Origin of the sequence: Pedobacter sp. SYP-B3415 (assembly GCF_004138205.1) — a bacterium.
Classification (GTDB): Bacteria; Bacteroidota; Bacteroidia; order Sphingobacteriales; family Sphingobacteriaceae; genus Pedobacter.
In genome coordinates this window covers 57,672-167,648 of sequence record NZ_RXNQ01000003.1, presented here as the reverse complement: position 1 = coordinate 167,648, position 109,977 = coordinate 57,672, and the positions used below count along the sequence as shown (strand labels likewise).

Genomic DNA, 109,977 nt, shown 5'->3' with positions numbered 1-109,977 from the left:
AGGCCCTTTTAGGTTATAATGAGGGCATACCAGACTACCAACAAACGCTATTTGCAACTTGACAGGGGGGCTTACTTATTGAAATAGAACAAAAAACTCTGTTCAAACGCCAGGTATGCCGTTAAAATACAAACGTTAATTTTTACCGGACAACACTGACTCATGATTCATGGTTCGTGGTTCGGCTAGCGGCCATTGAGGGGCTCTGCGCCCAGACTTACAACTTAGTACCTATAACTTAAAACGTAAAACCTATAACTCAAAACTTCACAGCGCCATAACTCATCCCTCGACTAACGGTCCTGCATCACGAATGGCGCTTCAGCCATGACTTCGGCCGCTTATTTTTCTCTGGCCAGAATGTTCTCTGCCAGTTCAAGAAGGTGGTTTTTCCTGTTTTCACTGACAGAGATGGCATGGAGCGCAGCAAAAGCTTTTTCGCTGAAATTGTCCATCTCTGTTTCGGCAAAACCCCTCACATCGAGATCGTTATAGATTTTTGTTACCGCTGCTACTTTGTCCGCTTGTTGTGAGCCGATTAGCGTTAGCAGTTCTTCCCTTTGGGCCGTACCGGCCAACTGGAATGCTTTGAGCAGTAAAAAGGTTTTTTTATCGGAAAGAATATCACCACCAATCTGTTTTCCGAACTTTTCCGGATCGCCATATACATCAAGTATATCGTCCTGAAGCTGGAAGGCAAGTCCGAGGTTTACTCCAAACTCATAAATCAGTTTCGCATCGTTTAAATCCGCACCGCCGATAATCGCTCCGATCTGCAATGCACCGCCAAGTAAAATTGCCGTTTTCAGCCGGATCATTTCGATATATTCCGGAATGGACACGTCATCACGTTTTTCAAATTCCATATCGAGGAGCTGACCTTCACAAACACCCTGTGCGGTTTCATTGAACACATCAAGTACCTGTTTGAGGTAAGTAACCTCGGTTTTGGTCAGGTGTTTATTAGCTTCGACCATCATGACATCACCGCTCAGAATGGCGGTGTTGGTGTCCCATTTTTCGTGTACCGTCGGCTGTCCGCGGCGTATAGGCGCCTGGTCCATGATATCGTCATGAATCAGCGTAAAATTGTGAAAAACTTCGATAGCAAGCGCTGCATGCAATGCCTTTTCCGGTTCGCCGCCAAAAAGGTCGGCCGCCATGAGTACGAGAACGGGTCGTATACGTTTGCCGCCCAGGTCAAGCAGATAACGTACAGGTGCATATAAGTTTTGGGGATGATCGGGCAGTTTGTATTCCTGAAGCCCTTTGCTCAGGATTTCCTGATAGGTTTGTAACATAAATTAATCCTGTACCAGTGAAAAATCGATCTGTCTTTTGCCCAGATCCACCTTTTTCACTTTTATGGTCACCTCGTCTCCGAGCTGGTACTTTTTCTTTTTTCTTTGTCCGACAATGCAGTAATTTTTTTCATCGAGCACATAAAAATCATCGCTGATTTCGCGCAGCCGCACCATTCCTTCGCATTTGTTTTCCTCGATTTCGACATACATGCCCCATTCGGTAACACCCGAAATGATGCCTTTAAATTCCTGGCCGATATTATTTTCGAGGTACTCTGCCTGTTTGTATTTTACTGAGGCCCGCTCGGCATCGGCAGCGCGTTTTTCTGTTGCTGAGGAGTGTGTACACGCCACTTCGTAAGTTTCAGCATCGACAGATTTGCCCCCGTCAAGGTAATGCTGAAGCAGCCGGTGCGCCATGACATCGGGATACCGCCTGATAGGCGAAGTGAAATGCGTATAATAATCGAATGCCAGGCCGTAATGACTTGTCTTTTTGGTCGTATAGATCGCTTTGGCCATCGACCGGATAGCCAGAGAGGTAAGCACGTTTTGTTCCTTTTTGCCTTCCACATCCTCCATAAGGTGGTTTAGCGAACGGGCAATTTCCTTATCAGACTTTGTGCTGATCCTGTAACCAAACCTTGCCGCAAACTGGGCAAAGGCGGTCAGGTTTTCCATGTTCGGGGAGTCATGCACGCGGTACACGAATGTAAGTTTGTTTTTTCCCTTCTGCTTTTTGCCAATAAATTCGGCAACACGCCTGTTGGCAAGCAGCATGTAGTCTTCAATAAGCTTGTGGGCATCTTTGCGCTCCTTTACGTATACACCAAGCGGCTTCCCCTCATCATCCAGTTTAAATTTTACTTCGGTGCTTTCGAAACTGATCGCCCCGTTTTTGAACTTACGTTCCCGAAGTTTATAAGCCAGCCGGTTTAAGGTTTCGAGCTCGGTAGCATAAGTGCCAGACTTGTTTTCAATAACTTCCTGAGCATCTTCATAACTAAAACGATGGGCGGAATGAATGACGGTACGGCCAAACCACTCCTGCACAATATTAGCATCGTCATCAAGTTCGAAGACTGCGGCAAAACAGAGTTTGTCTTCGTTCGGCCGAAGTGAGCACAAGCCATTGCTGAGCCGCTCAGGCAGCATCGGGATGACCCTGTCTACCAGGTAAACGGAGGTACCCCGGCTGTAGGCTTCTTTATCCAGTTCGCTGCCGGGAAGGACGTAGTACGAGACATCGGCAATGTGAACCCCAATTTCATGGTTGCCATTCTCCAGTTTCTGGTAGGAAATCGCGTCATCAAAATCTTTGGCATCAGCCGGGTCGATCGTGAAGGTCAAAATATTTCTGAAGTCGCGGCGTTTCTTTATCTCCCCGTCGGGTATAGCTTCATCTATTTCTTTCGATTCTTTTTCTACCTGGTCCGGAAATGATAGCGGGAAACCAAACTGTGCAAGAATGGCGTTCATTTCGGTATCGTTTTCGCCCGGATTGCCGAGAATATGTTTAACGCTGCCAACGGGGTTTTTTGCGCCCTCCGGCCAGTCGGTCAGACCAACCAGAACACGCTGTCCGTTTCTGGCACCATTCAGCTCGTCGAGTGGAACAAAGATGTCCTGCAGCATTTTCTTGTCATCTGCAATCACAAAGGCGAAACGTTCGGAGATTTTAATCACCCCGGTAAAGTCCATCTTGGCCCGCTGAACAATTTCGATTACTTCGCCCTCATTCCGGCGTCCGCTGGTTTTTTTTGCAAATACGTAAACCTTGACCTTATCGCCATGGAGAGCATTTTTTAGTTTCCGGGGAGCAACAAATACGTCTTTTTCAAACTCATCATCAGGAACGATAAAGGCAGAACCATCTGCGGTCATGTCTACAGTTCCTGTTATAAAGTTTTTCAGCTCTTTTAGTCTGAACTTTCCTTTTTCCGGTTCTATGAACGTGCCGCGCTCGGTCTCTTCGCGAAGAATGTCATAAATAGTATCGCGCGATTCCTGATCGTTCAGATTAAGCTTGGCAGAAACCTGCTTGTAGTTCATAAGCTGATTGCTGTTTTTTTCAAACACATCGCCAATCAGCTTAAGCAGGATCAGTCTGAGATGTGAGGATTTTTTCTTTGCCATAGGTCGTGCGGAATGTTTCGAAGATACGGTTTTGGTACCAAAATCAGGCCGTTTTCCCGTCTGAATATGTTATATTGCCCGTTTCCGGCTACCGGGAACCTCGTTTAACTGCTGATCCTGTATAATTTTTCTATGGAACTCTACTACTCATTTTCTGTCCTGATTGTTCTCGCTTCGTTCTTTGCTTACCTGAATATCAGGTATCTGAAGCTGCCATCTACCATTGGTGTAATGCTCATCGCCATGGCTGTTTCTATAACCCTGGTTGTTACAGGCAATATTTTCCCGAAAACGCTGGGCCACCTGTCGGGTTTGCTGAATGATGTCGACTTTACTGAAGTATTGATGGGCGCAATGTTGAACTTTCTGCTCTTTGCCGGTGCAATCCATATTCATCTGGTCGACCTCCGGGAGCAGCGTCTTCCGGTGGTGGTCTTTTCAACAGTGAGTGTCATTATCTCGACGCTGGCCGTTGGAGCAATCTTTTATTATGTGTTTCCGTTTCTTGGTATGCAGGTGCCGTTTATCTACTGCCTGCTGTTCGGGTCACTCATTTCCCCGACCGATCCAATTGCTGTACTAGGTATTTTAAAGGAGGCAAAAGTGCCCAAAGCACTTGAAACAAAGGTTGCCGGCGAGTCGCTGTTTAATGATGGTGTGGCGGTAGTGGTGTTCGCGGTCATTTTGCAGCTGGCTCAGGGGAGCGAAGTGGATCTATCAGTGGGCAATGTGAGCTGGCTGCTGGTAAAGGAAGCGGTGGGCGGCTTTGTGCTTGGCACGCTGCTGGGACTCGGCGCGTCTAATGCCATGCGAAAGATTGACGATTATAAGGTCTCTGTTCTCATTACGCTGTCTGTCGTAATGGGCGGTTATCTGATTGCGCATGCCATTCATATCAGCGGGCCGCTTACCATGGTTGCAGCCGGACTCGTTATCGGCAATTACGGAAAAAATACGGCCATGTCTGAAGTTACACAAGATTACCTGAATAAATTCTGGGAGCTTATAGACGAAATACTGAATGCGATCCTGTTCCTGTTTATTGGCTTTGAACTGCTGATCATACCAAATATCTGGTCGTACTGGCTGGTCGGCCTGGCTGGGATCGTAGTGGTGCTGTTTTCCAGGTTTGTGTCGATCTGGATCCCGGCCAAACTGGTTCCCTTCAAAACGAAATTTGATTCGGGCACCATCAAAATCCTTGTGTGGGGCGGACTGCGCGGCGGTGTCTCGATCGCGCTCGCGTTATCTATGGACGAAGGCCCATACAAAGGGCTGCTTATATCAATTACCTATTTTGTGGTGGTATTTTCCATTGTTGTTCAGGGGCTGACAATTAAAAGACTGGCCAACAAGGTGCTTCCCAAAGAGGACTGACCGGCTCCCGGGATGTTAATAACTCGGCGTTATTATTGCTAAATATTTTAGTAATTTTGTTGGCCCTAACGATTAGCCCATGATAAAAGTAAATGATCTGCTCTACGGAAGTATTGAACTTCCGCAGGTTTTTAAAGAACTGCTTGAAACGGCGGCATTGAAGCGGCTGGGTGGTATTCATCAGAGCGGGGCTATTTTCCTTGTCAACCCGGACGTTCGCCATACCCGCCTTGAACATTCTATCGGTGTGGCACTGCTGATCCGAATGCTGGGAGGTTCTGAGGAAGAGCAGATAGCAGGGTTACTTCATGACGTTTCGCACACCGCTTTTTCGCATGTAGCCGACTATGTATTTGAGCGTGAATCGGAAGACTATCATGAGAAAATTTTCGCGCAGGTGTTGCATGACTCCGAGATACCGGCCGTTCTGGAAAAGTTTGGATACAGCCTTGAACGGCAACTAAGCGGTGACTTTTCTATTCTCGAACAGCCGCTTCCAAACCTCTGTGCAGACAGACTGGATTATACATTAAGGGATGCGCTTTACGCTGGTATCATCGGTCGCGGCGAGGCCGGAGAATTTCTTAAAAGCTGTACTGTTCATGACGGACGGATCATGGTCGAAGATGAGCAGAAGGCAAACTGGATTAATGTGGTCTTTGACCGTCTGAATAACGGGTTTTTTATGCATCCGCTTTATATGTATGCGAATAAAAAAATGGCTGTACTGATCAGGCAATTTATAGATAACGGACAACTGACCGAGGCGGACTTACTGAAAGATGATACGCACCTTTTAAATAAAATAAGAAGCACCGTCGATGGCCGCGAGGCCATACAAGCTATCCGCAGGCAGGAAGGCTTTCAGACTTTTCTTAAAAAAGAGCACTCGTTCAAGATCAAAAAAAGATTTCTGCGGGCGCTTTTTATCTAGATTGGCGGGCAGCAGGCTACATTTGGTCTAAAAAATCTAACATTGACGCATTCTGCGGAAATGATTACATTTATAACCAATCGAACCTAAACAAATATGAACCCATCTGCCAAATCCAGAAGAGACTTTATCCGTAGTGCAGCCTTCGCCGGCGGCGGTCTCGCACTTAGTACCGTTTTACCGTTTAATGCATTTGCGGCATCAGGAAAAAAAGAGTTTTTTAAGATCTCGCTCGCACAGTGGTCACTAAACCATGCGTTGTTCTCAGGGAGTTTAAAAAATATCGATTTCCCGGAAAAAGCTAAGAAAGACTTCGGTATTGACATTGTTGAATATGTGAGTCCTTTCTTTCAGAAACAGGAGCAAAACGCTGCTTATCTGAAAGAACTGAAAAAACGTACGGACGACCTTGGCGTAACAAATCACCTGATTATGATAGACGGGGAAGGCGACCTGGGCAATACGAACGAAGGGGAACGAAAAAAGGCGGTTGAAAACCATTACAAATGGATCGATGCAGCACAGGCATTGGGTTGCAGGACGATCCGTGTAAATGCAGCGGGGCGTGGTACGCCTGATGAAGTAAAAAGCGCAGCCATTGAAGGGTTAGGAATGCTGTCTGATTATGGAAAGCGTCATAAGATCAATGTTATTGTAGAAAACCATGGTGGTATATCTTCTAATGGCCAATGGCTTGCTGCGGTAATGAAAGGCGTAAATAATTCGTACTGCGGAACGCTTCCCGATTTTGGAAACTTCAGAATCAATGAGCGGGAAGAATATGATAAGTACAAGGGCGTACGCGAACTTATGCCGTATGCAAAAGGGGTAAGTGCGAAAAGTTTCGATTTTGACGCGGCCGGAAATGAAAACACCATCGATTACATAAAGATGTTTGATATAATCAAGGCTTCTGGCTGGACTGGGATTGTCGGCATTGAATACGAAGGTTCAAGGCTGTCTCCTGATGAGGGCATCCGTAAAACGAAAGCGCTCCTGGAACGCATGCGCGATCGTTACAAATAGTCACATGCCGTCTGCATTACCAACTGCTTCCTGCACCGCCGCCGCCCGACGAACCGCCGCTGCTTGAAGAAGAGGAACGCGAAGAACCCGAGGAGGACCAGGATGACGACGATGATGAAGATGACGAGCTGCCTGAAGATTCCTGGATCCGCGCAATAGTGAATTTTTCCTGTTGTTCTGCTCCGCAGTTCGCACAGCTATATGTGGCCCAGCCCCAGCCACCGGCACTTTTTGTAGCGCGTTTAACAACTTTCCGGGTTTTAAACTGCAGGGTTTTCGCTTTACAGGTATCGCAGGTTTTTGCTTTGCTGTCAAGATTCTCGTAAGACAAAACAAGCCGTTCGCCGCAGGGTGCGCATTGCCAGACATCATAGTCTACAGACAATAAAGATTCTTCTTTTTGCTGAGCTGCATTGAGTGCTGTGTCGTCCTGTTCTTCGTCCATCCGCGTCATTAAGTTTCTGCAATGCCGGCAGATATAAGGCGCATGTCTGTATTTTCTTAACCGGTTTTTGAGTAGCGGCCACAGGAGAATTAACAGGGGCAGCGGAAATATGTATACCGTCCAGTCAAGGCCGTGAATTTTTCTGTTCAGGTAAATGTACCGGGCGTGACGGTCGGCGGCGGTAGTTCGCATACCAGCTGTAATCACTAAAAAGTAAATATTTGTGCAGATAGCCAGCGCCAGGTAATAGGCCAGCAGCGCCGCCCAGACGCTCCAGCGTATCACGCCAAAAAGTATTGTAACGTTGATAAAAATCAGCGGTATGAAAATCAGGATTTTATATAAGCCTCCCGACCCGGCATTGTTCGCCGATATGCGGATCAGCAGCAGCCCGGCAAAGATCAGGTAAAGAATGCTGCCGGTAACCAGCGTCCCAAGCCCGGCATCCTGTGAAAAAAAAGCGGGTTCGCGGGCCTCATAGGGAGGCTCTGCAGGGATGGCGGTCATATCGTCAGCTGCGGGCGGTTCGGGAACAGCGTAAGCAGGCGGAAGAGGCGCGACCGGCAGGGCAGTATCAGCCTGCGTGGAATCTGCTGTGGCAGCTGGCTTGCCCTCATTCTCAACCTGATTGATCACTGCTTCAACGCCACGTGTAACTGCCTCGTCATATTTGCCCTGTTTAAGCAGAGGGACCATATCCCTTTGCTGTATGCGTTTGCAAATCACGTCCGGCAGTGGGCCTTCCAATCCATAACCCGTTTCAAACTCGATCCTGCGTTGGTCGATAACGAGTAAAATCAGTAGTCCGTTATCTTTTTCGGCATCACCTATCTTCCATTTTCTAAACAACGCATGGGCGGTTTCTTTTGGAATCATATCGCCGGCCGATTTGACGACTGCAACGTCAATATGGGCTAATCCTGCCTGGTCAAGCGGCGACAGGCGGCTATTGAGACCGGCTACGGCAGACGCAGACAAGATGTTGTCGGGATTACTTACGTAAGACTCATTCAGCGTTTTTGGATCGGGTATCCGATTAAGCGGGTCTTCAGCTTGCTTTTCTGAACAGGCTATCAGGTTCAGAAAAAGCAAAATCAGTAAGAAACGAAACACAAGCGCCGGGCGAAGGTCTGACAGGTGCATAAATTAAAAGGTCTCGGGAAATAACGGTCTACCTGTTAATTTGTTTGCATGTGAAACTGTCCATCGCATCGAGAACCGCTACACCCGCGTCAGCCGGGCAGGGATTTTCACGCTCGCTGCGGAAGTAGGCAACAACGGCTTCAATCATGGGCTGCTGAACGTGTTCCAGTGAGGGAAAACTGAAGGTTTCCGTTCCCGATCCGGTGTGGAGGCTGACCGGCTCCTGGCTGAAAACCGAAAAATCCAGCTTTCCTGATGTTCCGGTGATGACACAGCGATCTGTTTCAGAAGCTGCGTTGAAGATCCAGCTGCCCGTAAAAAGTACATTGTTGCTGAATTGTAACTGTCCGGATACCGCATCATCAGCCTCATAGGCTTCGCCCTGGTTGCAGGCCAGACCTGCCTGTCGTTGTACATCACCAAAAAAGTATAACATCAGATCAAGCTGGTGGGGGGCAAGGTCATGAAAGAGACCACCACCAGAAAGCGAAGGGTTCAGTCGCCATTGCATTTTTGGCTGCCGGAGGGCTTCAGCCGGGAGCGGGCGCTGATGAAACTGCAACGACGCAAGGAGGGGGCTGCCGATAGATCCAGAGTCGAGCAGTTCCTTGATCTTCCTGAAATAAGGTTGTTCCCTGCGGTAATGCGCGACCGCAAGTTTAACACCTGCCTGTTCGGCGGCCTGTTGCATGCGGCGGGCACTTTGTGCATGCAGAGCCATAGGTTTTTCAACATAAACAGGCTTGCCGGCCGCAAGGGCAGCGAGGGTATATTGTTCATGGGTGTCGGGTGGTGTGGCAATATAGATGGCATTTACACCGGGGTCATTGATCAGTTCGTCAGCACTCGTATATGAGCGCGATACGTCATGCCGGCGTGCGTAATCGGCAACCTTAGCAGGGTCGCGGCGCATGACTGCAACAAGACGGGAACCAGGTATCTTGCTAAAAGCGGGCCCGCTTTTTACCTCTGTTACATCGCCGGCGCCGATCATTCCCCAGTTGATTTGTTTCATGTTTCTATGCTTTTGCCACTAAGAAACGAATTTCAGGTCGGTTAACGTAAGCCGTTTGGACAAACGGATGCTGATTTTGAAAAAAATATCTTGTTAATTATCAATTTGTTTGGGAAAGAACTTGATAAACGCGGTCTGAGTCTGCTTGACGGAAAAACCGAAAAAATTTATTTTTGCTGAATAAACGGCATTGCGAAATGTGTTTTGCCGTTACAGCTTTTCCTATGGTGCAAGGGTAACACGTCAGATTCTGGCTCTGAAGATCGTGGTTCGAATCCATGTAGGAAAACGACAAAAGCCCTGTAGTCTTTAGATTACAGGGCTTCTGTTTAATGTATGTCTTATTCCCTAACAGTATTCGGCGGTTAGGCACGTTGCGATCTCGAAAACCCGGTATGCAGGCATTATGCAGACTTTGCTGAAAATACCCAGAACCGAATCAACGGATAATTAAAGCTGTAAGAAACGAGCAGATCGACCCCAATCCTGATAAACTTATAATCAACTTTCAGGAAATTTGTCAGCAGCCAGGTTGCTGAAGCTTTGAGGGTGATACTGCCAAGTATCATGGCAATAAAACGTGTAAGCTGCGGTGCCGCTGCATTGGCACTAAGAAAAACCCACCTGCGGTTGATGTAAAAGTTGATGAGTGCCCCGACGGTGCCCGAAAGGAAAATGGCCAGGCTTAGGTGTATGCGCGCATAGTCAACCAAAAGGATCATAATTGCATAATCACTCAGGCCGCCCGCAAGTGCCGCTACCTGGGCTTTAAGAAACAGAATGATACCAGCTTTTTCCGGCCGGTACTTGTATATTCTGCTTAGCTTTTTCATTGGCCAGCAAAAGTACGGTTCTGGTCTGAAAAATGTAAACAAAGAAGCGCACAATATAGGCAACCCGGCCCGATAAATTACCCGGCCCTGACCGCCCACCCCAGCGGCAAGAATCAAAATAACAGGGTGCGGGTGCAGGCGGAACCATGGCCCGGCGATGGCCGGAACCTCCGGATTTGTCAGATGAATTTTCCGATTTCGGGATTCGTCAGAACGCCGCTACGGAATTGATTCATTTAACGTGAAGCAGTATTCCCGGCAATCAGCCCGTCTTTCACCATTTGCTGCTGAATAGCTTTGACATAGCCCTTCAAGAAACTTTCTATATTGGTTGGCTCGTAAGTTTTAGACTGCGCGGCCCAGATGAGTTCTTCGGTCCGGGCATTGTACAAATTTGTCTCCAAATAATACACCTTTTGCTCGTCATAATAGCCCGGCGCATAGATTGCCGGATACCAATTGCTGTAGTAGCTCCAGAAACTGTTATAATAGCCGTAGCGCATACCCGGGTTCCAATACGCGCCACCGGGAACGTAACGGCTTTCGGTTTCCTGTCTGAGTAGCGCGATGGTCAAAATGGCATCAGCACCTGTTTGCTGGATTTTACCGAGAACCAATTCCCGCCTGGCGCCGGTCTGCGTGCTGAAGTTAGGCGGAAATATTTCGATACTTTTGGCCACAGACAATCCACGTTGCTGCAATTCCTGTTGAAGACCGTTCTCTACCGCCTGTTTGACGGGAATGTTGCTCGTCATGGCTGCCACAAAAATGTTGCGGTAGCCTGTAGCCGTTGCATTGTCCTTGCGCCAAGATCCTGTTATCATTGTGGTTGTACCACAGGCAGCCAGCAAAAGTACCAACAGCCATAAAATGCTCGGTTTTTTCATATATGTTTAGTGTGATAGTGCAATTGTTATATTGTGAGTTGCTGGATCAGTTAGATGAAAGCCAAGTAGCGATTTAGTCACTATTTTTAGCTTTTTACAATCCCTGTTGTGGTTAACAGGCGTTCAGCGCGCCAGGTTTCGGAGATAGGCATTTCAGGTAATTATTTGAGCAGGCGCGTAAATTGTACAGGTATAAGTTTCCGTTGCAGGAAAAATACTGCCAACCGGGAGCAATAAAAAAATACTAAAAAATTGGAAATTTAATTAACTATTAGTATATTCGTTTTATAAGAAGGAGGTCGTAATATGTACCCGGCTCGTCAGATTGCGCTCGCACTAGTTAAGAAGTCTCTTGCAGAGAACAGACCCATTACGCAAATGAAACTTCAAAAGATGGTGTATTTTGCACATGGTTATACGCTTGCCGTACACGATACACCGCTAATTTTCGAAGCGGTTCAGGCCTGGAAATTCGGTCCTGTAATACCTGCTATTTACAATGAGTATAAGTATTATGGCAGTGACCCGATCATCAATACCGATTGGGTAGATGAAGATGAGTCCTGCTCAGGTGCGCCAGGCCAGGAAAGTCCACTTGCTGCTCCTGCACGAGAAGCTATAGACTACACATGGCAGGCCACAAGTCATAGATCGGCCACGCAGTTATCAAGCTGGAGCCATAAGGAAGGTTCACCCTGGCAACAGGTCTATAATGAATATGATAACGGCATTGAAATACCTAATGAACTTATAAAAACATATTTTAAGTCATTTCTATTTTAAGGTGGCCGCTAAACCAAGAAATCAGCATGACCTGGATTTTTCGTCGGGTTCAGATCGTAAAGAGACTAGTTATGGTCCTGATCTTGAGCTTGGTTACGTCCAGGATCTCAAAAAAAGTGCTATCAATTTAAAAAAGCTCGACTTAAAGAATAAAAGTTTTGAGCAGGACATGAAGATGCGTAAGGTTTTTGCTATTTGTGTGTTCGTTTTTATTGTCATGTGGTCCGCAACCGTGTTGGTCATTCTCTTCCTGTCGGGCTTTGAATACTTGCGTTTTGACACGACAACGCTGGTTACGCTACTAAGTACTACGACCGCAAATGTGCTGGCATTGATGGTGATCGTGACCAGGTATTTATTCTTCAAAAAGCGACTGGTCGTATGAAACGGGGCGGAGTGGGCGGCTGATGAGTTTAAATTTTACCGTCAGGCACTTGCTGATCTTGCTGCGATGCAGAGGGCTGAAGTGGCTTTGTGAAATTTTTGTTCCGCCTGGCTGACATCAATTCACTCTATCTGATTTGTCGTCTTAGCGAGAAGGTGAGTGAAGTGCGAGCAAACAGGTAGAAATAAGCAGAATCTGTTTGTACGATAGACAAATTGGTAAGCCCGCCTGAAAACTACATTCAGATCAAAATCTATGAGGCGTAAACCGGTGTAAGTCGTTCCGATCAACAAGTTGCCGACAGGAATGACGTAATATTTATTTCCATCTGATTGGTATTCACCGAAAAATGATAGAGGCTGGACAGGTGGTCACTAATTACCAGTGTATATGCTGCGTATAGGTTATCCCAGGAATGTCATTGCGAGACTATTAACTATAGAAAGTGAGTTGGAGGCCCGGCGGCGGCTAGCCTGAACGAAGATGATATCGGCAGGCAGTTAAGTATAAATATGTGCAGGTATATGCCTATTCCGATGCATGGGGGATAGCTTTGAGATTATTCTCCGGGCATAATCAGGCGTCGTACGCAAATGGCAGCATCGACGCAGCTCATTCAATCGGCAAAAGAAGCAGCCGGCCCACAGTTACCTCTTCAATGTTTTGCAGCAATGCGGATTCTGATCGGAGAGGCGGCCTCGCGCAGAAACTTTTCAAACGTGATTATACAGCCGACAGCATCCGGATTTCGTACCCCTGCAAGTCGTCTCCGGCATGCATTACCCTTTGTTAACCGCGCCCGAAAAATTTCAATAGAATTTTCGTTATAACCGGGTAATTGCCCGGCTAGCGATCCGAATGTCTGATCGTATCTTCTTCATCCTCCTTACGCTGACGCTGTTCATCAAAATCATCCAATGCCTGTTCCGCTTCCTCTTCCAGTTCTGAAGGCATTTTAGCTTCATCAGCGTCACTGCCTGCGCGCTGCTCTTCCTGGTTTTCCTGCGGCAGGCTGCTCGTTTCATCAACGTCAGCATCGGCTCCTGATTGGCTGGTGTCTGAGTCCTGGGGCAGGCGTGAATTTGTGATATCCGGCTGTCCGGTTGCAACGTGGTCGTTCCGCTGGTTGTCTGACTGAGGCTGATTCGTATTCATAATTTTGCGCTTAAAATCTCTTATTAATCTATAGAACAAAGGATTTTGATTAGCGGAATGTTTCAATCATTTACAAATCGCGTAGATGACGCAGCCGCGGCTGGCCGGTAATAATCAATGAGGTGTGCCCACCCTAAGTCATACGCCGCCGATACAGCAGGCTCATAAGTCTCGACTTAGTGTTGTCCGGTAAAAATTGGCTGAATGAAATAAGATCGTTCTGAACAGTCTCAAAGCAGTATTTGCCTGAGTCTTCTGAATCAAGCCCCCCTGTATTCTATGTCTGCGGGTTTACGTACAGCCGGCGGTTTTGATGAGGGTTTTGCCTGCTTACTGCCACTGATAGGTGCGGACCGGCCTTGTATCTTCTCGCCGCAGAAAAGTATTAAAAGTCCTGCACTGTTTTAAGGAGGTCGGGAGGAAGCAAGGGGGGGAACTCTTTTGGAATAAGGAGCAACGAATCATGAACCAAGACCATAGCGCTTAACCACTCATAACGCCGTTTTTAAGTCTAAAGCTGAGAACAGCCGGGCTTTTTCCCGCCGCCGTCGGACTTTTGATGCTTTTATGCAAGAATAGATACACAGCCGGAGCGGTTTGTTCGTGTCTTGTATGTTGTTTTCAATGGTACGAACGCTTTCGGCTATGCCTCAGGTGCTTCTTTTTCGCCAAAAAGAAGGAGCCCTTGCGGCGGTGAGCGGTTCGGTACCATAGCCTCACATCTATTGGAAAACAAAGAACTATAGGCTTTCGCAAAACTTTCCACGGACAACAGTAAGTCTCGACTAAAAAAAAAGGGCCTGAACATTTGCTCAGACCCAATATAAACCATAATTGAAAGTACTAGTCTACGTAGCCGTTGGCTTTCAGTGTCGCCATTGCTTCCATAAGCATCGCCCCACTTAGCTGCGCCCTGAGGCCGCCGACTGATGATGGAGCTTCCCACCATTTAAATCCAAATAATACAACAGGCGTTTTTGTCGTACCTTTTGTCCATAGAATTTGTGCGCTGTTTTTCAGGAAACTAACGTACCGTTTGCGTGAGCTTTCAGGAAGGTCCTTATGAAGGATCAGCTGGGTCAGGTAACGGACAAAGATGCCCTTGAACAAATTCACATCATGGTCCTGCTGCTCTGCCCAGTCGCTAAGCACTTTGTTTGAAGAGTTAACTAGTGTACTCGTAGCCCAATCAGCAGTTTTCATCGCATCATTCAGATACACCTTATTACCTGTGATTTTGTAATACTCGAGTGCTGCACCCATATAGGTCCCGGCATTGTATGTCCAGTCCCCCTGCTTGTTGTTGATGTCTTCGAAGACACGGCCGGACTGCTGAACCACACGGTGTTCTTTGATCCAGTTGTAGATCCGGCCAAGCCAGACGAGGTTGTTTTCTCCACGAATTACTTCGGCCGCACCGTATTTCTGCCAGCGGCGGGCGGCGATTATTGCAGCAGGTCCGTTCGAAGGAACTCCTTTTGCTTTGCCTTCTGTTGTGTTTTCATGGTTCCATGGGATACCGCCGCCATCAAAGTCGTTCCAGCCCGCCAGGATCTCTGTCCAGAGTTCCCGGGCTGACTGTTCGTAACGTACGTCGCCGGTTGCTTCGAGGGCACGCAGGTGTGCCATACCATGCCAGCCCATGTCGTCATAATAGTTGTTCCAGAAACGACCACCATTTTTGGCTTTCACACCCTGGTGGAAATCGGCAATCTTCTGTTTGTAGAAATCGTCTTTCGTCCGTACGTATGCGTCAACAAGGACATCCAGGCCATGTGCCTCGGGCCAGTAGTCATACTGACCGATAGAGCCGAAGTTGTCGTTGTTGAAATGGTGCTTCGTTGTATTGAAGTACACGTTTGTAAAACTACGGCTGCTGCTGTCTGCCGCACTTGTCCAGTTGATATTATAGGTCGTGCTGCGGTTGATGTATTCATCCTCTATCTTCCCACAGGCGCTCACTACGAGCGCCATTAAGGGAATAAATAGTGTCTTTTTCATGCCTGATGGTGTTAATAAATGATTTGATGCGTGTATGTTGCGTTTGCACTGTTCAGGTCTACCACGATGCTGCATCTTGGAACACTGCGGTTAGGAAACTTGAACGAGTAGTCCCACTGGTTGCGGTCTGTCGGATAGAAGCTTATGTTGAAGTAGGTTCCTGTAGTTGCAGATGGCGGCTGGTTATCTTTATTGGCGCTGCCTAATTTTTGTTCTGCGCCACCAATGGTCATCCAGAAGAAATAACGGTCATCGCTCCAATTTGTCGTGAAATCAGGCACGATATTGTTTACCCGCCATACGCCTTTACCCTGATAAGCCAGAGTTTCGCGTTTCTGTGGCGTACACATAAAGAAGTCGAGTTTCGTTACTTCCTGAATGTTCGCTGAAGATGTAGCAAAGTCAAGTGTGACCTTGTAAATACCATCCTTTGCAACCGTCGCGCCATCTGCGTTTTCGCGGAACGCTTTACCATCTGCGGCCAGCGTAAAGCTGCGTGAAACGCTGGTTTTCGAATCTACAAATACATACTTTTTACCGGCAAGCAGTTTTGTGTAAATCTCAAACTCATTTCCGCCTGCAAGCCCCTTAACAGTTAAGGCCGATGCCAATGTAGCACCGCCCTCGGTACCTTCGCCTGTTAGATAAAGTGCGGTAGGTGCCTCGATACCGGCCAGACGGGTAATGCTGATTTTTCTTGCCTGAGCGGAAGAAACTTTTGTCATACCACGCGAGCTGATCACTGTCCACTTCAGCGTGCCGCGTTCAGCAGCCGGGATACCTGCTAAACCACCGATGCGGTTCAGTACTTTGTGCGTAATGGTGGCACCAGTGCTTGTTCCGTTGTTGTCGGCAGGGGCGATATAAAGAGGGTTCGAAAAATCGCCGTTTTCCTTGTCAAAAACGACGTCATAGTAGACCAGGCCATTGTCTTCGGCGGTTGCTTTTTCCCACTCGAAATAAAGGCTGGAAGTAGCGCCAGACTGCAGCACAACATTGCGTGCGTCATCCGGAGCGTAAAGTGTTTTTACATCGGTTACCTGGACTTCTTTAAAGGAGTCATTTTTTTTGCATCCACCAAGGCCGATCAACAGCAGCAGGGGAAGAAATATAGAAGATATATTGGTTTTCATTTCTTTATTGATTATGGTTAGTATCCTGGATTTTGCGTCAGATTTGGATTCTGAATGCGCTCTGAACGTGGAATTGCCCAAAGATAGTCTCTGCTTCGGCTGAAATTGCCGCCGGGTAGTTTGATGTAATCATATGTTCCGCTGCTCTTATCAAACTTTGCGCCCCGGTAACCTTGGGTAAGCACGGTCTCGGCTGTGCGCCACCGACGGATGTCATAGACCCTCAGACCTTCGAGTGCAAGTTCCACACGGCGCTCATTTCTGATCACCTCACGGAGGTCAGCCTGAGATCCGGCTGGAAGATTCATAGCCGCCGGTACATTGTCAAAACCCGCGCGCTGACGTAGTCTTTTTATAGTCTGATCCCAGATTGCGGTGTTCATTTGGTTTAACTCGTTCTTCGCTTCAGCATACATCAACAGTACGTCTGCAAACCGGATGATTGGCAGGTTCAGGCTCGAATTCCAGTCGCCTGCAACATAGGTACCCGGCGTCGGATCTGCATATTTGCGGTAATAATAACCGGTTGGTGTTTGTGCGGTACCCGGACCGGTATATTTATCTGATGGTTTACCGGGAGCCGTTGTTCCTTCAGGGTGCGTAACAACTGTATATTCAACACCCGCGCGGTCTCTCCATCTTGAACCGTCATAAACGATCGTTGCGTTCAATCTTGAATCGCGGTTCGCATAAGGCGCATCTGCAGCAGTCCACTTACGGCCGTCTTTCATAAGATAACTGTCAACAAGACCTTGCGTGGGACCGGCAAGACATAGTCTTGCACCTGCGGAAATAGGCACATAATCAACAAGATTCCCCCAAACACGAAGCGGAAGGACATATTGTGAGCTCAGAATGATTTCGCTGTTGTATTCATTTTGCGCCCAGAACAACTGTTCATAATTGCCAAAAAGGTCATAAGCACCGAAGGTCGTGCCGCTTATCAGCTTCTCACAATTTTCGACTACCTTTTGCCAGTTGTTTTCCCAGAGATAAGCCCGTGCGTTTAATGCAATTGCGGCTCCTTTGGTTATCCGACCGTTGTCTGCAGCGGCATACTGCTCTTTTGACGGTAAAATTAAAGAAACGGCTTCCAGTTCCTGATGTACCCAGGCGAGGACCTCAGCCTGTGGTTTTCGTGTGATGGTTTTAGACTGCTCAAGCGTGATGTCTTCCGTAAAATGAGGTACATCTCCATACCAGGTAGCTAACTGGAGATAAAGTGAGGCGCGGATAAACCGGATTTCTGCCTTGCGTTGTTCCCGTTTTTCAGCAGACATCGCCGTTACACGGTCAATGTTTGCAAGGAAAGTGTGGCATGTTTTTATGCCTTCGTAAGATGTTCTCCAGTCAGTCTGGAACCTCGCGTTCGAAGCGTCTGCTACCCCTGTAGCGATGAGCTTCTCACTGGTTGCACCATATCCATTATACACATTATCGCTCAGAATCTCATTGGCAAAAATGTAATCGCTGCTGAACATCTGTCTGTAAGCCATGTTTAATACGCTGTTGGCTTTATCTTCCGAAGTCCAGTAGGTTTCGTCAGTAAATTTATTGGTAGGCACTACATCCATCTTCACGCAGCCCGTAAAGAAGAGGCCTATCCCCAGCAGGGTCACTTTGCCGTATGTAATCAGATTTTTTTTCATGATTCTCTTCTATTGCTGTTAAAATTCTATGTCAAGACCACCGCCAATGTATTTCAACAGTGGGTAGTTGCGGGCGCTGTTGGCGCCGCCGGCGTTCATACTTGACCCAAACTCGGTTGATTCGGGATCAATAAATGTATTTTTCGAAATTGTCAGCAGGTTCTGTCCGCTCACGAACAACCTGACTTTGCGCATGCCTGCTTTGCTTGAAATTGCGGTTGGAAGGGTATAACCTACCTGGATATTTTTCAAACGAATATAAGATGCATCGAAGATATTGAAGTCAGAACCCTTACCATAGTTGTTGCTTGTAGAAGCGGTGCCTGGTGCTGTCAATCTTGGCCAGTAAGCATCAGGATTGTTTGGTGTCCAGTAGTCAAGCTGATGCTCAAACATGACAAAAGAATAGCCGCCGTGAAATGGTTCGATGGTTTCGCCGCGCAACGCCATATCACGTTTGCCGACACCCTGCCAGAGCATATTCAGGTCAAAGCCTTTCCATTGAACATCGTAGTTAAAGCCGAAAGTAAGGCGTGGAAACGCGTGACCAAGCACGAAGCGATCATTATCATCAATTATTCCATCACCATTCCTGTCAACGTACTTCACATCTCCGGGGCTTGGAGAAACGCCAATAGGAAGTGCAGATTCTTTGATCTCTTCTTCATTACGGAAGAGCCCGGCACGTTTGTAACCATAATAACTGTAAAGAGGCAGGCCTACGCGAATAATCCGCTCAATTTCGTCAGATTTGTCGATCTGCTCATCACCTTCAAAACGGGTAACCTTATTCCATGAATCAGCCATATTGATACCGAAGTTATGTACAAAGTCGCTGTGGCGAAGCTGATAGTTTACAGTAAGTTCCCAGCCATTATTTACCATCGCCCCAAGATTAGCTCTCGGTACAGCGCCGCCAAGTACCAGTGGCGTTTGCGGTTTTAGCAGGATATCTTTTGTGTTTTTACGGAAGTAATCGAAACTCGCGGTCAGTTTCCCTGAAAGGAAAGTGGCATCGGCACCAATGTTGAAGGTCGTATTGGTTTCCCACTGCAGGTCAGGATTACCAAAAGTATAACCAGTACCTGGTACCGATACGTTGTTAAATCCGTACTGATCCTGATAAATGTCGTACGTGGTAAAGGTCTGATAATCGTCTACCGCCTGGTTTCCAAGCTGACCATACGAACCGCGAATTTTTAGATCGCCTAACTTGTCTTTCCAAAACCGGAAGAACGATTCCTCTGACAATCTCCAGCCCAGTGATACTGAAGGGAAAAATCCCCAGCGATTTTGGCGGGCAAATTTCGATGACCCGTCATATCTGAAGTTTGCTTCAAACAGATACTTGTCTGCAAAGCTGTATCCTGCGCGGCCGAACCATGAATAAATGCTTCGCTCGGTCGTTCCGCCTACCGTATTGTAACTGGTTTTATCAAAAATGGTACCTGTAGTTGGAATGCCCAAAACAGGGTCAACCAATTGTTGTCTTAACTCAAACCGGCGCTGACGGTACGATTCATTTGAAAAACCTGCAAGGCCATAAACATTGTGACTGCCGAAGCTTCTGTTATAATCAAGCAGTGCCTGAAGATTTAATAGCGTCGATTTTCCATTGTAGTCTTCAATAGAGTATTGGGCCGAGTTTTGAATATTTACAGGTGTTTCATCGCCTGATAAGTTATACAGCGGATGATAGAAACGCCTGATCAGCCTGTTTTCAGGGCGAAGGTCAAGCGATGCAATTCCGCGCGCTTTCAGGCCTTTGAAAACTTCAATCTCCGCATTCAGACTTCCCTGGAAGTGGTCATTATTCTGCTCTGTGAAACCGCCCTGTTCAAGTTCCATCAGCGGGTTGCTGTTGGTTAGTACATCGTTGTTGTAGTACCTTCCGTTTTCTCCTTTTAGTACATAATTATTGTAGACAGGCAAACGGGAAGAGTTAGCGATCAGAAAGCCGTTATCTCCCTGAAACGACTTACCTTCACTGCGGTCGTACCACATGATTGCAGCCAGCCGTAATTTGCCAATGTCTGTAGTCAGGTTTGTACGCAAATTGTAACGGCGCAAACCGAAATCGGGGCCTTTATAATTGCTCCGCTGGTCGTAATAGCCAAGTGAAACCAGGTATGTTGAGTTTTCAGAACCACCCTGAACACTCAGGTTGTGATTTTGCTGAAAGCCGTTTTTTAAAATTCCTTTGAGAAAATATTCGCTGTCGCCGGTCGCGAATTGCCTGATCTGCTCGGAGGAGTAGATAGGGTTTGATCCGGTGTTCACATACGAATCGTTACGTAACAATGCATTCTGATACCCTTTAAGCGGCTGCACCAATATTTCAGGGTTTTGAGAACCTGCCAGCGCGCTCAGCCTGACGGTCGGTTTCATACCCTTTTTGCCTTTTTTGGTTGTGATCAGAATCACCCCGTTAGCCGACCGCGAACCATAAATTGCCGCACTGCCCGCGTCTTTCAGGATCGAAACGCTTTCAATGTCGTTCGGATTCAGGTTATTCATTGCACTGACGTCCTCGTTAATGATTCCGTCAATTACCAGCAGCGGCGAGTTGTTTCCGAATGTACTGATACCCCGAAGGTTGATGTTCATCGTGTTGTCATTCGGGTTCATGCTTCTTTGCTGAATAACAAGACTTGGCGCCGTACCCTGCAGTGCCTGCATGACGTTACCAACTGGCCTGTCTTCGATCTGGCTTGCGCGAACCTGGTCTACCGCACCTACTACACTTGCCTTGCGCTGCGTTCCGTAACCTACAACGACAACATCATTCAGCGCCTGACGGTCTTCTTCCAACTGTACGTTGATTTCTGACTGTCCGGTCAGGGTAACTTCTTTTGCAAGATATCCGATCGAGGTAAATGACAGAACCGAGCCGGTTGTTGCCGAAATACGAAAACGACCTTCAGCGTCGGTCACCGAGCCGGTTGTGCTGCCTTTTACACGTACGCTGATGCCCGGCAGGCCTGATCCGGCCTGGTCGGTTACACGGCCCGATACCGTTGTTTGTTTTACGGCACCGGTTATTGTCGTTGCTGCCGGTTTCTGCCTGATGATAATGGTCTTGTCTTCGATCAGGTAGCCCAGCGGCTGGTCACGGAAGCAGATATCAAGCACCTGTTTGATAGAGGCATTGCGGACCGAAATAGATACCGGTTTTGTTCGCTGGAGCATGTCCAGGTTATAAAAGACATCATAGTCCGTCTGTTTTTTGATTTCGCGAAATACCTGTTCCAGGCTAACGCTTTTTTCTGTCAGGCTGATCTGCTGTGCGTAGCTGCCCGCGTGCACCTGCAGCAATGCAGAGATCAGGAAAATCAGGGTGAGTTTCATCGACAGCATCATTTTTGAAATACAGTTTCTGCAACTGTACAGGGTGTTAATGCAAGTCTTATACATTGTCTGTTTATTAGGATATATTTGGTTATGGCAGACTCGTGAGATGGGATCCCGCTGCCGGTGTTTGGTTTGAAGGTTTGAGGAGAACTATGGCATAACGATAACCCTCCTTCCTTCTATTTTGAAGTGAATTACTCCTGTTTTTTCCATCAGCCCAAGCAGTGTAGAAATCTGCCCAAACCTGGATAATGTACCGCCAAACCTGCGGTTGCGTATCTGGTCATTTATAACCACGTCTACATCATACCAGCGTGATACGGTGCGCATAATGCTTTCTACAGATTCATTGTCAAAAGAAAAGTATCCACGTTGCCAGGCAATCGCCTTTTCGGTGTCAGCCTGACTTACGCGTATATCTTCGTTAACGAGCGCCTGTTGCCCCGGGCGAAGCATGACATGTTCTTCGGTGCCGGCCTTTTTGATTCTGACCGAGCCTTCTAACAGCGTCGTTCTCGTAAACGGCTCGTCATGATAGGCATTTACGTTGAAGTGGGTGCCAAGTACGTCTATCTGCTGGCCATTGCTGCTTACCGTAAAGGGGATCTTTTTGCCGGCCTTACGCATTGAAGCCACCTCGAAATAGGCTTCGCCCTGAAGCTCGACCCGGCGACCTTTGGCGAAGTCAAGCGGGAAACGGATGCTGGAACCGGCATTCAGCCACACCCGTGTTCCATCAGGAAGGTTTACCTGGAATTGTCCGCCTTTAGGTGTTGAAATGGTATGGTATGCAGTTTTTTCAGTCGCAGACGATGCATCGGTTAGATAGGTCAGTTGGCCCGAGCGTTTAGACACCGAAAGACTTTGTTCATTGGCAAGCAGCCCGTCAGATTGCTGATCAAGCGGGATCACCGTGCCATCAGCAAGCGTCAGTACTGCTTTGTTTCCACCGGGTACAATGGGCTTCGGCTTATGAACAGCCATTGTTGCTTCAACCTGAGTTTTTTCTGTCTTCGGCCGGTTGAAATAAAATATACCCGCTGAAAGTATAAGAATTGCTGCAACCCTGGGCAGCCAGCTGCGCAAGCGGGTGTATCCGATCCGCTCTTTCCGAACTATTTCCGCATAGATGCTTTTTTCCCTCCTGATTGTTTCCGAAGGGCTCATATCTTTATCTGATATCTCCTCGAAAGAGGCATACCACGCGTCAAGACGTTCTTTTTCCTCATCGGTGATAGTCCCGTTCTGCCACTTAGCGGCCAGGTGTTCGATCTCCCGATCGGGTTTATTAGAAGACATTTGGTTAGCTTATTTAATGATAAAGCCAATCGAGTATGACAAATCCCTTAGTTCCGTGAAGAAAAAATCAAAAAAAAATCAGATCAGGCAAATAAGCAGGGCGAGAAGCAGACCAAAGCTTGCTTTCAAGGTCTTGCGCGCTTTAGATAAATGAGCTTCGACCGTTTTCTCAGATATGTGCAAGGTTTCGGCTATCTGGAACTGGCTGTAATTTTGTTCATAACGCAGCCGGAAAACGGCACGACACTTTTCAGGGAGCATATTGATACACTCCTGTAGCTGTTTGGTGAGTTCTCTCAGATCTAATGATTCCTGGGTAGTGCTGTCTGCTTCAGAATAACCGATGGCGACCTCACGGGCGTAAGCTTCTTTACGACTGCGACGTGCAAGCTGATTGATGACCTCAAATTTTACGGCAACGGCGAAATATTGTTCGAACGTTTTCCCAAGAACAAAAGATGCCCGGCGGCGCCATAGTTTGCAAAATATGTCCTGGACAACTTCTTCGGCTTCAGCCGCATCGCGCAACCTTTTTCTGGCATTTGAAAAACAGGATTGCCAGTGCCGTTCGTAGATCTCGCGAAATGCCCTTTCATCGCCGCGGGAAAGCGACGCGGCCAGCTCGAAGTCTGATAATTGGCGATACGTAAACACTGCGGCTCAGTTTATTTTTGTTTGGTTTAGCTGCCGTATCCAGGATGGTAAATCGGTATAGCTGATGCAATATAGCAGAAAATTTGCAAACAAAAAAAACTGCTCGCCCGCTGGTTCAAAAAATAATGTCCGGTCTGCCAGAAGGGGAGAGGGCAATGCAGGAAGCGAATAAGTATTTGGAAGAGACAACAAACATGCCGGCCACAAGACACAGGCCGGCATGTTTTAATTAGTTGCCGCGGAGGTGTTTCTCCACTGCCGAGCGGTCATTGCCTACTGCTTTAATTGCATCACGGACCTGATCCCTGCTTACACCAAGTTTTTCTGCAAGGTAGTCAATCTCGTAATCTTCATCACCGGCAACCCTGCTGCGGTCGCGCTGGTCTACTTTATTTTTATCGTCTGCCATGTTGATGTGGTTTTTTCATCGTAACAGCTGTAAGGGCTGAATGTTTTGACAGCCGGGAACAATGGACCAGCGACCATGGGATATGGGAATACAAAATTGCACCCGATGCAGAACCATTTCCATAGGTGGTTGTTTGACGTATATCGCCGGGGAGGCACTGGTGGATTTTTTCCGGCTAAAAATCCCCGCAGTCCCTTTGGAATGCCACTGTAACATAAACACATCACATGGAAAAAGAACCCGGAACGTCATCTTCTATTGGCGAGTTCCTGAATGTACACTTCGTTTATAATCTTAATGCACGGAATTGGGCTTATACCGACGGGCGGCTGACTGACATAACCGGCATTTTACCGGCTGACCCGGCGCAATTAATGGGACTGATTGATCCCGATGATCACGTGCTTGTCCAGGCAGCTTTTGCCCGCTTACAGAAGAATCAGCTCGATGCCCCTTTAAGACTGCGCATTAAAGGGCGCGATGGGTATCATTGGATTGAGCTTTCAGCCGTGCAGCTTAATATTTCAGACTCAGACTGTTTACTTGGTACGGTGTACGATATCACGGCAGATGTTGAGCATAATACAGGGCTTGCCAAGTATGCGAATAAAAAGAATTCGATCCTGCACATGTTATCCCATGACCTGCGCGGACCGCTGGGTATTGCGAAATCACTGATCAAATCTCTTGGCAGGAGCGTCACAGACGAGCCTTCGAAACAAAAACTAACCGCTCTTTCAGAAATGATAGGGCAGGCAATCGGATTGATCGTTGACTTAACCAAACGGGAGTTTCTAGATACTGCCGAGGTGGCGCTCGTGATCAAACCGAAGGACCTGGTTGAATTAATTAGCCAGTACATTGCAGAATGCAGGTTGTCTGAAGCACTCGCAGCCCGGCACTTTCATTTTATCACCTCGGCAGACAGAATGCTTGTTGCGATAGATGAGCCCAAGTTTACCCAGGTGCTGAATAATCTCATTTCAAACGCACTTAAGTTCACCCAGCCGGGAGGAAACATTAAGATAGAACTCAAACAGGACGGAACACATGTAGAGTTACGTCTTAGCGATGATGGAATTGGCATTCCTGCAGATTTGCTCCCTTATATTTTTGAGCGCTACAGTCGCGCGCGCCGCGAAGGGCTGCAGGGCGAACCGACCGAAGGTATCGGCTTGTCTATCGCAAGGTCAATCATAACATGGCATAATGCCACCATTGAATGCGAGAGTGAGGAGGGTATAGGAACTACCTTCATCATCCGCCTGAAGACTTACGAGGCCTTTGAATAGAAAAAGCCACGAACGCTTCGTGGCTTTTAATCATTCACATTTCTTCTGTATGCGTAAAGTTTTCACTGGCCGTCTTCCGGTAACAATGAAATGAACCAGAATCAATGCCAAAGATTAGCCATACTTAGGCCGCCTGGTTCTTCTTTGGCGTTTTGCGGCTAAATTGTTCTTCGTACATCTTCAACTGGCGTTTCAGTTGCTGTCTGGCCAGAAAAATATGCGTTTTTACCGTGCCGAGAGGGATATTAAGTTCTTCAGCAATCTCATGATATTTGTAACCCTCAAAGTAGCGTTGAAAAGGTACCCGGTACGCGTCTGGCAGGCTATCCAGTGCAGCCTGAACATCGCCGAGCGCAAAACGGCTTTCAGCTGTATTTCTGGTTGCGCTCATTTTAAGCTGTGTTGAACTTAGGTCTTCGCTGACTTCCATTACACCATGCCATTTTGCTTTGCTCCTGTAAGCATTAATAAAGGTGTTTTTCAAGATTGTAAACAACCAGGCTTTTAGGTTCGTTCCCGACTTGTACAGATGCTCGTAAGACAAGGCTTTGATCAGCGTATCCTGCAAAAGATCTTCCGCATCATCCAGGTTACGGGTGAGGCGGATGGCATAGTTTCTTAAGATCGAGCGGTGGCCACAAACGGCTTGTTCAAAAATTAATGTTTTCATAAGTGGGGGCTAGGATGGTTTTAGTAACTGAAAAACACCCAACTATAAAGAATAGTTGGCTGGTCAACTACCCTTTTTCTTATAGAAATATACCCGTAACAAGCGCAAAAAACACCCTGCCGGCACCCCGTATCAGGAAGATTTAGTTGAATAAAGATCCGTCAGAAAGGGTTCACAGCCCGCCCTTGAGCGGCTTTACCAAAACAGGTATTTTCTGCTTTGTAAATGCGTACTTTCATCCTTTTAGACAATTTTTTAGCTCCTAGATTTGCAGTCAAATGCCGTTAAAAACATCGTTCCGGGCATGCAGTATATTGCAATCCGGACAGGTGAAACCGCTTGAGTCTGACAGACAGCGGATTATTACGGCAGGATTTGGCTGCCGATTGAAACAATTTGCGGTCAATTTTTTTTTAACATTAGTTATAACTTAAAAGACAGGAAGCGCCCATGATCAACATTCTCTTAGCTGAGGACCACAGTATTGTTCGTAATGGTATAAAAGTTCTTCTGGAGACCCATTCGGATTTTAGGGTTCAGGGAGAGGCTAAAGATGGATTAGAAGCATTGAATCTTGTACGCTCAGGACTAACGCCTGATATTATACTGGCAGATCTGAGCATGCCGGGTATGGGAGGGATTGAATTGCTGGATGAGTTGAAGAAGGCCGGATCGGTCAGCAAGTTCGTTTTTCTTACTATGATTGAAAGCCACGAAAGTGTTTCTCAGGCTTTCCGTGCTGGTGCAGACGGTTATCTGCTTAAAAACATAGATCCGGATGAACTTTTGTTCAGTCTTCGTATCATACAAAAAGGTACCCGATACTTGTGCTCTGAATTGTCATCATTATTGATTGACCGCTTGCTAAGCCGCGACTTCCCCGTTACTCCAGATCCTGCTATTGAATTTTCTCCTCGTGAGGTGGAAATATTAAACCTCATTGCCGATGGCCACACGAATGTCGAAATGGCCGATGCCCTGTTTATCAGTAAGCGAACCATTGAAGGTCACCGGCAAAGTCTGCTTGATAAAACAGGTTCCAAGAATACCGCTGCGCTGATTCGTTTTGCGGTAACAAACGGTTACATCTCCTGATGTTTCGCCTTCCTCCCAGGTCTTTGGAAAGATAACCGGGTCTTCCGGCCCGGGGTTGCTATTTGAAAAAAAAATTAAACCTCTTTGGTCGTGCGCTGTTACAATCGTAACAACGTAAAATCAGAAACAATGGCAACTTCAAATCAAAAAAACACAGACATGCCGAACGGTCATCTACATGAGCTGTTCGTAGACGAATTAAGAGATATCCTTGGTGCAGAAAAACAACTGTTAAAAGGTCTGAAAAAGTTGAGCGATAATGCTCAGAGCGATACACTCAAACAAGCGTTCCAGGAACATTATACTCAAACTGAAGGTCAGATCGAACGTCTGAAACAAGTATTCCAGTCACTGGGTCTTTCAGCGCGTGGCAAAAAATGCAAAGCTATGGAAGGTCTGCTGGAAGAAGCAGAAGAAATTATTGAAAGCTTCGAAAAAAGCCCGGTTCTTGATGCTGCACTTATCTCGGCCGCCCAAAAGGTTGAACATTATGAAATTGCCAGCTATGGCTGTCTTGTTACTTTCGCTAAATTGATGGAACACAGTGAAGCTGAGAGTCTGCTTGCCGAGACCCTGAACGAAGAGAAGGAAACAGACCTTAAACTGACTGATATTGCTCTGTCTGAAGCGAATCAGCCTGCCTAATTTTTTTATGATGAGAAATTATGCACGTATATGTCTGGTTGGAATGGTCGTAGCAGCGCTTACGGCCTGTTCATCCGAACAAAAGGACAACGCAAATGATACCGTTACAAAGTCGTCAGGTTATTCAGATTCAAGTACGATCGATACAACAAAACCGGTTGATACGACGAACGCACCGCCGATAGATACGGTAACAATGAACCCGTAACGAAATGCCAGACCTGCCGACCGGCAGGTCTTTTTTTTACCAAAAAAACAGGAAATGAATACGAACGAACATAACAATCCGCATACGATGTATCCGGTTCCACCTTTTGATACAGATACCCAGCGGCCGCCGGGCATTGAAGCAGCAATGTCGCCAAAGGCCGATCATGGTGAAGATTCGTACAGGGGGAGCGGTTTGCTTCAGGACAAAAAAGTGATTATAACCGGCGGCGACTCGGGAATCGGACGCGCTGTGGCAATCGCTTTTGCACGGGAAGGAGCAGACATTCTGATCAGTTACCTGGATGATGTGGAAGATGCTGATGCCCGGGACACCGCCCGGCTTGTGGAAGAGGCGGGGCGTGAAGCCATCCTTGTGAAAGGAGATATACAAGACCCGGATCATTGCCGGTCGATTGTGAAAACGGCAGCCAGCCGCTTCGGCCGCATTGATATTTTGGTGAATAATGCCGCTTACCAAATGAGCCACGACACTATGGACGAGATCAGTGAAGAAGAATGGGATAAAACTTTTCGCACAAATATTCACGCCATGTTTTATCTGTCAAGAGCCGCTGTGCCGCATATGCCCCCGGGTAGCAGCATCATAAACACCACATCGGTCAATGCGTATGATCCCACTCCAATCCTGCTGCCTTACGCAGCAACGAAAGGAGCGATTCAGAATTTTACGGCAAATCTTGCACAGCAGTTGCTGCAGCAGAAAACAGGAATTCGTGTCAATGCGGTTGCACCTGGTCCGATCTGGACGCCGCTCATTCCGTCAACCATGCCCAAAGCAAACGAATTCGGACAGGACACCCCCCTTGGCCGGCCAGGTCAGCCGGTAGAAGTTGCCTGGGCCTATGTATTCCTGGCCTCAGACCGCGCCAGCTATATTGCAGGCGCAACCATACCGGTAACGGGTGGCAGGGTAACCATTTAAAATTGCAGGGGCCGCATGCCGGATGCAGCCCCTGCTCATTTTTGCCTGCCTGCATAATGGATTGTTGAGGTGCGGCTGTATCTTTGCACCGTACTCAGTTTTCTATATGCAACAAACCGTACTTATCATTGACGATGAAAAAAAGCTTTGTGACCTGCTTGCGCGGATTATCGGGTTGGAAGGTTATCATACACTTTCTGCCTATACTGCAAAAGAGGGACTTCGTCTTTTGAAAACACAGCAGGTGTCGGTCGTGCTTAGCGATGTAAAACTTCCCGATTTTAACGGCGTTGCGCTTGTTAAGGAGATCAAAAAGATCAGTCCTGCTACCGAAGTAATCAATCTCACGGCTTTTGGTAATATTCGTGACGGTGTGGAAGCTGTGAAGAACGGTGCTTTCGACTACCTGACGAAGGCAGACGATAATGACCGCATTATACCCCTGGTAAGTGCGGCGGCCCGCAAGGCGAATCTGCAGTTTCAAATGATGGAGCAAGGCAGCAGGAAAGATATGCCGGGCCTTTCAGACGTTATCGGGCAGTCGCCGGCCATCCGCGAGGCCGTTGAACTGGCCAGGAAAGTCGCCGGTACAGATACAACCGTTTTGCTGCTGGGCGAGACGGGAACCGGAAAGGAAGTCTTTGCAAGAGCAATCCACGCAGAAAGTGCCCGGAACAAAGGGCCGTTCGTTGCAATAAATTGCAGCGCCTTCAGTGCAACACTGCTGGAGAGTGAGCTGTTCGGGTACAGGGCAGGGGCTTTTACCGGTGCAGATAAAGACAAAAAGGGACTTTTTGAAGAGGCGGCCGGTGGAACCATTCTTCTTGACGAAATTGGTGAGATGGATCTTGAGCTCCAGGCAAAACTGCTGCGCGTACTGGAGAGCCGTACCTTCATCAAAGTTGGCGACACAAAAACTACGGCTGCAGACCTGCGTGTAATCGGTGCGACCAACCGCAATCTGCAGCAGGAAGCCGCTGATGGCAAATTCCGGTCTGATCTTTTTTACCGTTTATCGGTATTCAGTATTCCGCTTCCGCCACTAAGACAACGCCGGTCTGATATACCGGTATTGGCAGCGCATTATCTTGATGAATTCGGCAATCGTGCCGGGAGAACCGGATTGAAGTTCGATGCCGGGTTCAGCGCTATGATCAGCAGGTATGATTGGAAAGGCAATATCCGCGAATTGAAAAACGTGATCGAGCGCGCTGTAATACTTGCCGAAGGTGACGTGCTGTCAGCGGAATTATTGCCGGCCGATTTTCATGGCGACAGATCCGCAGATGCCTCATTAAATATGCAGTCGGTTGAGAAACAACATATTCGTAAGGTGCTTGCACATACCCATGGAAATAAGACAGAGACTGCGCGGTTACTCGGCATCGGTCTTACAACACTTTACCGGAAGATAGAAGAATATGGCATTTAATTCAGTTGCACGAAAGAACTGATTAACTATTAGCGTTAAACGAAGAAATAGCGGCCTGATCAGCGTACGCATGGGATTTATGCAGGAATATTCCCATTAGTTTTATGCGCCATAACTTTCATCGTCGTATTGTCATCCGATTAAAATTTAACACTTTTTTTAACATTTCGGCCGGCCTGAATATTTGGAAGGATGGCGCCAATTCCCGTCTTTTGATATAGAAACAAAGCAAGAGGGATTTTATGAAAAGGTTAACAAAAAGTTTCGCAGCTGGCGCGGTCGCGCTGCTGCTCATGGCAGGATCCACTTTCGAAGCAAACGCACAAAGACCAGTTCGCGGTGGCGGCGCCGGTCCGGGAGGCGTTGTGAGACCAGGTGGTTCCGGGGGGTACCGGCCCAGTACAGGCATCCGGCCGGGTATGAGTTACCGCGGAAGTATCGGAATGCGTTTCGGATCTCCTTTTTACAACGGGTTTTATGGTAATTACTACCGTCCGTTCGGTCCGAGAATCGGGTTTTACCTGAATACGCTTCCCTATGGATACTTTCCGTTTGCGTGGGGAGCTGATCAATTCTTCTATTCGAACGGATACTTCTTCCAACCGTATGGTAACGGGGGATACCGTGCAGTCAATCCGCCTATAGGTGCAGAGGTGCCATCATTGCCATTCGGCGCCCAGCGGTTCAACTACGAAGGCGGTAAGTACTATGAGTACAACGGTGTCTATTACGAAAAAACCAGAAGCGCAGAGGGCAAGCGAGTTTATCGCGTTGTTGGGAAAAACGGAAAATTTGGTGAACAAAGTGAGGAACAGGCTGCAAGTACATCTGATGCAGCGAAACAGCAGGACCAGGGACAGACAGGTGCCGAAGAATTGCGTTTTCCGAAGCTGGGCGAACTTTTGAACTATTTACCCGATGACGCCCGTAAAATTACACTGAGCGGCAAGACCTATTGGGTTACTCCCGATGAGATTTACCTGGAAGCTGCCGGGCAAGGCAGATACAAGGTGGTCGGCCTGCCGGGATCAATGAAATAATTAAAGCGTTAAGTATTTAGAGGAAGAGGGCATGTGTTGCCCTCTTTTTTTGTGGTGAATATTGGTTTATAGTGATGGAATTCAATGACTTAGGCTACTGGATCGATCCTGACTGCTGAAGGCACACGCCGGACGTATTGAAAACTAAACCCTGATAAAATAAAAAGGCCGCTATTGCTAGCGGCCCAAAAATTTTCTCCCGAAGGAGTTTTTTATCATCCCTGACACAAAGGTAGTAATTCTGCCGGATTTGCCAAATTTTTGATGGAAAACTTTTAATAAAAAAATGGCCATTTTAGTCTTCAGGTTTCTCTTTGGGACTGGCCATCCGGACAATCCGGGGTCTGAATACAGCCAATACATCGACAAGCTCCTTTTGGGCCGCCATGACTTTGTCAATGTCCTTGTAAGCCATTGGTGCCTCATCCAGATCAGACCCAAGTACAGAAACCTTATGTCTGAGCAGTTCGGCCTGAACAGCCGCCCGGTTAAGGGTTTTGAAGGCGGCACTCCGGCTCATTGCACGGCCCGCGCCGTGAGCGGCTGATTGCAAAGATGATTGTTCGCCTTTACCGCGCACCAGAAAGCCGGGGGCGGTCATTGACCCTGGAATGATACCGGCTACTCCGTTTCCTGCCGGTGTGGCGCCTTTCCGGTGTACCATAACTTCCCGGCCGTTTGGCAATTGTTCTTTCCATGCAAAGTTATGGTGGTTTTCAATCCGTGCAAGCGGGCGGATGCCCAGAGCCCGGGCAATCTTGTTATGTATTTCGTGGTGGTTAGCCGACGCATAATCGCCCGCAAGGTTCATTGCAATCCAGTATTCCTGTCCTTCAGATGTATCAAGATCCAGCCAGGCCAGATGTTTTGCTTCTTTGGGTAGGAGAGTTTTTTCCATCGCGAGCGCTGAATAATGAGCGGCGATGCTCCCGCCAAAACCTCTGGAGCCCGAGTGTGAAAGCAGTGCAAGGTAGCTGCCGGCTGGGATTCCTTCGAAGCCATCAGCCTGCATCTCCAGTTCCCCCCATTCAACGAAATGATTGCCTGTGCCCGAAGTTCCCAGCTGACGGTAGGCCTTGTCTTTCAACAAACGGATTTGTTTCGTTTCCTGCCATTCGGGCCGGTCAAAGATACTGCTGTCAAAATACGTCTGCGTTTCGCCACCTATGCCAAAGTTTGTATGCTGCAGCAGCAGTTTCTTCAGTTCTTCTGACCGTAAACCGGCAGCGCTGCCCGGCAGTTCAAATATGCTCATGCACATGCGGCATGCAATATCTACACCCACCGCATACGGTATGATCGTATTTGCTTCTGTAGCTAGAACGCCACCTATCGGTAACCCATAACCTTGGTGGGCATCAGGCATGAGCGCCCCCGCAAGGGCAACGGGCAGCCGCATCGCTGTGTTCATTTGAGCAAGCGCACCTGACTCAATAAACTCGCTGCCAAAAATCCTGTAAGATGGGGTTTCCTCGCGCAGCGCATGTACTGTGTGTTCAGCAGACTCCAATTTTCCTTTTTTAAACAACTTTAATACAGATTTCGCCACTTTATGAAATTCACTCCGGTCATCAGTTATAAAAGGTTGTGGGTCTGTTAGCACGGCTCTTACATTGCTGAGTACCTCCGGTTTAGACATTGCTCCTGAATTCAGCAGCCCATTTGCAACGCGGCTCATCTCTACAAGCAGTTTCAGATCACTTGCGCCAAGGGCAGTAAGTTCGCTATTGCTAATCTTTTCCTTTTTCATTGCTGGTCGTTATACAGCAGCGGTTCCTTAAGAGGTCGCTGCTGCTTCTGAAACGGCGGCAGGGCTGAAATTGTTCTGCCTGATCGCGGAAGCCGACGGGCATGTTTCAGGTCCTTTTGCTGCGCATGGCTTTCACGTGCTGCAGGGCCGGGTCTGCGGCAAACCTGCGGTAGTCATCGCTGTCTACGCCGTAAATCGCAATTTTGCCTTCCGGGTTGTGGTGTATTCCCCAGCCATACCGCTTGGTAAGCGGCGAACTACGCAGGCAGGGTTGGCCTTTGGAGAAAAAAGCAGCCCTTGCTTCGTCCTGTTCGGATAACAGCAAGTCATTTTTTTGTGCGTATGTTTCAAACACCACGTCGTCAGATGAATACTTGTACGGCGCACTCTTCAGCATGGAAAACTGAATGTTGGCAATGGTTTTGCCGCCGGTTTTTTCAGGCGGTATCTCGCCGGTGGCTGCCGGGCAGTCTTCCGCAACCTGGATAAAGGTATTGTAATAGTTGGTCGTTTTCATGAATCTGGTAATTCAGGAAATTACCAACTTTCCCGCTTCGGGCGAAACTTATTATGCAGAATTTTTGATCTCAGCCAGTGCTTTCTCCCACATTTCTCTATGGTCTTCAAGATACATCTTCTCGATCGGACCAGCTGTAATCGTCAGGATCGTTGAACCCTTAGCTGTTTTCTCCAGCGTGAAAAGTTCCGTATAGGCGCCAAGGCTGTCGCCGGGTTTCGGATTAATTTGGTCATAATACCGCAGTTCAAGACTGGCTCCGGGATCAAATTTGTTGATAATCCCGCTTGTTCCCACATTGCCCTCAAGGTCTGTCCATACAATGTTACTGCCTTGCCGCCAGTCGCTCTCGGCTTTCGCACCGCCACCAAAGGCCAGGCCCCAGGTGTTGTTAGGATTAATCAGCACTTCCCAGATCTTTTCTGCGCTGACATTGATTTCTATCGATTTGCTGATTAAACCTGTTTCTACAAAGTTTCTTAGTGCAATTCCCGTAATATGATTCCAGTCTTCACTAAAGCTCTCAGTGCTGAGCGCGCCATCATCCTGAGGGAAACTATCCAGACCCGAATGGGTAAGCTTTAAACGGGTTTCCCTTTCCGACTCAGCAAAAAGCTCAAACGTTACTTCTGAATCACCTGGAAAACCTTCATATCGCCAGCTATAGCTTAGTTTTTCCGGAGGAACACAAGCTGTGATCCGGCAAATGTGTTTATATTTTGTTCCGCCCTCAGGCCCTGCGGTGAACTCAAATTCAAATCCAACTTCCGGTCGGAAATCTTCAATCTCAAAATACCATTGGCGCAATTGTTTTGCGTCTGTCAGGGCTGTCCATACTTTCTCGATTGGTGCCTCGTAGGTCCGTTCAAAGACCAGTGCTTGATTTTTCATAAGATTCTTTTAGGGGTTAAAGATTATTATGCCCGGACTGCTCCTGCTCAAGGAAGCTGCCGAGCGCATCAAGTTTAGTGTTCCACATTTTCTGGTACTGGTTTACCCATTCTGCCACGTCATGAAGCTGGCCGAGATCTGCCCGGCAGATTCGTTCGCGGCCTTTTCTTGAGATGGTAACGAGTCCGCATTCGCTCAGGATTTTTATGTGTTTCGAGATAGCCGGCCGGCTGATGTCAAAAGCAGCGGCGACATGGTTCAGGTTCATGGTCTGCGTGGCCAGCATGCCTATGATAGCCCGTCGGGTTGGGTCTGCAATGGCCTGAAATACGTCTCTTCGGATCTGCTGCATAAATGAAACCATTCGGTTACCTAAATATAGGAAACCGGATGGTTACATGACAAATTTTTTGAAATTTTTTTTTAGATATTAAGCCTTAGCAGAAGGCAGCGGGACGTATTCTAAAGTTAAAACAATACTATTCCCGCACTCCAGCCTATCCAGCCGCGGGTATCTTTTATGCCGGTATCGATATGTCTGCCGCGTTCTTTCAGGAAGGCATAACCGGGCACCTGGGTTCGCTGATCAGAGTAATAGACATTGAATGCCGGACCGGCATTGATGGCGAGCCAATTGAGCGGCCGGTAGTGAAGCTTCAGATCGAAGCGATTCAGGATATTGACAGCTTCGCGGTCACCCTGATAGATGTACCGTGCACTGAGTTCGGGATTAATTAAAAAGTGGCGGCCGGTCTGTATCTGCTTGCCAAAGCCAAAACCTGCCGCGGTAAGTTTGGGCTGATTTCCGGCATTGCGGCCAACGATGATCGCCGTATAAAATTTCCGGTTGCCGGTTTTTAGTGTGGCATTGAGTGGGATACTTTCATTGCTGCTGAATTCCACCTGGTGAAGTCCCTTCGGTACGATATTTAACAAACCAAAGCTGTAGCCTGAAGAGGTGTCGGCAACATTGATCAGGCCAAGTTGAAAACCGCGCAGGTGACGTGCATAGTTGATCAGTGCAATGTGAAAACCATCCGCAGATCTGCCGGCCAGGTTAGCCAGGAGCGCCAGCCTGAAGCCGTCAAAATTCCGGCTGTAGTTGATGAAACCTGCAATTTGTCCGCCCCGGCCATCTTTCGCCAGGTTGCCTGCTGCACCAATTTGTAAGCCGTTCATTTGGGTAGGTACATGGTTGAAGAGACCGACCTGAACACCTTTAAAGGTTCCCCGCACATCATTGAATCCGAGGCCGACCTGCATGGCCCGGACATCGTTATTTACCAGATTATACAGTCCGCCGACCTGGAAACCGCTGAGGGACCCTTTTACGCGATTGGCACCAAGAGAAATTTGTACACCATCCACATCACCGCTAACCTGGTTATAAATTCCACCCGTCTGAAAGCCGTTCATATTGCCTCCCACAATGTTGAAACCACCGGCCAGCTGCATCCACCGGGCACTGCCCTTATTTATATTGAAGGCCAGACCGATTTCCAGGCCGTCGACACCAGCCGTGTAACCGCCCGTTGCGTTCAGCGAAAATTTATTCACCACCTGACCACTCAATGCACCATGTGAGCTCAAGCCCGGAGTAAGCGAAGCCTGAAAAGGCGCCCTCGCTATAAAACCTCCTATATTGATGTCCTGAATACGTTGCCGCGATGTGATCAGCCAGCGTCCGAAAACTGTATTTTCTATGCCCGAGACTTCTGCGTCATCACGGTATTCATAATCACTTTCCCGATCGCTCCTTCCCGCGTTCGCGTTTACAGTTACTTCCGACAGAAAATGTGTAGTTACATCGCGGTAGTTTTCTTTGCTGATTGTAAGTGCGATGGTGCCGGGACTGTTCTTCAGACGAAGACTAAAAAAGCCATCTGCATCGGTCAGTGTTGACTGTAGTAATCTCTTCTCATACACACTTGCATTTGGCAGGGCCCTGCCAGTTTCCTTGTCAACAACCTGTCCGCTTATAAAATAACTTTCTGCATTGCCAGACGATTCCCTGACTACCAACGAAAGTTGCAGCGGTGCATAACGAATTATAATAAACTGATGGGTTGTCCGGTACTCATACTGCCTGTTCAGAAGCCGGTCCAGTGTTTCTTCTATGCTCAGGTTATTTGTTTGTATGCTTACTATGCTGTCAGCTGGCAGGATATTACTGTTATAAGAAAACCTGAAGCCGCCCTGCTGTTCCAGTTGCTGAAGCAGCGCGCCCAGCCTGACACGTTCTGCACGCAGGGTAACCTTTCTGGCCAGGACCGACTGTCCGCGTACTTCTGCAAAAGCGCATAAGAAGACCAGGAACGAAACAAAAAAGTAGTGTCTTCCGCCCATTTATTTCAGTATAATCTGCTTACCGCGATACTCAACACGAAGACCAAATGTTTCTGATATAATGCCGATAATTTCCTGCAGGCTTTCGTCGCGAAACGTGGTGCTGATTGGCAGCTTGTTCAGTTCCGGACGGCCTGTTGTCAGATCAGCATCAAACTTGTCATTAAGCACGGGAATGAGCTCGCCGAGCGGTGTGTTGTCGCAGACAATGGTCCCGCTTACATAATAATTATAGAGGGCTCCCGAGTTCTGCAACCTGGGCAGCTCCATGGTATCATTCGTAACGCGTGTTTTCTGCCCGGCTGTCAGTGCCACCGATTTTTTATTCCGGCTGACTTCAACCTTTCCGCTCGCCACGGTTACCGTTGTTTCCCCGTTCCGGCTCCTGACGTTAAAGGAGGTTCCCACTACACGGACCCGGATATCGTTAACGGTGATAATAAAGGGCTGCGATTTATCCGGGCTTACGTTAAAAAAGGCCTCACCCTGAAGTTTCACCTGTCTGATGCCGCCTGTGAACCGATTGGGGTAGGAAAGTGAAGAGTGTTTATTTAATGTTGCAAATGTGCCGTCGGGAAGCGTATCCTGTTTTACGAGATCTGTCGTGCTGATATTGATCTGAGTAAGCCGGCCAAACATGCTGTAGTAGGTTATCCAGCCAAGTCCGGCAAGCAGGACAAACATCGCGGCAGTGCTGATCAGCCTGCGGCTAATGCGCCATCCTGCCGGTTTGGCAGGGTACTGCTCCTGTTCAAGCCGGCGGTTCAGCCTTAACAGCGCTGCCTCAGCATCAAGGGCATTGTCGGGACGAAGTTCACTTTTTTGCAGTATGATGCGGAATTGTTCCAGGTGCCGGCGGTGTTCCGGTTTTTCGGTTAACCAGTCCTCAACGGCAGCACGCTCGGCTGAACTTGCCTCATTAAGCAGGTACTTTACAAGCAAATCGTCATTTACAGCTATATTCTTTCTGGTCATATGCGTTCAAGTAAAAAGGCGAAGAACAGGGGCAGGAAGTCTGCAAGTTTTACCCGCAGCACGCGTAATGCTTTGCCCATTTGATTCTCTACGGTTTTAACTGATATATTTAAAGCTGTTGCTATTTCATGGTAACGAAGCTGTTCCATGCGGCTCATCCGAAAAATTTCCCGGCACTTCAGCGGCAGCTCCTCAATGGCCTGAAAGATCTGACGTTCCAGTTCTGATGCCTGCATGTGCTCGTCAGGAGCCGGACTTTCGGCAGGCTCATTAGCGTAATGCAGTTGAAAGGCGCTGCGCACTTTTTGATGTTTGAGGTTGTTCAGACATTCATTATGTACTGCACGGTATAGGAACGATTTAAGGTATCCCTCTGCATTCAGTTGTGCACGTCGTTCCCAAATCCTGCAAAATACATTTTGAACGGCTTCTTCTGCCGCATCACTGTCTTTGAGCATATTGTTCGCATAGGCATGCAGGTGTTTATAAAATTCAAGAAACACCTGGTCAAAAGCAGCCTTATGCCCCTGTTTGATCTGGTCGATGCGCGTGTAATCGTCTGGTTGCACAACTATTGATAATTGACGGGCGCTAAGATACAGGCTTTCCCTCAATTTAGCAGTGGCAGGTGTATTCTTAAGCCGTAACGCTATATTCATTGCCCTTCAAAAATTAGTGGTGCTTCTGCCGCAAGCAGATTGTGCTGCATGAATAACCTGACGTAACTTTCTTCGGTCAGATCTGTGTGCGGATCCAGATCAATCATGAATTGCAGGCGGCCACAGCTGATATGGCAGCTGTGATCGGGCTCCACATAAAAACAGACATTTCCCGCCGGAAGCGTTAAGTGAATGGTGTTGTGCATCCGACCTGGGCTGCAGTTTGTTCCGAAAAATCTGCGCAGGCTGGTCAAAAGGGTGTATGCTGAAAAGGAAAATATCATGGATTGCTCTGTTTTAAAATTACCCGCAGTTTCTTACGAATGATCAGCGTTTTTACCATCGCCGGCAGGATATGATCCAGGAAAACCATCAGGCGGTTCAATACGCCCGGAACAATTTCCCGTTTGCCTTTAAAAAGTCCGTCTATTGCTTCGCGCGCAACCTGGTCAGGTTCCAGGATACTTGCGGCCGAAATTCCTTTCAGACTGTGGTTCATCACGAGCAGTTCAGGTTTTGTATGGATACCGCCCGGACTTAACAGACTTACCTGCACTCCAGATCCGGCCAGTTCCAGTTGAAGTGAGCGTGTAAAATAGCTGATAAAAGATTTTGTAGCCCCATAAACCTGCTTTTTAGGAACGATGAACTGTCCACCCAGACTGCCAACATTCAACAAGTATAACTTTTCTGGGCGGCAGGGCTGTTCCAGGAAAAGCCTGCTCAGCAAGACAGTACTTGTTATATTCAGATCGATCTGCGTTTTGTAAAAGCTGATTGACTTGTCTGCAAACCATGACCAGTTGCCCAGACCCGCGTTGTTAATAAGTATACCGGGATAGATACTCCGGTTAGCCAGTTCTTTAAAAATGGATGTACAACTGTTGCTTGCCGTAAGGTCGGTCTCAAAAATATCCACCTTGACGTTGAAATTAATGCGGATGTACCTGGCCAGCTCAGGAAGACCGGTTTTAGGCAAAGCCACAAGCACCAGGTGGAAGCCACGGCCCGCAAGTTCAAAAGCAAATGATTTGCCCAGGCCCTCGCTGGCACCTGTAACCAATGCAGTTTGTGTGTTCATTCTTAGTGATTTTGAATGTGTTCAATTGTTCTCTTTAACCCTTCGGCGAAAGGCGTAATTTGATAACCCAGTCGTGTGATAGCCTTGGTGCTGCTGTATTTCTGATCGGCATTTAACCGGTCGGCAAACTCCGGCAGAAAGTGAGGCGGCAGACCTGTCAGTGCAGATTTAAGCTTTTCAAACCTGCTGTAAGCTTTAATTACCGGCACCGGTACATGGAACAAGCGGCGTTTATGTCCGGATAAGCGCGCCAGCGCGCCAAAAAACTGGTTAAAGCTGATGTCTTCGCCGCCGAGAATATACCTTTCGCCGGCTTCGCCATGCAGCATGGCTTTAAGGTGCCCCTGCACTACGTCATCTAAGAAAGCATAGTTCGCTACGTTTTCTCCCGTACCGGGGATGACCCGCCACCGCCCTTTCAGGTAACCGCTTACCATTTTGCTTACTGTGTTGCTGTCTGTAACCGGGCCTTCGCCATATACACGGGAAGGGTTGACGATTACAACGTCGAGTCCGCTTTGGACCCATTTTCTTACCTCAAGTTCCGCCAGGTACTTCGTGCGTTCATAATGAATAGGAAAACCGCCGATCCGCGGGTCATCTTCAGACATCGGATACTTAACGGTGGGACCCCATACCCCGCAGGTCGATGTGTATACGATGCGGTGTATGTTTTGGCGGACCGCCGCTTCAAGCACATGGCGTGTGCCCGTTACATTAACCTGGTAAAAATCATCGGTATTTTTGCACCACATTTTCGCCAGGGCAGCAGTATGATAAACCTGTACGCAGCCTTCCATGGCAGCAGATAAGGTTTCTTTCTCCAGGATATCGCCGCGAAAAAACCGGATATTGTTATGTTGCGGTAAAAACGGGTGAGTGATGTTCCGGCAAAGCGCGTGAACAATATGGCCACGCCGTGCCAGTTCCAGGCAGAGGCTGCGGCCAATAAAGCCGCTCGCCCCGCTCACAAATACGTGTTGTTCTGTTGTCATAGTTTCGGGGTTCAGGCAAGTTCCATTTGGATGGTGTACAGAGTATGGTGCACAACTACGCGCTGACAGATACCATTGGCGAAATAATAATCGTTGAAATTCCCGTCGGGCAGTTTGATACGGTAACTGTGCGCACCGGTTTTTTGAATGGCAACAAATTGCTGAAAGTTGTCTGAATACACCTGGTTGATGTTGACCGGTTCTTTACAATATAGCAGCATCATGTTGTACGCAATAGGAGATTTGAAGGATTTTGTTTTTTCGCCCGAGACAATTTTATAGTCGTCGCTGCAGAGCCAGGTTTTCTTGCGGTCTTTTTCCTTGCCATTGACGATGCGGCAGACATTTGAGCTCAGCAGTCTTCCTTTGCTGAAATGCGCCTGATCAGTCGTGCTCACACGAATGCTGAAAAGCAGGCTCGTTCTGATCTGGGAGGTCATCCTGAGGTGAAGGTCATCGCCAGTTACCTTTTTTACGAATTGCATGCTGCCTATCTGGTCTCCTTTGTGAATAATTCGGTAGGTCGTGCTGTTTTCCTGGGCAGACACAATAAGGCAGAGCAGGACCATGAAGAACAGAGGCAGAGCGGCCCGTTTCAAAATTGTCAGATCTGGAAGCACAGGCGGCGTGATGTTTCGCCTGAGCAGGGCTGGACAAATAAACTTTTTGTACAGCCAGATGGTAAGTGCTGGAATCATATAACTTTTTAAATGTGTGTTCTAAGCTGATATGACCCTAATACAACACATGGGGGCTATACCCCCACGCGCTGAACAAAAAAAGAAAAAAAATACCGGGCTAGTGTTTTGCCTGCCAGGCACCGCGTTTACGGTATGTATCGCTATACATGCGCAGTTTGTTTTTCAGATGTTGTCTTGCCATGAAGATTCTGGTCTTAACAGTACCGATAGGGATAGACAATTCCACAGCAATCTCATGGTACTTGTAGCCCTCAAAGTACCGAAGAAATGGTATCCGGTATTCTTCTGAAAGTGAACCAAGGGCCGTCTGGATGTCTCCGCGCATAAATTTGTTCTCTGCAAGGTTAGCGCTTGCACTGGAACGAAGCTGCTGCGAGGACAGGTCTTCGTTTACTTCGATAACCGCCGTCCATTTCGCTTTGCTCCGGTAGCTATTGATGAACGTATTACGTAAAATGGTGTAAAGCCAGGCTTTCAGGTTCGTCCCGTCTTTGTAAAGATTTGCGTAACGCAGCGCTTTCAGCATGGTCTCCTGCAATAGGTCTTCGGCATCATCGATATTGTGCGTAAACCGCAGGGCGTAATTTTTAAGCGAATTCCGATACTTGCAGATGGATGATTCAAGGGTGATCGCATTTGTATTCATGTTTCTCAGGTTTGATTCAACATTGATTCCTTTGTAATCGCGCTAATTGTTATCATGCCCGATAAATCTTTGCTGCACCTGCCAGATAAAGGCTGCAGACGATTATGTCAGCCCGATGGTCTGACACAGGCAGGAAAGCGTTAACGGATGTTGAGAGCCTAATTTCTCCCTGTTAAAACCGGGGGAAACAGAGAACGGTAATAGCAGAATCTGGAGCGAATTCAGATGAACAGATAATGAGGTTTCGGATAAAATTGTCCGGTTGGCCGCGTAAAGCCTAACGAAGTATGTCTTTAACAAATATACCCAAAAAATGTTTCGTTTTTCTTATCAGCAGGGTAAGAATACCCCACTGAAAAACCGGTAGCCAAGCCTACCAGTTACTGATGTTGTTAGCCGTGGTTAAAATGACCGGAGCCTTATCGCGGGTAACCATGATGGTGTGCTCAAATTGTGCAACATAACCGCCGCGGTTACCGCAAAGCGTCCAGTTGTCGGCTGCGGTATCCGCGAATGTTGAACGTGTAGAAATAAAAGTTTCAATGGCTACAACCATATTTTTGCCGAACCAGTCGCGGTTACCGCGTTCATAATAGTTTTCAATACCCGGCGATTCGTGAAGTTTACGGCCAATACCGTGTCCGGTCAGGTTTTTTATCACGGTATAACCAAGGCGCCCCGCCCGGTCCTGTATAAACTTTCCGGTTTCATTTACGCGTTGTCCGCTCCGTATGCGTGCAATCGCATCAAGCAGGATTGTCTTGGAGGCATTGACCAGGGGCATGTGACCATGAATGTCGCGTCCGACTATAAATGAGCCGCCGTTATCTGCCCAGTAGCCATCAAGTTCGGCAGATACATCAATGTTGATCAGATCACCCTCCTGCAAAATGCGGTCTGCCGCCGGCACACCATGTGCAACCTCCCCATTCATACTGATACAGGTTGCACCCGGAAAACCGTAGGTTTCTCTGGGGGCTGAGCGCGCTCCGCTCTGCTCAAGCAATGAGGCGCCAAAGTTATCCAGCTCAAGTGTGCTCATCCCGACCCGGGCATGCTGCTTCATGGCAAAAAGGGCGGAGGCCACAGCCTCAGACACACGGGCCATTCCGGCCATTTCGTTTTCGTTGCTGATCGACATTTTTTTGCCTGCAAAGGTGCGTCAATCTCATTTAGAGGTATTGGATATTTTCGACAAACGGAATGTCTTTGTAATGCTAAACACGCACTTTGAAAATTTGCTTAAACATTTAAGTAGCGTGTAAATGCATTTTTTTGTACTTTCATCCCTGAACCAAAAATAAAACCCGAAATGAAAAAACAGACTTTTATTTTTTTGTGGCTGTGTCTTGTCACAGCCTTTACGGCCGAAGCGCAGGTGCTCAATAATGACCTGTCTGCGCTGGCGCAGATCCAGCAGGGCATGCGGTCGCGCCGGGTAAGCAGCCATGACAGAACCGGTGCAAACGACGACTTCATGAGGATACCCGATAAACAGCGTAAAACGATCTTCGAGGTAAAAGGTGCCGGTATGATTAACCATATCTGGATCACCATGGCGCCCGAGCCTCAGAACCTGAGCCGAAATGATGTAATTATCCGCATGTATTGGGATGGAAATGATACCGCCTCTGTGGTATCGCCAATCGGCCCCTTCTTCGGACAAGGCTGGGAAGAGTCTTATGACTATACAGCCTTGCCGTTATCAGCCAGTCCGGTGCAGGGGCGGGGCATGGTGAGTTATTTTACGATGCCTTTTTCTAAAGGCGCCCGTATCGAGATTGAAAACCAGGCGGGTAAAGACATCAACTCATTCTACTACTTTGTAGATTACGTTGAAATGGACAAACTCCCCGCCAATACCGGTCGCTTCCATGCCTGGTACAACCGCAAACTGACTGAAGCACCCGAAAGCGGAGAGAATGAATGGTCTACCCTTGGCAAGCCCGGAACCAATACCACCGGAAAAGATAATTACCTGATCGCCGATATAAAAGGAAAAGGGCACTTTGTGGGTGTGAACTATTACGTGCATTCTCCTACACCGATGTGGTATGGTGAAGGGGATGACATGTTTTTTATTGACGGGGCCGAAAAACCCACTTTGCTGGGAACCGGCACGGAGGATTATTTTAACACGGCCTGGTGCCCGAAGACGGTTTATACGCACCCATATTTCGGCTACCCCCGCGTAAACAATGACGCCGGTTGGCTTGGCCGCACGCATTTGTACAGGTTTCATATTACAGATCCGGTGTATTTCGATAAAGCGCTCCGGTTCAGCATTGAGCATGGACACAACAATGTGCTCACACTGGATCTTGCCAGCGTAGCCTACTGGTACCAGAGCCAGGCTGTTGGCGTACCCGGTATTCCTGATAAGGCAGGAAGAAAACCAATGCCGTTTGTCGACTTTATCGACATGCACAAATGGCGTCACGAATGGCGGAAGAACTCGGGCAATGGTCCGACACTCTGGAAAAACAAGTAAAAAAAACCGAACCCGGCTCACAGCCGGGTTTTTTATTTAAGACTCACCGTTGTTCGGGGATAGTCTTGCGAAAGTATATAGCCTTTCGGTTTTCAATAAATGTAAAGCTGTGGTATCTGACCGCTCACCGCCGCAGGGGCTCCTTCATCAGGCGGAATGCAGCTATCGGCTCCGATGGATGGCGGGACCCTGGTTAACTAAACCGGATGGGAGCGGCAGCCGCGAGGAACGAGCGCTACAGCGTACAGCCGGACTGCCTTGAATGCCATGCTTCAGGCCCGGCTTTCTAAAAACTTCGATTTCCTGATCTTTTGCCGGAAAAATTGTCGTGTTATTTAAGCGTATCGTTGTGCACGCCGGCCTTCGATCTATAAGCCGGCTTACCAGCCTGTTAGCTGCTGGTCAGTGTGCTGCTAAAACGTATCGTGTTGCGTTGTAATTTGTTGATAGACAAGTATTTAAGTGTAATTTTTTTGATTTTTCGACTTCGGTTAGCTTATATTTGGGTCTAACCAGATATTTAGCGGGGGCCGGCCCCGGATTTAAAAACCAATGCATGGCAGCGGCTTGTCAAGGACAGGCCCTGTAAATTCAACTCGTTAATTACAATCAATCCTAACCAAAATGAAGACAAACAAGAAACAAATTGTCCGGTCGTGGGCACTTGCAATGACTGTATTATTCAGCCTTCAAGGCTGTCGGAAAAATGAGGCGCCGCAACAGGACGCAGCAGGGACGCCCGAAAAAAGTGCCTCCGCCAGCACAGCCCAGGTCTGGCCAAGCTACATCAATACCCAGTTTAACCACAGCGACGGAACCTTTACGTATGGCGAGGCTAGTGCCGATTTTGGTGGCGCCACGCTGCAGGGCTGGAACGAAAGCCGGGCCTGGATCTCAGGTAACTGGGCACGGGCCACACTGATGCCTAATTCGGTTTCGAACGGACTTATCTCGCAAGTAGACATTTCTGATGGCTCTGCCTATGAAGCAGATTTTAAGATCCGTTTTCACAGCGACTTCGACTGGAGCCGCGGGGGAAAGGTCGGATTCGGGTTTCTGATCGGCGAAGGCAATACGGGCTGCGATGTTCCAACAGACGGCAACGGCGGCAGCCTGAGGCTGATGTGGTACAATACGGGCAGCAGGGTTTTCTTTCAGCCTTATGTATACCACAGAGACATGGCGGGCCCATGTGGCGATACCTTCAACAAGTCATACCCCTCGGCCGGCAGTCTCGCCAAAGGTGCAACCTATAATGTGCACCTTTATGTGAAAAGTAATACCGGATCAAATAAAAATGGCTGGGTACAGGTGCGCATTAACGGCACAACGGTACTCGACCAGGCTATCCGTTGGACCACGAATGATGCTCAGCGACTGATCAACCGGTTGTCATTCCATAATTTCCGTGGCGGAAAAGATGTTGCGGTCTGGGGGTCAAGCCAAACCAGCTACATTTATTTTGATGACCTGGTGGTAAACAAGATCAGCAATTAATCAAATTATTAACCGGATGATGAGGGAGAAAAATTTTTCTCCCTTTTCTTTTGGATAAGTTAACGGTGTTAATTAGTTTTACCACGTCAATAGAACATGGGAATTAAGGAAAGAAAATCGAGGGCTAAGGAGGATCTGAAAAAGGCGATACTTGATGCTGCCAAAAGATTGTTCAGTGAGAAAGGATTCACTGCGACTTCCATGCGTAATATTGCAGAACTGATTGAATTCAGTCCGACAACAATTTACCTCTATTACAAAGACAAGAACGAGATTCTGTTTGCACTGCACCAGGAAGGGTTCAGGTTGATGCAGGATAAATTCAGTGCCTTGCAGCATGTGGAAGAACCGTTTGAGCGGCTGAAAGCGATGGGCAGGATGTATCTCGAGTTTGCCGAGCAAAACCGTGACTATTATGATCTTATGTTTGTCATGGAAGAACCGGTCGAGCTGTGCTTTAAGTCTGATAGTGAGTGGGAGGAGGGTATGACAACCTACGGCGGACTTTACCAGACCATCCTTGCCTGTCAGCAGAGCGGTTATTTTAAGGGTTTTGAGCCGCATGGCTTGTCGCTGACCATATGGAGCATGGTTCATGGACTTTGCACCCTGAGCGCTACAAAAAGGCTTGAGCATATGGTAGATAAAAAAGACATGATTCCCGGGCTTGTTATACCGAAACGAACCTATGTATTTGAAACATTTGTAAAAATGCTTGAAAGAATAAACTAAAAAATTTTGAACTTAACTTAACACTGTTATTAAAATAAACGATGTCAACAATGATTAATTTTAAATGGCTGACGAAGCTGTTTTTCCGGGTTTGTCTGCTTGTGCCGGTGGCTGCTCAGGCCCGGCAGGATGTAGTTGATGGGTATGTGCGCGAAGGCTTTCGCAGCAATATTGTTCTGCAGCAAAAACAGGTCTCGCTGCAAAAGGCGGTAAATGCGCTTCAGGTAGCGAAAAGCATGTACCTGCCCGCTATCAGTTTCCAGGCGGCCTATCAAAGCGGACAGGGCGGCCGGTCGATAGACCTGCCTGTTGGCGATCTTCTTAATCCGGTGTACAGTTCATTAAACCAGCTAACCGGCACGGAAAACTTTCCACAAATCGCCAATGTTTCGCAGACCTTTTTTCCGAACAATTTTTATGATGCGAAACTGCATACAGCAGTGCCGATTTTAAACACCGACCTGGGCTATAACAAAAAAATTCAGGAGGCACAACTAGGTATCCAGGAGTTTGAAGTTATTATTTACAAACGCGAGCTGGCAAAAGATATTAAAGCTGCTTATTACAATTATCTGAGTGCGCATGAGGCGATCGGTATATATGAGTCGGCCGCCATGCTTGCTGCTGAGGGCAGGCGCGTGAATGAGGCCCTGTTGAAAAATGGAAAAGGGCTTCCTGCGTACGTTTTGCGTGCCAATGCCGAAGCCGAGCAGGTTGATGCCCAATTGAATGCTGCCCGGCTAAACGCCGCGAATGCCGCGGCTTACTTCAATTTCTTGTTGAACAAGCCGGCTTCCTCAGACATTGCGCCAGATTCGCAAGCGAAAGAGAGGCTGGCATCAGTCATGCCAACAGGCGAAGTTGATACGCCAGCTGCGGGCCGGGAGGAGTTAAAGGCACTTGACAAAGCCGTTGCTATCAGCGAGACGGCGGATCGGATGAACCGCAATTTCTGGGTGCCAAGAATAAACGGGTTCATTGACGTGGGCAGCCAGGCCGAGGGTTTTCGCTTCAATAGCAACGCAAGATATTACCTGGCGGGGATTTAGCTTGAGATACCCGTGTTTACCGGGAACAGAAACCGGCTGAAGATCAGGCAGTCATCGCTTGACACAAAAAATGCCGGCCTGAACCGGGAACTGGCCGCGCGGCAGCTGGAATTAAGCAGCAAAACCGCACAAAACAACTTGATTTATGCCTGGAGAACTTACGGTTCCTCGCTCAGGCAACTTGGGCCGCGGCCAGTTACCAGCGTCTGCTTGAAAAAGGCTATAAGGCCGGCAGCAATACCTTCATTGAAACGGTAGATGCCCGCAACCAGCTGACGGCTGCCCGACTCGCCGTCAATATTAATCTCTACAAGGTGCTGATCAATGCAGCAGAACTTGAACGTGAAACAGCTTCTTACCCCATTCAATAATACGCATCATGAAATCAAAAATTATACAGGCCGGCTTCGTGCTGGCCATTACACTGGCTGCTTGCTCTCAAAAAAAAAAAGAAAAAGACAGTTTTGCAGCACCAGAGATCCCGGTAACCGTCGTAGCGCTACGCCAGGAAGCCCCGGGAGCCGCCATCCAAACATCGGGCATATTCAGTACAGACGATGAAACGCCGCTCGCGTTCAAGACCGGGGGGCTTGTTGCCAGCATATTTGTAAAAGAGGGCGATGCGGTAAAGAGAGGCCAGTTGCTGGCCACGCTTAATCTGACCGAGGTGGGGGCGCAGGCCCAACAGGCCGGCTTGTCTCTGCAGAAAGCGGAACGCGATTACACCCGGGCGCGGGCACTGTACCGCGATAGCGTGGCTACACTTGAGCAGCTTCAGAACGCAAAAACTGCACTTGACGTTGCCAGGCAGCAGCAGCAAGTGGCGGGATTTAACCGCAATTTTTCTGAAATACGTGCCGCAGCCAATGGCTTTGTACTAAAAAAATACGTGAACGCAGGGCAGGTTGTAAGTCCCGGCACCCCGGTGCTGCTTGTAAACGGCGCCGGTGCGGGTAAATGGTTACTCAAAGTGGGCCTTAGCGATAAACAATGGGCATCCTTACGCATCGGGGATCGGGCAGAGATCAGCTCAGATGCAACCGGAGGTGCTACCTGGCCGGCCATGCTGACAAAGAAAGGTGAGGGTATTGACCCGGCTTCGGGAACCTTTGCTGCCGAACTGAGCTTTAACGCAAAACAGGGAAAGCTGGCGAGCGGGCTTTTTGGGCGGGCAAAGATTTATCCAGCAAGTGAAAGTAAAGGCTGGACAATTCCGTACGATGCACTACTCGACGGGGACGCAGGGAAAGGCTATGTTTTTGTAACAAACGACCGCAGGAAGGCCCGGAAAGTTCATGTAAGCATCGGCGGAATTGAGAATAACCAGGTATACGTTCGCTCGGGGCTCGAGGGTGTAAAATACCTGATCGTTTCCGGCAGCGCCTATCTCGATCAGGGCTCAGCCATAAAAATTACCAGACCTTAACAACGCCACATATGAAAATCTCAGAATACGCTGTAAAAAATTACCAGTTTACACTTATCATGTTTATCATGGTGGCGGTGCTGGGTGTTACCACTATATTGAATATGCCCCGGTCAGAAGATCCGGACATCAAGGCGCCGAATTTCCCAATTGTTGCAGTCTATCCCGGTGCCAGTCCGAAGGATATGGAAGAACTCGTGGTCAAACCCATCGAAAAGAAAATCTATGCACTCGACGACATCAAGGAGATCAAGACAACTATAAAAGACGGTCTGGCTGTGATAGCGGTAGAAAGCAAATACGCAGCAAATGTAGACGACAAATACCAGGAGCTTGTGCGCGAGGTCAATGCCTTGCGGAGCAGTCTGCCGGCAGACCTGTTCAGTCTTGAGGTCCAGAAAATTTCCCCGACCGACGTCAATGTGCTGCAGGTTGGTCTTGTATCGATGAACGCCTCCCGTGAAAAACTGCAAAAAGCCGCCGAAGACCTGCAGGAACGCCTGGAAAAAATTCCCTTTCTGAAAAATGTGGAGATAGCAGGCATGCCTGGCCGGCTGGTACGGATAGACCTTGACCCCGCAAAACTCGCCCAGTTGCGACTGCCTATTGGAACGGTCAGCAATGCGATACAGAGCGAACTCGCAAATATCCCGGGTGGAAGCATTAACCAGGGTACCAAGTCTTTCAATATCAAAACCAGCGGCAATTATGAAAGTCTTGAAGAAATCAAAGCGACGGTTGTAGCCAGCGCCGGAGGGAAAAATGTTCAGCTCGGCGACGTGGCAGACGTTTACTTCGATTATGCGCCTGAAACGCATATTACGCGCCTGAATGGCTACCGGAGTGCATTTGTTGTTGCGGCGCAGAAGCCCGGGGAAAATATCAGCCGCACTCAGGAGGCTTATCTTCCGGTCATTGAAGATTTCAAAAAGACTTTACCCGCCAACATTGATTTGAAACTGAGTTTTGATCAGGCCGACAATGTGAATAACCGGCTTAGCGGACTGGGAACATACTTTCTCATCGCCATTCTGCTCGTGTCGGTCACGCTGCTGCCGCTCGGCCTGCGCGCTGCAACGGTGGTGATGATCTCTATTCCATTGTCGCTCGCTATTGGCATTGTCATAATTAACGTGTTGGGCTTCGATCTGAATCAACTGAGTATTGTCGGACTGGTTGTGGCACTCGGCCTGCTGGTCGATGACAGTATCGTTGTTGTAGAAAATATAGAGCGCTGGCTGCGGGATGGACACAGCAGAATGAATGCTACACTGATGGCAACGAAACAAATCGGCGTAGCGGTAATCGGCTGCACCGCTACCCTGATGATTGCCTTTATGCCGCTGCTGTTTCTGCCCGAAGCTTCAGGTGATTTTATAAGAAGTTTGCCGGCGGCCGTAATCGCCTGCATTATAGCATCGATGGTGGTGGCGCTGACAGTTGTTCCTTTTCTTTCAAGCAGGCTGCTGAAAAGCCACGCCGGGCATCCCGAAGGCAACCTGTTTTTGCGCGCATTTAAAAGAGGTATTCACAAAACTTACGCGCCACTGTTAAATGTGGCCTTGAAACACCCTGTTATGACCGTACTGGCGGCCATCCTGATTTTCGCCGGTTCGATGGCATTATTTCCTGTTGTCGGCTTTAGCTTATTTCCCCAATCGGAGAAACCGCAGTTTCTGATCAATATCGTAACACCGCTGCAGTCAAACCTGGCTTATACCGATAGTGTTACGCGTAAAATTGAAAAGGAGCTGGCTGCGGTTCCGGAAATGCGTTATTTCGCAACGAATGTAGGGAAGGGGAACCCGAGGATCTACTATAACGTTATCCAGCAAAACGAACGCAGTGATTTCGCTGAGATATTTGTGCAGCTTGACCCAGGCACCGGAACAGACCGGAAACAGGCGATTGTTGAAAGCCTCCGGCAGAAATGGACACCTTATCCCGGAGCAAAGATTGAGGTGAAAAATTTTGAACAGGGCCCCCCTGTAATTGCGCCTGTAGAGGTACGTCTGTTGGGTGATAACCTAGATACTTTGCGCAGGCTTGCCGTAGATCTTGAGCAAATGTTAAACCGGACGCCCGGAACCATCTATGTAAACAATCCGGTCAGAAATCTGAAATCAGATATAAAGGTCGATATCAATAAGGAAAAGGCCTTGTCACTCGGTATCCCCACAGTCAACATAGACCGCACTGTACGTTTGGCAGTGGCCGGCCTTACGCTCGGAAAATTCACCAATCCTGATGCTGGCGGCGATGATTATGATATCCTCCTGTCTGTGCCGAGGCCAATGTATCCCGACTTCAACGTCCTGAAGACACTGTATATAAACAACCTGGAGGGCACCGCAGTTCCGCTGGCACAACTGGCAGACTTCAGGCTGCAAACCTCTCCACTTACCATCAATCATTATAATAAGACGCGAACAGTTTCTGTAACAGCCTTTGTGAAGAAGGGTTATCTGACAGACCGGGTGGTCAGCGATGTGCAGACGCGCCTCGAGGGATATAAACTTCCTGCTGGGTACAGCTTCGAAATGGGTGGCGAGGTGGAAAGCAGGCAACGTTCTTTCGGTGGTTTTGGCAGCATCATTATTGTCACGGTATTCCTGTTTGTGGCCGTACTGGTACTTGAATTCAAAACGTTCAAGAGCACACTGATCGTTCTTTCGGTGATCCCGCTTGGTATTGTAGGTGCCGTGCTTTCGCTTCTCATCACAGGAAATACGCTCTCATTTGTTGCCGTGGTGGGAATGATCGCGCTGGCGGGTATCGAGGTAAAAAATACGATCCTGCTTGTGGATTTTACAAACCAGCTTCGCCAGGAAGGTATGTCGCTCGATGAGGCCATCCGCGAAGCCGGCGAGGTCAGGTTTCTGCCCATTATACTCACCACCCTGACGGCCATTGGCGGATTGATACCAATAGCGATTTCAACAAATCCGCTGATATCACCGCTGGCTATTGTCATGATCGGCGGGCTGATCAGCTCCACGCTGCTCTCGCGTGTGGTTACCCCGGTTATTTACAAACTGATGCCACCGGCTGTTGCCGCCCCGGATCAGGCTACAGGCATGTAATCAGACTGCCCGCCATGCAAATGGGGGCAGTTTCTTTAAATTATACGTTTCGTCAAAGCGGTTTTATTCAGAATAATTACTCAAAGAACTTTCTTAGGCCTACGGGAGAACCCTGCGGCCGGAATGCTTAAATAATTGCTATTTTAGGCCGAAAATTTTGATGAATGGATACTTCTAGACGATCTCTCAGTTCCCATGACTTGTTGGCTGTGCTTTCGCTTTCGCCGAATGCCACCGCAGTATATACGTCAGAAGACATCGTCATCGAAATGGCAAACGACGAGATGCTCTCTTTCTGGGATAAAGACCGCTCGGTTGTCGGAATGCCGCTTGCAGAAGCGGTGCCGGAGCTGGCAGAACAGGTCTTTATCGGCTTGTTAAAAAACGTCTGGCGCACGGGAGAAACGTATTCGGGTTCGCAGATGCCGGCTACGCTTCTAAGAAACGGCCTACCAACGCAGCGGTATTTTGATTTTGAGTACCGGGCCGTGAAAGACCATGCCGGCAAGACACGCTGCATTCTGCATACGGCCACAGATGTTACCGATGGCGTTCATGCACGTCTTCGGGCTGCCCAGGCCGAGGCCCAGTTCCGTGAAGTTATGGCGCAGGCGCCGATGGCGATCGGCCTGCTTGAAGGTCCCGATCTGCAGATTACAATGGCGAATCCCTTGATGCTCGATCTTTGGGGTAAAGAGAACTCGGTTGTAGGCAAGCCGCTGGCAGAAGGTCTTCCCGAATTAGAAGGCCAGCAATTTTTGGAGATCCTTCATGGTGTTATGCGCACCGGGCAAAGTTATCATGGCAACGAAACAAGAGCGTTGATCATGAAAAATGGCGTGCTGGGCGAATACTTTTTCAATTTTGTTTACCAGGCAATCAGAGACATTGATGGCCGGATCTCCATTATGATCGTGGCATACGAGGTAAGCGACCAGATTCGTGCGCGCCGGCAAATCGCTTACAATGAAAACCGCCTGCGTAACATGGTCATGGCGGCACCGATCGGCATAACGGTCTTAAAAGGACGCGAGCTGAGGGTCGAGATTGCAAATACTCCCATGCTCGGCATATGGGCGCGCACGACGGATGAAATGATTGGCAGCCGCCTGCTCGATGTTTTTCCGGAACTCATTGATCAGCCATTTCCTGAACTGCTGGCTGGGATCTTCGAAAACGGTAGGGGTGTGGCTATGAATGAAGTTGCTGTAGACATTCGTCGTAATGAAAAACTCGAGCGCATCTATGTGAATTTTGCGTATGAGCCTCTGTTCGAAGTCGACGGAACGGTCGAAGCCATTATGGCAACGGTTATTGACATCACTGAAGTGGTCGAATCAAGACTCAAACTGGAAGACAGTGAACAGCAGCTACAGGCCGTGAACGAAGAACTGACGGCTATAAACGAAGAACAGCTTGCCACAAACGATGAACTTCTTCAGGCCAATGATGAGCTGGTGGCGGCGAATGCAAAGTTGAAAGATGCGCAGAGCGAGCTGCACCATTACTACCGCCTTCTGGCAGACAGCGAAGAACGTTTCAAAAGTATCTTTGAGCATGCACCTGTAGGTATGGCGCTGCTGAGCGGCGAAGACCTGATCACAGAACTTGCCAATGATGAGGTCCTTAAAATATGGGGCCGTACGGCCGAAGAAATGATTGGACGGCCTCATGCCGATGCCAGGCCGGAGCTTAATGGCCAGCACATCCGCGAATGGTTGTTGCAGGCCATGCATAGCGGAGAGACGCGGGTTAATAATGAATTGAGAATCAAACTTCACCACAACGGCGGACTTCGCGAAGCCTGGGTAAATTCAATATATCATCCTATAAAAGATGGCGCAGGAAATGTCCGCTCCCTGCTTGTTATCCTCCAGGAAATAACGAGTGCTATCGTTGCACGAAATGCATCGCTGCAGGTACAGCAGATGTTTAATATGTCTATAGAATCAGCCAAGCTGGGTACCTGGAGCCTGTATGCAGAAAGTCGTCAGTTTGTGCCTTCAAGCCGCCTGAAAAGCTTGTTTGGCTTTGAAGAAAATGCATATATGAGCTATAAAATGGCCATGCGTCAGATTGAAGAGCCTTACCGCAGCGAAATGATGGACGCCATCGAACAGGCGCTGAGCGGCGGACAGGAGCTTGATATGGAATTTCCGGTTAAACGGCGTTCTGATCATAAACAGATCTGGCTGAAAGCTTCAGCAAGATATTTTCCTGCGCAGGAGAATATGCCTTCGCATTTTTCGGGAACCATGATGGATATCACCGAGCGTAAAACTGATGAAATTAGAAAGAATGACTTTATTGCTATGGTAAGCCATGAAATGCGTACCCCGCTTACATCGGCGAGGGCCTATGTTCAGATGCTTGAGAAAAAAGCGAATGAACGGGCCGACGCACAACTGGGTTCTATGCTGGGCAAAGTGCATAATCAGATGATTCGCCTCACTTCACTGATCAATGGCTTCCTGGATGTTTCACGCCTGGAATCCGGGAAGATCAAACTCCAACTTGAGACTTTCTACCTCAGCGAACTTTTTACTGAGATATCGTCAGAAGCAGTTTTTCTGGCCAGAGAACACCGGCTTCAGATTGAACCATGTGACAATTTTCAGGTACATGCAGATAAAAACAAAATCACCCAGGTCATTACAAACCTGGTTAGCAATGCTGTAAAATATGCCCCCCGCAATACAAACATCACGCTGAGTTGTAAAATCAACGGTAACAATGCTGAAGTCAGCGTAAAAGACGAGGGATCTGGTATCAACCCGGAAGACCAGCGCCGTATTTTTGACCGTTTTTATCGTGTAGAGGCAGACCATACGCGCTCCATTTCGGGCTTCGGCATCGGCCTATACCTTTGTGCCGAAATTCTTCAGCATCACCAGGGAACGATCCGGGTAGAAAGCGAGTGGGGTAAAGGGTCGACCTTCATCTTCACATTACCCCTTGCAGGCCAGGATTGATGGCGGCCGTGAACCGGGAAAAGTAGAGCTCATTTATATATGCTCTTATTCTGTAAGACCCCGGCTTGTTTTCCGAATGTTCGCATATGGCCAGACGTGCAATGAACCGGATGCCGCGATGGTTTCAGGATTTGATCTGAGGAACGCAAATTCATGTTTCGTTAACATTGTCTTTATAAGGCACACGTAGCTTTGCAGCGTAAATATTTGGTTAGTATTTATTAGTTTGGTTAGTTACTAAGAGCCTTGATGGATGTCAGGGCTTTTATGCGTCAGGAACTTTTGGTTTTTATGACTCCGACATCCGGGCGGGTATTGTAAAAATAAAAAACCCCGGCAGTACGAAGCTGCCGGGGAACAATTAAAGAAAGGATTGGTAAAAAACTAGTGGTCGTGAGATTCGCTGTTCTCGAAACCAAGCACGGCCAGGCGAACCGGGCGTGCACTCACCTTGTGTTTTATTACATTGCTGAAGTTTTCCAGGTCGATCTGATGCACTTCACCGGCCGAAGGAACTGCAACGTATGCATATCTTGCTGTTGCCTCAAGCACAGGTTTGTAGGTGTCTGCTGCCGGAGTGGCACCAATGGCCTGACCTTCTTTTTTCAGCGCGCCGCTGCTGAGGTCATAAATGCGAAGTTTGCCGTCAAGCGAAAGTACAAACAGGTTTTTGCCTGCATAGTCCGTTTTGCACTGAATCGCATCGGTACCGCTGTATATCGTTGTCATCCTGTTGTTAACAAGATCAATCATGTAAGCGCCCTTGGTTGCAGCGTAACCGATAAACTTCTTAGCTGATTTTGCGTACAGGATGGTTCCCAATCTGAATGCGCCAAAGCCATCAGGATTAGGGATCATGCGCTGTTCGCCGGTTTGTCTTACGACAAGTGCTCCTCCGGCTGTGTTCGCCGAGTTTGTGAACGCACCAAAAACCGCATTTGAGCCGTCGGTGGCGTTACCGTGAATCGCCCCTGTTTCGAGCGTTGAAGCATGAACCTGCGCACCGGTTTTATTGATCACCTTTACGCGTGTAGGCGAAGCGCCCTGGGCTGCGGCTACGGTGACCGCATAGGTTCCGTTCCCGAATTGTGCCATCGCACCATGATGCGGCAATAAGCCGGCGTTAACAGTTGTAAACCTGGCACCGGCAGTATTAAAATCTGCTTCATTGCCTACACTTAGTGTACCGTCGCCATCATTAAAAATCAGCGACTCTGCACCGTCACTTTTAAAATGGGTGGGTTTAATGCCTGATGCTGTAATGGCTGCCCACTTCGGATTGTTGGCCACGTCAACATGGTCCTCATGCGATTGAAGGCCCGTGTCAAATACCTCAACCAGGTTGTTGGCACCATAGAGAACAGCAGCATAACGACCGGAAGCCGTAGCATAGAGATTTGCCAGCGGGAATTTGCCGTCATAACTGGTAATGGCGGCTGCAAACGGATCAATCTGGGTAAGTTTGGCACTGCTTTCGTCGCTCACAAGCACCCGTACATACTTAAATTCTTTACCATGGTCATCATGGTCATGATCATCGGGATCAGCCGGATCTTTTTTACAGGCAGCGAAACTGCCGGCCAGCAGCGCGAAAAGCGCAATTTTCTTTAGGTTGTGTTTGTTAAACATGATTTGGGTTTTTATTTTTTACTTAATTTTTATACTGATTCCCTTTAGCGTCTGCCAGCCTTCACGGTCGGTAAGGCGTACCAGAAAATGGTAATCGCCCGGATCTGCATCAGCAGGAATGTCAAATTCAGTGACAGCTTCATAACTTGCAGGGCTCCCTTCAATAGGGAAATTTCTAATCAACAGGTAGGGTTTAACGGCAGTTTTTTTAGGTTCAAGCGCACAATCGTTCACTTCGGTGCTATGACTGTGGTGGTCGAAATTATGATGAACATCTATGCTGTAAGAGCCAAGTGCTACGTTGTCAGAGAAACGTGCTTTGAAACTGATCTTCTGGCCACGGGTAAAGGTGCCGCATTGCTGCGGTGACGCTCCCTGGTAAGCCAGGTCGATCACGGGATATGTCGTGTCTACCGGTGTTTCATCTTTACTGCATCCGGCCAGGATCAGACAGGCCAGCGGGATCAGGAGTTTAGTTGTTTTTTTCATGATATATGTCAGAGTTGTATGCGAATGGGAATGCTTTTATATGCGTGAATGCCATGCGTTGAGTTTGTATACAGCAGTACCAGGGTATAGTTACCCGACTGCCAGTTACGCGAACCGTTAACCGGTGTGCCTGATGGTTTTTTGTTATCGGCCGCTGCCCCGACAGCAAGACTTGCAGATACTGAAAAAGGGCTGCCTTTTGCCAGATTGGTATGTAAAGCATCGGCAACAACGATTGCCTTGCCGGCATCTACCTGGCTGATCAGCTCTGGGTAATGATTTGAGGCCTGACTGATTAACACGGCATAAAACTGTCCGTCATCCTGCGTTCCTGTTATATTCACATTGAGTGCAATCGGTTCGTCTTTCTGAAACGTTTGGCTTGAGGCCGGACCCTGAACTACCATAATTTCCGGCTGTACCTCCTGGTCGGCAGGGTTCAGGATCGACAGTTCTTCAGTCATCCTGGTTTCAGTGCCGTTCTCATCGCGAACGAAAAAGGTGAAGTCATAGCGGCCTGCGGGCGCGGTGGTGGGAATGCTGAAATGCTTGTGTATCGTTGTATTTTTTACACCCCTGAATTCAGCCCAGTCAAGATCCATTTTCCACGGTGCACTGTATTGTACGCCACTTTTTTGGGCGATGGAAATGCCCGTAGCCGCGATCCTGACCGCCGCGGTAACCTGCGCTTCAAAATGAAAGTCTTTGCCTATATAGGCTTTGCGCTCGTTGCCGCTGCCTATTTCCAATCCGGTCACTTCCGGCTTCGCAGCGTCTGTACCTGGCTGCTTTTTGCAGGCGCCAAGAAAAATGAGCGCACAAAACAATACGATTAGCTGATTATATTTCATGTTAGTTGTTTTTTTTCTGATGATGTCCGAAAGGCATGCTGATACTGAGCACGATGTCGCGGCCCATCTCAGGCAAGTCAATGAGTCTGTAGAAACTCGTATGAACGAAGTATTTCGTGTTCAGAAGATTCCGGATCTGGAGATTGAGATTTACAGGCTGTCTTCCCGCAAGCAGCGTAGCACCCGCGCGTAAATCGGCTACGCCGGATGAAGGCGTCTTCCGTTCAGGCGGGACGATGTTGTTTTGTGCTGCCGTGAGCCGGTAGTCGGCCGAAACGAAGGCATTTTGAAGCCAGCGACCGGAGCGGAATGCCTGTGTTGCAGAGAACAGAACCGATGGCGGCGGCGAAAAGGGGAGCGTGAAGCCTTTCTTATCGCCTGAGAGCTGGCGGGCGTAAAGGTACTCACCCAGCAATTCAACGCTGCGGCCGCCTCCCAGTTTCCTGCTCAGTTCCAGTTCCAGGCCATAACGCAACACGCGGCTTTGTGTGTAAGCAAAGATCTGGTTGCCGGCACCGTAGTCATAGTCGTGAAACGGTGTCGGGTTTAAATAGATGTAATTTGAAAAATAGTTCAGGTAAGGACTGAGTGTAATGTCCCAGGCATCGTCTTTCCAGCCTATTCCGGCATCCGCCTGGTAAGACTGTTCGGGTGCGAGTTCCGGATTACCGCGTTCATAGCTAAAATAATGGTAGTTGACGCCGTTTGCCGCAAGCTCTTTTGCAATAGGCACCCGGAAGCTTTTGCCGATGTTGAATCGGGCGAAAAATGGCATCGGACTGTAATTTAGTCCCGCAGACCAGGTCAGGCTGCTGAAATTACGTCCGAACGCTTCGGCGCGTGTCAGGTTCTCCTGTCCGCCGGCGGCGAGCGGCGTGCTGAACCAATCCCGGTAAGCGAAACTTCTGAAGTTCACATGATCATAACGGATAGCAGTCTGCAGCAGCAGTTTACTGCTAAGCCTGTAGTTATCGACCGCAAACAGACCGGCACTGAACTGACGAAAAGCCGGTACCAGGAAACTCCATCCGCTGATGCTGTTGCGCTGATTTTCGGTATTCAGGCCGACCGTCAGGCTATGGTGTTCAAAGGCGAGTGTATTGCGCAGATTAAAAGAGTACACATACTTGTCAAACTGCCGCTCAAGAGCCGGAGAAATGGTCATATCGGCAGGATAGGCGGGCGGCATGTAACCATGATTAACGTACATACTGTGTTCCTGTCTGAAATTGCGCTGGAAACCAAGTTCGGCTTCAAATAACTGTTTGCCCGTTTGCCAGCTGGACCTGTTTAAGATTTTAAAATGGTTTACCTGTTGCGATGGCATCAGAATATCGCCTGACCGTGCATCGTGCAGCGTGGCGTCGACCCGGCGCGGTTCGAGGCCGTGGGCATTCGCAAAAAATCCGCTTTTGCTCCAGACATTGCTGATAAAAAAAGTTGAACGGAAGGTGCTGTCCATATAACCTGCATTCAGGTGCAGCCCGCGTTCTTCGCCGGCTGTGTTGCGAAGGCGGTTGCGGTATAGATCGACAGGATAGTTGTAGACGTTAACCTGAGAAGCAGGCACTTTGTAGTCACCGTAATCCTGGTAACTAAAGCGGCCATCAGCAAACCATTTGTCGCCTTTAACAGCGGTTTGTACAGAGCCGCCGATCAGGTTGTTATTGCCTTTCGCTATCCCGGTTACCTCTCCGCTTACGCCGTTTACCGTCGGAGCAGCAGGTGGTTCAATGCGGACAACACCGCCAATCGCATCAGAACCATACAAAAAGGAGGCGGCCCCCTTTACAATGTCGACTCTGCCCGCCGCAAACTGATCTATCTCGAGGCCATGATCTGCTCCCCATTGCTGGCCTTCATGTTTGACGCCTTTTTCTACAACAACAACACGGTTGAAACCCAGGCCGCGAATAAGTGGTTTTGATTGCCCTGAACCGATACCGATTGTTTTTACCCCTGGCAACCTTTCGAGCGTTTTCATCAGGCTGCCGCCGAGGTTGCGGGTAATGAAGCCAGCGTCGACACTGCGCAGGTTCATGGGTTGCTCACGAAACTGGGCATCGCGGGTGCCGAGTATTTTTACATCTTTAAGCTGCCGGTTCAACGCCAGCAATCTAACCCGTACCTGTACAGAAGTCTGCCCGACAGCGACACTGCGGCGCTGCGTTCTGAATCCTGCCTTCGAAAAGGTCAGTTCGAAACGGCCCGGGCCAGACAGCGGCAGAAAAAAGTTACCTGCGGCATCAGTGCGCACCCGCTGGTCGCCAAAGGAAACATCTGCCCCGGCGAGTGGAACCTGGTCTTCGTCAAAAACGTGTCCGTCTATATGGAGCTGCTGCGCAAAACCATACGCAGGCAGCAGCCACAACAGCAGCAATACAAAATACTTCATGAAAAAAAGAGAAAAATACAGCCAGCAGATTATCCGGCCGGCAACCTAGTTAAGCGGAGAAGGAAAGGGGGCAGGGCGGACCTTTATTTGAAAAGCCCTGAAGTGTAAACTTATAAATCCCGATATAACTACCTGCGGGTACGCCTGATGGAAGCGCGGGCACTTCGGGCATCAGCAATGCAGGCGGTAGATCAAAATCTTTAAAGTTGTGGTGACCAAGAAAATCACAAACGTCGCAGCTGTCGGCAACTGCATAGCTCAGCTCGCTGGCAGCTGGTTTGTGGACGGAATCATGGTAGTGCAATCCGCGAATCCCGGTCAGCAGGACAAAAATCAGAAGCAACAACACGGCAAGTGTGCGCTGGCTGGTATTTCTGATATTTTTCGGACCGCGATTCATTTGTGCAACAAAATTGCATCTAAAATTTGTTAAATGCAATTTTGTTGCTGATTATTTTTCCAACGTGGTAAGGTGTGGGAGGAGGCAGGACAGGCAAAAAAAAACCGCCGTTTTAGCGGCGGTTCTTTTTATAATAAGTTAGTTTTTCTTAAAATGGCCCTCAGCGTGTTGTTTGGGCGGTCGTTTGAAAGATTCACGCTACTCTGAATCTGCTTGCGTTCTGTCAGACCAGGAAGGCTGTCTGCCCGGCGGTCGGTTAACAAATCAAGTACAGGAAGCTGAATGGCTGCGATTTCTTTCTCTTCGATGTTCGTAAGTAGGATGCTTTGCATAAAATATCTGGAAGTTATACCGTAAAGACACCGCCGGAGACCGGTTTGTTTTAGATGGTATAGAAAAAAGTTTTGATTTTATGTGTTTTACAAAGTAATGACGATTGTCCATCGTTGGTGATCTGCACACCGGGTTTCGAAGTCTTTAATTTTCAATAAATTCCTGTTAACTTTAGCATTCAAACAACCTGATTTTTGATGAAGAAGTTTTTTCTGCTGATGCTTGTCTTTGCAAGCCTGACAACCGTGTCTTCTGCGCAAAGCGTTATTGCGCTGTTTAACAGCGCCAATGAGTTTTTTGATCGCATGCGAGAGGAAAAGTACAAAGAAGCCCATGCATTTTTTGATGAAAGCGTTCAAACCAAAATTACAGAAGCCAATCTTCAGGAGCTTTGGACACGGATGGTTGCCGATATTGGCAAGGCCCAGTCTGCCGACGCAATCCAAAGCCGGGTTCAGAATGAGTATTTCGTTGTAACGGTGAACGGAAAGTTTGAACGCGGCGAGCAGAACTTTATGGTTGTGTTCAATAAAACAAACAAAATCGTAGGACTTTTCCTGCAACCGAAATCTGCATCGGCTGCATACAGGCTTCCGGCGTATGCCGATACCGCCAGCTATAAAGAGCAACAGGTTTACGTGCAAACGCCCGGGCATCAGCTGGCTGCGGTGATTACCACGCCTAAAAATGTTAGCCGTTTTCCGATAGTTGTCATGGTACATGGCAGTGGTCCCGGCGATATGGATGAGACCGTTGGTCCGAACAAACCCTTTAAAGACCTGGCTGCAGGTCTGGCCAGCAAAGGCATAGGCAGTATTCGTTATGTAAAGCGCACACTGATATACCAGAACGAATTTGGGGGCGCCTTTACCGTTAAAGAAGAAGTTATCGATGATGCTGTAGCTGCCATTAACATGGCGAAGACGGTAGCAGGTGCTGATCCGAAACAGGTTTATCTGCTTGGTCACAGCCTTGGCGGTATGCTCGCGCCGCGCATCGGTACGATCGTTCCTGATCTCAAAGGCCTGATCCTGGCAGCGGCACCCGCCAGAAAACTGACAGATGTTATTGCCGATCAAAACAGGTATGCTTATTCGCTTTCAAACGATACGACTGCAGAAGGAAAAGAGCGTTTGCAGAAAGCGCTTGGTGAAGTTGAACACAGCCGGATCACAAAAGTTGGCACCATGAAGCCTGATTCCTCAATTCTTGGTCTGCCTGCATCGTACTGGGCTGATTTAAATAGTTTTGATCAGGTTGCGGCCGCAAAAAATGCGAAGCAGCGGATATTTATTCTTCAGGGTGGAAATGACTTCCAGGTTTCTGACACCGATTACAAACTATGGGAATCGGCGCTTGGGAAAAAGAAAAACGTAACACTTAAGCTGTATCCAACATTGAATCATTTATTGAGCAGCCAGCCATCAAAAGGTACGGTGGCTCAATACCAGACACTCGCAAATGTAGACGCCGGTCTAATCATTGACCTTGCGGCCTGGATAAAACAGCCTAAATAAGAAATCCCGGCACCTGCTGCGAACTGGAACGAGGAAGTATCGCAGGCGGGCACCGGGAAGTAAGGTGTTTCGCTGGTCTTTTTTTACATGATGTAAAAGACCTTCGATTGTTTCTGGACACCGATCGCCTGCGGCGGGGCATCCATTTGGTTTTCTTTCAGCATCTGGCGGATGTCTCTCTCAATGGTCTGAGAGATCGTCGTTGTCGGTGTGTCGGTTGGCTTATTCTCAAAAGGATCCTGAAGATGAATGGCCATTTTTTCGATCAGGAAAAAACTGCAGCCTATTGCGATCACAACCGGTATTTCTGCCAGTCCGAAGAATTCGATGAGTCCGAACGGAAGCAGCGTAATAAACAGGATCAGGGAGAAATGGATATAAATGCTGTAGGTTACCGGGAACACGGTATTCTTAATGCGTTCACAACCGCCCATTTGGTTTGAAAAACGGGTCAGTGTCCGGTCAATTTCTACCTGCTGAAATTCGTTTATCCAGCCCAGTTTGTAGGCGTTGCGCAGATCTGCACCCTGTAATTCGAGCAAAGCAACAGGAACATTTCGGTATTGTTTGCAATGATCAATATCTTCCTGGCGTACATGTCTGCCAAGTCCCTGCAATGCATCTTCACCACGAAGGTGCCGGCTAAGCGCGTAACACCATGCAATCTGGCGTTTGGCCATCCGCTGACAGAACAGGCGTTTTTGCTCGTCGTTTCCCTGCGTATCGATGAAGGTAAGCAACTGCCGGGTCAGCGTTCTCGAGTCGTTTACAATAGCACCCCACAGCGTGCGTGCCTCCCACCAGCGGTCGTACGCCTGGTTGGATTTGAACGCGAGCAATAATGAGATAACGGTGCCAAGAATTGTCGGTACCGCAATTGGTATCGAGATTCTTGTAAAATGGAAATTATTATAAACGATGGCAATCAGGATCGCATACACCGAAACCATGATGATCTCGGTGCGGATCTTGCCAAAGATATATTTGACGGGTATGTTTTCTCTGAGTAACATGGTAGTTCGGTTTAAATAGCTTCAGCTAATTCGGTTTTTTTGATATCATGCGTTTCTGTGTTCGCAGCCGGCATCTCAACCAGGGTTAATAAGGGCAACCCGCAGCGAGCCATGAGTGGTCCCGGATCAATGCTTGATTTATTCAGCATGCTTAACCGGCAGTCTGAAGGGTCGAGGATGTGCGTAACTTCATGTGTTTCAAGAAAATTTCTGAACATACTGACCGTACTGCCGTAAAAAAAGTCGATTCGCATGCTGTCAATTTGAATAAACTGTTTCTGAAGGGCGGTTAACTCTTCGTAAAAGGCGTCGCTTACATAATCGTATTCCCGGTTTCTGCGTGCAAGCATCAGCAGGTCACTGATCGATTCAGACAACTTAAACAGGTGCACAAACACGAAGCGCAGACGCTGGCCGGGAAACTGATGACATATATTCGGAATACACACGAGCGCTGCCTGGTTAAAATCTGTTGGAATGAGTACGGTTTGCATAATCAAAACTGTTTTATGTTAAACATCGATTTGTTTATACAAGAATAGACCCCAGCTATTAAAACCGATTAAAGCGAATTTTAAAATGGCATTAGAATTTAGCTTCTAAAGATTTGTGAAAAATGGCTAACCTCACCAGGAAACGCCGTTTATTCCGGAGAGTTTTTTAGATGTATTAGAGAAGTATTAAGAACTGGGTTATTTGCAAGACCTGCTACCTGAGTCGCGGCAGCAAAATCTGGATTTCAGTGCCCATGTTTTCTTCAGAACTGATGCCGATCGAGCCTTTGTGCAGGCGGATAATATTCAGCGTAAGCGGAAGACCGATGCCATAGCCCTCGAACTTGTTTGTATTTGACGCGCGGAAAAACGGGTCAAAGATGAACTGCTGCTCGCCCGCAGGAATACCGATTCCTTTATCTGCTACTGTAACGCTGATCCAGTTGTTGCGCTCCGCAATGCTGATAGCTACTTCGGCATAATTTGAATACTTGCAGGCATTCAGCACAATGTTACTCAGCGCCAGCTGTAAAAGATTTACGTTGCCTTCTGTATACAGCCGCGATTCATCATCAGGCATGCTTGCCGTATCTACCTGAATATTGCTTTCGGGGGCAATCTTTTTTGCATGGTCGATTACCTGCCAGAGCAGCTCATCAATACGTATCTTTTGCCAGTCCTGTTTTTTGCCGTCAAAGCCGGTCTGGGCAAGACCGAGCAGGCTGGTTAGAATATGTTTAAGTTTTTCAGCTTCATTCAGGATATTGGTTGCCGATACCCTGGCCTCGTCTGAAAGATCTTTTCTCGAAAGCAGCAATTCGGTTTCGCTGGTAACGATAGATAGGGGGGTGCGCAGCTCGTGCGAAGCATTGCTTACAAAATTGTTTTGCGTTTCGAATGCAGTTTCCAGGCGGATCAGCATATTGTTAAACGTCTGGGTCAGCTCCGCAATCTCATCACTGCCCTTTTTTTCCTCGAGCCGCATGTGCAGGTTGTTCGCTGTAAGATTGCGCACCCCTTTGATCATGTTTCTCAGCGGATTGATCGTGTAATGCGAAAAGATCTGTGCGATGACGTAGACAAGCACGAGGGAGATCACAAAACCTATAATCAGAATTTTACGAAGCTGTTCGACCTCTTTGAAGCCGTAGGGATCTGAGGCGCCCACAATAACGATGTATTTATTGCCATTCTTTAAAAAGAGGCGGCCGCAATAAAAACGATTATCCTCTACATAACGTGCACGGGTGTTTTTCAGGATCGAATTATAAAATGCGGCAGGAAGGTCAGGCTGTCTCTGCGCGGGGAGTTTTCCGTTTGAATCGAGTTGGATAACATAGTCCTTCTCGTCTGCCAGTTTCTCGAGATACCTGTTGCGCACCTGTTGTGTTGCGGCAGCACGCGCATCTGGCGATATGCGCAGCTCGGCTGCGATATTCACACGCGCTTCGAGTCTTTTGAAAAAATCTTCAAAGTTGAATTCTGCAACGAAATAAAAGATGGCTGCGTTCAGAACCACAAGGCCAATCACAGACATCGAAAAGAAGAGAAGGGTGATCTTGGTTTTAAACTTCATCCGGTTGTTCTGCTTTGAAGATGTAACCCATGCCGAATACGGTATGGATCAGTTTGACCGGGTAACCGGTGTCGACCTTTTTGCGCAGATAATTTATATATACATCGACCACGTTTGTTCCCATATTAAAATCAATGTCCCACACGTTTTCAAGGATCTCGATCCGGCTGAGCACTTTATTCTGGTTTGTCATGAAGTATTCAAGCAAACGGTATTCGGTTGCCGTCAGCGATATCGACTTGCCGTTTCGTTTCGCTGTTTTTGAATTCAGGTCGACTTCCAGGCCGCCGAGCGAAAGCTTTTTACTGCTGCTTTGCACACCGGCGAGGCGGCGGCTCAGACTGCGGATCCGCGCTTCAAGTTCAGAAAACTTAAAAGGTTTTACGAGGTAGTCATCGGCCCCGGCGTCCAGCCCTGTGACAATGTTTTCTGTAGTTCCCAGTGCTGTCAGCATCAGGATTCCAACCTGTGTATTCTGGCTTCGAATTTCCTTGCAAACGGTTATTCCATTCATTCCCGGCAACATCAGGTCAAGAATGATCAGATCAAACCGGTGTTTCAGCGCCATATCCAGACCCGTGATCCCGTCGGCGGCCACACTGATCTCGAATCCGAGTTCGGTAAGTCCGCGAACAACAACCGACACCAGGCCGGGTTCGTCTTCGATAAGGAGTATTTTCATACGGTTCTTGTAACGGTTGAGGGTTAAAAAGCGCAGAAAGATACAGAAATATCAGAAAGGCAGAAAATGAAGACAAGTCCTGCCGGGCCTGACAGGGTATTGACACTAAAAAAGGGAAGATTTTCGCCTTCCCTCTCTCTGGTGTTTGTTGACATGCGCTAGCGCAAAACCTTGATCAGGGCGGCAAGTTCCTCATGTCCGAAGCCTGCATCAGCAGCCTTATGTAACAGGCCTGCCGCTAACTCTGGCAAAACGGGGTTTAAGCCGGCAGTCCTGGCGGCATCAACGATTCGGTCTACAGCTTCCACAGAAATAGCCATAGGACTTTGCGTTACACTGAAGTTATTGTCTGAAATTGCTTTTCCCTGGTGTTGCAGAAACTGACCGACGCCTCCCGACATCCGGGCAACGATCTCAGCATAGACAGTCAGGTCAAGACCGGCTGATTCGGCAAACAGCACGCCCTGCAGGAAACCCAGATATGCACCGTACAAATAAGATAATGTTGCCATATCCATGACTGCTGCCGCGCCGATGTTGCCATCAAGGTAAGTATTGCCGCCGCCCAACACCGAAAGTAATTTAGCCTGTTCATCAAAGGTTTCTCTTTTTCCTGAGAACAAGATTGTCGTATCGGGCTGAGCCATCTGATCAGGTGCCACCTGAATGGCGCCGTCCAGATATGCTGCACCATGTGCAGTTACCCATTGCTCTGCAATGTGCGCATCTTCGGGACTGCCGGTGGTCAGCTGAATAAGCGTTTTGCCTTCAAGAACGGCCCCCACAGCCGCGTGGTTTAATATGTCTCTGCTTGCTTTGTAATCGTATACGCAGATGATGGTTACGGCGCTTGCGGCAATAGCAGCTTCCGGGGTTTCGGTGAGCGTTGCGCCCAGCTCTACAAGTCCGGATGCTTTAGCTTTGTTTCGGTTCCAGACAGTTACCTGGTAACCATCGTTAAGGTAAAGCCTGGCTATTGCGGCTCCCATATTTCCCAGGCCAATCACAGTTATTTTTTTTGTTGCTGATCTCATTTCGATTTGATTTTTGAGTGAATGATGCTGCAAATGTGAGCGGGAACACTGGCGGTCGCAATACGGGAAAAAAGATTCAGCCAGGGATAAATTTTTCCCTGTAAAGGGCTGGTAACACATGCTGACGTCCAGGAATCTGCTGACAGCCTGTTAGAGGGGGATATGAGCTTTGATACTATTTGAAACGATGTCGGTTTTTTACAATTTTTAAGTGTCATTGCCCGGTAATTTTGCCGGCAGGCGTGCTTCTGATACAGCTTTGAGACGAATCTGACGTACAGACCTGGCGCCGCGTTGTATCCCGGGTCTGCTGACCTGTTGTGCGGAGAGCAGCGGCAGGCTAGACAACGCTTTTATGAAGCGATAAATACAGGATACATGGTTGAAGTATTCAAGACCAACGTAAAGAAAAAGAAACAGGCAAGATTGATTGTGCTGCTGCTGGAGCGGCAGTTCCCGGGGCTTCGTGCAAATTTTGATCTCGAAGATTGTGACCGCATTTTGCGCGTTCAGGGGGAAGGTATATGCTGCAAAAGCATTGAAGGAGAAATGAATGTTTTCGGCTACGCCTGCGAACACTTTCCGGGTTGATGCGATTAAACAGAATCAAACAGATGGCCCCGGTGATCGTCCCGGGGCCTGTCTATTATTTATTCCAGCATTTGATGTAATCTACTTTATAGGTGGTGCGATCAGCCGATCCGAGTTTTCCAATACTTAGTCCAAGCCGATCGAGTGTTTTCCAACCAGGTGCATTTACATTGGCAACGACGGTTCCGTTTATAAAAAATTTCAGCTTTTCACCGGCTAAAGTAATCTTAAGTTTATTGACCTCATTCATTGCTCCTTTGATCGCACTGCTTGCCGTCCAGCCTACGACGTTCCGTGCTTCGCCGTTTATTCTGGAGTGAATGCGAAACTCACGGCTGCCGATACTAAAGCTGAAAAAATTCTGACCGGTAATGCCAAAGTATAGACTGGCCTGATCGTATGAATGGCCTTCTGTGTGCTGGAATGAAACTTCGGCCGACTGCTGTGTATCTGTCTCAGCAAATGCGTTCCTGGAGGAAATCGCATCTACGATACCTACCGAAGAAGTGGCATAACTAATAACCAGGTGTCCATCCTCAATCTTTGTGTGGCTGTTTGTGGTTATAAAGGAGGAGGTACCCGAACCGAAGTCTTCGTTAAGCACCAGTCCGTCTTCGTCAGGACTAGCGTCTTTTTTCTTGCATGAACCCAGGGCAAGCAGCGCCGAAAAAAGAATAATTGTTGTTCTTAAATTGTTTTTCATATGATTTTAGATAATGTGCAATGAAGCCATGGGGCATCAAGTGGCCGGGGTGTCTGGAGCGTTGTAGCTACGCTGGCGGATTGGCTATTTTTTTGCCGCTATCCTGGCGCCGGTAATGCCATAAAAGTCCATTTCCTTGTCAAAAACATAAGCAAGAACCTCACCTGTGCCTTCGGCTTTGAAATAAGGATCGCCGTCTTCATCCTTTCCATAAACTGCCTGATAAGATTCATCGATCCTTAAGGTATTGGTTTGGTCGTACAGGCGGAGTTGAAGGACGGCTTCAGTCATCCCTGCGAAGCTGACGGTAATGGTACCATGTTCGCCCTGTGTAGAAGGGTAAGGAGTGGTAGATGGTGGATTATAAATCTCTACTTCATTTACCACCCATGTGCCGGCGTAGTCTGACTGCCGGGGCTCCTTTTTGCAGGCCGGCCCCAGGGTTACCAGCACCAGCAAAAAGATCAAACGTATTTTCATGGAATTTGAGGGATGACCGGCGCATGCCGGGAGGATATTTACACAAGTGGGCTATTGCCAGGCAATAGCCCTGTCTTGTGCGGGGGTCTAAAAAATGCTGAATAATGGCGCCGTTTTAGCGGCCGGAACTACCTGCTCCGCTATAAGAACAATTGATAGTTTTGGGATGACTGGCCTCGCTATTTGCAGACTTATGGTCCGGAGGAGCGAAAAGATTTTTGTTTAAGCACTTGTTTTTCATGGTTTGATAGATATGCCGCAAAATTATTCCGGCCAAACCAAAACAAATAGTAAAAATCCGACATTGAGAAAAAATAGAAGCGGGGAAACCCTTACTGGTCTATGAAATGCAGCTTATTGCAGGTCCCTTGCCATACAAACGCTGTTTTCAACGCCTTCATACTGGCCAAAATTCGGAATATCGGTGTAACCGACTTTGTGGTAAAGCGCTATGGCTTCCGGCTGTCTTTTGCCGGTTTCGAGTACAGCCTTCGTACGACCTTCTTCGACGGCCCAGGCCTCGAGTTCTTTGAGCATGGCTGTTGCAACGCCCTTGCCGCGGTATTCAGGCAATACATACATGCGTTTAATTTCGATACGTTGCTCATCAAAAGGTTTGAAAGCGCCGCATCCTACAGCTTTATCATCTGCATAAGCCAGTACGACGTGTTTGATGCCCGCAATAGAGTTGAATTGTGAATAATAAGCATGCTCATCGCCGTCCTGTTGGTGCAGGTACTGATCGAGAAGGGCGATAAGGAAACGGAATTCAGGATTTTCGGCATTCGTTCTGATGAGCTTGGTCATGATATCTGGTTTGAATCTCAAAAATAAGAATCCGTTGCATTGCAGCAAGGGGAATATGAAGTTTATGGGTCGCGAACATCGGATACATATTGAGATGTTGATGTATTTACGTTAACATTCTTATTGCCCGTTGAATTTTAAAACAGATCAAGCCGTTGCAACTTAAGACCATTCTGTATCGCTTTTCTATACATGTTATGTGGTAGCATGGGGACCACAAGTGAAAGACAAAAGCCCTTTCCGGCCAGGAAACGGCTTTTGTAAAAAAACTTTTTGGTACGAATCAGGATACCGGCATCAGAAAAAACTTTAAAAGGCCCTTTCCTTAACGCAGCAACAGAGTCTGAGAACGGCCGGTAACTTCGTTTAGCACCCACCTTTGCGCGGTGCACGTTTATAAATTATTTCTCCATCCCGTTCTACATAATCGCCTGATACGATCGGATACAGATATTTGGGCGCATGCGAAACACTATGGCTTCTTATGGTGATTTTGTCGTTAACTTTCAGATCATGCAAATCCCTGAATTCGTCAGCCTCTTCCTGCCCAAAGCTTAGAATATAATCGACACCATTAATTTTTACCATCAATCCGAAACCCAACCGTGAATGTGGCGGAAGAGACAGAGAAGACACAACAGCCTCCATATTGGTGAATGCATTGATGTTCTTTCTGATTTTTGCCTCACTTGCATAGACATTTTTACCTTTGAAAGAGGCTTCCCATTTTTTGTAACTAATCCCGTCCGGACTACGTTCCCATCTTTCCATAGCTTCTTTCCGTTCTGCAGCAGATAACTTTGAATGCACATTTGTCGGAGTTTCAGAACTGATTTCCTGGTGAGCAAATACGAGTCCGCCAACCGCAGCCAGCGGCAGGACCAGCGCATAGATAACTTTTTTCATATCGTTTTGAATTTGTTTCAGCGAAACTAAGACGATGTATTTTGTTACGGAGCGCGCAGATTGTAAATAAAATTGTAAACTTTGTAAATAAATCCTGATACAATGCTTAGCCGAAATTTTCGATCGGGAAAACGCAAAAAATTGCTGGTGTTAACATTACTGTTGTTCATCGGGGTAATTTGCGCAGCCTTTATAACCGGCGATAATGATTTTGATATCGCGAGGAAAGAAGTATTGCTTCGCAGGGTAGGACATGAGCTGCTTTTGCAATCAGGCGACACTACCTCGAGGGTACTCCCCGTAAAGAAGATTGCAGAAAATGAATATCAGATCAGCTTCGAGCGTGAGTTTGCGTTTGAACCGGGCGTTTTGGTAAAGATCACTCAGCATGTGTTGGCCAGCTCTCCTCAGACAGACGACTATGTGGTTAATGTTCTAACATGCGGGAACGCCAACGTAGCGTACGGCTTCGCCATATCAGGAAATAAGAGAAATGACATTGTACCCTGTCTGGGGCGAGAACAACCAAGGTCATGTTACAAGATCAATATTAAATTCAAGCCGGCTGGTATCCATTGGGTAAAGAACAGGATGCTTCTGGGCAGCCTGCCATTAATGGCATTGATTGGTTTTATATATTTCAGATCGGTCAGACCCCGAAGAGCCGTGCCTGACGCTGATAGTAACCTGATAACTTTAGGCGCATTGCTGTTCGATGCCGGGAACCGCAGACTGACAGCAGAGGGTGCAGACATCGACTTAACTGCAACTGAATCACGGTTACTCCTCATTTTTGCGTTGTCGCCGAATGAGACCATAGAGCGAAGCCGGCTGCAAAAAGAGATATGGGAAGATGAGGGTGTTATCGTAGGCCGTAGTCTGGATATGTTCATATCAAAACTCAGAAGGAAACTGGCCTGCGATCCGGGTATTAGAATAACGGTTGTACGCGGCAAGGGTTATAAGCTCGAAATTAAACTGTAAAGACCTGACTATAAAAACAGGAACCTAGCAAGTAGCCTAAATTGGGTTAAGCAGGGTTGACCACCGATACGTTACAGTACTTACAGATCTGTTTGATCGACGCCATTTATCTATGTCCTTAACTTCAGCCTATGTAACCATCATTATCAAATGTATCCATTAAGAGGCTGTAAGTCAAAGGTTAACATTTATGCCATTTAATCTAAATGTTGAACAGCAAACCTAATTGTCGTGGTTTAAGCGAGTAACACAGGTCCAATCAAATCGATATTGGCAGAAGCAATTGAACTCTCAATAAACTGAAAAGCCGCTCAAATGAGCGGCTGCCATTACTGTTATTCTTTTTCTTGCTAATTAGGTCTGTCCAACGATATCATGCTGGTGTGTTAGTCGAACTGATATGTGCCAGCCTGCAACTCAAAACTTCCAGTGCTATTACCGAAGTAGTGAATTATGAAGCCGGGAGGAACTATAACTCCCCAATCAGATACAATCATGCCAGTAACGGAATCCGTCATCCATGCGTAACCAGGACTTCCGTCAATACTAAGTTGGGTTGAAAAGCCGACTTCGGTTGGGAAAATTCTTACCGGCACGCTGCAGCTATAAAACAAAAAAACCTTGTCGTTTCCGATAAGGCTTTTGTACTCGGAGCGGGAATCGAACCCGCACTCGCTTTAGGGCGAACAGGATTTTAAGTCCTGCGTGTCTACCAGTTCCACCATCCGAGCAGGTTTGGTAACCTGTTAAATTGTAAATCCCTTCCTTTTGAGGGGAAGGGATTTCGAGCGAAAGACGAGATTCGAACTCGCGACCCCGACCTTGGCAAGGTCGTGCTCTACCAACTGAGCTACTTTCGCAATAGTGTTGTTGTTTTTGGTGATGCAAATATAGTGACTATCTCATTCCTGTCAAGCTTTTTCATAGAAAAAAAATCACTTTTCAAGTAAACCGCTGTTTTTCAGTGCATCTAAAATTACATCATTTTCAAAGCCACGGCCCTGTAGGTAGGTTATTAGCTTAAATTTTCTTTTAAAAGCGTCTGTTGTACCTAAAAATGGGATTTTTTTCTCAGCAAGGCTGACAATAGTTTCAATGTAAGCATCTCCGTCAATTGCATTCAACGCCCGCGCAATCATCCGGTCAGGGATTCGTTTTAACTTCAGGCCGTGTTTTATTTTTAGTTTTCCCCACTTCTTGATCCGGAATTTTCCGGACACATAAGCTGCAGCAAAGCGCGCTTCGTTTAAAAAGTTGTTCTCAATCAATGTGGAGATGATCTGTTCAACTTCCCTGCTGTGTAGTCCCCAGCTGTATAACTTGTCGCGCACTTCCTGCTGCGACCGCTCCTGGTAGGCGCAATAGGCTTCCGCTTTCGCCAGGCCCGTCCTGAAATCGTAAATCACACGTTTCTGCTCCATAATTTCAAAGATAAACGTTTTCATCTGCGTGGTCAGCCTGCATTAAACATAACTGGTCACACGTCTGGTATCAGTTTGTGGCTTTTCAGACAGATCTTGCTCAGTTCAGCGAAGTTTTTCCTAGACAACATTGGCTTGTCAATCTTGATTTTCGTCTAAAGCATAGTTGATAATGTTGTAATCTTCACTGAAGCCGATTTTAACTTGAGTTCTGCAATGAGATTTTCCATATGAATCGGGAAGCCAAAATACGCAATCTTGAAAAATCAATCAAGCTATAGACCAACGCTCACAAAGTCAGAAGGCGGAATGAATTCAGCAAGCAAATCGCTTTTCCAGTTGTTAGTCAGTCGACAGAAATACAAAATCTTATGAAAGCATTGGTAATAGGGGCTACCGGGGCAACGGGTGCTGACCTGGTTCAGCAACTTCTTGCCGACAACACGTTTAATGAAGTTCACATATTTGTGAGGCGGCCTGTATCCTTGCAGCATGCAAAATTGCATGTGCACGTGGTCGATTTCGAGAAAACATCAGCATGGCAGCACCTTGTTACCGGCGACGCAGCATTTTCCTGTCTCGGAACGACCCTGAAAGCAGCCGGCGGAGAAGAAGGGCAATGGCGCGTAGACCACGACTATCAGTATGATTTCGCCAAAGCCGCAAAAAGTCATGGCGTTGAACGGTACCTGCTGGTTTCTTCCGGCGGAGCCGATGCCCGCTCACATTTTTTCTACATGAAGATGAAAGGCGAACTGGAAGAAAAGGTAATCCGCCTGGCTTTCCCGGTTACCGTGATTTTTCAGCCCGGTCCGCTGGAAAGAAAAGATTCAGACCGTGCAGGAGAGCGGATTGGTGTAGCTATTGTGAAGTTCTTCAACAGGTTGGGGCTATTTAAAGGTCAGCGACCGATTGCAACGAAAGACCTGGCAGCAGCGATGGTCCGGGCGGCAAAGATCTTCAACAGCGGAACGCATTACCTGCGTACTTCAGCCATTTTTAAGCTTCTGAAGTAAAATTCAATCCGTTTAAAGATACTGGTTTCATCCCCTGACTGGCTGAACGCTGGGGCACGCCCCGATCTCCACGGTAATGTCCATCAGAAGCGTGTTTGGCTGATCAGCGTTTCGGTAGAGGCTTATCAGCCGCCGCCACTATTGCTGTTCTACTATCTGAATAAGTATATTTGATCTTATAGCGGAATAACGAAGATGACCTATTACGAAAGCGAAGTACTAAAGCTTAAAAAAATCATGTATCCTAACAGCGGACAGCTGGATGCCATTAGAGGAACCCGCAATTATTTAGACAAAAATTGCAGCGAAGACCTTAATCTCGATGTTATTTCAGGCGCCAGATATATGTCTAAGTTTCATTTACTGCGATTATTCAAAAAGTATTACGGACAAACACCCATCCAGTACCTGACCGACAAACGTATCGAAAAGGCAAAAGCCTGTCTCAAAACGGGCATGAGTATTAGCGAGACTTGTTTTGCGATCGGTTTCGACAGTCCCAGTTCCTTTAGCACATTATTTAAGTCAAAGACAGGCCGAACCCCAAGCGAATTTCAAAAGAGCAATTTTCACAATGCCGGTTTGTCTTTGCATGCTGATCTTGCCAGCTCATAAACTAAAAGATTAAACACATGAGAGCTAAAATTGTCGGAGTCCCGGTTCTTGACCAGGAAAAAGCATTGGAATTTTACACAACCAAGCTTGATTTTATTAAAAAAGTAGATGTCCCTGTTGGTAACGACAGGTGGCTAACGGTGGTGAGCAAGGAAGAGCCTGATGGGGCAGAAGTGCTGCTCGAACCCGCTCCTTTACACTTCGAACCTGCCCGGACCTATCAAAAGGCTTTGTTCGACGCCGGCATTCCTTATACTCAGTTTAATGTGGATAACGTTCAGCACGAGTATGAGCGTCTGCTGGGGCTTGGTGTCGAATTTAGCGTAAAACCAACCGAAATGGGTACCGTCAAGATTGCTGTGCTGAATGACACTTGCGGTAACAATATCCAGCTCGTGGAAATGCTGTAAGCGAAGTTCCGGGGCTGAACATCGCAGATGCCAGCCCTGGAACTTCTGCAATTAATATTTGTCCTGACGATCTTTCGTTAATTAACCTGGCTGGCTTTCTTCGAAAGTAGGGCCGTATAATCCGGGTACTTTATTTCCCGTGGCGCGCAGGTAAACGATCATCTCGCCACGGTGATGATAAAGGTGATTAAACAAAAAGCCGCGGGTAACGATGCCCCTCGGCATTGGGCCAAGAACAACCCGGTCTCCTGCCTTCATCGTCCAATCCTGCCGGAGGCTTTCTTCTGTTACAGTGTTCAGCGCAGCCCGGGCCTTTTCTACATTCTGCTCAAAAAGCGCCAGTGTTCCCTGCAGGTCGCTGGCAGGAGCGCGTTCCAGGTTGTCGCCCGCCAGGTCGTACACATCAGCAGTCAGTGCGCCGACATACCAATAATAAATGGTGGCAATGTGTTGTGCAAGCTCACCCATTGTCCACGAGGTAGGAGATGGTTTATAAGCCAGGTCTTTTTCAGGAATTGCCTGCAATAGTTTGCGGGTGCTCTTCACTTCATTTTCGAATTCACCGATCAGGTATTGAATGATCATTTTTTTAGAGTTTTGTGGTGTCTGAGTTCTAAAGGTAAGACAACAAAGGCTCATTTGTATGCAATTCTCATGTTGAATTTCCTCCGGATACTGAAAAATTTTTCAGGTATTGCGGCAGCATGCAGGGGTGTCTAATTTCGTTTCTGAAAATCAATTCAGATATGACGAATAACAACCTACACACAGAAGTGAGCGTAATCGGACTAGGCGCCATGGGAAGCGCAGTCGCCCGGGTATTGCTCGATAAAGGACTGAATACAGAGGTATGGAACCGGGACGTGTTGAAGGCCGGACCCCTGGTTGCGCAGGGGGCGATACAGGCCGAAAGTGCTACCGCCGCCATTGCTAACAGTCCGGTAACGATTGCATGCCTGAGCGACTATCAGGCGACCGACCTGGTTCTGCAGCCAGTCTTTGCGTCTGGCGCACTTTCAGGAAAAACATTCATCCAGCTAAGCGGGGGCACAGCCAATGAAGCACGTACACTGGCAGCCAGAATAAGCAACAGCGGCGGAAGTTGTTTAAACGGGAACATAATGGCCTGGCCGCGCCAAATCGGGTCTGCAGAAGCTATGATCACGATCTGCGGCCCTCAGCCCGTGTACAATGATGTTGCGGAACTGCTTAATAAATTAGCGGGGACTGTTTCATATCTCGGTCCGGCAGATGGCGCTTCTGCAGGGCTTTCCCTGGCCGGACTCTCTTATTTGTCTGCTGTCTGGATGGGTTTTTGTCACGGGGCACTGATCTGCCAGCACGAGGGCTTATCTGTCGATGAATTCGGGTTGCTTATTGAAAGTCTCGCTCCGGTTGTGGGCTCGGATCTGAGAAGAATGGGACAGGCGATTCATCAGGGCAATTTTGCTGAAGCGGAAACGCCGGTAGACAGGGTAAGTGCTGATCTTGACATCCTGGTTAGAAATGCACGCGAGGCAGACCTTGATCTCCGGCTGGCCAGGCTTACCAAAAATGTGCTTGCCGAAGCACAAAAAGCGGGTTACGGTGGTCAGGATGTTTCGGCGATCTTTAATGTATTGCGTGACCATCGATCTTCAGGTTACGATGCAGGTCTCTGATCAGCGACATCAACTCTGGCATCCTCAGCTGAATAGGCGCAGGAGCCGGGAATAAATGCCGGGTTATCGCGGTACAGGTAATGTTTATGGGTGTTTCCCCAATTGTCGAGATCCCGGAGAATAGGCAGCAGCTTTTCGCCGGCTTCTGTGAGGTGATATTCCACGTGCGCCGGGCGTGCCCTCAATATTTTTTTAAAAATGAGTCCGTACGCCTCCAATTCGTGAATATGGAGGTTGACAACGCGCTGACTAACGCCTTGCATTTCGCGCTGAATGGCACTTGGCCGTCTGATTTCTCTGATTATACAGTCGAGTACCCAGGTACGCCATTTGCCGCCTATTACTTTTAATGCGACCGCAAGTCCGCAGTCGAGAAGTTCGGGTGATTTTTTTTGATACATGGTCAGGGATTGAGATTATAAAACTAAAATTCTCCGGGTGATTTTAGCAATACGGACTCGGCCTGCGCGAATTTTTACGTACAGCCGACCCGTTGCTACGGGTAACCGGCGCAACGGTTTTACGGGCTAATAAAATGTATTTGTACACTTATTATTCACTCTGTTCAGAAAACAATTCCTGCATACTTGATATTGTATCTGCAGATTGTCAAAGTAGCGAAAGCCTGATCGCTCTGATGCGGCATTTTTGTTCCTTTGCTATATAACACAAGAATCATGAATACTGAAAAAGCAATTTTGGCTGGTGGATGTTTTTGGGGAGTGGAAGAGCTGATCAGGCATCAGCCTGGTGTGATATCAACAGAGGTTGGCTACACCGGGGGTGATGTTCCCCATGCAACATACCGAAACCATGGAACGCATGCAGAGGCGATCCGGATTGAATTTGATCCCACAGTTTTGTCTTACAGAAAGCTGCTTGAATATTTTTTCCAGATACATGATCCGACCACCCGCAACCGCCAGGGGAACGATCTGGGGCCCTCATACCGGTCTGCTATCTTTTTTTCGGATGAAAGTCAAAAGCAAACAGCCTTACAGTTGATTGCGGAGATTGAGGCATCAGGGAAATGGCCTGGAAAAGTGGTGACAGAAGTAGTTCCGGAAAGTGATTTCTGGAGCGCAGAAGCCGAGCACCAGGACTACCTGCAACGAAATCCCTACGGGTATACCTGTCACTTCGAGCGCCCGGACTGGACGCTGGGGTAGGGAGGATCGAACAAAAGAGACCAAAGAGGCAAGGCCTGTCTGAGTCAAAAGTTAAAGGTTGAAAGTGTAAAGCGCTGGGCGCATACCCCGCATTACACCACCGGGACAGGCTTGCCCGCTCCGCTCTGTCTGGATCAACGGGAGGCAGGAACCATGAATTAGTGAAGTTGTAAGTTGTAGGTATTAAGTCACTGTTGTCCGGGGAAAGTTTTGCGAAAGCCTATAGCTCTTTGGTTTCCAATAGATGTGAGGCTATGGTATCGAACCGCTCACCGCCGCGGGGGCTCCTTCTTTTTCTTGGAAAAGAAGCACCTGAGGCATAGCCGAAAGCGTTCGTACCATTGAAAACAACATACAAGACACGAACAAACCGCTCCGGCTGTGTATCTCTTCTGGCATAAAAGCATCAAAAGTCCGACGGCGGGGGGAAAAGGCCCGGATTATCCCTGCGCCATTCCGTTCCGGGCTGGTTCCCCTCCTTGGTTCCTACCGACCTCCTTAAAACAGTGCAAGACTTTTAATACTTTTCTGCGGCGAGAAGATACAAGGCCGGTCCGCACCTATTAGTGGCAGTAATCAGGCAAAACCGTCATCAAAACCGCCGCCCGTACGTAAAACCCACAAACATAGAATTCAGGGGGCTTGATTCGGAAGACTCAGGCAAATAGTGCTTTGAGACTATTCAGAACGGTCTTATTTCATTCAGCCAATTTTTACCGGACAACAATGGGTATTAAGTGATAAGTCTGGGCGCAGAGCCCCTCAATGGCTGCTAGCCGAACTACGAACCATGAATCATGAGAGGACCTGACAGGACCCGGGCGCCTAACCCCTCAGCCGCCAAGCCCCACTGACGTCTCCCACGCCGTCATCCCGAAGCGCGTTTACGCAGTCCCTTTTTCGATATCGCAACGGCGAGGGATCCCCTGCGACGGAGCGGTTGCGACTGTTCGCTAAGGAGAACAAAGAAAAAGGAAAAAGGATGAAAAGACCACGGCGCCTAATCCCTCAGTGAGATTAAAGAAAAAAGAACCAGGACGAACGACCACGGCGTACCCCTCAATACGCCTTACCTGCCGAGGGGTCTTGCTGTCATGTCTCAGGACTCAAATCTCATATCTCAAATCTGAAGAAATCCATTGGCTTCATAGCAGATCGTGATCCCCCCACGGGTCATTCAGAGCGCAGCGAAGAATCTGACTTGCGATCCCCAGTTAGATCCTTCCGCCGCTCCGCTCTGTCTGGATGACTTCAGGGGAGGCACGAGCCATGAATCATGAGTCAAGGAGAACAAAGAAAAAGGAAAAAGGATGAAAAGACCACGGCGCCTAACCTCTCAATGAGATTAAAGAAAAAAGAACCAGGACGAACGACCACGGCGCACCGCTCAATACGCCTTACCTGCCGAGGGGTCTTGCGTGTCTCATGACTCAAATCTAAAATCTCATATCTACGGTTTGCTCCGCGTCTAAATACGAACTACGAATACCTGTACACTATCAAAAGCCTCAAACCTCATATCTACCATAAAAGCCAATCTCAATTCACTTCCTCGAAAAATTTTAAAAAAGGATTACGTAGTCAAATGACTTCATTATATTTGTAGTCAAATAGCTACATAATGAATTTAAGAAGGGACGTTTTCCAGGCTATAGCAGACCCAACACGGAGAGCCATTTTAATGCTGGTTGCTACGCAGTCAATGACAGCCGGTGCCATTGCCGCTAATTTCGATACCGCCAGACCAACGGTGTCAAAACACCTGCAAATCCTTACCGAGTGTGAACTGCTCAGACAAGAGCAGAGCGGGCGTGAAATTCACTACCACTTCAATCCGCAAACCATGAAACAGGTGGCAGATTTTATTGAACCCTTCCGTCAGCTGTGGGATGAACGCTTTAACAGACTGGAAGATCTCATGAAACAGTTCAAATCAAACAAATGAATTATATGGAGTTAAAAACGAGAATCAGCGCCGAAGAGGGCAAGCAGGACCTCACCATTACCCGGGAATTTGATCTTCCCATCGATCTGCTTTTTAAAGCCTATACCGTTCCGGAATTATTCGAGCAGTGGATGGGCACAAAAGTGTTGCAATTTGAAATGCGTCCGCATGGCGGCTATCGCTTTGAAACTTCAGATCCCGCAGGAAATGTTGTATTCAGCGCCAATGGAACTATTCATCGCGTTGTTCCGGAAAGCGAAATTATCAGGACATTTGAAATGGAAAACACACCGTTTCCCGTACAGCTTGAGTATCTCGAGTTTCATTCGCTTGGTATCTGGACAAGTAAACTCACAATGCACATTGTTTACCGATCATCTGAGATTAGAGACCAGATGCTAAAACTGCCTTTTGCACAGGGTCTGAATATGGCTCATAACCGGTTAGAAGCTATCGCAAAAGATTCAATAAACTAACGATGAAAAGACCTGAATTGATTATTTACTGGATCGCTACTTCCTGGTTGTCGCTTGGTATGGTATCAACGGGAATCGTCCAGCTCATGAAACAGGCGGAGGAAGTTAAGATGATGACCGATCTCGGTTACCCCTCATACCTGTTGACCCTGTTGGGCCTCTGGAAACTGGCTGGTGTATGCGTGATACTGCTGCCACGACAGGCGCTGTTGAAGGAATGGGCTTATGCCGGGTTTTTCTTTACAACATCTGGTGCAATTTTTTCGCATCTTGCAGCGGGTCAACATGCTAAAACGGTATTGCCGGCAGCATTGCTGCTTGTTCTTACCATTGTTTCCTGGCTGTTCAGACCAGCCTCACGGAAAATGCCCGTCGCGCCGCAAATAAACTGATGTGTTCCCTACACCGCGCTTCAGTTCCCGGACGCTTGCCGGGAGATAGTAAGCCCTTAAATTTAAACCTATATGACTAACAAACAAGAACTACCGCAGGAAGAACAGCAGAAGCTGCTCATGACATTGAAACAACGCTTTGACAAACACATGAACCGGCATAAAGGGATCGAGTGGGCAGCGGTACAGGCCCGGCTTGAGAAAAACCCCGCCGCATTATGGTCGCTTGCCGAAATGGAAGAAACCGCAGGCGAACCGGATGTAATTGGCCGCGATGAGCAAACAGGAGAATACATTTTTTGCGATTGTTCAGCGGAAAGTCCCAAAGGGCGAAGAAGTATCTGCTACGATGCGGATGCACTCGAATCAAGAAAAGAACACAAGCCAAAACATAGTGCACAGGGCATGGCGCGCGAAATGGGAATCAGGTTGCTTAACGAGGCTGAATATCGCGATTTGCAAAAACTGGAGCCGTTTGACACCAAAACCTCAAGCTGGCTGGAAACCCCGGCGGAGATCCGGGAGCGCGGTGGAGCGATTTTCGGCGACCGGCGTTATGATACCGTTTTTATGTATCACAATGGTGCCGAATCTTATTACGGCGCGAGGGCTTTTCGCGGTCTGCTGAAAGTCTGAACAAATGTCATAATCACTGCCGGGCTTCCTGCAGCCCGGCAATGCATAAATCAGATGCGAAGCGAAAGCCCGAGAAAATAACGCTTTTCCGCATCCTTTTGAAGGCCATAATTCAGTCCGCCGTCTATTTTAACATCTTTATACACTTCAAGCTGAAGCGCCGCATTCAGGAAATTCGAAAAATGATGTTGCTTGAAATCATACGTATAATGCGTTTCTGCGATGCCATCCAGTTTTTTCAATAGCGGGTGACTGAGGGTTAGCGACTGAAGAAATTCAGTATGCGAACCATGACCTTCCATATCCTCAAGCCGGTCGACCTCAACCTGTGCGCCAATTTTCCAGTCATGACCAACTTTAAGCTGCATAGGGACGATGAGGCCGCCTTCATAGGGATGTTTTTCACCATAGCCTGCTATCGGAAACCTGACATAAGGCAGTACCGCCACAGCAAAGTTACCCCGGTTATTCCCCAAAATGTTCTGTTTGATACGGAGCGTAAGGTTTCCATTTCCGGCTTCGCGTTCCTTCGTATGACTAAGACGTTCCTCAGTGGTTTCTTTTACGTAGGTCTCAAAGTCAAGCTGAATGTCGGTAGACGCGCCCAGTCCAAGTTTCAGAATCATATCGTTGATCAACCATGTCGACTTCAGCAGGTCATCGTTTCTTTCCCTTTTGAAGGCCGCAAGATTAGTCTCCAACTGAAAATGACCGGCATCAAGCGTAATCGCAGACTCGGTTATATCCGGCCTGTCTGTCTCCATTTGTCGCATGGCCGGTTTTGGTACAGGGTTGAACAACGATACGGGGCGCAAGGTTTGCTGGGTGTAGCCAGCTTTTGCGACTGCCAGAAGCAATAAAATCAAGATTTTGGTTTTCATACGGATGGGGCTCAGAACGGTAACACATGTGTTTTCCGTTTTGTTTAGCTTCATCCGCCGGCAGGCGAAGCGATCCTGCGCCGCTGAGCCTCTCTGCTGCACACAAAAACCTGCAAAATCAGGCGCCGGAGGAGCTTATTGCCAGCCATTATGCATCATTGCCGGTTGACGCAGGAGCTGATAACCAGGCTACTTTTTGCCGAGGCATATGCGTCTGGCCGATAATGTCGCGATACACATCCGGTCTCCGGGCTTCGATATAACGGAATCCGCCGGCCAGGCGAAGTTTTTCACGTGTAATAACGGAGGTCGCAATTTCATTGTCCATCGAACGGCATTCCGCAAGAATATCTCCGAAGGGATCGAGGATCATCGAACATCCATTTTTGAGTTGGTCATCGTCCATGCCGATCGGGTTCGAGAAAACAACATACACGCCATTATCATAAGCTCTGGCCGGGAGCCATTTCATAAGCCAGGCCCGACCCTTCAGCCCCTCAAACTCTGAACGGAGGCTCGTCGGATCATTTGCCCGGTTGTGCCAGAGTGCGGGCGCTACAAATCCGGCTCCCGGCCTGGTAGACGGGGTACACATCGTTACATGCGGCATGAAAATGATTTCTGCGCCAAGCAATCTGGTAGCACGTACGTTTTCAATCACATTGTTATCATAACAAATCAGGATGCCGCATTTCCAGCCTTTTATCTCGAAGACACAATATTGATCGCCGGGAGTTAGATGCGGATTAATAAACGGATGTAATTTGCGGTATTTGGCAACAAGTCCGCCTTTATCAACGCAGATATACGCTTTAAACATCCTGCCGTTATGGTCTTTTTCAAACAGCCCGGCCAGTATCGTTATGTTATACCCGCCAGCGATGTCTATGAGTGCCCGTACGCTTGGTCCGTCGGGGATGTATTCGGCAATGTCCAGAAGCTCTTCCCTGGAGCAATTGCGTGCAAATGTATAGCCGGTAACGGAACATTCATGAAATGCGATCACATCAGCGCCTTGCCTGGCTGCATCAGCCGTCAGCGCCTCGATCATGCTTAGATTATAGACTTTGTCAGCACTCTTATGTTCAAATTGTGCGGTTGAGATTTTTAGCTTTTCCATACGTCTGAAGTTGTTGCGCAAATCTAGGCCTGCTAAAAAAACACGCCATGTAAAAACGCGACATTTCCTCAGGAATCGCTGAGGCTGATAAAGTTTACCGCGAGTTTGCGTGGAGTGCTCAGGTATGCCGCGGGCGTGATTCCCGTATGCCTGACGAATGCTTTGCGCAAATGAGAGGTATCTGTATAACCTGCACCATAAGCATTATTGGTAAAAGAGTGCCGGGCTGCCTTACTGAGCCAGATGAAGTGGTGCAGCCTGGTTATGCTTGCGTATATTTTCGGACTGATTCCGATTTCTTCCTTAAACGCGCGCTCAATCTGTCGTTCACTATAGCCAATGTACCGGGCAAGTTTTGCTACAGACAGGTTCCCATTCGCCCGGGAAATCTCAGCAACGCTCTCGGGAACTATAAAATCTGCTTTCCTGCGGCCGATTTGCAGAATATTACCAAAAAAGGCTTCCAGTACATCAACCTTGTTCCGGCACCCCGGGGCGGTTGCGAGCTGATCGGTCAGGACCCCGGTTTCGGCGAAAAGCTCGCCTCCGGCAATTATCTGATCCGTAATTTCTGCCGCAGGAACTCCGGTAAGCCGGTTGAGACCCCAGGGTTGAAACACAACTACAACAATAGAGAAACGATCTGCCGCCTCAAGATCAAGATAGCTGTTCAGCTGCCCATATATAAAACAGCCGGAAAGATTATGGCTACCGCCGGATGAAGAGAAAGCGATTTTGCGGTTCAGGAAAACCATTCCGCAACTGCCATCAGGAAAGAGGCGCACAGGTCCGCAAGTCCTTGCAGCGTATTCGATAAAGAGGTAATGCCTGATGTAGGGTTTCAGAGCGGGGGATGAAGGGATTTGCATTATGCTAAGGTAGTGATTTTGAGGTATGTTCTTTGGTCAGATGTAAATGGCCAGAGTGCACGCAAACGTAGCCAGAGTTTTGGTTGCTGATTCATTGCTGTCCGGGGAAAGTGTTGTGAAAATATATAGTCCTTCGGTTGCCAACAACTTTGAAACTGTGGTATCGAACCGCTCACCGCCGCTGGGGCTCCTTCTTTTTCTTGGAAAAGAAGCACCTGAGGCATAGCCGAAAGCGTTCGTACCATTGAAACAACATACAAGAGACGAACAAACCGCTCCGGCTGTGTATCTCTTCTTGCATAAAAGCATCAAAAGTCCTACGGCGGCGGGAAAAGGCCCGGATATCCCTGCGCCATTCCGTTCCGGGCTGGTTCCCCACCTTGGTTCTTCTCAACCTCCTCAGAACAGTGCAAGACTTTTAATACTTTTCTGCGGCGAGAAGATACAAGGCCGGTCCGCACCTATTAGTGGCAGCAATCAGGCAAAACCCTCATCAAAACCACCGCCTGTGCGTAAAACCCTTAACATAAAATTCAGGGGTTGATTTAGAAAATTGATGCAGATATTGCTTTGAGACTGTTCAGAAGGATCTTATTTTATTCTGCAAATTTTTACAGGACAACAATGGTTGCTGATTCATTACTCCTTGTTCCCTGAAATGTTCCGCTCCTGTCCACTGTTCATAACTACCGCCTTTTCCACATCGCCCTAATTGGTGCGCATGCTTACCTTTAGAGAAACTTAAATCAGATGGAAACAAAAGAAAGAATGCCGCATGAGCAGGTGCAATACATCGAATTTTTATCAGCAGATCTGACACGAATTAAAAACTTTTATCAGCAGAGCTTTGGCTGGGAATTTACTGACTACGGACCCGAATACACAGCCTTTTCCGGTAAATACGTGGATGGCGGTTTTACGCTTGGCACACCACAGAAGGGAAGCATCCTTGTGATCCTTTTTTCGCAAGATCTGGAAAGCACGTTAAACAAGGTGGTTAATGCTGGTGGTCAGATTGTTCAGGACATTTTTTCCTTTCCGGGCGGAAGGCGGTTCCATTTTACAGACCCCGACAGCAATGAACTGGCGGTCTGGTCGGCTGATTAAAAAATTCAGGACGCTGATGTTACCTCAATAATAAGAAAATAGCAGGCCCAAAAGCCTGCTGTTTCTGTTCTCAGGCCTGAACAGCTTCCTTCAGATGTTTGCCTGTATGGGAACCGGATGCACGCAGCAATTCCGCGGGTGTGCCTTCAAACACGATTCTGCCGCCTTTATGGCCGCCTTCGGGCCCCATGTCGATGATCCAATCGGCATTTTTTATCACATCCAGATTATGCTCGATCACAATTACGGTATTGCCTTTGTCTACCAGTCCGTTCATGAGTTCAATCAGGCGCCCGACGTCAGAGAGGTGTAAGCCGGTGGTAGGCTCGTCCATCACATAAATGCTGCCTTTTTTATGAAGCTTGCTCGCCAGTTTGATCCGCTGGCATTCCCCGCCAGAAAGTGTGCTCAGCGGCTGACCCAGGGTCAGGTACTCGAGTCCGACTTCGAGAATCGTTTCCAGCTTTTTTACAATGTCTTTACCCGTAAAAAAACGGGCAGCCTCAGTTACAGTCATTGCAAGTACGTCTGAGATCGATTTGCCCTGCAGGTGATACTGAAGTACCTCTTCCTTATAACGTTTGCCCTGGCATACCTCACAAGGTGTTTTAATGCCTTCCAAAAAGGCAAGATCTGTATAGATAACGCCCGTTCCCTGGCAGTTGCTGCAGGCCCCTTTCGAGTTGAAGGAAAACAGGGAAGCGTCAACCCTGTTTGCAGTTGCGAACGTTTTACGGATCAGGTCCATCGTTCCCGTGTAAGTTGCAGGGTTTGAGCGTGTAGAGGTTCCCACCGGAGACTGATCAATCACGACAGCCTGCGGATGCGCTTTCAAAAATGCGTGATGGACCAGCGAACTTTTCCCCGAGCCGGCCACCCCGGTAATAACGGTCATCACACCCGCAGGGATATTGACATTCACATCCTGAAGGTTATTGACCCTGCCGTGCTTAACGGGCAGCATGCCGGTTGGTTTGCGGTATTCTGTCTTAAAAGGCAGCGCATTTTTCATGTATTTTCCGGTAAGTGTGTTCGAGTCGAGAAGCCCCTCCAGGCTGCCTTCATACATGATTTCTCCGCCCTTTGTGCCGGCCATCGGACCCACATCCACAATATGATCCGCAATGCGAATGACGTCAGGATCATGTTCTACCACAAGTACGGTATTGCCTTTGTCGCGTAATTTGCGCAACAGTGCATTTAAGCGGTATACATCCCTTGGGTGCAGGCCAACGCTTGGCTCATCAAAGATATATAATACATCGATCAGGCTGCTGCCGAGGTGTTTGACCATCTTTACCCGCTGAGACTCGCCGCCCGATAATGTGTCTGTCTCCCTGTCCAGGCTCAGGTAATCAAGGCCCATGTCTACCAGATGCTGGAGCCTTTCTGTCAGCGTATCAACCATCGGTTTTGCAACGGGATCGGTAATGGTTTCAAGAAAGCTGACGAGTTCGCCGGCCTCCATCGCGGAGAGCTCTGCGATGTTGTGGCCTGCAATGCGGCAGGAGAGGGCCGCTTCGTTTAAGCGCGCACCCTTGCAGGCGGGACAGGGCTGCTCCTGTAGGTAAGGCATGATGGTTTTTTGTGTCCGGTCTGACAATGTCTTGATATCCCGGCGGATGTAAGCGCGGTCAAACTTTTCGATAACACCCATATAGGTTGCGTTCATGCTGCCTTCGCCCATTCTTAATTTAAACTTGCGGGGGCTGGCGTAAAGCAGCAGATCCATTTCTTCTTTCGTAAAATCACTCAGCTTTTTATCTGCATCAAAATAGCCGCTGTGCGTGTACATGTCTTTTTCCCACGATGCAAGGCCGGGGGCCTGTACAGCGCCTTCTCTGAGCGTTTTTGTAAGATCGATGAATTTAGAAGCATCAAATCCGAGCTTTCGTCCCCGGCCACTGCACACCGGGCACATGCCCTGCGGATCGTTAAAGTAAAAAGCATTTGCATAACCTACCTGCGGGCTTCCGATCCTGGAAAACAGCAGACGAAGAACAGGCGAAATATCCGTAATCGTTCCCATGGTCGAGTGCGACCCGCCGCCAAGCCGTTTCTGATCAACCACGATGGCCATGCTGAGTTTTTCAATCGCATCGGCATGCGGTTGGGGAAATTTTGGAAGCAGGTTTCGGATAAACATGCTGAAGTTTTCATACAATTGTCTTTGCGCTTCGGTTGCAATCGTGTCGAAGACTATCGAAGACTTTCCTGATCCGGAAACCCCGGTAAAGATCGTTATCTTTCTCTTGGGCAGTTTCAGATCGATGTTTTTGAGATTGTTTTCGCGGGCACCGCGAATTTCAATGTATTCAGGGATCATAAAGGGGATGGGTTAGGAGCCACAAGTTATAAAAAAAAAGTCTACCATGGATGTAGTTCGCAATCGCCCGGAGTTCACAGTTCTTTGCACCAGCCATGACTTTCCGTATTTTCACATCAAACTCCGAACATCATGTACGAGAAAAAAATCCCTGAAAATAATGAATGCGGCATTAGTGTAACCATGAAGGTACTGGGCGGCAAGTGGAACCCTCTAATCATTGAATACATACACCTGAATGTTCGCAGACCGAGCGCTCTGCACCGGGCCCTGGGTCTGGCGAATCCCAGGGTGATCAACATGGCCTTGCGAGAGTTGGAGGCATACGGCGTGATCAGCAAAACGGTTTATCACGAGTTGCCCCTGAAGGTTGAATATTTTCTCACCCCGCTGGGAGAAAGTCTTTTACCGCTGATCGGATCTATGGAAAAATGGGGCAATGAACACCGCGAAGATATCGTGCCTGACTATTCAGTGCCAGCTAAGGCAATGTGTGCCGGCACTGTCAAATACGAAGAACCCATAGGCTGATTTGTTCATCAACCCGCCTCTGCAGTTTTATATAATAAAAAAGGCCTCCTGGAGGCCTTTTAACTGCATATAATCAACTATCCATTTTGCCAACAATCCCTTGTCGAACGGATAGAACGATCCGATAGAAATTCAAATGCTACAGAAGCATAAACAAACAACAAATTTTTGCGGGGGGAAGGGATAATTGCGGCAAAAATAAAATTATTATAGACAAAAACGCCGGCTGTGCTGCTTTATTCTACTTATGCGGCCGAATTCTTGTCAAATCAACAATTTCTTTACATTTCTCTTATTATAATTGTAAAAAAGCGACATGAACGTGGGTTAGCATGTTTGGAACTTCGCCTGGACTTATACATTGGTAGTCGTCGTTGCCTTAAGCTTTCACAACCCGACATCGTATTCATCAAAAAGGGTAACGCTGCATACCTCCGTCGACGGCGCTTACCGCTCCGGTAATGTACTTTGCCCTGGGCGATACGAGAAAAACAGCCATGGCAGCCATATCTTCCGGGCTTCCGAAATCGCCCAGTGGGATCTCCCGTTCAGCAAAACGCCGGCGTTCATCGGCAGTAAAATAGGGGCGGATGTTTTCGGTATCGATCAGTCCCGGCTGGAGGCAGTTTACACGGATACCGCTGGGTCCGACTTCGCAGGCGAGTGCCTTTGACCAGGACACCACAGCTGCCTTTGCTACCGCAGAAGCATTGATATTGCGCAATTCATAACCGCTGCAGAGGTTCAGAATTGCGCCCTGCCTGTTCTGTAAAAAATGTGGTAAAAGTTCTTCCGTAAGTTGTCTGACACGGTCAAAATCAAGCTGCATTGAGCGTCGCCAGTCGGCGTCTGATGCGATAATGCCGAGCGGATTACTTTTTCCGGCATTGTTGATCAGGATGTCGACCCTTGAGAGGGCCTCAAGAGCCGTTTGGGCGATGACGGCGGCGGCGTTCCCATGCACAAGATCCTGCTTCAGAATAACGGGACTGATACCTCCTTCTCTTTCAATTTCCTGTTTCAGGTCTTCCAATAGGTCGGCATTCCTGGCAGTAGCAAGCACTTTCACGCCTTCCATAGCCAGTTGTTTAACTATTGCGCGGCCTATACCCTGGCTGGCTCCGGTAACCACCGCTGTTTTGTCATTTAAGTAAAGATCCATTTCGTTGTCTTTTTTAACAGTTGTAAAACTAGCGGCGGGCAGGTATTTTTGAAAAAAGGACAAGCGATTGTTCGTTACACACATTCATGTAAGTAATGGCCAGAAAACAAACCTCAACCTATTCCTCGAATGAGCAGTATCTTACACCCTGCGATCTGACCTATGCGCTCGGCAAAATCGGTGGCAGATGGAAGCTGCAGATCCTGGACAAGCTTGAGCAGGGCAAAATGCGCTACAGTGATCTGCGGCGTGATTTTATGCATATCACAGAAAGGATGCTTACCTTACAGCTGCGCGCGATGGAACGCGACGGACTGCTCAGGAGAAGTGTTTATGCGGGGGTGCCGGTCCGGGTGGAGTATGAATTATCGGATATGGCTATAGAACTGGGGCCCATTTTGAAGCAGTTAAGTCTCTGGGGTAAAAGAAACAGAACAGATACCGGAATTGAAACGAATAAAGACCGGAATTTCTAAGCCCCACTCAGTCAGCTTCATTGAGTTTTTCATATTCATAGATGCCGATGATATGATGCCGTAAATATCTTCCTTTAACTAGAGAGGCCCGGAGCTCTTTGAAGATCTTTTCCGGCACATTTTTATATCTGTACCGCTGTCCGGTCGTATAGGCAATCTCCAGGTCCTGCGTACCCGCATCATACTTCATTTCCCTGATAACCGTAGAAGGCATATGACAACGCTTTTGAATGATTTCCTGGTTTTAACACCGCAAATCGAATGAAGTTTTGATCCGATCAAACTGGTGAACGCCCGAGGCGTTTACCGGTAAAGAGAAACAGCAGGCTGATAAAAAACATAGCAAGTGCGGGCGTCTGTTCCTCAATGGATTGTCCGGCATGTACAAGTAAAAGCGCTGCAGCGAAATTGAAAAGCATAAGCACAGCAGCATTACGGATTTGCCATCCGGTTATATAACAAATACCTGCAGACGCCTGGGCATATACCGATAAAATAGCCGCCAGAAGCGGCACCGGGAATCCAGCAGAATCCAGAAAATCCCTGAACAACAGCATATGTTTCCAGCTAAACAGGTTGTCTGCGACACCGTAAATAAGGCGCAAGCCTGCGAATGCCCTGAGTATAAAAAGACCCGATGTCTGGTTGCGTTCAAGCCACTCAATAAATGTGACGCCCATAGCTGCATGTTTAGAAATAAGAAAACTTCGTGCAGTTCAGGCAGCGGTACCAGCTGTTAGCGGTAGAAAGCTTTCATACACTTGGTGCATTTGTAATGGCGTATATCAACCATTGGCTGCATAAGCTTAAAAAACTTATTTCTGGGGATGCGGTACACATCATCATTGCTTCTGCAATGCGGACAGCGAACAGGAACTTTTCCCGGTGCTGAAAGCGACGAATTTATGGATTTGAGAGCGTTCATATAAACAGTTTGTACGTAGCGGGTACGTGACCACAGACACACAATAGGGGTGAAGCGTTACTATTCTCAAAAGTAGTGATCGTCAGTTACTTGTACTAATCTTTTTTTAATTTTTTAGCCAATTTTTTCTGGTCGTGAAGAGCGAATTAAGTACGGCGTGATAGACTGCTAAATCCCGGATATGCCAGAAGATTCCCGTTCAATCAGTTCTGAACGAAGCAGGGGCAATTCGCAGGGATCTACCTCTTTGTTGTTTAAAATGCGGAACAGGCAGGCAGCAGCGAGGCGTCCCATCTCAAAAGCGGGCTGGGTGATCGTGCTGAGTGCGGGCTTCAGGAGCGCAGCCGTTTGCAGGTTTGAAAAACTGACCAGCTTAAGCTGACCCGGCATGTCAATATTTAATTCGCGGCAGGCATAGTAGCAGGGAACGACAAACTCTTCGATCGACGACAGGATACCATCAGGTTGTTTGTCTTTTATAAAACCGGCAACGGCCTGCAGAAGCTGTCGGGGGTCGTCGGTTCCTGACAAAACCAATGGCTGGGGCTGCACCAGATTTGCCTGATCAAGTGCATCGCGATAACCCTTCAGGCGGCGCTGTCCTGTAGCGAGCTGATCCAGACCCTGCAGAAACGCGATCCTTGAACAACCGTTTTCAGCGAGGTGCCGCGTTGCCTCGAAAGCGCTTTCATAATCGTCGGTTGTGATACTGAAGGCATCGGGAATCTCAATACTGCGGTCAAAAAACACCACCGGAATCTGTCTGATCAGCGATTGAAAGTGCGCCAGGTTTCCCGTTGAACGCGTAACCGAGATCAGGATACCGTCTACGCGACCGCTGACCAGGCTATTCGTAAAGGCAATCTCCGCTTCGCTGTTTTCATGTGTCTGGTAAATCAATACGTGGAAGTTGTGCTGCCGGGCAATTTCTTCAATGCCCTTAATAGCCAGCGAGAAAAAATTATTGGCTACTTCCGGGATAATGACGGCGATGGTACGCGTACGGTGACTGCGGAGATTGCTTGCCGCCGGATTACGTTCATAGTTCAGCATCCGTGCAAGATCATTTACCCGCTGTTTTGTCTCGGCGCTGATTTCATGACTGTCGCTCAGCGCTTTTGAAACGGTAGCAATTGAAATATTCAGTTGCTCTGCAAGAGTCTTGACGGTCACATGTCTCTTCATTTTCGAAGGCGCTGGTTAGGTAAGTTAAAATAGAAAAATGTTTCGTACTTAAACGTTTTCGTAAATAAATAATTCAATGTTTTACGCAGATCAGCCTTTTTTTACAAGCTTTGATTAAGCCTCCCAAACCCCGGGCGGCACTAACCAGGTATAACCAATTAACGCTCCGGCAGCTGCCATGCAGACTGCCGGGCCCGCTGAACTTATGAATTTGCTGACAACCCGCGATTATGTCGTTTTTGCTTTATATTTCATCATTATCTCGGTGTATGGGATCTTAATCTACCGGACAAAAAAAACGCGCCATAGCGATACAAAAGCATTTTTTCTTGCAGAAGGTTCGCTGACCTGGTGGGCTATCGGGGCTTCGGTTATTGCTTCAAATATTTCGGCAGAACATTTTATCGGTATGTCTGGTTCGGGTTTTGCCATGGGCCTTGCCATAGCCAGCTACGAATGGATGGCTGCGGCCACCCTGATCATTGTTGCCGTGTTTTTTCTGCCGGTGTATCTGCGCAATGGCATATATACCATGCCGCAATTTCTCGCGCGTCGATATAATGACGCGGTCAGCACACTCATGGCGGTCTTCTGGCTGCTTGTGTATGTATTTGTGAACCTGACCTCGATATTTTTCCTTGGTGCACTGGCCATCGAAAGCCTTACCGGATTGTCGTTCAACCTGTGTGTTGCCGGTCTGGCCGTTTTTGCCGTCTTTATTACCCTTGGTGGAATGAAGGTGATCGGCTATACGGATGCGGTGCAGGTGCTGATCCTGATTCTTGGCGGCCTGGTAACCTGTTACATGGCGCTGGATATTATCAGCGATCATTTCAGCCTCGACGGGGTCGTTCCGGCATTGTTCAAACTGCGCAGTCAGGCAGATAACCATTTTCATATGATCTTTTCGCCCGGCGACAAATTTTATGACGATCTGCCCGGAATGGCTGTGCTGGCCGGTGGGCTATGGATCAACAATTTGAATTACTGGGGCTGTAATCAGTACATCATCCAGCGTGCACTTGGCGCCGACCTGAAAACCGGTCGTAACGGACTCATCTTTGCCGCTTTTCTCAAATTGCTTATTCCGGTCATCGTTGTCATCCCGGGAATTTGTGCCTACGTATTATTTAAAGAAGGGTATTTCCAGAATGAACTAACCGGCAGCGGCGGTCATGTGAAACCCGACCGGGCTTATCCGGTTCTCATGAGCCTGCTGCCGTCTGGATTAAAGGGCCTTGCGTTCGCCGCACTTACGGCCGCTGTCGTGGCTTCGCTTGCCGGTAAATGCAACAGCATCTCAACCATTTTCACCCTCGATATTTATAAAAAATACATCAATAGAGAAGCTTCGGAACGCAAAATGATCAATGTCGGGCGCTGGGCAACCATCATTGCGTCGCTGATAGCGGTTATTATTGCACCGGCGCTCCAGCGCTTTGACCAGGTTTACCAGTTTATACAGGAATACGTCGGCTTTATCTCACCCGGTGTGTTTGCTATTTTTCTGCTCGGCCTGTTTTGGAAAAGAACAACATCAGCGGCCGCGCTGGTTGCCGCGCTGAGTACCATACCGCTTTCCATGATCATGAAATTTCTGCCCGAACTCAGCAGCGGGTATTTCGCGCCGATCCCTTTTCTGCACCGCATGACCTGGGTGTTCGGATTCATCATCGCGATTATGGTCATCATGACCCTGGCTGCAAAACCGCGGGCCTCTGTAGCTGAGATTGTAGTAGACAAGGGTATGTTTCGTGTTAACACGGGTTTCATTCTCTCGTCTGTCATCATTCTCGGCATTTTAACCGGTCTTTACATCGCTTTCTGGTAGATAAATCATAAAAACAAACATCATGAGCACAGCAAATTTTGATAATCCGAATCCGCTTTCAAACCTTGAAGAATGGGACGATGATGTTCTGAAAAGGTATCCCGAAAAGGGGGCAGAAAAGAAAAAAGAAGAATTCAGGAATTATGACAGTCCGGAAATTGACAGCGTACGCGAATTCTACAGGTTGAACCACAAATACCAGACCTACGAGAATGTTCTTGCCAAGAAAGACCGTTTTCTGAAATTCGAGCAGCGTAAAATGCCCTGGTGGTCTGCGATGGAATACCTCAATACGCTCGTGGATGATTCAGACCCGGATATTTCTCTTGATCAGCTTCAGCACCTGCTGCAGACGGCAGAAGCAATACGTGCAGATGGTCATCCCGACTGGTTTGTTCTGACCGGTTTTATCCATGATCTCGGGAAGGTTCTTTGCCTGTTTGGCGAACCGCAATGGAACGTGGTGGGCGATACCTTTCCTGTCGGCTGTAAGTTTTCAGACAAGATCGTTTTTCCCGAATTTTTTGCTGACAATCCTGACACGTATGATCCGAGATATAATACCAAATACGGTGTGTACAGCCACCGCTGCGGACTCGACCATGTGCACATGAGCTGGGGGCATGATGAATACCTCTACCACCTTACAAAAGAGCACCTTCCCGAGCCTGCGCTTTATATGATCAGGTATCACTCCTTTTATTCGCAGCACCGCGAAAAAGCTTATTCGCATCTGCTGAACGACCACGATGACAAGATGTTTGAGTGGGTAGATAAATTTAATCCTTACGACCTGTATTCCAAGAGCCCGAAGGCACCCGTAGTTGCAGAATTGAAACCCTATTATGAGGATCTGATCAGTAAGTACCTGCCGGAAACGGTCTCACTGTAATCAGACAGAACCAACTAACCAATAAACTAAACCAAACCGAATAAATTATGAAAACTGACAGCTATTACAGTTGGCCGGACCGGCTGAGGTGCCTGCTATTGCTCTTTTTTCTGGCCTCAGCAGGGCTGGCGAATGCGCAGACAGCGGGGCAACGTGTGGCGGGAACGGTTTCTGATGAAGCCGGCGCAGCGCTGCCTGGCGTAACGGTGCTGCTCAAGGGGAGCACAACGGCAGTCGTTACCGATGACCAGGGTGCATACACCATCAGGATAAACTCAGCACAGGACGTTCTACGCTTTGCAATGGTAGGCAAAATAAGCCAGGAGGTAGCGGTGAATGGCCGCACAACAATAAACCTCGTACTAAAAGATGAAAACAATACATTGAAAGACCTGGTCGTTGTGGGTTATGGTACTTCCGACCGGAAGAATCTGACAGGTGCCATCACGTCAGTAAAGCCCGATCAGTTCAATGCCGGGGTAATCAGTACGCCATCGCAATTACTGCAGGGCAAGGTTGCCGGCCTGAACATTACGAAGAGCGGCAATCCAAATGAAAACGGCGCCATTATTCTTCGCGGGCCGTCGAGTCTGCGTGCCGGCGCTCAGGAGCCACTTTACGTGATTGATGGTGTTGCTGCAGCATCGATCGACCTGGTCGCACCCGATGACATCAAATCTATCGATGTGCTTAAAGACGCCTCCGCAACCGCGATCTACGGTGCACGTGCTGCCAACGGCGTGATCCTGATTACGACGAAACGCGGCGATGGTGTAGCACCGGGACTCAGTTATAGTAGCTATGCCGGTACAGAAAGCGTGAGCAATATCATCGATATGCTTTCTGCAGAACAGCTTCGGGAATACCTCAGCCAGAACAAAAAAAGTCTGAACCCGACAGATGATGACGGGTCAAGCACCGACTGGCAGGAGGCCGTGCAGCGCCGCGGTTTTTCAACCAACCACAACCTGTCCCTGTATGGTGGTTCTTCAAAAACTTCATACGGCATCAGTGCAAACTTTCTTGAGAATAACGGGATTATGAAAGGCTCAGCATTAGAGCGCTACACCCTGAAGGCAAATGTGGGACAAAAAGCGTTTAATGATCGCCTGAATCTTAATTTCTCCGTATTTAACAGCAGGACAGTTCGCGATGACATTTCTCCGCTGGTTTATCCGAACATGCTCATCTACCTCCCTACGGTATCCGTTCGCCGTCCTGACGGGGGGTATACAGAAGATTTCAGCCGCACACGGAATTACCTGAATCCGGTTTCGCTGATCGACAACAATATTATCAATAACAAAATCAAAACGTTTTTGGGCAACTTCCAGGCCGAGCTCGACATTTTTAAGGGCCTGAGGTACACGCTAAGCCTGTCTTATCAGGATGAGAATACCAATGGCAATTTTTATAACAACCGACTTTCAGGCATCAACCGTGGGCTGAACGGTGTAGCCACACGCAATGCCTATTCAAACACAAAGAAACTGGCAGAAACCTATTTCAGCTATGACAAGTTTTTCGGCAAGCATGCATTTAAACTGCTTGCCGGGTATTCTTTCCAGGAAGACCGGAACGGCGACGGATTTTCTTCATCGAACCAGGGTTTTGTAACCGACGAACTGACCTATAACAATCTGGGGCTCGGCGATCCGCTTCCGGGGTCAGTCGTTAATTATGGCACCGTTCGTATCCAGACTTTAAGGCTGATTTCTTTTTATGGCCGGATAAATTATGACCTGAACAACAAATACCTCTTTCAGGCATCATTAAGAAGGGATGGCTCATCGGCCTTCGGCCTGAATAACCGGTGGGGTTATTTCCCCTCGGCATCCGCCGCATGGCGCATCAGCGAAGAAACTTTTCTGAAAAACGCGTCGTTTGTAGAAGACCTGAAGCTGCGCATTGGCTATGGTGTAACAGGCAATTCACTTGGCTTCGATGCTTTTACCCGCTTTTCGCTGTACGCACCGGTTGAACGTTTTTATTATGACGGCAGGTACATCAATGCTGTCGGACCTTTTCAGAATGAGAATCCGGACCTGAAATGGGAGCGTACGGCGATGACTAACATCGGCCTTGATTTTTCCCTGTTCAAGGGCCGGGTACAGGGTAGTTTTGACGCATATAACAAGAAGACATCAGACCTGATCTGGGATTACCGCGTTTCTACCACGCAGTATTTTGTGGGCAATCTGACAGCTAACGTGGGCCAGATTGATAACAAGGGCTTTGAGGCCGTAGTAGACGTTTCTATCTTTAATGGTAATAAATTCAGCTGGAAAAGCTCGGTTAATTTCTCGCATAACAAAAATATTGTCCGCTCACTGTCGAACGAGAAATTTTCGCTGGCTACCATTCCGACAGCACAGCTTGGCGGAAAAGGGCAGTCTACCAACTATTCGCAGGTTATTCAGGAGGGGCTGCCAATCGGATCGTTTAACACCTACCGGTATGCTGGCAAGGACGGGAAAGGCGTGAGCCAGTTTTACCTTGCAGACGGAAGCCTGACGACAGAGTACTCAAAAGCGGCGATCGGGCTGACCGGCAGCGCGCAACCTGATCTGATTTATGGCTGGAACAACACCTTTACGCTCGGCAGGTTCGACCTGAACGTTTTTCTGCGCGGTGTGTATGGCAATCAGATTCTTAATGCCACCCTGGCCGGATTAAACAGCCCCGGCGACGCTACAACGAACAATATCCCGCAGTTTGCGCTTGATGAAGCGGTGAACGACAATAACAGTTACATCATTTCAGACAGGTTTATCGAGTCGGGGTCGTATCTGCGTCTTGATAATGCAACGCTGAGCTACAGTTTCAACCTCGAAAAACTAAAGGCAATAAAAAGATTAAGGTTGTATACCACGGCCAGCAACCTGTTTGTAATAACCAAATACCGGGGTATAGACCCCGAAATTAGTATGGGCGGCATACAGCCGGGAATAGACAATAATAACTTTTATCCGAAGACCCGTTCATTTCTTTTTGGCGTTAACGTAACTTTTTAATCATGAAAATTCTGACTGATATGAAATCGAAATATCTTGTGCCGGCCTTGCTAACCCTTTCGCTGGCAGCCTGTACCAAGCTGGATGTAGATGTAGAGTCTGAGCTTACACCTTCAAACTTTCCGACCAATGAAGAATCTTTTATTGCAGCAACAGGTCCGGTTTATACGCGTTTCCGTTCCAATTTTGCTATAGATTACTGGCGGTTGCAGGAACTTTCGACCGACGAAGCCATCATTCCTGCTCGTGACGGTAATTACGACGATGGTGGGCAATACCGCTTTATGCATTACCATACCTGGACGGCCGATCATCCGTACGCAAAGTCGATTTGGGAGTGGGGCTTCGGCGGAATCAACTCAGCCAACCGGATCCTGAGTCTTTTCGAAGCGGCGCCGGCCTCTGCGGCCAGAACCACCTCACTGGCAGAAATGCGTACCATGCGTGCCCTGTTTTATTTTTTTATGATGGATCTGTACGGGAATGTACCAATTATCAAGGATGCCGTAATCGCCGAGCCACCGTCAACAGCTGCGCGTAAGGACGTGTTTGCCTTCGTCGAGTCAGAACTTAAGGCCGCATTGCCAGATCTGAGTGCTGTTGCCGGTCAAAAGACTTACGGTCGGCCAACAAAATGGCTGGCCTATGCATTGCTTGCAAAGCTTTACCTCAATGCTGATGTCTACACGGGCCAGTCACGTTATGCTGACGCAGTGGCTATGGCAGACTTTATCCTGAATGATGCATCCACTATCTATTCGCTTGATGCAGATTACATGAGTGTATTTGCGCCGACAAACGGGCCGCTGACCAAAGAGACGATTTTCGCTGTGCCATATGATGCAAACGTTGCTACCGGAAATCAATTTTCCCGGTACGGCCTGCACACGGGACTGCAAAAGAAATATAACCTGCCATTCCGGCCAAGTATTGCCATGAGTACAACCAGGGACTTTTACCTGAAGTTCAATCTGACTGGCGATCAGCGAAACAAGACCCTGCTGGCGGGTAAACAATATGAAAATGATGGCAGCCCAATCCTTATAGCGACAACAAAAAAAGGAATGGACAACGCTTATACAGGTGCAGATGGTGCGGCTAAGATTAACTATCACCTGGAGTTTACGCCCGAAATGCCGCTAGTGAAAGAAAATACAATGGATGTCGGAAATGACGAGATTGGCAAAGCCAGGGGCGTGCGGTCGATTAAATTTTATCCCGACCCGGCTACAAATCCCGACACCCGAAACCAGGGGAATGATTTTCCGGTATTCAGGCTTGCCGACGTGCTGCTTATGAAAGCAGAGGCCATTCTGCGCGGAGCGGCACCAACGGTTGTGAAGGGTGAACTGCAGACACCGGCCATACTTGTAAATAAGATCCGGTTACGCGCCGGTGCGCCCGCAGTGGGGGCCATAACGCTTGATGAGCTGCTTGACGAAAGGGCACGCGAATTAGCCTGGGAAGGCTGGCGCCGAAATGATCTGATCCGCTTTGGGAAATACGAAGACAGCTGGGGCTTCAAAACCAATAAAGAAACATTCAGAAGACTTTATCCAGTTCCGAACAGCGAGCGATCGCTGAATCCGAAACTCGTTCAGAATCCCGGATATTAACAAGGACCGGTCCCGGAAGGGGCCGGTTTTTTTACATCGTTTCGATTTCGTTTTTGTTAAATGGTTTCCAGAGCAGATAATAATACAGAAGGCAAAACAACCCGGTCAGAAACGGAATGAGCGCTAAATGTTTATAGGTGATCCAACGGTAAACCTGTAGCTCATCTATGCCCGCGAATTCACTGAGCATCCAGTATGAGTTGGCCGCTATCCAGAATGTGATGGCCAGATTATGGCACAACTCAGACATGATAAGCCGGGTGCGGTATGCAATAATGACGGAGATGATCAGTGTAGGAAAGATCATGATAATGCCAAGCGGCTTCCAGATCAGGCACCAGCCGATATCTTCAATAACCAGAACACGATATGCAGGTTTTCCATCCTGCGGTACTTCAGGGGAATGGTATAGTTTGCCATAAGCGAAAATACTACAATCGGTCGGGTTTTGCATGAAGCTGCTCAGGAGGAAACGGGCGCCCTTTGCCGGTTCATCCTGTCGATTGTCGTGCTGAATGGTTGTACATGTGCTGTATCTGCTGCCGGATGCTCAGCTGAAGGAAGAAAGCCCCGCACAGCGGGGCTTAGGGGATGATGGTTAGGAGGGGATGATAAATTCTATGTCTTTGATAAATGTTCGGAGATTAAATTCGTTGGCAAAAATCTGCGATCATAACCGCTAATTCTAGGAAAAAACCGACAATTCGCAGCTTTTAAGATTGTTGGTTTTTTTTATTGATGCTGCTGCTTTTGATCGGTTTTTACACCGTTGCTCTTACAAATTATACCGATTTTTGACTTATGGTACACCTTGACGACCTTTCGCCAAACCATGCCAGGGCCTTGCAAGCCCTTGCTGACAACCCGCTCATTGCGCGCAACCTGAAAGATGTGTTTCCCAGCCCTTATCATCTGGCAGACGCGGAGTTCTTTCTGCGCAACATCGTTCCCCGGCAACAGGGACAGACCTTCGGGATTTTTGTTAACAACGTGCTGGCAGGCGTGGGCAGCGTGCTGCGCCAGGGAGATGTTTACCGCAGAAGTGCTGAAATAGGCTATTGGCTGGGCCAACCATTCTGGGGCAAAGGATATGCAACCGAGGCCGTGCGCATGCTCACTGAACACGCGTTTAGCGAATCTGGCATACAGCGCATATTTGCAGGCGTGTTTTCGGGAAACCTGGCCTCCATGCGCGTGCTGGAAAAGAACAGTTTTGTGTGTGAAGGCATAAAAAAAGCCGCGATATTTAAAGGTGGTGTTCTGCTCGATGAGCATTGCTACGCCCGGGTTAAAGAAAGTGATTATGGAATATAATACATCGGCAGCGGCGAAAATTGCAGAGAGGCTGCGGTTAACCGGGGTATTGGAGCAGCTTTCTACCTGCATAGGCGGCTCGGGTCTCAACACGCTATTGCTGGAGATCTTCAGGCGACGCGCAGAAAAATTGTCGCCATCGGCGTTACTTGGGTTGTATCGCGCGAACCGACTGGTACAGCCCTCGCGTACGCCCGTGCTTGCTCTACGGGAACTCGAATATAAGATGCTGCTCGTTGCTCAGAACGCCGGCTTCGAACTGGTTGAGCTTTCGCCGGCTGCACAGTTGGGCGCTTGTTCTGTCATTGCTCCCGTTCACCAGGATAAGGTTTTGTCTGCGTTGCGAAACTGTGAAATCATGGCCGACTCTACAAATGCGCTCGCCCTGCATGATGCTGCCCTGCAGAAATCAGCGCAGGCGGGGACCCGTGATTATGCCAGTGTAAGCCGCTTGCTGCGTACCCCGAAAGCGGACGTTAAAGGCCATAGTGCACACTTTTCCATTGCCTGTCTTGTTTCTGCGGGCAAAGATGCGGGAAATTTTAACTTTGAAGCATCGGCCCTTGTCAGGCAATTTGATGCACATTGCCGGTTATTAACAGATGTGTTTGGTTTCGGTAACATTCGATTTGCGCTTATCCCGCTTGGCGGAGACGGAAGCAAGGTGCTGGCTGAGCGTTGCGCGGCTGAGCTGCGTGCCTTTTTACCACACGTTTGCGCCGAGATTCGTGATTCTGACCTCGAGCAGAATTATTATGACAGGTTGCAGGTTAAGATTGATGTCTGTCTCGGCGATACCTGGTACGAAGTTGCGGACGGGGGATGTGTGAACTGGGCGGCCAAGCTGCTGAATAATAAAAAACAGCGGATGTTTACCAGCGGACTCGGCTTGGAGTACCTGCTGCATTTGAAAAACAATAGTGGTTAACGCGACGGTAATTTTTGAGACGGAACCCGGAACCTGTGTCAGGTTGGCGGGACCGGATCCTGATCTTTCCGATCTGGTGGAATATTATATTTCTATAGAAGTGCCTCCGGACGCTGCTCATCCGTTTTGTCTGATCGGCTTACCTTCCCTGCATAACCTCTGTGCAATACCACTAACTACATATGACAAGTCGGTATATGACCATGAAAACGAACAAACCGTAATCTTCAGAGATCCGATGTTTTTGGGGATACTGCGTACTGCCGTGAGCTGCTCATATCCGCCGGGTTCGCGCGAATTTTCCGTGAAATTTAAACCCGGCATCATGCCCTTACTTTTTGATATCGCCGCCGGTGAACTGCTTGGCAACAACCTTTTTGCAGAAGCCTACCTGGCGGATAACCTGGTACAGCGTCTGAAGGAAGCCGAAACTGTCGAACAGCAGGTCATCATTGCAGACAACTGGTTGCGCAAACTTGCTTCGCAGATAATAAAAAATCATAAAATGTCGACCGTTACCCAGGCACTTATGGTGGCCGGCCGCCAACCCGATTGCAGAATTTCCGGTATTGCAGCCTCTGTTTCAACTTCTCCGGTAACGTTGACCCGGTATTTCAAAGATATGCTCGGAATGAGTCCGGCGCAATGCTTCAGGCTGATGCGTTTCAGGACGGCGCTCGAAGCCTATCGTGCCGCGGGCAGTAAACAGCTGTTTGACCAGTTTGGTTATACAGATTTCTCACATTTTGCCAAAGAAGCCCGGAAGCTGACAAAGCGTGCGCCGGGCAGGCTATAGTGTCCTGGAACCGAGTCTGATCATGGCAGACTGAAAGGCCTGTAATTCTTCAGCTTTTGGAATCGAACTATGCAGGTGGATCTGTTTCCAATGATCATGGCGTCGTTTGTACATGCGGGTGATAGTTGCGCTTGTAACCAGCGAGTCTTCTCCGTTAGAAATATTAAGCCTTTCAGTGCCGACAGCGTAAAACAGATCTTCATCTACCAGCAAAGAATAGTCAGAAAATTCGGCTTTGATGTTCGCCTGGCGGCTGAAGAGCCATTCGTAGGCCGCCCGGATATTTTCCCAGCCAGATAAGATGCGGCCGACGGGACTAACAATGATGGCTTCATTCACCTGCATCCAGTTTTCTGCAATGGCGTCAATGTTGCCTGTATTAAAGCCCGCATAAAACTCTGAAATTGCGCGAAGCGGCGAAGGAAGCGCCGATGCCTGTTCCTGACCGCTGATTAGATATCCACTTGCCATTCGTGTTGTTTGGGTGCAAACGTCCCGAAATTAAACGGATTTACATAAGTGAAACACGAAGTGTCGATACAATTTTTACAAATACGATCTGACCTGCCGGACCTTTTCGCCTACGCCGGGATGCCAAGTTGTTTGTGACTAAGGTAGAAGGATACGCAATGGGTAACGTCTTCAGGCAGCTGTTCTTTCCTGATACAATCAAGCTGATGCTGGCCAACGTTAAACTTTTCGATAAAAGTTCCGCCCAGCTCATTAAACTTCAGGTAACCCTGGTCAAAAAACCGCTCCTGTACCTGACCGGAACTGTCCATTGAACGAAAGTTGAGGGGGTGTATCTGCAGGCTGTCTGTTTCTATCAGCAACCATTGGTATACGTCATCGTGCGGAGTGGCAGCCGGAAGACCGTTCTTCCTGATTTCCACAATGCAGATAGAATTTCCTTTTAGCGAATAAAGATAGTCAAATGCGGGTTTCATGTTTGCCAGGATTGCATTTTAAAACTGACAATATCCGGGAGGTTTGCCAGTCACAAATTATCAACACCGCCCGATAAGACATTGTTTTATTTCCTGCAAAAAATTAAGTTGTCTGCTGAGCAGCAGCAGGTTATTTTTTATGCATCAGAACGGATATCATGTGGATATCTGCGTCGGGTGATTCATTATGCGCCTGCCCGGATAGCCGCGGTTTGTCTTGTTTTGCTCTTCATCATTTATTTTGACGAGTAAAACGTCAGGTGTCTGGTCCCCCTTCAGAACTGATCATGAACCGGGTGTCTCCTGTTACGATATCCCGGTACACTCCGCTGAAGTTCGGCCTAAATCTTATCTTGCAGCGCGAACGGCGGTTAGCAGGGCGCGCTGAAACCTATGAAGAAAAGCGAAGTAACAGGGACGTTAAGCCTGATTTTCCTGGTCATAATCTGGGGAAGCACATTTGTTGTTACCAAAACGATCGTCAACGACGTACCTCCAGTAACTTTTGCCTTCCTACGCTTTCTCGTAGCTTGTTTATGTATGCTACCGGTGTTTTTGCTGAAGCTGAAAACCTACCAGATCCGCAAACTAACACGCCGCGAGTGGCTGTTACTGTCGCTTATGGGCTTATCAGGCGTTAGCCTGTATTATGTTATATTTAATCTCGGCATGCAGCGCTCGTCGGCGGCTACGGCGGCCATGATCCAGGGGTCGATTCCTGTGTTTATTGCGCTTTTCGGCGCCCTGGTCCTGAAAGAACGCCTGAACATCCAGCAGATTGCTGGCATTGGGCTGTCCTTTACAGGAGTAATATTCGTTGCACTGCTCTCCGGCTCGGGAAATGGGCAAAACAGCGTGGCGGGCAACCTTTTTATGTTCGCAACTGTTTTTTGCTGGGCAGCGTATACGATCTTTTCACGCATGCTGAAGCATCTGAATCCATTCATGGTGACATGCCTGAGTGGTTTCATAGGCACGGCGATACTATTCGTTCCTGCTTGTTTTGAACTGGCTCAAGACGGGGCGCGTCTCAATTTTTCTACGTCATTTATGTTTGGAACGCTGTACCTGGGAGTCTTCAGCTCCGCTCTTGGTTATTTTCTCTACAACAAAGCGCTGGAGAGTCTTCCTGTAGCTAAAGTTGGCAACTACCTTAATCTTGATCCGGTGATTGGTGTATTGCTGGCAATCACACTGCTTAATGACCGCATCAGTGCCTGGCAGCTCGCCGGGGCCGCTTTGGTTGTGACCGGGGTTATTCTGACGGCCATCAGGCGAGATCCGCCTGCCGGTCTGAACAAGTAAGCCTGCAAACTTCCAGTGTGGCTCAGTAAGGATTGATTTGCCGATCATTCCTATATCCGTGTACGGAGATTGAAAGAGTTTTCAACAGATTCCTGGCGCAGGCGCCATTTTTCTAACTTTATCATTGAAAAAAGATCCCGCACATATGAGCCGAAAAGTTATGCTTTACATCGCGATGAGCCTTGATGGCTACATTGCAAAAAACGATGACAATATCGAGTTTTTAAACATCGTCGAAAGGGCTGGCGAAGATTATGGTTACGCCGCCTTCAATGCAGGCGTCGATACAGTTATCTGGGGTCGCCGTACATTTGATAAGGTGTTGAGCTTCAATTCCCCTGAAATGATGCATGCTGATAAAAAGCTTTACGTAATCTCAGCTTCCAGGACCGGAAGTGACGGCCATGCGGTATACCATCCTGATCCGGTGGCGCTGGTTCGCGAATTGCAAACACAGGAAGGCAAAGACATCTATTGCGATGGTGGAGCCGAAATTGTCGCGGCTTTGCTTCGCGAAAAACTCATCGACAGGGTGATCGTGTCTGTTATTCCGCATCTGCTCGGTTCGGGAATCAGATTATTTAAAGACGGATTGCCCGAGCAGGAGCTCGAGTTTAAGCAGAGCATCAGTTTTCCCTCTGGCCTGACGCAGCTATGGTACGATGTGAAGCATCCTGCGCAGACTTAAGCGCAGATTGATACGCAGCAACAAAAAACTGATACGGCGCGGCATATAAAAATCTATCGGATGTGTTTTCTTTGGGTTTACCAGGAAATTTAACCAGACATGAGCCCAATTTTTAAGCGCCTTGCGTTCGTTTTTCTTTTCGTTTCTTTTGCCTGTCCCGATAAAGCCCAGTTGCCGCAAAACATTGCGAACCCCGTTCTTCCCCGCGTTGCAGATGCGGGTATCATCCGCTACAACGGTGAATACTATCTCGGTGGTGTAGGCACCAATGGTGGTTTCTACCGGTCTTCTGACCTGGTGAACTGGCATGGCCCTGTCCATGTTTTCTCAATGAACAACGAATGGACCTCCGGTGCTTCTGCGGGGGACAGTCAGATCCATGCCAGCGACATTGTTTACCTGAATGGGATCTTCCATCATTATTGGTCTGTAAATTACTGGGGACGCGACCGGCGGGCTATACATATCGGCCACGCCACGGCAAAGCGTATTTCAGGCCCTTTCAGAGAGCCGGACAGGGACCATTGGTTTGAGAACCGCATCGATCCGCAACTGTTTGTCGATGACAACGGTAAACTCTACTTCTATATGGTGAAGTTTACAGATGGAAATACCATCTGGGGCAGGGCCATGAAAGACCCGTGGACATTTTCCGGAGAACCGGTTTATCAATTTTCCTCCTTGCGTGGCACCTGGGAAACGACAGATAACCGCGTGGCAGAAGGACCCTGGGTTATAAAATACCGTGACCGTTACTACATGATGTATAATGCAAACCATACCGGTCCTGAATGGGGAAATTATGCGCTGGGTGTTGCAGAGGCAGATTCGCCCCTTGCGTTTAACCATGGTAATAAATATCCTTACCCTGTGGTACAATCCAACCAGATCGATATGCAGGAGCGCTACGCGAACCTGCTTGATTTGCCGGACGGCCGGTTCAGGTATACTGCGCAGGCTGAATCGGGCTGGATGTTTGACCGGTTTGATGACAGCGCCTGGGCTGCAGGGAATGCCGGTTTTGGCAGCAATTACATCGAGGGGTCGACAACCCGGAATGTCCGTACGCCCTGGTCATTAGGTAAGCTGTACCTGAGAAAGGTTTTTACGGCTCCGCCGGATGCAGGCAATTTGTCGCTGCGGATACACCATGACGGGCCCGCGCGCGTCTGGCTGAATGGGGTTCTGGTTTATGAAAATAATGAGCGGGATTACCGGCAGGTTCTGCTTGACGAAAAGATGCTGACCGGATTGAAGAAAAATAACAATGTGCTGGCTATAGCGGCTGAGCCGGGACCGCGTTCGTCTTTTATCGATGTGGCTCTTTTTGCTATGGGAAAGGATGTACCCGACGATATCCTGTTTACGCCCGGACAGCCAAACATTATACGCGGACCGAACGGCCTGGAATGGTGGCTGGTTTATATGGCAAACAAAAATCTCGAGCCCCGCGGGCAGTATATTAACCGTGTGCATTTTTTTGGTAAACAATTGATTGTAGACGGCCCCACGGCGTCCCGAACCCCCGGGTTTCACCCCGAACCGGCGCAGCCTGCCTTTGGCGATCTCTTTGACAGTGCGCGCAACCGGCGCTGGCAGATGCGGAAAGGAAAGCTCGAAAGCCGGGCGGGCGAAGGCACACATACAGGAGCCGGCCGCCTGGAAGCATTCCCGGAAGCCAAAAAGGTTTCAAACTACCTGTTCGAAGCAAATATAAAGCTGAGCGGCCGGCAAGAGGCAGGGATCTTTGCGTGGTACCTCAATGAGAACAATCACCTGCAGATTGGGCTTGATCCGGTGAAAAAATCCTGGACCTGGCTGTACAGGTCTGCGGGGAAAATTACGTATGGGCAGCACGCCCTGCGCCCGGGTTTTGACTTCAGCGTATATCATAAACTCGGCGTAACAAAAAATGCTAATATCTTCAGTGTCGAGGTAGATGGCTTACCAGGCCCTGGCGATCCTGTAATAGCTGTTCAATCTGCTGCTGCCGGCCTTCCGGGTGTTTTTAGCGAGCTTCCGGGTACAGCGTTCGACGGGGTTATTTACACCATTGGCTGGGATGAATCAGGCAGGCGCATTACAGGATGGAAGGGCGTGGCTGGCACCGCGGGCTGGCGGCAAACTGTTGCCGGACTGTTATCGCCCGAGCAAAAAGCCGAAAGTTCCGTATTCAAGGGCGATCCGGCAAGTAGCTACGAATTCAGTGTACAAATCGGTGTAAATGAGATGAAGAGCCAGGCCGGGATCTACGCTGCCTATACAGACCAGCGCAACTACGTTAAAGCTCTGATTGCTTTCGAAACAGGTCAGCTTATACTGGAAAAGGTAAAAGATGGGAAAAAGTCTCCGCAGGTTCTGCTGCCGTTGCGCCGGCGCATACCGGCTTATATTGATATGAAGAATACCGATATGATGGAAAAACATTTTAGCCTGCGCCACCGGACGCGGGCAGGTACCATATCATTTAAACAGGATACGGGCAGCCGCCAGGCAGACATGGAACACTGGTACCGGCAGGGTAACACGTGGAAGAGGCTGGCAGGAAAAGCAGTTGCCGATAAAGACCGGGCAGGTTATGGCCAGTTTCGTTTTCCACCTGCCGATGCCGACGGTTTCAAGCTTGTAACGCTCGAAGAGCCTGGAAAACCTTTTGCAGCCAGTAAAATTTTTCTTGAACAGCTTTCAAAGGCATCGTATAACCTCCGGACCGTGCGGGCAGGAGCAGATCTGCTAATTTTTGTCGATAATGAACTTGTTCACAGAATGGAGGCGGGAGCGGCCCTGTCAAAACCAGGATTGGTGGCCCGCGGCGGCGCTGCGGTATTTGATGGCATTACCTTCTTTGAAAGGTAATGCGAGGAGGAATGGTGAGCAAATAGCTGCAGGAAAGCAAATGCAGGCGCGTGTGGAAAGCGCTTCTGTTGAGGTATCCGATCCGGAGCTAATCCAGATTAACGTCGATAACAGATTTCGCGTTTTTAAGCAGTCGCCTGCTGTCCGGACTAAGGTTTTTGAGGTAAAGCGTTTTTCCGGCCCGCCTGTAGCGCTCGGTTAGCTTGTGCAGCGTATCGAGACCAGACATATCGGCAATCCGGCTGTCTTTGAAATTAATCACAACTTTCGCGGGGTCGTTTTCGGGATCGAACTTTGACAGGAACAAAGCGGTCGAACCAAAGAATAATGGTCCATAAAGTTCATAATGAAGCACTCCGTCGGCATCCGTAATTTTTCTGGCGCGGATGCGCTTCGCACTTTCCCAGGCAAAAACCAGCGCAGAAATAATGACGCCGATCAGTACAGCCAGCGCCAGGTTATGCAGGTAAACCGTTATTGCAGCAACCAGGATGCCGACAAAAATATCATGACGCGGCATTTTATTGATGATCCGGAAGCTGGCCCACTCGAAGGTGCCGATTGACACCATGATCATGACCCCGGTAAGCGCTGCCAGGGGTAACCGGCCAATAACGGGCGCACCAAAAAAAATAATAAAGAGAATAGTGAGCGACGCGATAATTCCGGCCAGACGCGCCCGGGCACCTGCCGAGAGATTAACAAGCGTTTGCGCAATCATCGGGCAGCCACCCATTCCTGTAAAAAGGCCGTTTAACAGGTTGGCGCCGCCCTGTGCCAGGCATTCGCGGTCGCCGTCTCCCTGCGTACCTGTTATTTCATCAACCAGGTTCAATGTAAGCAACCCTTCTGTCAGCCCTACGGCGGCCATGATCAGCGCATAGGGAAATACAGTTGCCAGCGTGTCGATGTTGAATGGTACCTGTGGAATATGAAAGGGCGGAAAGCCCCCGGCTACAGAGGCAATATCGCTAACGGTACGGGTATCTATCTGAAAACCGAACACAAGCAAAAAAACAATGATGATCGCTACTAACGATGCCGGGACAGCTTTTGTGATCCTGGGGAAAACGGCCGTGATCAGAATGGTGAGGCCGACAAGACCAGCCATTGTCCACAACGCCGGACCGCTAAGCCAGGAGCCGTCAGCAGCCTTAAACTGGTTCAGCTGAGCCATAAAAATAATGATGGCCAACCCGTTCACGAAACCGTACATCACTGGTTGCGGCACCAGCCGGACAAACTTACCCAGCTTAAATATTCCCGCCAGCGCCTGCAGTACGCCTGCCATTGCAACCGCGGCGAACACGTATTCAATTCCGTTTGATTTCATGAGGGCAATCAAAACAACGGCGGTTGCGCCGGCGCCACCAGAGATCAGACCCGGCCTGCCGCCGAAAACAGCAGTAACCAGGCCCATGATGAAGGCTGCATACAATCCTGTAAGTGGCGGAAATCCGGCAAGGATTGCAAAAGACAGCGATTCAGGCATCATGGTCATGGCTACGGTAAGTCCTGCCAGAATT

General features: G+C 48.3%; 104 protein-coding genes and 2 tRNA genes (1 of these 106 cut by a window edge). 45 read left to right on the top strand and 61 right to left on the bottom strand.

Annotated features, from left to right (window positions below):
- Positions 1 to 341: 341 nt before the first annotated feature.
- The gene (locus EJV45_RS02575; protein ID WP_129714080.1) at positions 342 to 1,301 is read right to left on the bottom strand and encodes a polyprenyl synthetase family protein; all 960 of its coding nucleotides are present in this window, start codon (positions 1,299 to 1,301) and stop codon (positions 342 to 344) included.
- A gap of 3 nt (positions 1,302 to 1,304) precedes the next feature.
- The gene (rnr, locus tag EJV45_RS02570) at positions 1,305 to 3,440 is read right to left on the bottom strand and encodes a ribonuclease R (protein WP_129714079.1); all 2,136 of its coding nucleotides are present in this window, start codon (positions 3,438 to 3,440) and stop codon (positions 1,305 to 1,307) included.
- Between the two features lie 132 nt (positions 3,441 to 3,572).
- Between rnr and EJV45_RS02565 the strand changes: the two genes are divergently transcribed.
- From EJV45_RS02565 to EJV45_RS02555, 3 genes are all read left to right on the top strand, one after another.
- Entirely contained in the window at positions 3,573 to 4,817 is a 1,245-nt protein-coding gene (locus EJV45_RS02565; protein ID WP_129714078.1) for a sodium:proton antiporter, read from the top strand.
- Between the two features lie 79 nt (positions 4,818 to 4,896).
- Positions 4,897 to 5,751: an HD domain-containing protein gene (locus EJV45_RS02560; RefSeq protein ID WP_129714077.1), complete on the top strand. Its 855-nt coding sequence runs from the start codon at positions 4,897 to 4,899 to the stop codon at positions 5,749 to 5,751.
- A 96-nt stretch (positions 5,752 to 5,847) separates the two neighbouring features.
- Positions 5,848 to 6,777 carry a TIM barrel protein gene (locus EJV45_RS02555; protein ID WP_129714076.1) on the top strand — a complete coding sequence of 310 codons (930 nt, stop codon included), beginning with the start codon at positions 5,848 to 5,850 and terminating at the stop codon, positions 6,775 to 6,777.
- Between the two features lie 16 nt (positions 6,778 to 6,793).
- On the opposite strand, the gene EJV45_RS02550 is transcribed toward EJV45_RS02555, so the two are convergent.
- The 4 genes from EJV45_RS02550 to EJV45_RS02530 form a co-directional block, all read right to left on the bottom strand.
- The gene (locus tag EJV45_RS02550) at positions 6,794 to 8,365 is read right to left on the bottom strand and encodes a YgcG family protein (RefSeq protein WP_129714075.1); all 1,572 of its coding nucleotides are present in this window, start codon (positions 8,363 to 8,365) and stop codon (positions 6,794 to 6,796) included.
- A gap of 28 nt (positions 8,366 to 8,393) precedes the next feature.
- Complete coding sequence (locus tag EJV45_RS02545; protein WP_129714074.1) at positions 8,394 to 9,380, bottom strand: Gfo/Idh/MocA family protein; 987 nt, start codon at positions 9,378 to 9,380, stop codon at positions 8,394 to 8,396.
- A 404-nt stretch (positions 9,381 to 9,784) separates the two neighbouring features.
- Positions 9,785 to 10,213 (bottom strand): GtrA family protein, encoded by a 429-nt coding sequence (locus tag EJV45_RS02535; RefSeq protein WP_129714073.1) that lies wholly within the window; start codon positions 10,211 to 10,213, stop codon positions 9,785 to 9,787.
- 236 nt (positions 10,214 to 10,449) lie between these two features.
- Positions 10,450 to 11,100, bottom strand: a complete 651-nt coding sequence (locus EJV45_RS02530; protein WP_129714072.1) for a hypothetical protein — start codon at positions 11,098 to 11,100, stop codon at positions 10,450 to 10,452.
- 378 nt (positions 11,101 to 11,478) lie between these two features.
- Here EJV45_RS02530 and EJV45_RS02525 point away from each other — a divergent pair, with 378 nt between their 5' ends.
- Both EJV45_RS02525 and EJV45_RS02520 read left to right on the top strand, forming a co-directional pair.
- A complete protein-coding gene (locus EJV45_RS02525; protein WP_165304961.1) occupies positions 11,479 to 11,883 on the top strand; it encodes a Panacea domain-containing protein in 405 nt (134 codons plus the stop codon).
- A 1-nt stretch (position 11,884) separates the two neighbouring features.
- Entirely contained in the window at positions 11,885 to 12,268 is a 384-nt protein-coding gene (locus EJV45_RS02520; protein WP_129714070.1) for a hypothetical protein, read from the top strand.
- An 846-nt stretch (positions 12,269 to 13,114) separates the two neighbouring features.
- On the opposite strand, the gene EJV45_RS02515 is transcribed toward EJV45_RS02520, so the two are convergent.
- The 8 genes from EJV45_RS02515 to EJV45_RS02480 all read right to left on the bottom strand — a co-directional run bounded on the left by EJV45_RS02515 (position 13,115) and on the right by EJV45_RS02480 (position 23,919).
- Complete coding sequence (locus tag EJV45_RS02515) at positions 13,115 to 13,423, bottom strand: hypothetical protein (protein WP_129714069.1); 309 nt, start codon at positions 13,421 to 13,423, stop codon at positions 13,115 to 13,117.
- An 843-nt stretch (positions 13,424 to 14,266) separates the two neighbouring features.
- The gene (locus EJV45_RS02510; RefSeq protein WP_129714068.1) at positions 14,267 to 15,424 is read right to left on the bottom strand and encodes a glycoside hydrolase family 76 protein; all 1,158 of its coding nucleotides are present in this window, start codon (positions 15,422 to 15,424) and stop codon (positions 14,267 to 14,269) included.
- A gap of 11 nt (positions 15,425 to 15,435) precedes the next feature.
- Complete coding sequence (locus tag EJV45_RS02505; RefSeq protein ID WP_129714067.1) at positions 15,436 to 16,557, bottom strand: SusE domain-containing protein; 1,122 nt, start codon at positions 16,555 to 16,557, stop codon at positions 15,436 to 15,438.
- 17 nt (positions 16,558 to 16,574) lie between these two features.
- Positions 16,575 to 18,206, bottom strand: coding sequence for a RagB/SusD family nutrient uptake outer membrane protein (locus EJV45_RS02500; protein WP_129714066.1), 1,632 nt, complete (start codon positions 18,204 to 18,206; stop codon positions 16,575 to 16,577).
- 18 nt (positions 18,207 to 18,224) lie between these two features.
- Complete coding sequence (locus tag EJV45_RS02495; RefSeq protein WP_129714065.1) at positions 18,225 to 21,554, bottom strand: TonB-dependent receptor; 3,330 nt, start codon at positions 21,552 to 21,554, stop codon at positions 18,225 to 18,227.
- A gap of 153 nt (positions 21,555 to 21,707) precedes the next feature.
- Entirely contained in the window at positions 21,708 to 22,856 is a 1,149-nt protein-coding gene (locus tag EJV45_RS02490; RefSeq protein ID WP_129714064.1) for a FecR family protein, read from the bottom strand.
- 78 nt (positions 22,857 to 22,934) lie between these two features.
- Entirely contained in the window at positions 22,935 to 23,510 is a 576-nt protein-coding gene (locus EJV45_RS02485) for an RNA polymerase sigma factor (RefSeq protein ID WP_129714063.1), read from the bottom strand.
- Between the two features lie 229 nt (positions 23,511 to 23,739).
- Positions 23,740 to 23,919: a DUF3606 domain-containing protein gene (locus EJV45_RS02480; protein ID WP_129714062.1), complete on the bottom strand. Its 180-nt coding sequence runs from the start codon at positions 23,917 to 23,919 to the stop codon at positions 23,740 to 23,742.
- 227 nt (positions 23,920 to 24,146) lie between these two features.
- Here EJV45_RS02480 and EJV45_RS02475 point away from each other — a divergent pair, with 227 nt between their 5' ends.
- Positions 24,147 to 25,211 (top strand): sensor histidine kinase KdpD, encoded by a 1,065-nt coding sequence (locus EJV45_RS02475; protein WP_129714061.1) that lies wholly within the window; start codon positions 24,147 to 24,149, stop codon positions 25,209 to 25,211.
- Positions 25,212 to 25,335: 124 nt separating this feature from the next.
- Here the strand turns inward: EJV45_RS02475 and EJV45_RS02470 are convergent, their stop codons facing one another.
- Positions 25,336 to 25,881 (bottom strand): RNA polymerase sigma factor, encoded by a 546-nt coding sequence (locus EJV45_RS02470; RefSeq protein WP_129714060.1) that lies wholly within the window; start codon positions 25,879 to 25,881, stop codon positions 25,336 to 25,338.
- Positions 25,882 to 26,331: 450 nt separating this feature from the next.
- Here EJV45_RS02470 and EJV45_RS02465 point away from each other — a divergent pair, with 450 nt between their 5' ends.
- The 6 genes from EJV45_RS02465 (at position 26,332) to EJV45_RS02440 (ending at position 31,246) form a co-directional block, all read left to right on the top strand.
- Positions 26,332 to 26,976: a response regulator transcription factor gene (locus EJV45_RS02465; protein ID WP_129714059.1), complete on the top strand. Its 645-nt coding sequence runs from the start codon at positions 26,332 to 26,334 to the stop codon at positions 26,974 to 26,976.
- A 129-nt stretch (positions 26,977 to 27,105) separates the two neighbouring features.
- Positions 27,106 to 27,621, top strand: coding sequence for a ferritin-like domain-containing protein (locus EJV45_RS02460; protein WP_240755170.1), 516 nt, complete (start codon positions 27,106 to 27,108; stop codon positions 27,619 to 27,621).
- Positions 27,622 to 27,628: 7 nt separating this feature from the next.
- Complete coding sequence (locus EJV45_RS02455) at positions 27,629 to 27,829, top strand: hypothetical protein (RefSeq protein ID WP_129714058.1); 201 nt, start codon at positions 27,629 to 27,631, stop codon at positions 27,827 to 27,829.
- A gap of 54 nt (positions 27,830 to 27,883) precedes the next feature.
- On the top strand, positions 27,884 to 28,774 hold the full coding sequence (locus EJV45_RS02450; RefSeq protein ID WP_129714057.1) for an SDR family oxidoreductase: 891 nt from the start codon (positions 27,884 to 27,886) through the stop codon (positions 28,772 to 28,774).
- Positions 28,775 to 28,880: 106 nt separating this feature from the next.
- On the top strand, positions 28,881 to 30,206 hold the full coding sequence (locus EJV45_RS02445; RefSeq protein WP_129714056.1) for a sigma-54 dependent transcriptional regulator: 1,326 nt from the start codon (positions 28,881 to 28,883) through the stop codon (positions 30,204 to 30,206).
- Between the two features lie 242 nt (positions 30,207 to 30,448).
- The gene (locus tag EJV45_RS02440) at positions 30,449 to 31,246 is read left to right on the top strand and encodes a DUF6515 family protein (protein ID WP_129714055.1); all 798 of its coding nucleotides are present in this window, start codon (positions 30,449 to 30,451) and stop codon (positions 31,244 to 31,246) included.
- A 295-nt stretch (positions 31,247 to 31,541) separates the two neighbouring features.
- On the opposite strand, the gene EJV45_RS02435 is transcribed toward EJV45_RS02440, so the two are convergent.
- From EJV45_RS02435 to map, 13 genes are all read right to left on the bottom strand, one after another.
- Positions 31,542 to 32,996 (bottom strand): RtcB family protein, encoded by a 1,455-nt coding sequence (locus EJV45_RS02435; protein WP_129714054.1) that lies wholly within the window; start codon positions 32,994 to 32,996, stop codon positions 31,542 to 31,544.
- Positions 32,997 to 33,102: 106 nt separating this feature from the next.
- Entirely contained in the window at positions 33,103 to 33,513 is a 411-nt protein-coding gene (locus EJV45_RS02430; protein ID WP_129714053.1) for a DUF6157 family protein, read from the bottom strand.
- Between the two features lie 51 nt (positions 33,514 to 33,564).
- On the bottom strand, positions 33,565 to 34,404 hold the full coding sequence (locus tag EJV45_RS19400; RefSeq protein ID WP_165304960.1) for an SRPBCC family protein: 840 nt from the start codon (positions 34,402 to 34,404) through the stop codon (positions 33,565 to 33,567).
- Positions 34,405 to 34,420: 16 nt separating this feature from the next.
- Positions 34,421 to 34,756, bottom strand: coding sequence for a metalloregulator ArsR/SmtB family transcription factor (locus tag EJV45_RS02420; protein ID WP_240755169.1), 336 nt, complete (start codon positions 34,754 to 34,756; stop codon positions 34,421 to 34,423).
- A 116-nt stretch (positions 34,757 to 34,872) separates the two neighbouring features.
- Positions 34,873 to 36,750 carry a carboxypeptidase regulatory-like domain-containing protein gene (locus tag EJV45_RS02415; RefSeq protein ID WP_129714052.1) on the bottom strand — a complete coding sequence of 626 codons (1,878 nt, stop codon included), beginning with the start codon at positions 36,748 to 36,750 and terminating at the stop codon, positions 34,873 to 34,875.
- Positions 36,751 to 37,725, bottom strand: a complete 975-nt coding sequence (locus tag EJV45_RS02410; RefSeq protein ID WP_129714051.1) for a FecR domain-containing protein — start codon at positions 37,723 to 37,725, stop codon at positions 36,751 to 36,753.
- Entirely contained in the window at positions 37,722 to 38,384 is a 663-nt protein-coding gene (locus tag EJV45_RS02405) for an RNA polymerase sigma-70 factor (protein ID WP_129714050.1), read from the bottom strand. Before EJV45_RS02405 ends, EJV45_RS02410 begins: the two co-directional genes overlap by 4 nt.
- Positions 38,381 to 38,590: a hypothetical protein gene (locus EJV45_RS02400; RefSeq protein WP_165304959.1), complete on the bottom strand. Its 210-nt coding sequence runs from the start codon at positions 38,588 to 38,590 to the stop codon at positions 38,381 to 38,383. The genes EJV45_RS02405 and EJV45_RS02400 overlap by 4 nt, the downstream gene beginning before the upstream one ends.
- A gap of 74 nt (positions 38,591 to 38,664) precedes the next feature.
- Positions 38,665 to 39,465 carry an SDR family oxidoreductase gene (locus tag EJV45_RS02395; protein WP_129714048.1) on the bottom strand — a complete coding sequence of 267 codons (801 nt, stop codon included), beginning with the start codon at positions 39,463 to 39,465 and terminating at the stop codon, positions 38,665 to 38,667.
- 2 nt (positions 39,466 to 39,467) lie between these two features.
- Positions 39,468 to 40,460 (bottom strand): SDR family oxidoreductase, encoded by a 993-nt coding sequence (locus EJV45_RS02390; protein WP_129714047.1) that lies wholly within the window; start codon positions 40,458 to 40,460, stop codon positions 39,468 to 39,470.
- Positions 40,461 to 40,471: 11 nt separating this feature from the next.
- Positions 40,472 to 41,158: a DUF6134 family protein gene (locus EJV45_RS02385; protein WP_129714046.1), complete on the bottom strand. Its 687-nt coding sequence runs from the start codon at positions 41,156 to 41,158 to the stop codon at positions 40,472 to 40,474.
- Positions 41,159 to 41,258: 100 nt separating this feature from the next.
- Positions 41,259 to 41,807 carry a sigma-70 family RNA polymerase sigma factor gene (locus EJV45_RS02380; RefSeq protein WP_129714045.1) on the bottom strand — a complete coding sequence of 183 codons (549 nt, stop codon included), beginning with the start codon at positions 41,805 to 41,807 and terminating at the stop codon, positions 41,259 to 41,261.
- A gap of 373 nt (positions 41,808 to 42,180) precedes the next feature.
- The gene (gene map, locus EJV45_RS02375; protein ID WP_129714044.1) at positions 42,181 to 42,948 is read right to left on the bottom strand and encodes a type I methionyl aminopeptidase; all 768 of its coding nucleotides are present in this window, start codon (positions 42,946 to 42,948) and stop codon (positions 42,181 to 42,183) included.
- A gap of 171 nt (positions 42,949 to 43,119) precedes the next feature.
- Here map and EJV45_RS02370 point away from each other — a divergent pair, with 171 nt between their 5' ends.
- The 5 genes from EJV45_RS02370 to EJV45_RS19610 all read left to right on the top strand — a co-directional run bounded on the left by EJV45_RS02370 (position 43,120) and on the right by EJV45_RS19610 (position 47,834).
- A complete protein-coding gene (locus EJV45_RS02370) occupies positions 43,120 to 44,298 on the top strand; it encodes a glycoside hydrolase family 172 protein (protein WP_129714043.1) in 1,179 nt (392 codons plus the stop codon).
- A gap of 624 nt (positions 44,299 to 44,922) precedes the next feature.
- Positions 44,923 to 45,795: a polysaccharide lyase gene (locus EJV45_RS02365; protein ID WP_129714042.1), complete on the top strand. Its 873-nt coding sequence runs from the start codon at positions 44,923 to 44,925 to the stop codon at positions 45,793 to 45,795.
- A gap of 96 nt (positions 45,796 to 45,891) precedes the next feature.
- Positions 45,892 to 46,527 (top strand): TetR/AcrR family transcriptional regulator, encoded by a 636-nt coding sequence (locus EJV45_RS02360; protein WP_129714041.1) that lies wholly within the window; start codon positions 45,892 to 45,894, stop codon positions 46,525 to 46,527.
- 50 nt (positions 46,528 to 46,577) lie between these two features.
- The gene (locus EJV45_RS02355; RefSeq protein WP_240755168.1) at positions 46,578 to 47,576 is read left to right on the top strand and encodes a TolC family protein; all 999 of its coding nucleotides are present in this window, start codon (positions 46,578 to 46,580) and stop codon (positions 47,574 to 47,576) included.
- Between the two features lie 12 nt (positions 47,577 to 47,588).
- Positions 47,589 to 47,834 carry a TolC family protein gene (locus EJV45_RS19610; protein WP_240755167.1) on the top strand — a complete coding sequence of 82 codons (246 nt, stop codon included), beginning with the start codon at positions 47,589 to 47,591 and terminating at the stop codon, positions 47,832 to 47,834.
- Here EJV45_RS19610 and EJV45_RS19605 read toward each other — a convergent pair.
- Positions 47,735 to 47,944, bottom strand: a complete 210-nt coding sequence (locus EJV45_RS19605; protein ID WP_240755171.1) for a hypothetical protein — start codon at positions 47,942 to 47,944, stop codon at positions 47,735 to 47,737. The genes EJV45_RS19610 and EJV45_RS19605 overlap by 100 nt on opposite strands.
- A gap of 11 nt (positions 47,945 to 47,955) precedes the next feature.
- Here EJV45_RS19605 and EJV45_RS02350 point away from each other — a divergent pair, with 11 nt between their 5' ends.
- The 3 genes from EJV45_RS02350 (at position 47,956) to EJV45_RS02340 (ending at position 55,057) form a co-directional block, all read left to right on the top strand.
- Entirely contained in the window at positions 47,956 to 49,002 is a 1,047-nt protein-coding gene (locus EJV45_RS02350) for an efflux RND transporter periplasmic adaptor subunit (protein WP_129714040.1), read from the top strand.
- An 11-nt stretch (positions 49,003 to 49,013) separates the two neighbouring features.
- Positions 49,014 to 52,085 (top strand): efflux RND transporter permease subunit, encoded by a 3,072-nt coding sequence (locus tag EJV45_RS02345; protein ID WP_129714039.1) that lies wholly within the window; start codon positions 49,014 to 49,016, stop codon positions 52,083 to 52,085.
- Between the two features lie 164 nt (positions 52,086 to 52,249).
- Positions 52,250 to 55,057 (top strand): PAS domain-containing protein, encoded by a 2,808-nt coding sequence (locus EJV45_RS02340; RefSeq protein WP_129714038.1) that lies wholly within the window; start codon positions 52,250 to 52,252, stop codon positions 55,055 to 55,057.
- Between the two features lie 384 nt (positions 55,058 to 55,441).
- On the opposite strand, the gene EJV45_RS02335 is transcribed toward EJV45_RS02340, so the two are convergent.
- The 6 genes from EJV45_RS02335 to EJV45_RS02310 all read right to left on the bottom strand — a co-directional run bounded on the left by EJV45_RS02335 (position 55,442) and on the right by EJV45_RS02310 (position 61,153).
- On the bottom strand, positions 55,442 to 56,686 hold the full coding sequence (locus EJV45_RS02335) for a hypothetical protein (protein ID WP_129714037.1): 1,245 nt from the start codon (positions 56,684 to 56,686) through the stop codon (positions 55,442 to 55,444).
- Positions 56,687 to 56,704: 18 nt separating this feature from the next.
- Positions 56,705 to 57,175: a DUF4625 domain-containing protein gene (locus EJV45_RS02330; protein ID WP_129714036.1), complete on the bottom strand. Its 471-nt coding sequence runs from the start codon at positions 57,173 to 57,175 to the stop codon at positions 56,705 to 56,707.
- Between the two features lie 8 nt (positions 57,176 to 57,183).
- On the bottom strand, positions 57,184 to 58,026 hold the full coding sequence (locus EJV45_RS02325) for a DUF4625 domain-containing protein (protein WP_129714035.1): 843 nt from the start codon (positions 58,024 to 58,026) through the stop codon (positions 57,184 to 57,186).
- Between the two features lies 1 nt (position 58,027).
- Positions 58,028 to 60,421: a TonB-dependent receptor gene (locus EJV45_RS02320; protein ID WP_129714034.1), complete on the bottom strand. Its 2,394-nt coding sequence runs from the start codon at positions 60,419 to 60,421 to the stop codon at positions 58,028 to 58,030.
- A 49-nt stretch (positions 60,422 to 60,470) separates the two neighbouring features.
- On the bottom strand, positions 60,471 to 60,821 hold the full coding sequence (locus EJV45_RS02315; RefSeq protein ID WP_129714033.1) for a hypothetical protein: 351 nt from the start codon (positions 60,819 to 60,821) through the stop codon (positions 60,471 to 60,473).
- Between the two features lie 128 nt (positions 60,822 to 60,949).
- Positions 60,950 to 61,153 carry a hypothetical protein gene (locus EJV45_RS02310; protein WP_129714032.1) on the bottom strand — a complete coding sequence of 68 codons (204 nt, stop codon included), beginning with the start codon at positions 61,151 to 61,153 and terminating at the stop codon, positions 60,950 to 60,952.
- A 198-nt stretch (positions 61,154 to 61,351) separates the two neighbouring features.
- On the opposite strand from EJV45_RS02310, the gene EJV45_RS02305 reads away from it, so the two are divergent.
- Entirely contained in the window at positions 61,352 to 62,671 is a 1,320-nt protein-coding gene (locus EJV45_RS02305) for a DUF3887 domain-containing protein (protein WP_129714031.1), read from the top strand.
- Between the two features lie 83 nt (positions 62,672 to 62,754).
- Here the strand turns inward: EJV45_RS02305 and EJV45_RS02300 are convergent, their stop codons facing one another.
- The 5 genes from EJV45_RS02300 to EJV45_RS02280 all read right to left on the bottom strand — a co-directional run bounded on the left by EJV45_RS02300 (position 62,755) and on the right by EJV45_RS02280 (position 67,590).
- Positions 62,755 to 63,684, bottom strand: a complete 930-nt coding sequence (locus tag EJV45_RS02300; RefSeq protein ID WP_129714030.1) for a bestrophin family protein — start codon at positions 63,682 to 63,684, stop codon at positions 62,755 to 62,757.
- A gap of 11 nt (positions 63,685 to 63,695) precedes the next feature.
- Complete coding sequence (locus tag EJV45_RS02295; RefSeq protein ID WP_129714029.1) at positions 63,696 to 64,178, bottom strand: hypothetical protein; 483 nt, start codon at positions 64,176 to 64,178, stop codon at positions 63,696 to 63,698.
- A gap of 214 nt (positions 64,179 to 64,392) precedes the next feature.
- Complete coding sequence (locus EJV45_RS02290) at positions 64,393 to 65,754, bottom strand: HAMP domain-containing sensor histidine kinase (RefSeq protein WP_129714028.1); 1,362 nt, start codon at positions 65,752 to 65,754, stop codon at positions 64,393 to 64,395.
- Positions 65,744 to 66,436, bottom strand: a complete 693-nt coding sequence (locus tag EJV45_RS02285) for a response regulator transcription factor (RefSeq protein ID WP_129714027.1) — start codon at positions 66,434 to 66,436, stop codon at positions 65,744 to 65,746. Before EJV45_RS02285 ends, EJV45_RS02290 begins: the two co-directional genes overlap by 11 nt.
- Before the next feature lie 158 nt (positions 66,437 to 66,594).
- Entirely contained in the window at positions 66,595 to 67,590 is a 996-nt protein-coding gene (locus tag EJV45_RS02280; RefSeq protein WP_129714026.1) for an NAD(P)-dependent oxidoreductase, read from the bottom strand.
- A gap of 258 nt (positions 67,591 to 67,848) precedes the next feature.
- Between EJV45_RS02280 and EJV45_RS02275 the strand changes: the two genes are divergently transcribed.
- Positions 67,849 to 68,061 (top strand): hypothetical protein, encoded by a 213-nt coding sequence (locus EJV45_RS02275; protein WP_129714025.1) that lies wholly within the window; start codon positions 67,849 to 67,851, stop codon positions 68,059 to 68,061.
- Between the two features lie 55 nt (positions 68,062 to 68,116).
- On the opposite strand, the gene EJV45_RS02270 is transcribed toward EJV45_RS02275, so the two are convergent.
- From EJV45_RS02270 to EJV45_RS02255, 4 genes are all read right to left on the bottom strand, one after another.
- A complete protein-coding gene (locus EJV45_RS02270) occupies positions 68,117 to 68,764 on the bottom strand; it encodes a hypothetical protein (protein ID WP_129714024.1) in 648 nt (215 codons plus the stop codon).
- A gap of 84 nt (positions 68,765 to 68,848) precedes the next feature.
- Positions 68,849 to 69,244, bottom strand: a complete 396-nt coding sequence (locus tag EJV45_RS02265; RefSeq protein WP_129714023.1) for a hypothetical protein — start codon at positions 69,242 to 69,244, stop codon at positions 68,849 to 68,851.
- Positions 69,245 to 69,598: 354 nt separating this feature from the next.
- Positions 69,599 to 70,051, bottom strand: coding sequence for a GNAT family N-acetyltransferase (locus EJV45_RS02260; RefSeq protein WP_129714022.1), 453 nt, complete (start codon positions 70,049 to 70,051; stop codon positions 69,599 to 69,601).
- Between the two features lie 366 nt (positions 70,052 to 70,417).
- Positions 70,418 to 70,957, bottom strand: coding sequence for a hypothetical protein (locus EJV45_RS02255; RefSeq protein WP_129714021.1), 540 nt, complete (start codon positions 70,955 to 70,957; stop codon positions 70,418 to 70,420).
- Positions 70,958 to 71,104: 147 nt separating this feature from the next.
- Here EJV45_RS02255 and EJV45_RS02250 point away from each other — a divergent pair, with 147 nt between their 5' ends.
- Positions 71,105 to 71,941: a winged helix-turn-helix domain-containing protein gene (locus tag EJV45_RS02250; protein WP_240755166.1), complete on the top strand. Its 837-nt coding sequence runs from the start codon at positions 71,105 to 71,107 to the stop codon at positions 71,939 to 71,941.
- 645 nt (positions 71,942 to 72,586) lie between these two features.
- Here the strand turns inward: EJV45_RS02250 and EJV45_RS02245 are convergent.
- The 3 genes from EJV45_RS02245 to EJV45_RS02235 all read right to left on the bottom strand — a co-directional run bounded on the left by EJV45_RS02245 (position 72,587) and on the right by EJV45_RS02235 (position 73,386).
- A tRNA-Leu gene (locus EJV45_RS02245) sits at positions 72,587 to 72,672 on the bottom strand.
- 56 nt (positions 72,673 to 72,728) lie between these two features.
- Positions 72,729 to 72,801 (bottom strand) — tRNA-Gly (locus EJV45_RS02240).
- Between the two features lie 75 nt (positions 72,802 to 72,876).
- Positions 72,877 to 73,386 (bottom strand): regulatory protein RecX, encoded by a 510-nt coding sequence (locus tag EJV45_RS02235; protein ID WP_129714019.1) that lies wholly within the window; start codon positions 73,384 to 73,386, stop codon positions 72,877 to 72,879.
- 347 nt (positions 73,387 to 73,733) lie between these two features.
- On the opposite strand from EJV45_RS02235, the gene EJV45_RS02230 reads away from it, so the two are divergent.
- The 3 genes from EJV45_RS02230 to EJV45_RS02220 all read left to right on the top strand — a co-directional run bounded on the left by EJV45_RS02230 (position 73,734) and on the right by EJV45_RS02220 (position 75,403).
- Positions 73,734 to 74,378 (top strand): NAD(P)H-binding protein, encoded by a 645-nt coding sequence (locus EJV45_RS02230; RefSeq protein WP_129714018.1) that lies wholly within the window; start codon positions 73,734 to 73,736, stop codon positions 74,376 to 74,378.
- A 195-nt stretch (positions 74,379 to 74,573) separates the two neighbouring features.
- Entirely contained in the window at positions 74,574 to 74,993 is a 420-nt protein-coding gene (locus EJV45_RS02225) for an AraC family transcriptional regulator (protein ID WP_129714017.1), read from the top strand.
- 17 nt (positions 74,994 to 75,010) lie between these two features.
- Entirely contained in the window at positions 75,011 to 75,403 is a 393-nt protein-coding gene (locus EJV45_RS02220) for a VOC family protein (RefSeq protein WP_129714016.1), read from the top strand.
- Between the two features lie 81 nt (positions 75,404 to 75,484).
- On the opposite strand, the gene EJV45_RS02215 is transcribed toward EJV45_RS02220, so the two are convergent.
- Positions 75,485 to 75,988: a DinB family protein gene (locus EJV45_RS02215; RefSeq protein WP_129714015.1), complete on the bottom strand. Its 504-nt coding sequence runs from the start codon at positions 75,986 to 75,988 to the stop codon at positions 75,485 to 75,487.
- A gap of 161 nt (positions 75,989 to 76,149) precedes the next feature.
- On the opposite strand from EJV45_RS02215, the gene EJV45_RS02210 reads away from it, so the two are divergent.
- Positions 76,150 to 77,064, top strand: coding sequence for an NAD(P)-dependent oxidoreductase (locus EJV45_RS02210; protein WP_165304958.1), 915 nt, complete (start codon positions 76,150 to 76,152; stop codon positions 77,062 to 77,064).
- Here the strand turns inward: EJV45_RS02210 and EJV45_RS02205 are convergent.
- Positions 77,046 to 77,465, bottom strand: a complete 420-nt coding sequence (locus EJV45_RS02205; RefSeq protein WP_129714013.1) for a helix-turn-helix domain-containing protein — start codon at positions 77,463 to 77,465, stop codon at positions 77,046 to 77,048. The two genes, EJV45_RS02210 and EJV45_RS02205, sit on opposite strands and share 19 nt — an antisense overlap.
- 276 nt (positions 77,466 to 77,741) lie before the next feature.
- Between EJV45_RS02205 and msrA the strand changes: the two genes are divergently transcribed.
- The 5 genes from msrA to EJV45_RS02180 all read left to right on the top strand — a co-directional run bounded on the left by msrA (position 77,742) and on the right by EJV45_RS02180 (position 81,682).
- A complete protein-coding gene (msrA, locus tag EJV45_RS02200) occupies positions 77,742 to 78,233 on the top strand; it encodes a peptide-methionine (S)-S-oxide reductase MsrA (protein WP_129714012.1) in 492 nt (163 codons plus the stop codon).
- Between the two features lie 1,621 nt (positions 78,234 to 79,854).
- A complete protein-coding gene (locus EJV45_RS02195) occupies positions 79,855 to 80,178 on the top strand; it encodes a helix-turn-helix transcriptional regulator (RefSeq protein WP_129714011.1) in 324 nt (107 codons plus the stop codon).
- 5 nt (positions 80,179 to 80,183) lie between these two features.
- Positions 80,184 to 80,654: an SRPBCC domain-containing protein gene (locus EJV45_RS02190; RefSeq protein WP_129714010.1), complete on the top strand. Its 471-nt coding sequence runs from the start codon at positions 80,184 to 80,186 to the stop codon at positions 80,652 to 80,654.
- A gap of 2 nt (positions 80,655 to 80,656) precedes the next feature.
- Positions 80,657 to 81,046: a DoxX family protein gene (locus EJV45_RS02185; RefSeq protein ID WP_129714009.1), complete on the top strand. Its 390-nt coding sequence runs from the start codon at positions 80,657 to 80,659 to the stop codon at positions 81,044 to 81,046.
- Positions 81,047 to 81,118: 72 nt separating this feature from the next.
- The gene (locus EJV45_RS02180) at positions 81,119 to 81,682 is read left to right on the top strand and encodes a DUF4256 domain-containing protein (RefSeq protein ID WP_129714008.1); all 564 of its coding nucleotides are present in this window, start codon (positions 81,119 to 81,121) and stop codon (positions 81,680 to 81,682) included.
- Positions 81,683 to 81,732: 50 nt separating this feature from the next.
- Here the strand turns inward: EJV45_RS02180 and EJV45_RS02175 are convergent, their stop codons facing one another.
- The 3 genes from EJV45_RS02175 to EJV45_RS02165 all read right to left on the bottom strand — a co-directional run bounded on the left by EJV45_RS02175 (position 81,733) and on the right by EJV45_RS02165 (position 84,552).
- Positions 81,733 to 82,563, bottom strand: a complete 831-nt coding sequence (locus EJV45_RS02175; RefSeq protein WP_165304957.1) for a transporter — start codon at positions 82,561 to 82,563, stop codon at positions 81,733 to 81,735.
- Positions 82,564 to 82,711: 148 nt separating this feature from the next.
- Positions 82,712 to 83,683, bottom strand: coding sequence for a nitrilase family protein (locus tag EJV45_RS02170; RefSeq protein ID WP_129714006.1), 972 nt, complete (start codon positions 83,681 to 83,683; stop codon positions 82,712 to 82,714).
- Between the two features lie 68 nt (positions 83,684 to 83,751).
- Positions 83,752 to 84,552, bottom strand: a complete 801-nt coding sequence (locus EJV45_RS02165; protein ID WP_129714005.1) for a helix-turn-helix domain-containing protein — start codon at positions 84,550 to 84,552, stop codon at positions 83,752 to 83,754.
- Between the two features lie 750 nt (positions 84,553 to 85,302).
- Here EJV45_RS02165 and EJV45_RS02160 point away from each other — a divergent pair.
- On the top strand, positions 85,303 to 85,659 hold the full coding sequence (locus EJV45_RS02160) for a VOC family protein (protein ID WP_129714004.1): 357 nt from the start codon (positions 85,303 to 85,305) through the stop codon (positions 85,657 to 85,659).
- A 70-nt stretch (positions 85,660 to 85,729) separates the two neighbouring features.
- Here EJV45_RS02160 and EJV45_RS02155 read toward each other — a convergent pair whose 3' ends face one another.
- A complete protein-coding gene (locus EJV45_RS02155; RefSeq protein WP_129714003.1) occupies positions 85,730 to 87,985 on the bottom strand; it encodes an excinuclease ABC subunit UvrA in 2,256 nt (751 codons plus the stop codon).
- Between the two features lie 132 nt (positions 87,986 to 88,117).
- Here EJV45_RS02155 and EJV45_RS02150 point away from each other — a divergent pair, with 132 nt between their 5' ends.
- Entirely contained in the window at positions 88,118 to 88,516 is a 399-nt protein-coding gene (locus tag EJV45_RS02150; protein WP_129714002.1) for a helix-turn-helix domain-containing protein, read from the top strand.
- Positions 88,517 to 88,925: 409 nt separating this feature from the next.
- Here the strand turns inward: EJV45_RS02150 and EJV45_RS02145 are convergent, their stop codons facing one another.
- Entirely contained in the window at positions 88,926 to 89,678 is a 753-nt protein-coding gene (locus EJV45_RS02145) for an SDR family NAD(P)-dependent oxidoreductase (RefSeq protein ID WP_129714001.1), read from the bottom strand.
- 95 nt (positions 89,679 to 89,773) lie between these two features.
- Here EJV45_RS02145 and EJV45_RS02140 point away from each other — a divergent pair, with 95 nt between their 5' ends.
- Entirely contained in the window at positions 89,774 to 90,154 is a 381-nt protein-coding gene (locus EJV45_RS02140) for a helix-turn-helix domain-containing protein (protein WP_129714000.1), read from the top strand.
- 7 nt (positions 90,155 to 90,161) lie between these two features.
- On the opposite strand, the gene EJV45_RS02135 is transcribed toward EJV45_RS02140, so the two are convergent.
- The 3 genes from EJV45_RS02135 to EJV45_RS02125 all read right to left on the bottom strand — a co-directional run bounded on the left by EJV45_RS02135 (position 90,162) and on the right by EJV45_RS02125 (position 92,264).
- Entirely contained in the window at positions 90,162 to 90,368 is a 207-nt protein-coding gene (locus EJV45_RS02135) for a KTSC domain-containing protein (RefSeq protein ID WP_129713999.1), read from the bottom strand.
- Positions 90,369 to 90,432: 64 nt separating this feature from the next.
- Positions 90,433 to 90,834: a DoxX family protein gene (locus EJV45_RS02130; RefSeq protein ID WP_129713998.1), complete on the bottom strand. Its 402-nt coding sequence runs from the start codon at positions 90,832 to 90,834 to the stop codon at positions 90,433 to 90,435.
- Between the two features lie 413 nt (positions 90,835 to 91,247).
- Positions 91,248 to 92,264 (bottom strand): LacI family DNA-binding transcriptional regulator, encoded by a 1,017-nt coding sequence (locus EJV45_RS02125; RefSeq protein WP_129713997.1) that lies wholly within the window; start codon positions 92,262 to 92,264, stop codon positions 91,248 to 91,250.
- A gap of 205 nt (positions 92,265 to 92,469) precedes the next feature.
- Here EJV45_RS02125 and EJV45_RS02120 point away from each other — a divergent pair, with 205 nt between their 5' ends.
- Genes EJV45_RS02120 through EJV45_RS02105 form a run of 4 tightly spaced genes read left to right on the top strand, consistent with a single transcriptional unit; the run spans position 92,470 to position 99,617 of the window.
- Positions 92,470 to 94,095, top strand: a complete 1,626-nt coding sequence (locus tag EJV45_RS02120) for a sodium/solute symporter (protein ID WP_129713996.1) — start codon at positions 92,470 to 92,472, stop codon at positions 94,093 to 94,095.
- A gap of 22 nt (positions 94,096 to 94,117) precedes the next feature.
- Positions 94,118 to 94,987, top strand: coding sequence for an inositol oxygenase family protein (locus tag EJV45_RS02115; RefSeq protein WP_129713995.1), 870 nt, complete (start codon positions 94,118 to 94,120; stop codon positions 94,985 to 94,987).
- Positions 94,988 to 95,034: 47 nt separating this feature from the next.
- Positions 95,035 to 98,001, top strand: a complete 2,967-nt coding sequence (locus tag EJV45_RS02110) for a SusC/RagA family TonB-linked outer membrane protein (protein WP_129713994.1) — start codon at positions 95,035 to 95,037, stop codon at positions 97,999 to 98,001.
- A 2-nt stretch (positions 98,002 to 98,003) separates the two neighbouring features.
- The gene (locus EJV45_RS02105; RefSeq protein WP_129713993.1) at positions 98,004 to 99,617 is read left to right on the top strand and encodes a RagB/SusD family nutrient uptake outer membrane protein; all 1,614 of its coding nucleotides are present in this window, start codon (positions 98,004 to 98,006) and stop codon (positions 99,615 to 99,617) included.
- A gap of 31 nt (positions 99,618 to 99,648) precedes the next feature.
- Here the strand turns inward: EJV45_RS02105 and EJV45_RS02100 are convergent, their stop codons facing one another.
- On the bottom strand, positions 99,649 to 100,071 hold the full coding sequence (locus EJV45_RS02100; protein ID WP_205942312.1) for a hypothetical protein: 423 nt from the start codon (positions 100,069 to 100,071) through the stop codon (positions 99,649 to 99,651).
- 347 nt (positions 100,072 to 100,418) lie between these two features.
- Between EJV45_RS02100 and EJV45_RS02095 the strand changes: the two genes are divergently transcribed.
- Genes EJV45_RS02095 through EJV45_RS02085 form a run of 3 tightly spaced genes read left to right on the top strand, consistent with a single transcriptional unit; the run spans position 100,419 to position 102,655 of the window.
- The gene (locus tag EJV45_RS02095; protein ID WP_129713992.1) at positions 100,419 to 100,931 is read left to right on the top strand and encodes a GNAT family N-acetyltransferase; all 513 of its coding nucleotides are present in this window, start codon (positions 100,419 to 100,421) and stop codon (positions 100,929 to 100,931) included.
- Positions 100,921 to 101,859: a hypothetical protein gene (locus EJV45_RS02090; RefSeq protein ID WP_129713991.1), complete on the top strand. Its 939-nt coding sequence runs from the start codon at positions 100,921 to 100,923 to the stop codon at positions 101,857 to 101,859. The genes EJV45_RS02095 and EJV45_RS02090 overlap by 11 nt, the downstream gene beginning before the upstream one ends.
- Entirely contained in the window at positions 101,852 to 102,655 is an 804-nt protein-coding gene (locus EJV45_RS02085) for a helix-turn-helix domain-containing protein (protein WP_129713990.1), read from the top strand. Before EJV45_RS02090 ends, EJV45_RS02085 begins: the two co-directional genes overlap by 8 nt.
- On the opposite strand, the gene EJV45_RS02080 is transcribed toward EJV45_RS02085, so the two are convergent.
- Positions 102,650 to 103,126 (bottom strand): nuclear transport factor 2 family protein, encoded by a 477-nt coding sequence (locus EJV45_RS02080; protein WP_129713989.1) that lies wholly within the window; start codon positions 103,124 to 103,126, stop codon positions 102,650 to 102,652. The genes EJV45_RS02085 and EJV45_RS02080 overlap by 6 nt on opposite strands.
- A 110-nt stretch (positions 103,127 to 103,236) precedes the next feature.
- Positions 103,237 to 103,602: a hypothetical protein gene (locus EJV45_RS02075; RefSeq protein WP_129713988.1), complete on the bottom strand. Its 366-nt coding sequence runs from the start codon at positions 103,600 to 103,602 to the stop codon at positions 103,237 to 103,239.
- Positions 103,603 to 103,995: 393 nt separating this feature from the next.
- On the opposite strand from EJV45_RS02075, the gene EJV45_RS02070 reads away from it, so the two are divergent.
- The 3 genes from EJV45_RS02070 to EJV45_RS02060 all read left to right on the top strand — a co-directional run bounded on the left by EJV45_RS02070 (position 103,996) and on the right by EJV45_RS02060 (position 108,451).
- On the top strand, positions 103,996 to 104,907 hold the full coding sequence (locus tag EJV45_RS02070) for a DMT family transporter (protein WP_129713987.1): 912 nt from the start codon (positions 103,996 to 103,998) through the stop codon (positions 104,905 to 104,907).
- A 145-nt stretch (positions 104,908 to 105,052) separates the two neighbouring features.
- A complete protein-coding gene (locus EJV45_RS02065; RefSeq protein ID WP_129713986.1) occupies positions 105,053 to 105,595 on the top strand; it encodes a dihydrofolate reductase family protein in 543 nt (180 codons plus the stop codon).
- Between the two features lie 99 nt (positions 105,596 to 105,694).
- On the top strand, positions 105,695 to 108,451 hold the full coding sequence (locus EJV45_RS02060) for a family 43 glycosylhydrolase (RefSeq protein ID WP_129713985.1): 2,757 nt from the start codon (positions 105,695 to 105,697) through the stop codon (positions 108,449 to 108,451).
- An 88-nt stretch (positions 108,452 to 108,539) separates the two neighbouring features.
- Here EJV45_RS02060 and EJV45_RS02055 read toward each other — a convergent pair whose 3' ends face one another.
- Positions 108,540 to 109,977, bottom strand: partial view of a SulP family inorganic anion transporter gene (locus EJV45_RS02055; protein ID WP_129713984.1) — the 3' portion only. 56 nt of this gene lie beyond the right edge of the window; the window shows 1,438 of its 1,494 coding nt (coding positions 57-1,494); its start codon lies beyond the right edge, outside the window; its stop codon occupies positions 108,540 to 108,542.

Excerpts from the sequence above, each read along its gene's own strand:
- EJV45_RS02165 (WP_129714005.1), bottom strand. The coding sequence starts at position 84,552 with ATGCAAATCCCTTCATCCCCCGCTCTGAAACCCTACATCAGGCATTAC.
- EJV45_RS02110 (WP_129713994.1), top strand. The coding sequence starts at position 95,035 with ATGAAAACTGACAGCTATTACAGTTGGCCGGACCGGCTGAGGTGCCTG.
- EJV45_RS02195 (WP_129714011.1), top strand. The coding sequence starts at position 79,855 with ATGAATTTAAGAAGGGACGTTTTCCAGGCTATAGCAGACCCAACACGG.
- EJV45_RS02175 (WP_165304957.1), bottom strand. The coding sequence starts at position 82,563 with ATGAAAACCAAAATCTTGATTTTATTGCTTCTGGCAGTCGCAAAAGCT.
- EJV45_RS02510 (WP_129714068.1), bottom strand. The coding sequence starts at position 15,424 with ATGAAAAAGACACTATTTATTCCCTTAATGGCGCTCGTAGTGAGCGCC.
- EJV45_RS02355 (WP_240755168.1), top strand. The coding sequence starts at position 46,578 with ATGATTAATTTTAAATGGCTGACGAAGCTGTTTTTCCGGGTTTGTCTG.
- EJV45_RS02125 (WP_129713997.1), bottom strand. The coding sequence starts at position 92,264 with ATGAAGAGACATGTGACCGTCAAGACTCTTGCAGAGCAACTGAATATT.
- EJV45_RS02260 (WP_129714022.1), bottom strand. The coding sequence starts at position 70,051 with ATGACCAAGCTCATCAGAACGAATGCCGAAAATCCTGAATTCCGTTTC.
- EJV45_RS02225 (WP_129714017.1), top strand. The coding sequence starts at position 74,574 with ATGACCTATTACGAAAGCGAAGTACTAAAGCTTAAAAAAATCATGTAT.
- EJV45_RS02385 (WP_129714046.1), bottom strand. The coding sequence starts at position 41,158 with ATGATTCCAGCACTTACCATCTGGCTGTACAAAAAGTTTATTTGTCCA.
- EJV45_RS02210 (WP_165304958.1), top strand. The coding sequence starts at position 76,150 with ATGACGAATAACAACCTACACACAGAAGTGAGCGTAATCGGACTAGGC.
- EJV45_RS02405 (WP_129714050.1), bottom strand. The coding sequence starts at position 38,384 with ATGAATATAGCGTTACGGCTTAAGAATACACCTGCCACTGCTAAATTG.
- EJV45_RS02280 (WP_129714026.1), bottom strand. The coding sequence starts at position 67,590 with ATGTGTTACCAGCCCTTTACAGGGAAAAATTTATCCCTGGCTGAATCT.
- EJV45_RS19400 (WP_165304960.1), bottom strand. The coding sequence starts at position 34,404 with ATGAAAAATCAAGCACTGGTCTTTGAACGGACCTACGAGGCACCAATC.
- EJV45_RS02560 (WP_129714077.1), top strand. The coding sequence starts at position 4,897 with ATGATAAAAGTAAATGATCTGCTCTACGGAAGTATTGAACTTCCGCAG.
- EJV45_RS02170 (WP_129714006.1), bottom strand. The coding sequence starts at position 83,683 with ATGGAAAAGCTAAAAATCTCAACCGCACAATTTGAACATAAGAGTGCT.
- EJV45_RS02100 (WP_205942312.1), bottom strand. The coding sequence starts at position 100,071 with ATGCAAAACCCGACCGATTGTAGTATTTTCGCTTATGGCAAACTATAC.
- EJV45_RS02265 (WP_129714023.1), bottom strand. The coding sequence starts at position 69,244 with ATGAAAATACGTTTGATCTTTTTGCTGGTGCTGGTAACCCTGGGGCCG.
- EJV45_RS02330 (WP_129714036.1), bottom strand. The coding sequence starts at position 57,175 with ATGAAAAAAACAACTAAACTCCTGATCCCGCTGGCCTGTCTGATCCTG.
- EJV45_RS02525 (WP_165304961.1), top strand. The coding sequence starts at position 11,479 with ATGAAACTTCAAAAGATGGTGTATTTTGCACATGGTTATACGCTTGCC.
- EJV45_RS02395 (WP_129714048.1), bottom strand. The coding sequence starts at position 39,465 with ATGAACACACAAACTGCATTGGTTACAGGTGCCAGCGAGGGCCTGGGC.
- EJV45_RS02295 (WP_129714029.1), bottom strand. The coding sequence starts at position 64,178 with ATGCAAACCGTACTCATTCCAACAGATTTTAACCAGGCAGCGCTCGTG.
- EJV45_RS02565 (WP_129714078.1), top strand. The coding sequence starts at position 3,573 with ATGGAACTCTACTACTCATTTTCTGTCCTGATTGTTCTCGCTTCGTTC.
- rnr (WP_129714079.1), bottom strand. The coding sequence starts at position 3,440 with ATGGCAAAGAAAAAATCCTCACATCTCAGACTGATCCTGCTTAAGCTG.
- EJV45_RS02320 (WP_129714034.1), bottom strand. The coding sequence starts at position 60,421 with ATGAAGTATTTTGTATTGCTGCTGTTGTGGCTGCTGCCTGCGTATGGT.
- EJV45_RS02075 (WP_129713988.1), bottom strand. The coding sequence starts at position 103,602 with ATGAAACCCGCATTTGACTATCTTTATTCGCTAAAAGGAAATTCTATC.
- EJV45_RS02275 (WP_129714025.1), top strand. The coding sequence starts at position 67,849 with ATGGTTGAAGTATTCAAGACCAACGTAAAGAAAAAGAAACAGGCAAGA.
- EJV45_RS02220 (WP_129714016.1), top strand. The coding sequence starts at position 75,011 with ATGAGAGCTAAAATTGTCGGAGTCCCGGTTCTTGACCAGGAAAAAGCA.
- EJV45_RS02365 (WP_129714042.1), top strand. The coding sequence starts at position 44,923 with ATGAAGACAAACAAGAAACAAATTGTCCGGTCGTGGGCACTTGCAATG.
- EJV45_RS02315 (WP_129714033.1), bottom strand. The coding sequence starts at position 60,821 with ATGAATCGCGGTCCGAAAAATATCAGAAATACCAGCCAGCGCACACTT.
- EJV45_RS02115 (WP_129713995.1), top strand. The coding sequence starts at position 94,118 with ATGAGCACAGCAAATTTTGATAATCCGAATCCGCTTTCAAACCTTGAA.
- EJV45_RS02130 (WP_129713998.1), bottom strand. The coding sequence starts at position 90,834 with ATGGGCGTCACATTTATTGAGTGGCTTGAACGCAACCAGACATCGGGT.
- EJV45_RS02415 (WP_129714052.1), bottom strand. The coding sequence starts at position 36,750 with ATGGGCGGAAGACACTACTTTTTTGTTTCGTTCCTGGTCTTCTTATGC.
- EJV45_RS02475 (WP_129714061.1), top strand. The coding sequence starts at position 24,147 with ATGGAAAAAGAACCCGGAACGTCATCTTCTATTGGCGAGTTCCTGAAT.
- EJV45_RS02465 (WP_129714059.1), top strand. The coding sequence starts at position 26,332 with ATGATCAACATTCTCTTAGCTGAGGACCACAGTATTGTTCGTAATGGT.
- EJV45_RS02435 (WP_129714054.1), bottom strand. The coding sequence starts at position 32,996 with ATGAAAAAGGAAAAGATTAGCAATAGCGAACTTACTGCCCTTGGCGCA.
- EJV45_RS02095 (WP_129713992.1), top strand. The coding sequence starts at position 100,419 with ATGGTACACCTTGACGACCTTTCGCCAAACCATGCCAGGGCCTTGCAA.
- EJV45_RS02490 (WP_129714064.1), bottom strand. The coding sequence starts at position 22,856 with ATGTCTTCTAATAAACCCGATCGGGAGATCGAACACCTGGCCGCTAAG.
- EJV45_RS02515 (WP_129714069.1), bottom strand. The coding sequence starts at position 13,423 with ATGAATACGAATCAGCCTCAGTCAGACAACCAGCGGAACGACCACGTT.
- EJV45_RS02455 (WP_129714058.1), top strand. The coding sequence starts at position 27,629 with ATGATGAGAAATTATGCACGTATATGTCTGGTTGGAATGGTCGTAGCA.
- EJV45_RS02440 (WP_129714055.1), top strand. The coding sequence starts at position 30,449 with ATGAAAAGGTTAACAAAAAGTTTCGCAGCTGGCGCGGTCGCGCTGCTG.
- EJV45_RS02235 (WP_129714019.1), bottom strand. The coding sequence starts at position 73,386 with ATGAAAACGTTTATCTTTGAAATTATGGAGCAGAAACGTGTGATTTAC.
- EJV45_RS02180 (WP_129714008.1), top strand. The coding sequence starts at position 81,119 with ATGACTAACAAACAAGAACTACCGCAGGAAGAACAGCAGAAGCTGCTC.
- EJV45_RS02185 (WP_129714009.1), top strand. The coding sequence starts at position 80,657 with ATGAAAAGACCTGAATTGATTATTTACTGGATCGCTACTTCCTGGTTG.
- EJV45_RS02470 (WP_129714060.1), bottom strand. The coding sequence starts at position 25,881 with ATGAAAACATTAATTTTTGAACAAGCCGTTTGTGGCCACCGCTCGATC.
- EJV45_RS02495 (WP_129714065.1), bottom strand. The coding sequence starts at position 21,554 with ATGAAACTCACCCTGATTTTCCTGATCTCTGCATTGCTGCAGGTGCAC.
- EJV45_RS02575 (WP_129714080.1), bottom strand. The coding sequence starts at position 1,301 with ATGTTACAAACCTATCAGGAAATCCTGAGCAAAGGGCTTCAGGAATAC.
- EJV45_RS02105 (WP_129713993.1), top strand. The coding sequence starts at position 98,004 with ATGAAAATTCTGACTGATATGAAATCGAAATATCTTGTGCCGGCCTTG.
- EJV45_RS02345 (WP_129714039.1), top strand. The coding sequence starts at position 49,014 with ATGAAAATCTCAGAATACGCTGTAAAAAATTACCAGTTTACACTTATC.
- EJV45_RS02300 (WP_129714030.1), bottom strand. The coding sequence starts at position 63,684 with ATGTTACTCAGAGAAAACATACCCGTCAAATATATCTTTGGCAAGATC.
- EJV45_RS02305 (WP_129714031.1), top strand. The coding sequence starts at position 61,352 with ATGAAGAAGTTTTTTCTGCTGATGCTTGTCTTTGCAAGCCTGACAACC.
- EJV45_RS02380 (WP_129714045.1), bottom strand. The coding sequence starts at position 41,807 with ATGAATACAAATGCGATCACCCTTGAATCATCCATCTGCAAGTATCGG.
- EJV45_RS02270 (WP_129714024.1), bottom strand. The coding sequence starts at position 68,764 with ATGAAAAACAATTTAAGAACAACAATTATTCTTTTTTCGGCGCTGCTT.
- EJV45_RS02430 (WP_129714053.1), bottom strand. The coding sequence starts at position 33,513 with ATGAAAACGACCAACTATTACAATACCTTTATCCAGGTTGCGGAAGAC.
- EJV45_RS02215 (WP_129714015.1), bottom strand. The coding sequence starts at position 75,988 with ATGATCATTCAATACCTGATCGGTGAATTCGAAAATGAAGTGAAGAGC.
- EJV45_RS02135 (WP_129713999.1), bottom strand. The coding sequence starts at position 90,368 with ATGCCTTCTACGGTTATCAGGGAAATGAAGTATGATGCGGGTACGCAG.
- EJV45_RS02505 (WP_129714067.1), bottom strand. The coding sequence starts at position 16,557 with ATGAAAACCAATATATCTTCTATATTTCTTCCCCTGCTGCTGTTGATC.
- EJV45_RS02140 (WP_129714000.1), top strand. The coding sequence starts at position 89,774 with ATGGCCAGAAAACAAACCTCAACCTATTCCTCGAATGAGCAGTATCTT.
- msrA (WP_129714012.1), top strand. The coding sequence starts at position 77,742 with ATGAATACTGAAAAAGCAATTTTGGCTGGTGGATGTTTTTGGGGAGTG.
- EJV45_RS02550 (WP_129714075.1), bottom strand. The coding sequence starts at position 8,365 with ATGCACCTGTCAGACCTTCGCCCGGCGCTTGTGTTTCGTTTCTTACTG.
- EJV45_RS02160 (WP_129714004.1), top strand. The coding sequence starts at position 85,303 with ATGGAAACAAAAGAAAGAATGCCGCATGAGCAGGTGCAATACATCGAA.
- EJV45_RS02335 (WP_129714037.1), bottom strand. The coding sequence starts at position 56,686 with ATGTTTAACAAACACAACCTAAAGAAAATTGCGCTTTTCGCGCTGCTG.
- EJV45_RS02145 (WP_129714001.1), bottom strand. The coding sequence starts at position 89,678 with ATGGATCTTTACTTAAATGACAAAACAGCGGTGGTTACCGGAGCCAGC.
- EJV45_RS02290 (WP_129714028.1), bottom strand. The coding sequence starts at position 65,754 with ATGAAGTTTAAAACCAAGATCACCCTTCTCTTCTTTTCGATGTCTGTG.
- EJV45_RS02545 (WP_129714074.1), bottom strand. The coding sequence starts at position 9,380 with ATGAAACAAATCAACTGGGGAATGATCGGCGCCGGCGATGTAACAGAG.
- EJV45_RS02155 (WP_129714003.1), bottom strand. The coding sequence starts at position 87,985 with ATGATCCCTGAATACATTGAAATTCGCGGTGCCCGCGAAAACAATCTC.
- EJV45_RS02350 (WP_129714040.1), top strand. The coding sequence starts at position 47,956 with ATGAAATCAAAAATTATACAGGCCGGCTTCGTGCTGGCCATTACACTG.
- EJV45_RS02410 (WP_129714051.1), bottom strand. The coding sequence starts at position 37,725 with ATGACCAGAAAGAATATAGCTGTAAATGACGATTTGCTTGTAAAGTAC.
- EJV45_RS02230 (WP_129714018.1), top strand. The coding sequence starts at position 73,734 with ATGAAAGCATTGGTAATAGGGGCTACCGGGGCAACGGGTGCTGACCTG.
- EJV45_RS02090 (WP_129713991.1), top strand. The coding sequence starts at position 100,921 with ATGGAATATAATACATCGGCAGCGGCGAAAATTGCAGAGAGGCTGCGG.
- EJV45_RS02555 (WP_129714076.1), top strand. The coding sequence starts at position 5,848 with ATGAACCCATCTGCCAAATCCAGAAGAGACTTTATCCGTAGTGCAGCC.
- EJV45_RS02420 (WP_240755169.1), bottom strand. The coding sequence starts at position 34,756 with ATGCAGCAGATCCGAAGAGACGTATTTCAGGCCATTGCAGACCCAACC.
- EJV45_RS02480 (WP_129714062.1), bottom strand. The coding sequence starts at position 23,919 with ATGGCAGACGATAAAAATAAAGTAGACCAGCGCGACCGCAGCAGGGTT.
- EJV45_RS02445 (WP_129714056.1), top strand. The coding sequence starts at position 28,881 with ATGCAACAAACCGTACTTATCATTGACGATGAAAAAAAGCTTTGTGAC.
- EJV45_RS02400 (WP_165304959.1), bottom strand. The coding sequence starts at position 38,590 with ATGCACAACACCATTCACTTAACGCTTCCGGCGGGAAATGTCTGTTTT.
- EJV45_RS02460 (WP_240755170.1), top strand. The coding sequence starts at position 27,106 with ATGGCAACTTCAAATCAAAAAAACACAGACATGCCGAACGGTCATCTA.
- EJV45_RS02120 (WP_129713996.1), top strand. The coding sequence starts at position 92,470 with ATGAATTTGCTGACAACCCGCGATTATGTCGTTTTTGCTTTATATTTC.
- EJV45_RS02535 (WP_129714073.1), bottom strand. The coding sequence starts at position 10,213 with ATGAAAAAGCTAAGCAGAATATACAAGTACCGGCCGGAAAAAGCTGGT.
- EJV45_RS02360 (WP_129714041.1), top strand. The coding sequence starts at position 45,892 with ATGGGAATTAAGGAAAGAAAATCGAGGGCTAAGGAGGATCTGAAAAAG.
- EJV45_RS02500 (WP_129714066.1), bottom strand. The coding sequence starts at position 18,206 with ATGAAAAAAAATCTGATTACATACGGCAAAGTGACCCTGCTGGGGATA.
- EJV45_RS02205 (WP_129714013.1), bottom strand. The coding sequence starts at position 77,465 with ATGTATCAAAAAAAATCACCCGAACTTCTCGACTGCGGACTTGCGGTC.
- map (WP_129714044.1), bottom strand. The coding sequence starts at position 42,948 with ATGTCGATCAGCAACGAAAACGAAATGGCCGGAATGGCCCGTGTGTCT.
- EJV45_RS02060 (WP_129713985.1), top strand. The coding sequence starts at position 105,695 with ATGAGCCCAATTTTTAAGCGCCTTGCGTTCGTTTTTCTTTTCGTTTCT.
- EJV45_RS02150 (WP_129714002.1), top strand. The coding sequence starts at position 88,118 with ATGTACGAGAAAAAAATCCCTGAAAATAATGAATGCGGCATTAGTGTA.
- EJV45_RS02325 (WP_129714035.1), bottom strand. The coding sequence starts at position 58,026 with ATGAAATATAATCAGCTAATCGTATTGTTTTGTGCGCTCATTTTTCTT.
- EJV45_RS02390 (WP_129714047.1), bottom strand. The coding sequence starts at position 40,460 with ATGACAACAGAACAACACGTATTTGTGAGCGGGGCGAGCGGCTTTATT.
- EJV45_RS02310 (WP_129714032.1), bottom strand. The coding sequence starts at position 61,153 with ATGCAAAGCATCCTACTTACGAACATCGAAGAGAAAGAAATCGCAGCC.
- EJV45_RS02450 (WP_129714057.1), top strand. The coding sequence starts at position 27,884 with ATGAATACGAACGAACATAACAATCCGCATACGATGTATCCGGTTCCA.
- EJV45_RS02370 (WP_129714043.1), top strand. The coding sequence starts at position 43,120 with ATGAAAAAACAGACTTTTATTTTTTTGTGGCTGTGTCTTGTCACAGCC.
- EJV45_RS02190 (WP_129714010.1), top strand. The coding sequence starts at position 80,184 with ATGGAGTTAAAAACGAGAATCAGCGCCGAAGAGGGCAAGCAGGACCTC.
- EJV45_RS02340 (WP_129714038.1), top strand. The coding sequence starts at position 52,250 with ATGGATACTTCTAGACGATCTCTCAGTTCCCATGACTTGTTGGCTGTG.
- EJV45_RS02080 (WP_129713989.1), bottom strand. The coding sequence starts at position 103,126 with ATGGCAAGTGGATATCTAATCAGCGGTCAGGAACAGGCATCGGCGCTT.
- EJV45_RS02255 (WP_129714021.1), bottom strand. The coding sequence starts at position 70,957 with ATGAAAAAAGTTATCTATGCGCTGGTCCTGCCGCTGGCTGCGGTTGGC.
- EJV45_RS02285 (WP_129714027.1), bottom strand. The coding sequence starts at position 66,436 with ATGAAAATACTCCTTATCGAAGACGAACCCGGCCTGGTGTCGGTTGTT.
- EJV45_RS02530 (WP_129714072.1), bottom strand. The coding sequence starts at position 11,100 with ATGAAAAAACCGAGCATTTTATGGCTGTTGGTACTTTTGCTGGCTGCC.
- EJV45_RS02065 (WP_129713986.1), top strand. The coding sequence starts at position 105,053 with ATGAGCCGAAAAGTTATGCTTTACATCGCGATGAGCCTTGATGGCTAC.
- EJV45_RS02070 (WP_129713987.1), top strand. The coding sequence starts at position 103,996 with ATGAAGAAAAGCGAAGTAACAGGGACGTTAAGCCTGATTTTCCTGGTC.